At 63.8% G+C, this 109,170-nt stretch carries 126 protein-coding genes, 2 tRNA genes, 1 pseudogene and 1 other annotated feature (2 of these 130 only partly in view); of the genes and pseudogenes, 88 read left to right on the top strand and 41 right to left on the bottom strand.

Translation table 11 applies throughout. The features are described from left to right. Positions 1–552 carry the 5' portion of an NRDE family protein gene (locus RXV95_RS05800; protein ID WP_338468070.1) on the bottom strand. 174 nt of this gene lie to the left of the window's left edge, so the window shows 552 of its 726 coding nt (coding positions 1–552); the start codon lies at positions 550–552; its stop codon lies off the left edge, out of view. Continuing rightward, entirely contained in the window at positions 552–1,286 is a 735-nt protein-coding gene (radC, locus tag RXV95_RS05805; protein WP_338468508.1) for a DNA repair protein RadC, read from the bottom strand. The genes RXV95_RS05800 and radC overlap by 1 nt, the downstream gene beginning before the upstream one ends. 119 nt (positions 1,287–1,405) lie before the next feature. Here radC and RXV95_RS05810 point away from each other — a divergent pair, with 119 nt between their 5' ends. The 8 genes from RXV95_RS05810 (at position 1,406) to RXV95_RS05845 (ending at position 8,075) form a co-directional block, all read left to right on the top strand. Continuing rightward, positions 1,406–4,657, top strand: coding sequence for a YdbH domain-containing protein (locus RXV95_RS05810; protein WP_338468071.1), 3,252 nt, complete (start codon positions 1,406–1,408; stop codon positions 4,655–4,657). After that, positions 4,654–4,911 (top strand): YnbE family lipoprotein, encoded by a 258-nt coding sequence (locus RXV95_RS05815; RefSeq protein ID WP_338468072.1) that lies wholly within the window; start codon positions 4,654–4,656, stop codon positions 4,909–4,911. The genes RXV95_RS05810 and RXV95_RS05815 overlap by 4 nt, the downstream gene beginning before the upstream one ends. Before the next feature lie 29 nt (positions 4,912–4,940). Next, on the top strand, positions 4,941–5,327 hold the full coding sequence (locus RXV95_RS05820; RefSeq protein WP_338468509.1) for a YdbL family protein: 387 nt from the start codon (positions 4,941–4,943) through the stop codon (positions 5,325–5,327). A gap of 226 nt (positions 5,328–5,553) precedes the next feature. Continuing rightward, positions 5,554–5,868, top strand: a complete 315-nt coding sequence (locus tag RXV95_RS05825; protein WP_338468073.1) for an AtpZ/AtpI family protein — start codon at positions 5,554–5,556, stop codon at positions 5,866–5,868. A 13-nt stretch (positions 5,869–5,881) separates the two neighbouring features. Continuing rightward, positions 5,882–6,631: a F0F1 ATP synthase subunit A gene (locus tag RXV95_RS05830; protein WP_338468074.1), complete on the top strand. Its 750-nt coding sequence runs from the start codon at positions 5,882–5,884 to the stop codon at positions 6,629–6,631. Between the two features lie 37 nt (positions 6,632–6,668). Then, positions 6,669–6,893, top strand: coding sequence for a F0F1 ATP synthase subunit C (locus RXV95_RS05835; protein WP_338468075.1), 225 nt, complete (start codon positions 6,669–6,671; stop codon positions 6,891–6,893). A gap of 134 nt (positions 6,894–7,027) precedes the next feature. After that, positions 7,028–7,516, top strand: a complete 489-nt coding sequence (locus RXV95_RS05840; protein ID WP_338468076.1) for an ATPase — start codon at positions 7,028–7,030, stop codon at positions 7,514–7,516. A gap of 13 nt (positions 7,517–7,529) precedes the next feature. Then, entirely contained in the window at positions 7,530–8,075 is a 546-nt protein-coding gene (locus tag RXV95_RS05845) for a hypothetical protein (protein WP_338468077.1), read from the top strand. 80 nt (positions 8,076–8,155) lie between these two features. Here the strand turns inward: RXV95_RS05845 and RXV95_RS05850 are convergent, their stop codons facing one another. The 6 genes from RXV95_RS05850 to RXV95_RS05875 all read right to left on the bottom strand — a co-directional run bounded on the left by RXV95_RS05850 (position 8,156) and on the right by RXV95_RS05875 (position 14,826). Beyond that, positions 8,156–9,208, bottom strand: a complete 1,053-nt coding sequence (locus RXV95_RS05850; protein ID WP_338468078.1) for a LacI family DNA-binding transcriptional regulator — start codon at positions 9,206–9,208, stop codon at positions 8,156–8,158. Next, complete coding sequence (gene gloB / locus RXV95_RS05855; RefSeq protein ID WP_338468510.1) at positions 9,209–9,970, bottom strand: hydroxyacylglutathione hydrolase; 762 nt, start codon at positions 9,968–9,970, stop codon at positions 9,209–9,211. A gap of 108 nt (positions 9,971–10,078) precedes the next feature. Continuing rightward, positions 10,079–11,788: a 30S ribosomal protein S1 gene (gene rpsA, locus RXV95_RS05860; protein WP_338468079.1), complete on the bottom strand. Its 1,710-nt coding sequence runs from the start codon at positions 11,786–11,788 to the stop codon at positions 10,079–10,081. Between the two features lie 500 nt (positions 11,789–12,288). Continuing rightward, positions 12,289–12,591 carry a putative quinol monooxygenase gene (locus RXV95_RS05865; RefSeq protein WP_338468080.1) on the bottom strand — a complete coding sequence of 101 codons (303 nt, stop codon included), beginning with the start codon at positions 12,589–12,591 and terminating at the stop codon, positions 12,289–12,291. A 19-nt stretch (positions 12,592–12,610) separates the two neighbouring features. After that, positions 12,611–13,984: a glutamate--cysteine ligase gene (locus RXV95_RS05870; protein ID WP_338468081.1), complete on the bottom strand. Its 1,374-nt coding sequence runs from the start codon at positions 13,982–13,984 to the stop codon at positions 12,611–12,613. 89 nt (positions 13,985–14,073) lie between these two features. Further along, entirely contained in the window at positions 14,074–14,826 is a 753-nt protein-coding gene (locus tag RXV95_RS05875) for a 16S rRNA (uracil(1498)-N(3))-methyltransferase (RefSeq protein WP_338468082.1), read from the bottom strand. 45 nt (positions 14,827–14,871) lie between these two features. Between RXV95_RS05875 and ubiA the strand changes: the two genes are divergently transcribed. Beyond that, positions 14,872–15,786 (top strand): 4-hydroxybenzoate octaprenyltransferase, encoded by a 915-nt coding sequence (gene ubiA / locus RXV95_RS05880; protein ID WP_338468083.1) that lies wholly within the window; start codon positions 14,872–14,874, stop codon positions 15,784–15,786. Between the two features lie 6 nt (positions 15,787–15,792). Here ubiA and RXV95_RS05885 read toward each other — a convergent pair whose 3' ends face one another. Continuing rightward, a complete protein-coding gene (locus RXV95_RS05885; RefSeq protein ID WP_338468084.1) occupies positions 15,793–17,307 on the bottom strand; it encodes a S41 family peptidase in 1,515 nt (504 codons plus the stop codon). A 118-nt stretch (positions 17,308–17,425) separates the two neighbouring features. Further along, positions 17,426–17,800: a VOC family protein gene (locus tag RXV95_RS05890; protein ID WP_338468085.1), complete on the bottom strand. Its 375-nt coding sequence runs from the start codon at positions 17,798–17,800 to the stop codon at positions 17,426–17,428. A 110-nt stretch (positions 17,801–17,910) separates the two neighbouring features. Here RXV95_RS05890 and soxR point away from each other — a divergent pair, with 110 nt between their 5' ends. From soxR to RXV95_RS05920, 6 genes are all read left to right on the top strand, one after another. Then, the gene (gene soxR, locus RXV95_RS05895) at positions 17,911–18,351 is read left to right on the top strand and encodes a redox-sensitive transcriptional activator SoxR (protein WP_338468086.1); all 441 of its coding nucleotides are present in this window, start codon (positions 17,911–17,913) and stop codon (positions 18,349–18,351) included. Positions 18,352–18,452: 101 nt separating this feature from the next. Then, on the top strand, positions 18,453–18,845 hold the full coding sequence (locus RXV95_RS05900) for a WYL domain-containing protein (RefSeq protein ID WP_338468087.1): 393 nt from the start codon (positions 18,453–18,455) through the stop codon (positions 18,843–18,845). A 156-nt stretch (positions 18,846–19,001) separates the two neighbouring features. Further along, the gene (locus RXV95_RS05905) at positions 19,002–19,553 is read left to right on the top strand and encodes a helix-turn-helix transcriptional regulator (RefSeq protein ID WP_338468088.1); all 552 of its coding nucleotides are present in this window, start codon (positions 19,002–19,004) and stop codon (positions 19,551–19,553) included. A gap of 65 nt (positions 19,554–19,618) precedes the next feature. After that, positions 19,619–19,942 carry a hypothetical protein gene (locus RXV95_RS05910; protein WP_338468089.1) on the top strand — a complete coding sequence of 108 codons (324 nt, stop codon included), beginning with the start codon at positions 19,619–19,621 and terminating at the stop codon, positions 19,940–19,942. Positions 19,943–19,968: 26 nt separating this feature from the next. Continuing rightward, positions 19,969–20,415: a hypothetical protein gene (locus RXV95_RS05915; protein ID WP_338468090.1), complete on the top strand. Its 447-nt coding sequence runs from the start codon at positions 19,969–19,971 to the stop codon at positions 20,413–20,415. A gap of 13 nt (positions 20,416–20,428) precedes the next feature. After that, the gene (locus tag RXV95_RS05920; RefSeq protein WP_338468091.1) at positions 20,429–20,980 is read left to right on the top strand and encodes a winged helix DNA-binding protein; all 552 of its coding nucleotides are present in this window, start codon (positions 20,429–20,431) and stop codon (positions 20,978–20,980) included. A gap of 41 nt (positions 20,981–21,021) precedes the next feature. Here the strand turns inward: RXV95_RS05920 and RXV95_RS05925 are convergent, their stop codons facing one another. Beyond that, on the bottom strand, positions 21,022–21,453 hold the full coding sequence (locus RXV95_RS05925) for a hypothetical protein (RefSeq protein WP_338468092.1): 432 nt from the start codon (positions 21,451–21,453) through the stop codon (positions 21,022–21,024). 256 nt (positions 21,454–21,709) lie between these two features. On the opposite strand from RXV95_RS05925, the gene RXV95_RS05930 reads away from it, so the two are divergent. The 3 genes from RXV95_RS05930 (at position 21,710) to RXV95_RS05940 (ending at position 23,610) form a co-directional block, all read left to right on the top strand. Then, positions 21,710–22,108: a protocatechuate 4,5-dioxygenase subunit alpha gene (locus RXV95_RS05930; protein WP_338468093.1), complete on the top strand. Its 399-nt coding sequence runs from the start codon at positions 21,710–21,712 to the stop codon at positions 22,106–22,108. Then, positions 22,108–22,950: a class III extradiol dioxygenase family protein gene (locus RXV95_RS05935; protein ID WP_338468094.1), complete on the top strand. Its 843-nt coding sequence runs from the start codon at positions 22,108–22,110 to the stop codon at positions 22,948–22,950. Before RXV95_RS05930 ends, RXV95_RS05935 begins: the two co-directional genes overlap by 1 nt. Before the next feature lie 108 nt (positions 22,951–23,058). Beyond that, on the top strand, positions 23,059–23,610 hold the full coding sequence (locus RXV95_RS05940) for a lipocalin family protein (protein ID WP_338468095.1): 552 nt from the start codon (positions 23,059–23,061) through the stop codon (positions 23,608–23,610). Positions 23,611–23,733: 123 nt separating this feature from the next. Here the strand turns inward: RXV95_RS05940 and RXV95_RS05945 are convergent, their stop codons facing one another. After that, on the bottom strand, positions 23,734–26,121 hold the full coding sequence (locus RXV95_RS05945) for a TonB-dependent receptor (protein ID WP_338468096.1): 2,388 nt from the start codon (positions 26,119–26,121) through the stop codon (positions 23,734–23,736). Between the two features lie 337 nt (positions 26,122–26,458). Between RXV95_RS05945 and RXV95_RS05950 the strand changes: the two genes are divergently transcribed. The 41 genes from RXV95_RS05950 to RXV95_RS06150 all read left to right on the top strand — a co-directional run bounded on the left by RXV95_RS05950 (position 26,459) and on the right by RXV95_RS06150 (position 53,982). Continuing rightward, a complete protein-coding gene (locus RXV95_RS05950; RefSeq protein ID WP_338468097.1) occupies positions 26,459–26,836 on the top strand; it encodes a hypothetical protein in 378 nt (125 codons plus the stop codon). 349 nt (positions 26,837–27,185) lie between these two features. Beyond that, a complete protein-coding gene (gene rpsL / locus RXV95_RS05955) occupies positions 27,186–27,557 on the top strand; it encodes a 30S ribosomal protein S12 (protein ID WP_124809405.1) in 372 nt (123 codons plus the stop codon). Positions 27,558–27,716: 159 nt separating this feature from the next. Beyond that, positions 27,717–28,187: a 30S ribosomal protein S7 gene (gene rpsG / locus RXV95_RS05960; RefSeq protein WP_338468098.1), complete on the top strand. Its 471-nt coding sequence runs from the start codon at positions 27,717–27,719 to the stop codon at positions 28,185–28,187. A 104-nt stretch (positions 28,188–28,291) separates the two neighbouring features. After that, on the top strand, positions 28,292–30,385 hold the full coding sequence (gene fusA / locus RXV95_RS05965; protein WP_338468099.1) for an elongation factor G: 2,094 nt from the start codon (positions 28,292–28,294) through the stop codon (positions 30,383–30,385). Positions 30,386–30,486: 101 nt separating this feature from the next. Then, positions 30,487–31,677, top strand: a complete 1,191-nt coding sequence (tuf, locus tag RXV95_RS05970) for an elongation factor Tu (protein ID WP_338468100.1) — start codon at positions 30,487–30,489, stop codon at positions 31,675–31,677. Between the two features lie 133 nt (positions 31,678–31,810). Further along, the gene (gene rpsJ / locus RXV95_RS05975) at positions 31,811–32,122 is read left to right on the top strand and encodes a 30S ribosomal protein S10 (RefSeq protein ID WP_008067253.1); all 312 of its coding nucleotides are present in this window, start codon (positions 31,811–31,813) and stop codon (positions 32,120–32,122) included. Between the two features lie 263 nt (positions 32,123–32,385). Beyond that, positions 32,386–33,144, top strand: coding sequence for a 50S ribosomal protein L3 (rplC, locus tag RXV95_RS05980; protein WP_338468101.1), 759 nt, complete (start codon positions 32,386–32,388; stop codon positions 33,142–33,144). 4 nt (positions 33,145–33,148) lie between these two features. Continuing rightward, positions 33,149–33,772: a 50S ribosomal protein L4 gene (gene rplD, locus RXV95_RS05985; RefSeq protein WP_338468102.1), complete on the top strand. Its 624-nt coding sequence runs from the start codon at positions 33,149–33,151 to the stop codon at positions 33,770–33,772. Further along, entirely contained in the window at positions 33,765–34,076 is a 312-nt protein-coding gene (locus RXV95_RS05990) for a 50S ribosomal protein L23 (RefSeq protein ID WP_338468103.1), read from the top strand. The genes rplD and RXV95_RS05990 overlap by 8 nt, the downstream gene beginning before the upstream one ends. Before the next feature lie 13 nt (positions 34,077–34,089). Beyond that, the gene (rplB, locus tag RXV95_RS05995) at positions 34,090–34,926 is read left to right on the top strand and encodes a 50S ribosomal protein L2 (RefSeq protein WP_338468104.1); all 837 of its coding nucleotides are present in this window, start codon (positions 34,090–34,092) and stop codon (positions 34,924–34,926) included. A gap of 6 nt (positions 34,927–34,932) precedes the next feature. Next, positions 34,933–35,208 carry a 30S ribosomal protein S19 gene (gene rpsS, locus RXV95_RS06000; RefSeq protein ID WP_338468105.1) on the top strand — a complete coding sequence of 92 codons (276 nt, stop codon included), beginning with the start codon at positions 34,933–34,935 and terminating at the stop codon, positions 35,206–35,208. After that, positions 35,208–35,585: a 50S ribosomal protein L22 gene (gene rplV, locus RXV95_RS06005; protein ID WP_338468106.1), complete on the top strand. Its 378-nt coding sequence runs from the start codon at positions 35,208–35,210 to the stop codon at positions 35,583–35,585. Before rpsS ends, rplV begins: the two co-directional genes overlap by 1 nt. A gap of 3 nt (positions 35,586–35,588) precedes the next feature. Continuing rightward, on the top strand, positions 35,589–36,284 hold the full coding sequence (rpsC, locus tag RXV95_RS06010) for a 30S ribosomal protein S3 (RefSeq protein ID WP_338468107.1): 696 nt from the start codon (positions 35,589–35,591) through the stop codon (positions 36,282–36,284). A gap of 22 nt (positions 36,285–36,306) precedes the next feature. After that, entirely contained in the window at positions 36,307–36,741 is a 435-nt protein-coding gene (gene rplP / locus RXV95_RS06015; protein WP_338468108.1) for a 50S ribosomal protein L16, read from the top strand. Between the two features lie 13 nt (positions 36,742–36,754). After that, on the top strand, positions 36,755–36,961 hold the full coding sequence (rpmC, locus tag RXV95_RS06020) for a 50S ribosomal protein L29 (RefSeq protein WP_338468109.1): 207 nt from the start codon (positions 36,755–36,757) through the stop codon (positions 36,959–36,961). 11 nt (positions 36,962–36,972) lie between these two features. Next, on the top strand, positions 36,973–37,263 hold the full coding sequence (rpsQ, locus tag RXV95_RS06025) for a 30S ribosomal protein S17 (RefSeq protein WP_338468110.1): 291 nt from the start codon (positions 36,973–36,975) through the stop codon (positions 37,261–37,263). Positions 37,264–37,342: 79 nt separating this feature from the next. Further along, complete coding sequence (gene rplN, locus RXV95_RS06030) at positions 37,343–37,711, top strand: 50S ribosomal protein L14 (protein WP_338468111.1); 369 nt, start codon at positions 37,343–37,345, stop codon at positions 37,709–37,711. Next, positions 37,711–38,031 carry a 50S ribosomal protein L24 gene (rplX, locus tag RXV95_RS06035; RefSeq protein WP_338468112.1) on the top strand — a complete coding sequence of 107 codons (321 nt, stop codon included), beginning with the start codon at positions 37,711–37,713 and terminating at the stop codon, positions 38,029–38,031. The genes rplN and rplX overlap by 1 nt, the downstream gene beginning before the upstream one ends. Further along, entirely contained in the window at positions 38,024–38,605 is a 582-nt protein-coding gene (gene rplE, locus RXV95_RS06040) for a 50S ribosomal protein L5 (RefSeq protein WP_338468113.1), read from the top strand. Before rplX ends, rplE begins: the two co-directional genes overlap by 8 nt. 29 nt (positions 38,606–38,634) lie before the next feature. After that, entirely contained in the window at positions 38,635–38,940 is a 306-nt protein-coding gene (gene rpsN, locus RXV95_RS06045) for a 30S ribosomal protein S14 (RefSeq protein ID WP_338468114.1), read from the top strand. A 12-nt stretch (positions 38,941–38,952) separates the two neighbouring features. Continuing rightward, entirely contained in the window at positions 38,953–39,348 is a 396-nt protein-coding gene (gene rpsH, locus RXV95_RS06050; RefSeq protein ID WP_338468115.1) for a 30S ribosomal protein S8, read from the top strand. Further along, the gene (gene rplF, locus RXV95_RS06055) at positions 39,348–39,881 is read left to right on the top strand and encodes a 50S ribosomal protein L6 (protein WP_338468116.1); all 534 of its coding nucleotides are present in this window, start codon (positions 39,348–39,350) and stop codon (positions 39,879–39,881) included. The genes rpsH and rplF overlap by 1 nt, the downstream gene beginning before the upstream one ends. A gap of 1 nt (position 39,882) precedes the next feature. Further along, a complete protein-coding gene (gene rplR, locus RXV95_RS06060) occupies positions 39,883–40,233 on the top strand; it encodes a 50S ribosomal protein L18 (protein WP_338468117.1) in 351 nt (116 codons plus the stop codon). After that, entirely contained in the window at positions 40,233–40,985 is a 753-nt protein-coding gene (rpsE, locus tag RXV95_RS06065; protein WP_338468118.1) for a 30S ribosomal protein S5, read from the top strand. Before rplR ends, rpsE begins: the two co-directional genes overlap by 1 nt. 5 nt (positions 40,986–40,990) lie before the next feature. Further along, entirely contained in the window at positions 40,991–41,182 is a 192-nt protein-coding gene (gene rpmD / locus RXV95_RS06070) for a 50S ribosomal protein L30 (RefSeq protein ID WP_338468119.1), read from the top strand. A gap of 74 nt (positions 41,183–41,256) precedes the next feature. Further along, positions 41,257–41,739 carry a 50S ribosomal protein L15 gene (rplO, locus tag RXV95_RS06075; protein ID WP_338468120.1) on the top strand — a complete coding sequence of 161 codons (483 nt, stop codon included), beginning with the start codon at positions 41,257–41,259 and terminating at the stop codon, positions 41,737–41,739. Between the two features lie 127 nt (positions 41,740–41,866). Further along, positions 41,867–43,234, top strand: a complete 1,368-nt coding sequence (secY, locus tag RXV95_RS06080; protein WP_338468121.1) for a preprotein translocase subunit SecY — start codon at positions 41,867–41,869, stop codon at positions 43,232–43,234. Between the two features lie 28 nt (positions 43,235–43,262). Next, complete coding sequence (locus RXV95_RS06085) at positions 43,263–43,910, top strand: adenylate kinase (protein WP_338468122.1); 648 nt, start codon at positions 43,263–43,265, stop codon at positions 43,908–43,910. A 21-nt stretch (positions 43,911–43,931) separates the two neighbouring features. After that, the gene (locus tag RXV95_RS06090; RefSeq protein WP_338468123.1) at positions 43,932–44,651 is read left to right on the top strand and encodes an SRPBCC family protein; all 720 of its coding nucleotides are present in this window, start codon (positions 43,932–43,934) and stop codon (positions 44,649–44,651) included. A gap of 166 nt (positions 44,652–44,817) precedes the next feature. Beyond that, a complete protein-coding gene (gdhA, locus tag RXV95_RS06095; RefSeq protein ID WP_338468124.1) occupies positions 44,818–46,173 on the top strand; it encodes an NADP-specific glutamate dehydrogenase in 1,356 nt (451 codons plus the stop codon). Between the two features lie 116 nt (positions 46,174–46,289). Further along, positions 46,290–47,390 carry a potassium channel protein gene (locus RXV95_RS06100; RefSeq protein ID WP_338468125.1) on the top strand — a complete coding sequence of 367 codons (1,101 nt, stop codon included), beginning with the start codon at positions 46,290–46,292 and terminating at the stop codon, positions 47,388–47,390. Between the two features lie 231 nt (positions 47,391–47,621). Beyond that, positions 47,622–47,990: a 30S ribosomal protein S13 gene (gene rpsM, locus RXV95_RS06105; protein ID WP_338468126.1), complete on the top strand. Its 369-nt coding sequence runs from the start codon at positions 47,622–47,624 to the stop codon at positions 47,988–47,990. Between the two features lie 60 nt (positions 47,991–48,050). Beyond that, complete coding sequence (gene rpsK, locus RXV95_RS06110) at positions 48,051–48,440, top strand: 30S ribosomal protein S11 (RefSeq protein WP_338468127.1); 390 nt, start codon at positions 48,051–48,053, stop codon at positions 48,438–48,440. A gap of 104 nt (positions 48,441–48,544) precedes the next feature. Further along, positions 48,545–49,606 carry a DNA-directed RNA polymerase subunit alpha gene (locus RXV95_RS06115; protein WP_338468128.1) on the top strand — a complete coding sequence of 354 codons (1,062 nt, stop codon included), beginning with the start codon at positions 48,545–48,547 and terminating at the stop codon, positions 49,604–49,606. 116 nt (positions 49,607–49,722) lie between these two features. After that, positions 49,723–50,142 carry a 50S ribosomal protein L17 gene (rplQ, locus tag RXV95_RS06120; RefSeq protein WP_338468129.1) on the top strand — a complete coding sequence of 140 codons (420 nt, stop codon included), beginning with the start codon at positions 49,723–49,725 and terminating at the stop codon, positions 50,140–50,142. A gap of 229 nt (positions 50,143–50,371) precedes the next feature. Then, entirely contained in the window at positions 50,372–50,779 is a 408-nt protein-coding gene (locus RXV95_RS06125; RefSeq protein WP_338468130.1) for a hypothetical protein, read from the top strand. A gap of 181 nt (positions 50,780–50,960) precedes the next feature. Next, positions 50,961–51,707, top strand: coding sequence for a hypothetical protein (locus RXV95_RS06130; protein ID WP_338468131.1), 747 nt, complete (start codon positions 50,961–50,963; stop codon positions 51,705–51,707). 126 nt (positions 51,708–51,833) lie between these two features. Further along, positions 51,834–52,157: a DUF1476 domain-containing protein gene (locus tag RXV95_RS06135; protein ID WP_338468132.1), complete on the top strand. Its 324-nt coding sequence runs from the start codon at positions 51,834–51,836 to the stop codon at positions 52,155–52,157. Then, positions 52,157–52,390 (top strand): BolA family transcriptional regulator, encoded by a 234-nt coding sequence (locus RXV95_RS06140; protein WP_338468133.1) that lies wholly within the window; start codon positions 52,157–52,159, stop codon positions 52,388–52,390. The genes RXV95_RS06135 and RXV95_RS06140 overlap by 1 nt, the downstream gene beginning before the upstream one ends. A gap of 19 nt (positions 52,391–52,409) precedes the next feature. Beyond that, positions 52,410–52,742 (top strand): Grx4 family monothiol glutaredoxin, encoded by a 333-nt coding sequence (gene grxD / locus RXV95_RS06145; protein ID WP_338468134.1) that lies wholly within the window; start codon positions 52,410–52,412, stop codon positions 52,740–52,742. Positions 52,743–53,187: 445 nt separating this feature from the next. Then, positions 53,188–53,982 (top strand): NUDIX domain-containing protein, encoded by a 795-nt coding sequence (locus RXV95_RS06150; RefSeq protein ID WP_338468135.1) that lies wholly within the window; start codon positions 53,188–53,190, stop codon positions 53,980–53,982. Positions 53,983–54,009: 27 nt separating this feature from the next. Here RXV95_RS06150 and RXV95_RS06155 read toward each other — a convergent pair. Beyond that, positions 54,010–54,086: transfer RNA gene (locus RXV95_RS06155), tRNA-Arg, on the bottom strand. 60 nt (positions 54,087–54,146) lie between these two features. Between RXV95_RS06155 and RXV95_RS06160 the strand changes: the two genes are divergently transcribed. Then, complete coding sequence (locus RXV95_RS06160) at positions 54,147–54,887, top strand: queuosine precursor transporter (RefSeq protein WP_338468511.1); 741 nt, start codon at positions 54,147–54,149, stop codon at positions 54,885–54,887. A 72-nt stretch (positions 54,888–54,959) separates the two neighbouring features. Here RXV95_RS06160 and RXV95_RS06165 read toward each other — a convergent pair whose 3' ends face one another. Together RXV95_RS06165 and RXV95_RS06170 are read right to left on the bottom strand one after the other, a co-directional pair. Then, positions 54,960–55,184, bottom strand: a complete 225-nt coding sequence (locus RXV95_RS06165) for a PspC domain-containing protein (protein ID WP_338468136.1) — start codon at positions 55,182–55,184, stop codon at positions 54,960–54,962. Continuing rightward, entirely contained in the window at positions 55,181–55,318 is a 138-nt protein-coding gene (locus RXV95_RS06170; RefSeq protein WP_338468137.1) for a hypothetical protein, read from the bottom strand. Before RXV95_RS06170 ends, RXV95_RS06165 begins: the two co-directional genes overlap by 4 nt. Positions 55,319–55,791: 473 nt before the next feature. On the opposite strand from RXV95_RS06170, the gene rimP reads away from it, so the two are divergent. From rimP to pnp, 14 genes are all read left to right on the top strand, one after another. Beyond that, a complete protein-coding gene (gene rimP / locus RXV95_RS06175; protein WP_338468138.1) occupies positions 55,792–56,352 on the top strand; it encodes a ribosome maturation protein RimP in 561 nt (186 codons plus the stop codon). Between the two features lie 3 nt (positions 56,353–56,355). Continuing rightward, positions 56,356–58,005: a transcription termination factor NusA gene (nusA, locus tag RXV95_RS06180; protein ID WP_338468139.1), complete on the top strand. Its 1,650-nt coding sequence runs from the start codon at positions 56,356–56,358 to the stop codon at positions 58,003–58,005. Then, positions 57,986–58,789: a DUF448 domain-containing protein gene (locus RXV95_RS06185; protein ID WP_338468140.1), complete on the top strand. Its 804-nt coding sequence runs from the start codon at positions 57,986–57,988 to the stop codon at positions 58,787–58,789. The genes nusA and RXV95_RS06185 overlap by 20 nt, the downstream gene beginning before the upstream one ends. A 5-nt stretch (positions 58,790–58,794) precedes the next feature. After that, positions 58,795–61,389 (top strand): translation initiation factor IF-2, encoded by a 2,595-nt coding sequence (gene infB / locus RXV95_RS06190; protein WP_338468512.1) that lies wholly within the window; start codon positions 58,795–58,797, stop codon positions 61,387–61,389. Beyond that, a complete protein-coding gene (locus tag RXV95_RS06195; RefSeq protein WP_338468141.1) occupies positions 61,386–61,790 on the top strand; it encodes a PaaI family thioesterase in 405 nt (134 codons plus the stop codon). The genes infB and RXV95_RS06195 overlap by 4 nt, the downstream gene beginning before the upstream one ends. A 3-nt stretch (positions 61,791–61,793) precedes the next feature. Then, positions 61,794–62,327, top strand: coding sequence for a DUF1697 domain-containing protein (locus RXV95_RS06200; protein WP_338468142.1), 534 nt, complete (start codon positions 61,794–61,796; stop codon positions 62,325–62,327). 2 nt (positions 62,328–62,329) lie between these two features. Further along, entirely contained in the window at positions 62,330–62,725 is a 396-nt protein-coding gene (gene rbfA / locus RXV95_RS06205; RefSeq protein WP_338468143.1) for a 30S ribosome-binding factor RbfA, read from the top strand. Positions 62,726–62,741: 16 nt separating this feature from the next. Then, the gene (locus RXV95_RS06210; RefSeq protein WP_338468144.1) at positions 62,742–63,317 is read left to right on the top strand and encodes a thymidine kinase; all 576 of its coding nucleotides are present in this window, start codon (positions 62,742–62,744) and stop codon (positions 63,315–63,317) included. Beyond that, positions 63,314–63,877, top strand: a complete 564-nt coding sequence (locus RXV95_RS06215; RefSeq protein ID WP_338468145.1) for a GNAT family protein — start codon at positions 63,314–63,316, stop codon at positions 63,875–63,877. Before RXV95_RS06210 ends, RXV95_RS06215 begins: the two co-directional genes overlap by 4 nt. A gap of 75 nt (positions 63,878–63,952) precedes the next feature. Then, positions 63,953–64,666 carry a site-2 protease family protein gene (locus RXV95_RS06220; protein WP_338468146.1) on the top strand — a complete coding sequence of 238 codons (714 nt, stop codon included), beginning with the start codon at positions 63,953–63,955 and terminating at the stop codon, positions 64,664–64,666. 155 nt (positions 64,667–64,821) lie between these two features. Beyond that, positions 64,822–65,265, top strand: a complete 444-nt coding sequence (locus RXV95_RS06225) for a DUF6491 family protein (protein ID WP_338468147.1) — start codon at positions 64,822–64,824, stop codon at positions 65,263–65,265. 38 nt (positions 65,266–65,303) lie between these two features. Continuing rightward, on the top strand, positions 65,304–66,296 hold the full coding sequence (truB, locus tag RXV95_RS06230; protein WP_338468148.1) for a tRNA pseudouridine(55) synthase TruB: 993 nt from the start codon (positions 65,304–65,306) through the stop codon (positions 66,294–66,296). Between the two features lie 5 nt (positions 66,297–66,301). Continuing rightward, a complete protein-coding gene (rpsO, locus tag RXV95_RS06235; protein ID WP_338468149.1) occupies positions 66,302–66,571 on the top strand; it encodes a 30S ribosomal protein S15 in 270 nt (89 codons plus the stop codon). A gap of 202 nt (positions 66,572–66,773) precedes the next feature. Continuing rightward, on the top strand, positions 66,774–69,050 hold the full coding sequence (gene pnp / locus RXV95_RS06240) for a polyribonucleotide nucleotidyltransferase (RefSeq protein ID WP_338468150.1): 2,277 nt from the start codon (positions 66,774–66,776) through the stop codon (positions 69,048–69,050). Between the two features lie 133 nt (positions 69,051–69,183). On the opposite strand, the gene RXV95_RS06245 is transcribed toward pnp, so the two are convergent. Both RXV95_RS06245 and RXV95_RS06250 read right to left on the bottom strand, forming a co-directional pair. Further along, positions 69,184–70,302 carry a GGDEF domain-containing protein gene (locus RXV95_RS06245; protein WP_338468151.1) on the bottom strand — a complete coding sequence of 373 codons (1,119 nt, stop codon included), beginning with the start codon at positions 70,300–70,302 and terminating at the stop codon, positions 69,184–69,186. 104 nt (positions 70,303–70,406) lie between these two features. Then, positions 70,407–71,105 (bottom strand): GcrA family cell cycle regulator, encoded by a 699-nt coding sequence (locus RXV95_RS06250; RefSeq protein ID WP_338468152.1) that lies wholly within the window; start codon positions 71,103–71,105, stop codon positions 70,407–70,409. Between the two features lie 89 nt (positions 71,106–71,194). Here RXV95_RS06250 and RXV95_RS06255 point away from each other — a divergent pair, with 89 nt between their 5' ends. Further along, complete coding sequence (locus RXV95_RS06255) at positions 71,195–72,064, top strand: ABC transporter permease (RefSeq protein ID WP_338468513.1); 870 nt, start codon at positions 71,195–71,197, stop codon at positions 72,062–72,064. Positions 72,065–72,122: 58 nt separating this feature from the next. Here RXV95_RS06255 and hspQ read toward each other — a convergent pair whose 3' ends face one another. Beyond that, positions 72,123–72,503, bottom strand: a complete 381-nt coding sequence (gene hspQ / locus RXV95_RS06260) for a heat shock protein HspQ (protein ID WP_338468153.1) — start codon at positions 72,501–72,503, stop codon at positions 72,123–72,125. A 147-nt stretch (positions 72,504–72,650) separates the two neighbouring features. Here hspQ and RXV95_RS06265 point away from each other — a divergent pair. After that, positions 72,651–72,740: transfer RNA gene (locus RXV95_RS06265), tRNA-Ser, on the top strand. A 312-nt stretch (positions 72,741–73,052) separates the two neighbouring features. Here RXV95_RS06265 and RXV95_RS06270 read toward each other — a convergent pair. Continuing rightward, entirely contained in the window at positions 73,053–73,754 is a 702-nt protein-coding gene (locus RXV95_RS06270) for an IS6 family transposase (RefSeq protein ID WP_338468154.1), read from the bottom strand. A 10-nt stretch (positions 73,755–73,764) separates the two neighbouring features. Beyond that, complete coding sequence (locus RXV95_RS06275; RefSeq protein ID WP_338468155.1) at positions 73,765–74,397, bottom strand: hypothetical protein; 633 nt, start codon at positions 74,395–74,397, stop codon at positions 73,765–73,767. 66 nt (positions 74,398–74,463) lie between these two features. On the opposite strand from RXV95_RS06275, the gene RXV95_RS06280 reads away from it, so the two are divergent. After that, positions 74,464–75,126 (top strand): TetR/AcrR family transcriptional regulator, encoded by a 663-nt coding sequence (locus RXV95_RS06280; RefSeq protein ID WP_338468156.1) that lies wholly within the window; start codon positions 74,464–74,466, stop codon positions 75,124–75,126. Positions 75,127–75,685: 559 nt separating this feature from the next. Here the strand turns inward: RXV95_RS06280 and RXV95_RS06285 are convergent. Beyond that, the gene (locus tag RXV95_RS06285) at positions 75,686–76,492 is read right to left on the bottom strand and encodes a methyltransferase domain-containing protein (RefSeq protein ID WP_338468157.1); all 807 of its coding nucleotides are present in this window, start codon (positions 76,490–76,492) and stop codon (positions 75,686–75,688) included. Positions 76,493–76,616: 124 nt separating this feature from the next. Here RXV95_RS06285 and RXV95_RS06290 point away from each other — a divergent pair, with 124 nt between their 5' ends. Further along, entirely contained in the window at positions 76,617–76,826 is a 210-nt protein-coding gene (locus RXV95_RS06290; RefSeq protein ID WP_338468158.1) for an ADP-ribosylglycohydrolase family protein, read from the top strand. A gap of 75 nt (positions 76,827–76,901) precedes the next feature. Here RXV95_RS06290 and RXV95_RS06295 read toward each other — a convergent pair. Continuing rightward, a pseudogene (locus RXV95_RS06295) lies at positions 76,902–77,368 on the bottom strand (transposase); the annotation flags it as partial. Beyond that, positions 76,971–77,087 (bottom strand) — a sequence feature (AL1L pseudoknot). Its footprint overlaps the pseudogene before it by 117 nt. Positions 77,369–77,724: 356 nt before the next feature. On the opposite strand from RXV95_RS06295, the gene RXV95_RS06300 reads away from it, so the two are divergent. Further along, positions 77,725–78,297, top strand: a complete 573-nt coding sequence (locus RXV95_RS06300) for a VOC family protein (RefSeq protein ID WP_338468159.1) — start codon at positions 77,725–77,727, stop codon at positions 78,295–78,297. A 19-nt stretch (positions 78,298–78,316) separates the two neighbouring features. Beyond that, positions 78,317–79,447 carry an alpha/beta fold hydrolase gene (locus RXV95_RS06305; protein WP_338468160.1) on the top strand — a complete coding sequence of 377 codons (1,131 nt, stop codon included), beginning with the start codon at positions 78,317–78,319 and terminating at the stop codon, positions 79,445–79,447. Between the two features lie 63 nt (positions 79,448–79,510). Here RXV95_RS06305 and istB read toward each other — a convergent pair whose 3' ends face one another. From istB to RXV95_RS06345, 8 genes are all read right to left on the bottom strand, one after another. After that, positions 79,511–80,290 carry an IS21-like element helper ATPase IstB gene (gene istB / locus RXV95_RS06310; protein WP_338466239.1) on the bottom strand — a complete coding sequence of 260 codons (780 nt, stop codon included), beginning with the start codon at positions 80,288–80,290 and terminating at the stop codon, positions 79,511–79,513. Continuing rightward, a complete protein-coding gene (gene istA, locus RXV95_RS06315; protein WP_338468514.1) occupies positions 80,280–81,800 on the bottom strand; it encodes an IS21 family transposase in 1,521 nt (506 codons plus the stop codon). Before istA ends, istB begins: the two co-directional genes overlap by 11 nt. Before the next feature lie 194 nt (positions 81,801–81,994). Next, positions 81,995–82,639 carry an isochorismatase family protein gene (locus RXV95_RS06320; protein ID WP_338468161.1) on the bottom strand — a complete coding sequence of 215 codons (645 nt, stop codon included), beginning with the start codon at positions 82,637–82,639 and terminating at the stop codon, positions 81,995–81,997. Beyond that, on the bottom strand, positions 82,639–83,862 hold the full coding sequence (locus RXV95_RS06325; RefSeq protein ID WP_338468162.1) for a CoA transferase: 1,224 nt from the start codon (positions 83,860–83,862) through the stop codon (positions 82,639–82,641). The genes RXV95_RS06320 and RXV95_RS06325 overlap by 1 nt, the downstream gene beginning before the upstream one ends. Then, complete coding sequence (locus tag RXV95_RS06330; protein WP_338468163.1) at positions 83,835–85,709, bottom strand: hydantoinase B/oxoprolinase family protein; 1,875 nt, start codon at positions 85,707–85,709, stop codon at positions 83,835–83,837. Before RXV95_RS06330 ends, RXV95_RS06325 begins: the two co-directional genes overlap by 28 nt. 3 nt (positions 85,710–85,712) lie before the next feature. Then, positions 85,713–87,770: a hydantoinase/oxoprolinase family protein gene (locus tag RXV95_RS06335; RefSeq protein ID WP_338468164.1), complete on the bottom strand. Its 2,058-nt coding sequence runs from the start codon at positions 87,768–87,770 to the stop codon at positions 85,713–85,715. Further along, positions 87,770–88,699, bottom strand: a complete 930-nt coding sequence (locus RXV95_RS06340; protein ID WP_338468165.1) for a hydroxymethylglutaryl-CoA lyase — start codon at positions 88,697–88,699, stop codon at positions 87,770–87,772. The genes RXV95_RS06335 and RXV95_RS06340 overlap by 1 nt, the downstream gene beginning before the upstream one ends. Further along, complete coding sequence (locus RXV95_RS06345) at positions 88,699–89,376, bottom strand: GntR family transcriptional regulator (RefSeq protein WP_338468166.1); 678 nt, start codon at positions 89,374–89,376, stop codon at positions 88,699–88,701. The genes RXV95_RS06340 and RXV95_RS06345 overlap by 1 nt, the downstream gene beginning before the upstream one ends. A 138-nt stretch (positions 89,377–89,514) precedes the next feature. Here RXV95_RS06345 and RXV95_RS06350 point away from each other — a divergent pair, with 138 nt between their 5' ends. Then, positions 89,515–92,031 (top strand): TonB-dependent receptor, encoded by a 2,517-nt coding sequence (locus tag RXV95_RS06350; protein WP_338468167.1) that lies wholly within the window; start codon positions 89,515–89,517, stop codon positions 92,029–92,031. A 649-nt stretch (positions 92,032–92,680) separates the two neighbouring features. On the opposite strand, the gene RXV95_RS06355 is transcribed toward RXV95_RS06350, so the two are convergent. The 9 genes from RXV95_RS06355 to atpD are packed head-to-tail and all read right to left on the bottom strand — an operon-like array spanning position 92,681 to position 99,234. After that, complete coding sequence (locus tag RXV95_RS06355) at positions 92,681–93,547, bottom strand: F0F1 ATP synthase subunit gamma (protein WP_338468168.1); 867 nt, start codon at positions 93,545–93,547, stop codon at positions 92,681–92,683. Next, positions 93,540–95,078 carry a F0F1 ATP synthase subunit alpha gene (locus RXV95_RS06360; RefSeq protein ID WP_338468169.1) on the bottom strand — a complete coding sequence of 513 codons (1,539 nt, stop codon included), beginning with the start codon at positions 95,076–95,078 and terminating at the stop codon, positions 93,540–93,542. Before RXV95_RS06360 ends, RXV95_RS06355 begins: the two co-directional genes overlap by 8 nt. Beyond that, the gene (locus RXV95_RS06365; protein WP_338468170.1) at positions 95,065–95,823 is read right to left on the bottom strand and encodes a F0F1 ATP synthase subunit delta; all 759 of its coding nucleotides are present in this window, start codon (positions 95,821–95,823) and stop codon (positions 95,065–95,067) included. The genes RXV95_RS06360 and RXV95_RS06365 overlap by 14 nt, the downstream gene beginning before the upstream one ends. Positions 95,824–95,837: 14 nt before the next feature. Next, entirely contained in the window at positions 95,838–96,080 is a 243-nt protein-coding gene (locus RXV95_RS06370; protein ID WP_338468171.1) for a F0F1 ATP synthase subunit C, read from the bottom strand. Beyond that, positions 96,077–96,778, bottom strand: coding sequence for a F0F1 ATP synthase subunit A (locus RXV95_RS06375; RefSeq protein WP_338468172.1), 702 nt, complete (start codon positions 96,776–96,778; stop codon positions 96,077–96,079). The genes RXV95_RS06370 and RXV95_RS06375 overlap by 4 nt, the downstream gene beginning before the upstream one ends. Continuing rightward, positions 96,775–97,050: an ATP synthase subunit I gene (locus RXV95_RS06380; RefSeq protein ID WP_338468173.1), complete on the bottom strand. Its 276-nt coding sequence runs from the start codon at positions 97,048–97,050 to the stop codon at positions 96,775–96,777. The genes RXV95_RS06375 and RXV95_RS06380 overlap by 4 nt, the downstream gene beginning before the upstream one ends. Further along, positions 97,047–97,370 carry an AtpZ/AtpI family protein gene (locus RXV95_RS06385; protein WP_338468174.1) on the bottom strand — a complete coding sequence of 108 codons (324 nt, stop codon included), beginning with the start codon at positions 97,368–97,370 and terminating at the stop codon, positions 97,047–97,049. The genes RXV95_RS06380 and RXV95_RS06385 overlap by 4 nt, the downstream gene beginning before the upstream one ends. After that, positions 97,367–97,816, bottom strand: a complete 450-nt coding sequence (locus RXV95_RS06390; RefSeq protein WP_338468175.1) for a F0F1 ATP synthase subunit epsilon — start codon at positions 97,814–97,816, stop codon at positions 97,367–97,369. The genes RXV95_RS06385 and RXV95_RS06390 overlap by 4 nt, the downstream gene beginning before the upstream one ends. Beyond that, positions 97,813–99,234, bottom strand: coding sequence for a F0F1 ATP synthase subunit beta (gene atpD, locus RXV95_RS06395; protein ID WP_338468176.1), 1,422 nt, complete (start codon positions 99,232–99,234; stop codon positions 97,813–97,815). The genes RXV95_RS06390 and atpD overlap by 4 nt, the downstream gene beginning before the upstream one ends. Before the next feature lie 427 nt (positions 99,235–99,661). On the opposite strand from atpD, the gene RXV95_RS06400 reads away from it, so the two are divergent. Genes RXV95_RS06400 through RXV95_RS06425 form a run of 6 tightly spaced genes read left to right on the top strand, consistent with a single transcriptional unit; the run spans position 99,662 to position 107,373 of the window. Further along, positions 99,662–99,952: a PepSY domain-containing protein gene (locus tag RXV95_RS06400; protein ID WP_338468177.1), complete on the top strand. Its 291-nt coding sequence runs from the start codon at positions 99,662–99,664 to the stop codon at positions 99,950–99,952. A 9-nt stretch (positions 99,953–99,961) separates the two neighbouring features. Continuing rightward, the gene (locus tag RXV95_RS06405) at positions 99,962–100,636 is read left to right on the top strand and encodes a response regulator transcription factor (RefSeq protein WP_338468178.1); all 675 of its coding nucleotides are present in this window, start codon (positions 99,962–99,964) and stop codon (positions 100,634–100,636) included. After that, entirely contained in the window at positions 100,633–101,982 is a 1,350-nt protein-coding gene (locus RXV95_RS06410) for an ATP-binding protein (RefSeq protein ID WP_338468179.1), read from the top strand. The genes RXV95_RS06405 and RXV95_RS06410 overlap by 4 nt, the downstream gene beginning before the upstream one ends. Then, positions 101,979–103,313 carry a TolC family protein gene (locus RXV95_RS06415; protein WP_338468180.1) on the top strand — a complete coding sequence of 445 codons (1,335 nt, stop codon included), beginning with the start codon at positions 101,979–101,981 and terminating at the stop codon, positions 103,311–103,313. Before RXV95_RS06410 ends, RXV95_RS06415 begins: the two co-directional genes overlap by 4 nt. Beyond that, positions 103,304–104,335 (top strand): efflux RND transporter periplasmic adaptor subunit, encoded by a 1,032-nt coding sequence (locus RXV95_RS06420; protein WP_338468181.1) that lies wholly within the window; start codon positions 103,304–103,306, stop codon positions 104,333–104,335. Before RXV95_RS06415 ends, RXV95_RS06420 begins: the two co-directional genes overlap by 10 nt. Next, the gene (locus RXV95_RS06425) at positions 104,332–107,373 is read left to right on the top strand and encodes an efflux RND transporter permease subunit (protein ID WP_338468182.1); all 3,042 of its coding nucleotides are present in this window, start codon (positions 104,332–104,334) and stop codon (positions 107,371–107,373) included. Before RXV95_RS06420 ends, RXV95_RS06425 begins: the two co-directional genes overlap by 4 nt. 109 nt (positions 107,374–107,482) lie before the next feature. Here the strand turns inward: RXV95_RS06425 and RXV95_RS06430 are convergent, their stop codons facing one another. Both RXV95_RS06430 and RXV95_RS06435 read right to left on the bottom strand, forming a co-directional pair. Continuing rightward, the gene (locus RXV95_RS06430) at positions 107,483–108,202 is read right to left on the bottom strand and encodes an NYN domain-containing protein (protein ID WP_338468183.1); all 720 of its coding nucleotides are present in this window, start codon (positions 108,200–108,202) and stop codon (positions 107,483–107,485) included. 60 nt (positions 108,203–108,262) lie between these two features. Then, entirely contained in the window at positions 108,263–108,916 is a 654-nt protein-coding gene (locus RXV95_RS06435) for a carbonic anhydrase (protein ID WP_338468184.1), read from the bottom strand. A 67-nt stretch (positions 108,917–108,983) separates the two neighbouring features. Here RXV95_RS06435 and lipA point away from each other — a divergent pair, with 67 nt between their 5' ends. Further along, positions 108,984–109,170, top strand: partial view of a lipoyl synthase gene (gene lipA, locus RXV95_RS06440; RefSeq protein WP_338468185.1) — the start only. 776 nt of this gene lie beyond the right edge of the window; 187 of the gene's 963 nt are visible here — the first part of the coding sequence; its start codon is at positions 108,984–108,986; its stop codon lies beyond the right edge, outside the window.

A 109,170-nucleotide genomic window follows, 5' to 3' on the forward strand; every position in this document is an offset into this window, starting at 1 on the left:
TTCGCTGTCCGGTTCGGGCGGCAGCGGCGTTTCATCCGCCAGGGCCGCGAACAGGGCGCCGGTATCGTCATCGTCGCTGTCCAGCCAAAGGCCGAGCGTTTCGGAAAGGCGGCGGGTTTTTGCCCAGGGCCGGTCGAACACCCCGTTCGACACGCCGTGGATACCGGGGGCAAGGGCGCTTTCTGCCGGTGCGGGCGCATTGGTAAGGTGCCGCGCGCCGTCGGGATCTATGCCAAGCAGGTGGAACGGGTTCATCCGGTCGGTATCGGGGCGGGGCGCGTCCAGCAGCCAGTCGGTAACCAGCCCCCCGCGTGAGGCCATGCTGGGTTTCGGATAGCCGGGCACGCGGAAGTTGGTGACAAGCGCGAACCGGCCCGCCTCGCTCACCCCCAGCCACGTTCCCCCGGCCTCAAGGTCGCGTCCGGCGATGATGCCGCTATCGTTCCACCGGCCCAGCGGCGCCGCGGGGCGGGCGTGGAATTCGTCGCGGTTGGCGATCACGACCAGACGCCAGCGCGGGTGCGCCCGCCATGCCAACGCCGCCACGCACATCAGATAAGTCCCTTGGCTTTCAGCGAGACATGCCCGTCCTGTCCGATCACGATGTGGTCGTGCACCACGATGCCAAGGTGTCGCCCCGCTTCGATGATGCGCTGCGTTATCTGGATGTCGGCGCGACTGGGTTGCGGATTCCCGCTCGGATGGTTGTGCACGAGGATCAGCGCGGCGGCCCCGATGTCGAGCGCGCGGCGAATCACTTCGCGCGGGTGGATCGCCGCTTCGTCGATCGTCCCGTCGCCCACCTTCTCGTCCAGCATCAGCGTGTTCTGGGCGTTAAGGTAAAGCACGCGCACGCGTTCGCGCGTCAGGTGCGCCATGTCTATGTGCAGGTAGTCGATCAGCGCCTGCCAGCTTCCCAGCACGGACTTTTCGCGCACCCGCTGGCGCACCATGCGCCGCGCGGCGACGGCGACGATGCGCAGGGCCGCCGCGCTGGCCGGTCCCATGTCGGGATGCTTGATCAGTGTCTGCGTGTCCGCCGCAAGCACACCCGCCAGCGAGCCGAAACGCCGGATGAGCGACCGTGCGACCGGTTTCGTATCGACACGTGGCCGGGCCGTCGCCAGCAGATATTCTATCAATTCGTAATCCGCCAGCGCGTCTTCCCCGCCTTCCAGCAGCCGTTTGCGAAGCCGCTCGCGGTGACCGGAAGAATCATGGCTGGTTTCGCGCAGTCGCGCCTTGTCGGGCGTTCGTTCAGGAAAGAGTTGGGGGTCCTCTGTCATCAGCTTGAATGTGCGGGCACCTTTCAACAGGTTCGTGCGTTCATGGTCGTGCGTTCACCGCCCGACTGTTGTCTATGCCGGGTTGCCGTGAAACCGACCGGGGCGCAAGAAGGGGGCGGATGGCCGAAGCGACCGATTTGGACGAAGTGCAGCCTGCCGGAGCGCCGCGATGGCGCCGCCGGGCCTTGCGCGTGGCCGTTGCGGTTATGGTCGTGCTTGTGGTCTTGCTGGCCGCGACGTGGTTTTCGCGCGTGCGCATCGCCGACAATGTAATTGAAAGCCAGCTTCGCTCTGCCGGCCTTCCCGCGACTTACCGGATCGACGAGGTCGGCGGCACGCAGCAGGTGTTGAGCAATATCGTGGTCGGCGATCCCGCGCATCCCGATCTTACCATATCGCGTGCCGTCGTTACGCTTGTCTATCACCTGGGGCTGCCATCCATCGGCACGGTCACGCTGGAAAAGCCGCGCCTTTACGGAACCTATCACGATGGAAAGGTGAGCTTCGGAAGCCTCGACAAGGTCGTTTTCGGCGGGAAGAAGGCGGCGCCGGGCCTTCCCGATATAAACCTGGGCCTCGATGACGGGCGCGCCCTGTTCCTGACCGACTATGGCAAGGTAGCGATCAAGGCGGACGGGCGCGGCAATCTTTCGAACGGATTTTCGGGCGAGCTTGGCGCGGTTGCGCCCGATCTTGCGCTGCCGGGCTGCGCGGTCCGGAAGGCAAGCGCCTATGGTCACGTGGACGTGCGGGGCGGGCAGCCCGCATTTGCTGGGCCGTTGCGGATAGCAGGTGCCGATTGCGCGGATAGCGGGGCGTCGCTGGGGGCATCCAACGTCCAGGTCGATGCGAAGCTGGACAAGGATTTGTCCGGCGTAACCAGCACGTTCAAGCTGCGTGGCCGCCATCCGGCGGTCGACCGCATGACCGCGCAGACGCTTGCGCTCGACGGGCGCCTCGCCTTCCGCAAGGGAAACCTCACGGGCAAGCTGGACGGCAATGCCGGGGGCGTGACCTCGCCGCAGGCCGACGTGGCCCTGCTTGCGCTGAGCGGTCTTTTGCGGGCGCGGGATTCGTTCCGTCGGCTCGATTTCAACGGAACGCTCGACGCGCGCGGGTTGCGACAGGGGCAGGCGCTGCAATCCGCGCTGGCCGGCGCGGAGCGCAGCACCGCGGGGACGCTGCTTTCGCCGATGATCGCGCAAGTCCGCGGCGCGCTTGAGCGTGAGCGGCGCGGCAGCCGTCTTATTGCCGATATAGATGCCCGCAAGGATGGCGCGGCGATGGCGCTGGCCATGCCGCAAGGCACGCTTGTGGGCGGCAGCGGGCGCACGCTCGTCTCGCTTTCGCGGTTCCAGGTCGCGATGGGCGCGAAAGGGCAGTCCGCACCGCGCGTATCGGGCAATTTCTCTACCGGCGGGCCGGGATTGCCGCGCATCACCGGGCGCATGGAGCAGGCCGATTCGCGCGGCGCGGTGCTGCGCATGAAAATGGCGCCTTATGCCGCGGGCGACCAAAGCCTTGCGTTCCCGCGTCTTACTTTGGCGCAGGCGCCCGATGGATCGCTGGGCTTTTCCGGCGAAGCGCAGATGACCGGCGATATTCCCGGCGGCCGGGCCGAAAGGCTGGTTCTGCCGGTTGACGGCGACTGGGCGTCCAACGGCAGGCTGGCGGTGCTGCGCGGCTGCGAGCCGGTGCGGTTCGACCGGCTGATGCTGGGCAACATGGAACTGGACAAACGGTCGTTGACGCTCTGCCCGCCGCGCGGTGGCGCGATCGTGGAAAGCGGGCCTTCGGGCCTGCGCATCGCGGCAGGTGTGCCTTCGCTCGACCTGTCTGGCCGCCTTGGCGAAACGCCGATGCTGATCACCAGCGGCGCGGTGGGCTTCGCCTGGCCGGGCGCGATCAGCGCAAAGGCGGTCGACATCACGCTTGGCCCGCCGGACACCGCCACGCATTTCCGCCTTGCCGATCTTCAGGCGAAAGCGGGAAGCGACTTTACCGGCACTTTCTCGGGCGTGGAAGCGAAGCTGGCGGCGGTCCCGCTCGACGTCACGGGTGCGGCGGGCGACTGGCGTTATGCCGATGGCACGCTGCTGCTGGACAAGGCCACCTTCGACGTGACTGACCGCCAGAATCCCGCGCGGTTCGAGCGGCTGACCGCCCGCGACGCGAACCTGACGCTGCATGATAACCGGATCGACGCGAATGCCGTGCTGCGCGATCCTGCAAGCGGGCGTGAAATCGTGCGCACAAACATCAGCCACGACCTCGGCACCGCCAAGGGGCATGCGGACCTGTTCGTTGACGGGCTGAAGTTCGACAAGCGGTTCCAGCCCGATACGCTGACGCCGCTGGCAAAGGGGCTGGTCGCGCTGGCCAAGGGAACGGTCACGGGCAAGGGGCAGGTCGACTGGACCGGCGAAAGGGTGACAAGCGGCGGACGCTTCAGCACCGACGGCCTTGATTTCGCCGCGCCGTTCGGGCCGACGAAGGGCCTGAAGGGCACGCTGGTTTTCACAGACCTGCTGAACATGGTGACCGCGCCCGATCAGACCTTCACTGTCGCCTCCATCAACCCCGGCGTGGAAGTGAACGACGGTGTCGTGACGCTGTCCCTGCTTGCGAACCAGGTCGTGCGCCTGAAAGACGCGCATTGGCCGTTCATGGGCGGAACCTTGCGGCTTGAGCCGACCGAACTGCATTTCGCCGTAAGCGAGCCGCGCCACTACGTTCTCGATATCAGGGGGCTGGACGCGGCGAAGTTCGTCGAGAAGATGGATTTCGGCAACCTCAGCGCAACCGGCGTGTTCGACGGAAAGCTGCCGCTGCTGTTTACCGACGAGGGCGGCTTTATCGAAGGCGGCGCGCTTGAATCGCGGCCACCCGGCGGCAACGTGTCCTATGTTGGCGAACTGTCCTACAAGGATCTATCGGCGATGGGCAACTTTGCCTTCGATGCGCTCAAATCGCTGGACTACAAGCACATGACCATCGGCATGAGCGGATCGCTGGGCGGCGAGATCGTGACCAAGGTGGGCTTTGACGGCGTGAAGCAGGGCAAGGGCGCCAAGCGCAATTTCGTGACGCGGCAACTGGGCAAGCTGCCGGTGCGCTTCGTGGTCAATATCCGCGCCCCGTTCTATGCGCTGATCACCAACCTCAAGAGCTTCTACGATCCGTCCTACGTGGTGGACCCGCGCACGCTGGGGCTGCTTGACAAGGACGGCCGGCCGATCGCCCGCACGATACGCAGAACGGCGCAGGAGCCTGCGGCGCCGCCCGATGCGCCCGAACCGGATCGTTCTGCCAGAGCCTTAACCCCGCCCAAGCCCGATATTCAGCCTCCCGAAAGCGAGAACATGCCATGAAAAGCGCAGAATTGACCCGGAGCGCGTTGCCGCTAAGCATCGCGGGCATGGACGGGAACGAAACACTGTGGCGGCGCAGCCTGCTTGCGCTGCCGGTGCTGGGGATGATGGCAGGGCTTGGCGGGTGCATCAACGTGAAGGCGCCGGACAAGCCGATCGTCATAGAACTCAACATCAACATCAAGCAGGAAGTGGTCTACCGGCTCGCGGCCGATGCGAGCAATACGATCGAGGACAACCCAGACATCTTCTGATGTCGCCCGAGGCAAGGATGGTAATGGACATGAAGACCGGATCGTTCCGCATGGGAATCGCGGCGATTGCCGCAACCATGGCGCTGGTCGCAGGCGGCGTCGCGATGGCCCAGGGTGCCGATTACCAGGCTGCAAAGGCGGCCGGACAGGTGGGTGAGAAGCCCGATGGCTATCTTGGCGTGGTCGGTTCGGGCACATCCGCGCTGAAGGCGATGGTCGACGACATCAATATCAAGCGCAAGGCCGTCTATGCCGAAAAGGCGCAGGCCGCCCATGCTACGGTGCAGGAATATGCCTTTACATCGGGCTGCCTGCTGATTTCCAAGACGAAACCGGGTGAAAAATACCAGGCGCCCGACGGCAGCTGGCAGACGCGCACCTCGGCCGCGCCGACGCGCGATTCGCGCTGTCCCTGACACGCCAGCGCGGTTTCGCCGTGAAGTATTGCGCCGCAGCAAGTCGCCATTGGCGGAAATGCTGCGTATTTCGCACCCACTTTGGTGCAGTTGACTTGGCTTCGCACGCTTCCTAAAGGGTCCGCGCGTTCCAGACCCCCGCCTTGCGCGGAGCGAGTGTGGTGCGCGCTTTTTTCTTGCCGGTCGTGCCCATTTCCGGGTGCCGGCGTTCATGCGGGGCCGACTCTTGGTTGATTCGAGCGGAAACAACGGCGGTGACGATCTCGCGCGCCGGATTGCCGACGCACAGGCGAAGCACGATCGCGGCGTCACCAACGCCGAAGGGCGTGCGGAAACGCGTGGCTGGGCCGTGGGCATCGAATTCGTCGGTGCGGTCCTGGTCTCCGGTTTCATCGGCTGGGCCATCGACAAGTGGATGGGTTGGCAAACCCCCTGGGGCCTGATCGTTTTCCTCGTCCTGGGATTCGCCGCGGGCATCCGCCGCGCGATGAAGACCTCGGCCGAGTTCGACACCGACCCCGACAACGATCCGAAGGACTGAGGACACCGCTCCGATGGCGAATCCCATGGAACAGTTCGATGTCGTGACGCTGCACCCGCTGAAGGCGGGCACGTACGACCTCTCGTTCACCAACAGCGCACTGTGGATGCTGATCGCGCTTGCCGCGATCTCGATCTTCCTGTTCATCGGCACGTCGAAGCCGCAGCTCGTTCCGGGGCGCTGGCAGGCCGCGGTCGAATATCTCTATGATTTCGTCCGAAAAATGCTTGACGAGAACGTCGGGCCGGAAGGCCGTCGTTTCGCGCCGCTGGTGTTCTCGATCTTCATCTTCGTGCTGGTCTGCAACCTTCTGGGCCTGCTTCCGTGGGTCGGCGCGTTCACGCCCACCAGCCACGTGACGGTTACGTTCGGTCTTGCGCTGATCGTGTTCATTACGGTGTGCATCGTGGGCATCATGCGCCACGGCTTCGGCTTCCTGAAGCTGTTCTGGCCGCACGGTGCCAACCCTCTGCTGGGCGCATTCGTGTTCGTGATCGAGGTGCTCAGCTTCTGCATGCGCCCCTTCACGCTGGCCATCCGGCTTTTCGCGAACATGACGGCGGGCCACGTGCTGCTGAAGGTGTTCGGCACTTTCGTGGTAACGCTCGGCTCGTTCGGTGCGCTGCCCTATGTGTTCGGCATCGTCCCGCTTGGGGTCAATGTCGTGCTGACGGCTCTGGAACTGCTGATCGCGGTGGTCCAGGCCTATGTTTTCGCTCTTCTCGCTTCGCTCTACCTGAACGACGCGATCAATCTTCACTGATCATCCACCAACGTTTCTGACAGCAAGGAAGTTTATCATGGACGCAGAATCTGCACGGGTCATCGGCGCCGGTCTCGCGGCGGTTGGCGCTGGTCTCGCCGCCATCGGCGTGGGCTCGATCTTCGGCCAGTACCTCAACGGTGCGGTCCGCAACCCCGAAGCCGACGCCAAGATGGGCGGACGCCTGATCTTCGGCTTCGCCGTGACCGAGGCCCTCGGCCTGATCGCGGCCGTTGTCGCGCTCGCGCTCGCGTTCAGCTGATCGGTGTCGCCGGCCGGTGACGATCCGGCCGGCGGACCTTCCTGACGCAAGCCTTGCGGGATGCAACGCCCGCACGAAGTCGAGCCCCAAAGCCGAGCCCTAAAAAGCCGAGCAAGGAATAGACAGGCGCTGCCATGCCTCAATTTGATTTCGCACACGTCTTCCTGCCGCAGTTTGCGTGGCTGGCCGTGTTTTTCGCCGTCCTCTACTTCTTCGTGGTCCGTGCCACCCTGCCCAAGCTGGGCAAGGTCATGACCGCGCGTGACGACAAGGTGGCGGGCGATATCGAGGCTGCCAGCGCCGCCAAGGCCGCTGCTGACGAAGTCGACGAGCGTTATCATCGTGAGCTGGAAGCCGCGCGCGAGAACGCCCGCCAGGTCATCGCCGACGCGAAGACCGCAGGCACGAAGGCGGGTGAGGCACGCCTCGCCGCCGCGCACGATGCGGCGGACGCCGAAATCGCCGCTGCCGAAGCGCGCATCGCCGATGCCGTCGCCAAGGCAAGCGAGCAGCTTCGCGATGTTGCCGCGGAAAGCGCGCAGCAGATCGTTTCGCGCCTGACCGGCATGGAAGCTTCGCAAGAGGCTGCCCGCGCCAAGGTCGACGCGGTACTCGGAGCCTGAAGGGACCATGTCCATGAGCCTCCTCATGTTCGCCGCGGAAGCAGCCGCGCACGTCGAACACCACGAAGAAACGCTTCTCGGCCTCAATGCCGAAGGCTGGGTCTACGTCGGGATCACCCTGTTCTTCCTCGTCGCGATCTTCGTGATGAAGGCGCCGCGCAAGATCACCGAGGCGCTCGACGCCCAGATCGCCGAAACGCGCAAGAACCTCGATGAAGCAGCCGCGATCCGCGCCGAGGCGGAAGCCCTGCTGGCCGATGCGCGCCGCAAGCACGAAGAAAGCGCCAAGGAAGCCGAAGTGCTGATGCAGCACGCAAAGCACGAGGCGGAAACGCTTATCGCCAAGGCCGAAGCCGACACGACCGAGCTTATCGCCCGGCGCGAAAAGATGGCGAAGGACAAGATCGGCGCGGCCGAGCGCGCGGCGGTTGAAGAACTGCGCGGGCAGACCGCTAAGGCAGCCGCGGTTGCGGCGCAGGGCCTGATTTCCGAAAGCTATACCGCCGATGCCGACAAGGCGCAGGTCGATGGCCTGATCTCGGAGATCGCCCGCCACTGAAGGTGCCGGCCCGGTTCGATTGCACGAACCGCGCAATGAAAAAGGGCGGGGGAAACCTCGCCCTTTTTCATGTCCGCGCGTCAGGCTGTGCCGCGCCTGAGCATGCGCACGGGCACGCGGTTGCCGGGCGTGTCGAGTTCGCCCAGTTGGGCAAGCAGGCGATCGACCAGCAAGGCTCCGGCCACTTCGAAATCGGGTTCGATCGTGGTGAGCGGCGGTGACGAGAACGCACCCGCGCGCGCACCGTCGAACCCAACGATCGCCACATCGTCGGGCACGGCCATGCCGCGCGCTTCCAGTTCCTTGAGCGCGCCGAGCGCCATTTCGTCGCAGACCGCGAAGATGCCGTCGAACGGCGTGCCCGCATCGACCAGCGCGGCCACGGCGCGGCGGCCCTGTTCCTCACGGCTCAGGCCGGGTTCCACTTCGGCCAGGCGCGGTGCATGGCCCCTGCCGCGCATCGCTTCCGAAAAGCCGTCCCACCGTTCATCGAACTGGCGCTGCGAAGAGCCCAGCTTGCCGAGGCAATAGATATCGCGGCAGCCGCGATCGACTAGCAGTTCGGCGGCGAGCGCGGCTCCGGTGCGGTTGTCGCTGCGCACCCAGTCAAAGGCATCGTCGGGCGATCCCCAGCAGACCCAGTGCAGGCCCCGGTCCGAGAGTGCGCCGAAATAGTCCCACGCCGCGGCATTCTCGCAGGTGCCGATCACGATCAGTCCGTCTGCCCGGCGCCGCTCTTCGTGGTGTCCCCAGAAATTTTCAGGGCTGTCCTGGAAAGAAACCAGCACTTCATATCCGCGGGTGGACGCGGCAGCGCAGGTGCTGCCCAGCAGCGAGAAATAGAAGGGATTTATGTCGTTGCGGTCCTGCCCGGCGCGGCAGATCATCACGACGGCGAGCGTGCCGGTCCGCCCCTTGCGCAACCGGGCGGCGTTTTCGTCCACCTGGTAGTTCAGTTGCTGCGCGGCCGCGATCACGCGTTCGCGCGTGCGCTGGCTGATCGACGGATCGTGCGCCAGCGCGCGCGAAACGGTCGACTGGCTGACACCCGCGGCTTCGGCAACGTCGAACGAGGTTACGCGCCGCGGCCGGCGTGCCCTTGTCTGGCCGCCGATATCGTCCCTGCCGGGCATCTAGTGAAAATTGTCCTTGGCCGCCCGCAGCGCGGCGAAAGTTTCAACCGCATTGCCGCCGCCCCAGCGGGCCTGCATCGCCGGATCGTCTGCGCGCAGGAACGGGTTGGTCTCCATCTCGCGATGCAGGATCATCGGCACTGTCGGCAGGCCGTCTTTGCGCCGCCGGTCCACATCGGCAACGTATTCGCGCAAGGCGGCGTTGTCCGGATCGGCATGGAGCGCAAAGCGCGCGTTTGCCTGGGTATATTCGTGCGCGCAGTAAAGCACGGTTTCGCCCGGAAGCGAGCGCAGGCGCTTCAGGCTTTCCCAGAACTGTTCCGGCGTTCCCTCAAACATCCGGCCGCAGCCCAGCGCGAACAGCGAATCGCCGACGAACGCGATCTTCGCGGCCGGAATGTCATAGGCGATGTGCCCCATCGTGTGCCCGCCCACGTCGATCACGAAGGCATCCCAGCTTCCCAGCGCCACGCAATCGCCGTGCTTTACCACGCGGTCCACGCAAGCGATCTTTTCGGCATCGCCGGCGGGGGCGACGACCGTGCAGTTCGTCGCTTCCTTGATCGCCTGGTTTCCGCCGGCATGATCGGGGTGCCAGTGCGTGTTCCAGATCTGGGTGATCTGCCACCCGCGCTCTGCCGCTTCGTGCAGATAGCGGTCGGCATCGGGCGTATCGATGCAGGCGGTCTCCTCGCTCACCGGATCGTGGAGCAGGAAACCGTAGTTGTCTGACAGGCAGGGGAACTGGTGGACTTCAAGCATCATCGTCTCCTGCTGCCACACTAGCGAACCTGTGGGAAAGCAAAAGCCCGCCCGGATCGCTCCGGACGGGCTTTTTTACGCTTCGCACGTGGCGAAGGCTGTGCGGACTTAGTCCTTCTTGGCCTTCAACGCCTCGCCTAGGATGTCGCCCAGCGACGCACCCGAATCCGACGAACCGTACTGTTCCACCGCTTCCTTCTCTTCGGCCATCTGGCGGGCCTTGATCGAGAAGTTGGGCTTCTTCGAACGGTCGAAACCGGTGACCATCGCATCGACCTTCTGGCCGACCTGGAAGCGATCGGGACGCTGTTCGTCGCGGTCGCGGCCAAGGTCCGAACGCTTGATGAAGCCGGTGGCGCCATCGTCGCCGGCCTGGACTTCCAGACCGCCGTCGCGAACTTCGAGGACCGTGACGGTGACGACCTCGCCACGGCGCAGCGCGCCCGAAGCGGCGGTCGCACCGGCGGCCGGTGCGCCCTTTTCAAGCTGCTTCATGCCGAGCGAGATGCGCTCCTTCTCGACATCGACGTCGAGAACGATGGCCGAAACCTGCTCGCCCTTGCGGTGCAGCGCCAGCGCGTCCTCGCCCGAGATGCCCCAGGCGATGTCCGACATGTGGACCATGCCGTCCACATCGCCGTCGAGGCCGATGAACAGGCCGAATTCGGTCGCGTTCTTGACTTCGCCTTCCACGGTCGAGCCGACCGGGTGCTTTTCGGCGAAGGCTTCCCACGGGTTCTGCTGCGCCTGCTTGAGGCCAAGGCTGATGCGGCGCTTGTCGGCATCGACTTCCAGCACCATCACATCGACTTCCTGGCTGGTCGAAACGATCTTGCCGGGGTGGACGTTCTTCTTGGTCCAGCTCATTTCCGAAACGTGGACCAGACCTTCGATGCCCGGCTCCAGCTCCACGAAGGCGCCGTATTCGGTGATGTTCGTCACCGTGCCGGTCAGCTTCATGCCCACCGGGTACTTGGCGGCAACGCCGTCCCACGGATCGCTTTCAAGCTGCTTCATGCCAAGCGAGATGCGCTGCGTTTCGGTGTTGATGCGAATGATCTGCACCTTCACGGTATCACCGATGTTGATGATCTCGCTGGGGTGGTTGACCCGCTTGTAGCTCATGTCGGTGACGTGCAGCAGGCCGTCGATACCGCCAAGGTCCACGAACGCACCGTAATCGGTGATGTTCTTGACCACGCCTTCGATGACCTGGCCTTCCTTCAGCTTCTCGATCAGGCCCGAACGCTGTTCGGCGCGGGTTTCTTCCAGAACGGCGCGGCGCGAGACAACGATGTTGCCGCGGCGGCGGTCCATCTTCAGGATCTGGAACGGCTGCGGCATGTCCATCAGCGGAGTCACGTCGCGGACCGGGCGGATATCGACCTGCGAGCCGGGCAGGAAGGCCACGGCGCCGTCAAGGTCGACGGTGAAGCCGCCCTTCACGCGGCCGAAGATCACGCCTTCAACGCGCTTGCCTTCGCCAAATTCGCTTTCCAGCTTGTCCCACGCGGCTTCGCGGCGGGCGCGGTCGCGCGACAGCATCGCTTCGCCTTCGGCGTTCTCGACGCGGTCGACATAGACTTCCACTTCGTCGCCGACCGAAAGGCCGTGCGGCTGGCCGGGGGAGGCGAATTCGCGCAGGGCAACGCGGCCCTCGCTCTTCAGGCCGACGTCGATCACGGCCTTGTCGTTTTCGATTGCGGTAACAGTGCCCTTGACGACGCGGCCTTCAAAGCCGCCGTCGGCGGCGCCGCCGAGCGATTCGTCGAGGAGCGCGGCGAAATCGTCGCGCGTGGGATTTGCCGTAGTGGCCATCAGGTAACTTCCTGTACTAACGATTTTTCCGGCCAGGCGGTTGTTTCCGCCGGTCTTTTCTCCGCACGCGGCACCATTGCCGTGTCCGGGCCAAAGGGCCGAACTGCCTGTCGGGCCGAATACCGCGGCAGGCATCCGTTCCGGGGGCTGGCCCCGTTGCGGACCGCGCGCGCATAGGCGCGTAAGAGCCGGAACGCAAGGAAATTGCGGATTTTCCAGGGTCCGCCACCGTTCAGGTTCGCGCTTGCGTGGCACGCGAAGTTGACGGTGTTGACGGTTCCCTGTGCGGAAAGCAGGGCGGGGGCACGATGCCCGCCCAGGGCTATCGAATCGAACGCGCAAAAAGCGGGACCGGATTGGCGGGAAAGCATCGCGCAATCATGCACGCCGGGGCCAGTGTAGGACAGACTGTGTAGGACAGACTGTGTAGGACAGACTGTGCAGGGCAGCCCGATGTGGCTGTTTCGCTACTCACGGCACCGTAAGCGGCGGCGCGACGATCAGATGGCGGTGCCCTCGTCGGTGTTGTACATCCTGAGGTCGCGTTCGACCATGTTGGCGCCGCCCATCGCCTTGCGCCATTCGGCCATGTGCGCGCTGGTGGCGTGCGCCTTTACGGCGTCGCCGTCGCGCCATGCCTCGGTGATGACCATCACGGTCGGGTCGAGCACGTCGATGGCGAAGTTATAGCGCAGGCAGCCGTCTTCCTTGCGCGTTTCGGCCAGCATGGTTTCCATCGCGCCCTTGAGCGAGGCATAGGCCGATGCGTCTGCGGCACGGACGATTCCGGTAATGACAATCATTTGAAGGTCCTTTCTGGCATCAGAAACTCTTTTCCGGATAGATGTTGCGGATATCGCCGCCCCATGCGCCGTTGAACTTGTCGAGCAGAACCTGGGCGGGAACCTTGCCGCTGGCGACTATGTCGTAAAGCGGGCCAAGAAAGCCGCCTTCGTTGTCTCCGGCGGTGTTCAGCCTGCCGCGTGCGGAAAGTCCGCCTTGCGCGATATCCAGCACCTCGCCGGCGATGTCCTTCAGCTTGCGCCCGCCGGGAATCGGTGCGTCGAGCGCCAGTCTGGGCACGGCGTTGCGCAGCGCCTCACGCTCTTCCATGGACCAGTCCCTGACCAGATCCCATGCCGCATCAAGCGCGGTCTGATCATAGAGCAGGCCCACCCAAAGCGCGGGCAGGGCGCAGATCCGGTTCCACGGGCCGCCGTCCGCACCGCGCATTTCCAGGAACGATTTCAGCCGCACTTCGGGGAAGGCGGTGGAAAGATGGTCGTTCCAGTCGGACAGGCGCGGCTTTTCTCCCGGCAGCGCGGGCAGTTCGCCCTTCAGGAAATCGCGAAACGACTGGCCCGCCGCGTCGATATATTTCCCGTCGCGGAAAACGAAATACATCGGCACGTCGAGCATGTAGTCGACATAGCGTTCGTAGCCGAAGCCCTCCTCGAACACGAAGGGCAGCATGCCGGTGCGCGCCGGGTCGGTGTCCGACCAGATGTGGCTGCGATAGGAAAGGTATCCGTTGGGCTTGCCTTCAAGGAAGGGCGAATTGGCGAACAGCGCGGTCGCCAGCGGTTGCAGGGCAAGGCTGACACGGAATTTCTGCACCATGTCCGCCTCGCTCGAATAATCGAGGTTGGTCTGGATGGTGCAGGTGCGCAGCATCATGTCGAGGCCCAGTTGCCCCACGCGCGGCATGTGGCGCAGCATGATGCCATAGCGGCCCTTGGGCATGACCGGCAGGTCTTCGCGGGTCTTGTCCGGCCACAGCCCCATGCCCAGGAAGCCCACGCCCAGTTTTTCGCCCACCTGTTTCACCTGCGCAAGGTGGCGGCCCGTTTCCTCGCAGGTTTCGTGCAGGTTCTCCAGCGGGGCGCCCGAAAGTTCCAGCTGGCCTGCGGGTTCAAGGCTCACGGTGCCGTCCGCGCCCGCCAGCGCGATGACCTTTCCGCCTTCTTCCACCGGTTCCCAGCCGAACTCCGTCAGGCCCATCAGCAGGTCGCGGATGCCGCCGGGTTCGTCATAGGACGGCGCGCTCAGGTCCGACGTCTTGTACACGAACTTTTCGTGCTCGGTGCCGATTCGCCACCGGTCTTTCGGCTTTTCGCCGTTCTGCATCGGCTGCGCGAGCTGGTCGCGGCTTTCGATGATGGGGTCGTCCTTCGAGGATGCCTGCCGCGTGCTCATGGCGCCCCAACTAGTGATCCGCGCAGCAATGTGCCAGCGTAAATCACACTTGTGAAACTTTCATGCCGCTGTGCGCAACGCATGGCCGGTCAGGTATCGCCCCAGTCGCCGCAGTTCGCCATCCACGCCGCGACCGCCGCGATCGTTGCCGTTTCGCCGCGCAGGATGCGCGGGCCAAGCGTGATCGCGACGGTCTGCGGGTGTGCGCGGATCGCGGCGCGCTCCGCATCGTCGAAGCCGCCCTCCGGTCCGGTAAGGATCGCCGCCGGTCCGGGGTGGGCGGAGAATGCCCGTGCCGCCGGGATTCCGCCTTCCTCGTCCGCGAAGAACAGCGTGCGTCCTTGTGGCCAGTCCTTCAGGACTGCGTCGAGTTTCATGGTATCCGCGAGGCGGGGCAGCGCGGTGCGCGCGCATTGCTCCGCCGCTTCGGTAACGATTGTCCGTGCGCGGTCCGGGTTGAGCTTGTCGGCCACGCAGCGCCGCGTGACGACGGGCACAATGCGCGAGGTGCCCAGTTCGGTCGCCTTCTCCAGCACCATGTCGAAGCGGTCCTTCTTGAGCAGCGCGGGCACAAGCCACAGGTCGGGCACCGCCTCGCGTTCGCGGGTGCGCCGCTCTACCGCCAGCGTTACGTCGCGCTTGCCCGCCTGTTCGACGCGCGCCAGCCACTCTCCGGTGTCGTCGTCGCACAGCATCACCGCGTCGCCCGGCGATACGCGCATCACGCGGGCAAGATAGTGCGCCTGCGCCCCGTCCAGCGCGACGTGTGCGCCTTCGGCAAGCGGGCCGGGAACGAACAGGCGCGGTGCGCTCTTGGGCGGCCATGCGGGGGTAGCGGACATGGCACAGCCCCTAGCGGAATTCGCTCAGGTCTGTAAGGCACGCGCATGGCTTCCACCTCCGAAATCGTTCCCGACAGCCAGCACCGCGGCATCGTTGCGCGCCTGCCGCAGCCGTGGCGCAACTATGCCCTGCTTGCCCGGTTCGACCGGCCGATCGGCTGGTGGCTGCTGTTCTGGCCCTGCGCCTGGGGCACGTTCCTGCCCGGCGGCGCGCGCGAATACTGGCCGCTGGTGCTGTGGATGCTGTTGGGTGCGATCGCGATGCGGGGCGCGGGCTGCGTCTATAACGATATCGTCGATGCGGATCTGGACAAGAAGGTGGCGCGCACTGCCGCGCGACCCGTGGCGAGCGGCGCGGTATCGAAAAAGGCCGCGTGGGCCTGGCTGCTTACGCTCTGCGCGGTTGGCCTTGCCGTGCTGCTGCAACTGCGCTGGCAGGCGCAACTGGTGGCGCTGGCCAGTCTTGCGCCGGTTGCCGCCTATCCCTTCATGAAGCGTATCACGTGGTGGCCGCAGGTATGGCTGGGCATCGTGTTCTCGTGGGGCGGACCGACGGCGTGGTTCGCGGTCAACGGCGGCCATCCTGGCGCTCTGGCCGCGCTCTATGCCGGATCGATGTGCTGGGTGATCGGCTTCGACACGATCTATGCGATCCAGGACAAGGAGGACGATGCGCTGGTGGGCATCCGTTCCAGCGCGCTGCGCATGGGCGACAATGTGCGCGGCGGCGTGGCGGCGTTCTATTCGGGGGCGGTGGCGCTCTGGGCGCTTGCCGTCTGGCAGGTGCGGCCCGATCCGGTGGCTCTGCTCGCGCTCTTGCCGGTGGCGTTGCACTTTGCCTGGCAAGTGCTGACGCTGGACCGCACGGACGGAGACGACGCGCTCGCCAAGTTCCGCTCGAACCGCTTCGCCGGCCTGCTGATGGCCGCGGCGTGTCTGGTGGTGGGCAGCGCGGGCTAGGGCGTCCTAGCGCTCCTGATCGTTGCCGCCGGTCGTTTGTGGCCGGCCGCTCGCCTCTTCCGCCATCCGTGCGACGGCTTTCACCGCGCGCCAGTGTCCGCCCACCGGGTCGTCTGCCGGGTATATGTCCATGCGGATATCCGGCGCGATTCCGGTTTCTTCGTAAACCGTGCCGTCGGGCGCGGCGAATGTTTCGTTCGACAGTTCCAGCAGCCAGCCGTTCGGCAGCGGCTTCGCCAGCGGCGTGGAATAGGCACCGCGCGTGGTGGTGCCCACCTGCGTCACCTGCGGCAACTGCCGGAAAGCCAGCGTCGCCAGTTCGCCGCCGCTTACGGTAATGTCACTGGTCATCAGATAGACGGATCCGGAATAGCGCGGTCCATCGGCGGGGCGGATCACGTTGGGGAAGGGGGCAAGGCCCGATCCGCGCGCCTGCGTGGTAAAGCCGGTGTACGGCTTGTCGGTAAAACGGCCGGGCAGGGCTTTCGCCACACGGTCCCACCCGCCGCGATTGTTTGAAAGGTCGACGATTACCGCGTCTGTCCCCCTGAATGCGGCGAACGCCTTGTCGAGCGCGGAATTGAGCGCGTTCATCTCTGCCCTGGCCCAGTCCGGGCTGGCAAAGTCCGTGCGATCGGTGAATCCGCCCATCACGAAGATCTGCAAATAGCCGATGCGCCCGTCGATCACGCCCCAGACGATGCGGCCGCCGCCGGCCGTGTGCGCCGTCGGGCCAAGCCCGTCCTTCGTCTGGCCGAGCAGGGCGGTAAGCCAGTGCTGCTCTCCGCCCTTGCCGGCGCGGATGCGCGGGAGCGTTGTTCCCTGCCCGTCCTGCACGCGGCGCTTTTCGCCGTCGACCTTGCCGATCAGCTTTGTGTGGCTGTCCGACAGGCCATGCATGAACGCGCCGAGGGCGTCCCACAGCTCCGCCTCGGTCATGCCGGGCCTGATCAGCCGCTGCGTGCGTGCGGCGCGCTCTGCATAGCCGGGCGGGCGGCGGTCGAAAAACGCGTAGTTCTTGCGGAAAGCGGCAAGGAAGTCGGCCGCGACCGCCTGCGGCGCCGTGTCCGGTTGGCGGGTGCAGTCCGCTGGAAGCGCGGGCAGCCTGTCGAACACCACGTTGGTATCGCCGTCCAGCAACTGGAAGATCGCCGACCCGCCGCCGGGCATCATGCGAAAATAGCGATAGTGGACCGAATCCATCTCGGACAGCGCGCCTTCGCCGCGGGGAGGCGCATAACAGGCGCCGTCCGTCTGGTATCTGGTTATTCCGTCCTTGCCGATGTCAAGAATCCATCCATACCCGCGCGACCGCCAGACGCCGCGAACGGCGGTGTCGGTTGTGCCCGCAGGCGTGAGGATCGTTTTCAGCGGTCCGGCGCTGGTCCACGGAGTGCTGGTCCACGGAGCTGGGGCAGCGGCACCCAAAGGTTCGGCGTCGCCGCGACCGGGAGACGCGCAGGATGCAACGGCAATTGCAAGCAGGCCGGCGGCGAGACTGGCGTGGGTCGCAGGTGTCATATGCGACCAATACACCGGAAGGCGGCCGCGACAACCCCTCATACCAAGGCGCTAAGATGCTGACGCATCACGCCTTGGAAATGGTCAAGCGCCACACGCGCTTTGGTATCAGCCGTGCTCAGCCATAGCTGACGACTTCGAATTCGATCCCGTCCCAGTCGAAGAAATAGAAGCGCCGGCCGGGTTCATAATCGGCATGGTTCATCGGCGTGAGGCCCGCTTCCTTGACCACCGCTTCCGCCGCGTCGAGATCGTCGACCAGCAAGCCGACGTGGTTCAGCGGCACACCCTTGGCGAAAGGAGCGGCCTGCGGCTTGCCCGGTGTGTAAAGCGCCACGTAATCGGTGTCAGAGCCGACGTGGATGGTCCATCCATTGTTGATCGCCGGGCCGCGCCAGCGTTCGTGCCAGCCGCAAAGCTTTTCCAGCAGGGCGGCAGAACGGTCCGGATCGCTGACCGTGATGTTGGCGTGTTCAAGGCGGGCCGAGGCCATTTTCCTGTCTCCTTCGATCGTCGTTTTCGCTGCAATGCGAATCAAGCATTTGGCAATCATGCAATCTCAAGCTAACTTGAGGTCAAGGAATTTGTTGCAGGATATCCGTGATGGACAGGAACGACCTTATTCCCATTGGCGCATTGGCGAAGCGCACCGGCCTCGCCGTTTCCGCAATCCGGTATTACGAGGATCGCGGGCTGATCTCGTCGTTCCGCACGATGGGCAACCAGCGACGCTTCCTGCGCAGCGACATTCGCAGGCTGAGTTTCATCCTGATCGCCCAGAAGCTGGGCCTTGGCCTGACAGAGATCGAAGCGGAACTGGCCAAACTGCCGCAGGGGCGCACGCCCACGTTGAACGACTGGCAGAAAATCAGCCGTTCGATGCGCAAACAACTGGACGACCGGATCGCGTTGCTGGTCCGGACGCGCAACAAGCTGGACGAATGCATCGGCTGCGGTTGCCTGAGCCTTCAGCGCTGTGCGCTTTACAACAAGGAAGATCGCGCCGGCGCGGGCGGGCCGGGGCCGCGCTTCGTGCTGGAGTGATGTGCACGGGCCACGCGTCCATGATCGCGTGAGACGGGAACCGGATGCATCCCGCGCGGCGCCATCGGGCAACCTGATGCACGATCCGTCGGGGCTGCCGGGTGTCGATTTGGATTGCATGTGCGCGCTGCAATCTCCATGTTGCTGCAATGCACAATAACCAAGATAGCCAGGCCCGTTCGGCCGAGATCCTGGCGGAAGCAATCCACCGCAAGCAGATTGTCGAAGCGACCTATAACGCGGCGTCGCTGAAGCTCGCCCCGCATCAACTCTTTCTGCGCAACGACGCACTCTATGTCGCGGCGCTCAATCCGCAAAAGTCGAGGCGGGTCGACGAAGAGCCCGCTTTGGGGGTCTTCAAACTTGCCGGCCTTTCGGGCGTTGCGCTTACCGACCAGCCTTTCAGCCCGGTCTCGTCGTTTGGCGAGAAGGCATCGCGGCCGGAAGACTTGCTTCTGGCCAGTATCGACCTGGCCGGCGTCGACGAAAGCTGAAGGGTTCGGTCGCTCCGCTTCAAGAGTTGAGAACGGAAATCATGACCGTTCCGGACAATTGAATTGGGACATTTTGCTGACGAATGGTTCAAAATGGAATAGTTCCCTGTAGGTGGAACAAGTTGCTTAAAGCGGAATCGGAATTCCACCAGGGTCATGAACGACATCGCGAACCCGCAATCGCTGCTCGATGAGCTGACCGAAAAGCAACGCGAGGTTCTCGACCTTCTCATTCAGCACAAGACGTCCAAGGAAATTTCCCGCGACCTTGGCATTTCGCCGCACACCGTCGACCAGCGGATCATGCTGGCGCGCGCCAAGATGAAAGTGGGTTCGCGCAACGAAGTGGCCCAGATCTACAGCCGCCTGCTTACCGGCGCCGACCGCGATGACGCCCGGCTGCCGGCATACGGACAAACCGTATATCAATTTTCGGATGTCGCGGATTCCGCTCTGCCGCATCACACCGTTGGCCGGGAAGGCGGGGCAGGCAAGGCCCAGGCCCGGTCGGAACCTGCGATCGGCGCCGGCTTTGGAGCCGGGGCCGACAGGGATCGATACTATCACGTCCTCCCGGAAATGTTCGACGGCCCTCACGGGACGTTGCTGCGCCTTGGTGCCATGGCGCTGATCTCGATCCTGGTGATCCTGGTCGGCCTGGGCGGGCTCAGCATGTTCGCCCAGCTTTCGATGATGTTCGATCGTTAGGCAAAAGCCGGATGTTTCCTCCACCTGACGATCGAGGACGGCGCAAGCCGGCCGGGAGGACCACGATGACGATGCCCATGGATGCCGCAAAGCAGCGGATCGCTCGCAACCTTTACGAAGCGGAAGCCGCGCTGGACCTGGCCCTGATGCGGCAGTCGCAACTTCTCACCACCATCGTGGAGGCCCGGCACGAAACCGCCGTGGCGCCGTTTACCGGCCAGGAGGCGATCGTCCGTCTTGCCAGGGGGCTCCAGTCGACGCTGTCGGCGGAAGGCGATCTTGCCCGCGTCCATCGTCGCTTGCAGGGCATCGGCCGCGAACTGTGCGGCGATGACGGTGGCGATACGCCGATCAAGGGCCTGGAAGAAGCCGCGGCGCTTGCTGCCTGAACGGGGACGGGCAATGAAGGAAGCAGATGTACGAACCGTGGGTGACGCTGACGCTATCCATTTCGATGGGGGTGTGCGCGGCATATCGCGGCGGAGAGCCGGAACGGCTGGCCGCACTTCTCCTTATCACCAGCATCGTCGCATACAGCGCAAGCCGTATCCTGTTCGGCGATCCGGGATACTATACGGTCTATCCGGGCGGCATGATCATCGATTTCTGGCTGCTCGTGGCGCTGGTCTGGGTTGCGCTTCGGGCCAATCGGGGATGGCCGCTGGTCGTCGGCGCCTTACAGATCGTGATCATGCTGGGGCACATTTCGAAACTTGTGGATTCCTATGCCGCGCGCAAGGCCTATTGGGCGATGACGCATTTGCCGTTTGTCGTGCAGATGGCGGTCGTTATCGCGGGATGCTGGGCGCACGACCGAAGGCGGCGGCGGATCGGGCAATACCTGCCGTGGCGACCGGCCTGAAGGAGCGGATGGCATGATCCGGATGCAAGGCAACCATACCCGCACGCGCCTTTTGCCGGGGGCCGAAGGCGGGCCGGATGGGCGGTTGGCGCAAGCGGAAGCCGATTCCGCGCTGCGCTGGGCGCGCGAGATCTATACCGAGCGTCGCCGGCGCGACCGTTTCTTTCCGACCGACCTGTTCGGCGAACCCAGCTGGGATATCCTGCTCGACCTGTTCATCGCCTCTCGCGAGAGCCGCCGTGTGCCGACCACCAGCGCCTGCATCGGCGCGCACGTTCCGCCGACAACCGCGCTGCGCTGGCTGCGCATCCTCGAATCGCGGGGACTGGTCGAGCGCGAGGGCGACCGCAGCGATGGACGGCGCACATTCGTGCGCCTTTCGACCCAGGGGCTGAAGATAATGGAGGAATTCGTTCTTTCGACGAAGACGGCGTTGCTGCGCGGTGCCCTTGGCGACACGATGGACGGCGGCCAGGCCGACGGGGCCGAGGCAGGACAACGCGGCAACGGACACGCCAACGGTCATGGTAGCGCGAACGGGGGAAGCGCGAAGGGGGCGGCCTGATCGCGCACATTCCGGGGCAGCCGTACGGAATCCGCGATCGTTCAGTCCCTCCGCATCGTCTCTCCCCGCGTCGCTTCCCCTCGCAACGTCAGGGCGTCGGCCGCTTCGATCACCGATGCCAGCGCGGTCCGCTCGCCGGGTGGCAATCGATGCCGGTCGGGCAGGAAGGCGTTGGCCCTGGCCACAAGCTCTGCCGCATCGATAATCGTGGCCAGCGCGGCCTGCTCGTCGGCGGTCAGGCCGGTCCAGTCGGGCAGGAAGGCGCGCGCGGCGGCCAGCAGGTTGCCCGGCGCGCTGGCAAGCTCGCTGCGATATTCCTCAAGCGTTGAACAGCCGTCGATCGCCGACCAGTCGATCCCGCCCGGACCGGGGCGCTGGTGGAATGACCACAGCGCGCCGATTGCCCGGTCGACTGCCGCGCGCATCTGGTCGCCCACCGCGTCGTGCGGGCCGGGGGCGCCGGAATTCCGCAAGCATTCCTGTTGCCGTTTTGCGTTCGCGGAGGCCATCGCCGTCCGGTTTTAGGCAAAACGGCAAGGCCGTCCCACTCCGCAAGAATACCTATTTGCCGCATGGCCGGCCTGTTCTCGGCCGGATTGATATGGGTCAATGTGATTGTAAGCGACACATACGAATATCCCTTCCGCAACGACCCGCGCGGCGCGAGTCGGTGAAAGCGATGCCGACCCGGCGACAGAGCCGGACACGGCAATGGGAAGGAAGGAAGCCGTGATAAACGAGACGCATGAGGCCCACCAGGCGCGGCAGAAAATGCGGCGCTCGATCCCCGGCACGTCGCTGTTCGACGGCGATCTTGCCAGCAAGGGGTTCGAACTCAACGCGATGTGCTTTTCGTTCAACGACGAAGCGAACCGCAAGGCCTTCGCCAGCGACGAGGCGGCCTACATGGACAAGTTCAATCTTACGCCGGCGCAGCGCAAGGCGGTGGAAGACCGCAACGTGCTGGCCATGATCGAGGCGGGCGGCAACATCTATTACCTTGCGAAACTCGCCGGCATCTATGGCCTCAATGTGCAGGATGTGGGCGCGCTCCAGACGGGCATGAGCGTGGACGATTTCAAGGCGATGCTGCTCGCCCAGGCGGTCGACAAGAAGGGGATGGCATGATGGCCCGGATAACAGGCGGTTATTTCACCAGTCACGTGCCCGCCATCGGCGGCGCAATCGTGCGCGGCGACCAGCAAGACCCTTACTGGAAGCCGTTCTTCGATGGTTTCCCGCCCATCCGTGAATGGATGGGCAAGCAGAAACCCGATGTCGCCGTGGTGTTCTATAACGATCACGGGCTCAACTTCTTCCTCGACAAGATGCCGACCTTTGCGGTCGGCGCGGCGGCGGAATACCAGAATGCGGACGAGGGCTGGGGCCTGCCGGTTTACAAGCCATTCGCCGGGCACCCCGCGCTTTCGTGGCACGTGATCGACGAGCTGGTTTCAAGCGAGTTCGACATCACCATGTGCCAGAAGATGCTGGTCGACCACGCGCTTTCGATCCCGTTCGAACTGGCCTGGCCCGATGCGGATGCATGGCCGGTCAAGCTGGTGCCCATCGCGATCAACACCGTGCAGTATCCGTTGCCCAGCCCGAAACGCGTGCTTGCGCTGGGCCGGGCGGTCAACCGCGCCTTGCGGTCATGGCAAGGTGACGAGAAAATCGTGGTTGTCGGCACCGGAGGCCTTTCGCATCAGCTCGACGGCGAAAGGGCGGGGTTCATAAACCCGGAATACGACAAGTTCTGCCTCGATAACCTTGCCGCCGATCCCGACGCGTTGACCGTCCATTCGGTGGAGCAGGTGGCAGAGCTTTCGGGCACGCAAGGGGTGGAAATCCTGAACTGGATTGCCGCGCGCGGCGCGCTGGGCGACATTTCGCTTCAGGAAGTGACGCGCAACTATCACATCCCCATCAGCAATACGGCGGCGGCCAGCCTTGTGCTGGAACCGGCCTGACGGGAATCCGCCGCACCGCACTAATGCGGTGCGGCGGGCCATTTCGCGGACGCAGGGATCGCACGCGCGAAGCCGGGAACCGTTCGCCTTTATGCGCGTAAATCGGGCATGAGCAAGGCAACACGCGCCCTTGGCCTCGCGGCCGGTCTTGGCGCGGCGGCATATGCCGCCAGGGCGCTGTCGCGCCGTCACCCGGTCGGCAATCCGTCGGTCCCGGAGCCACGGAAGCCTGTCGATATAGACCGCTATCTTGGCAAATGGTTCGAAATCGCGCGATACGAACAGGCGTTCGAGAAGGGCTGCATGGCGTCCACCGCCGAATACCGGCGGTTGCCGGACGGCGGGATCAAGGTCATCAACACCTGCCGCAAGCCGGACCTGCAGCCGCGCGTCGTCACCGGCAAGGCGCGCGTGGTCGACAGTGAAACCAATGCCAAGCTGAAGGTCAGCTTCCTGGGTCCGCTATTCACCGGCGATTACTGGGTGCTGGACCATTGCGACGATTACGAATGGGCCATCGTGGGCGAACCGTCCGGGCGCTTCCTGTGGCTGCTTTCGCGAAAGCAGGTGCTGCCGTGGGAAAGGGCCGAGGCGCTGTATGACCGGGCCGAGGCGCTGGGTTACGATACCGGCCTTCTGGTGCGCACGGTCCAGCCCTGATTCCAGAGCGTTTTCAGACCAGTAGGGATTATTCGATGTTGCGTTGACCGGCGCGCTTTTTCGCGCCGGAACGCGTGGGGACGGAGAGCGGCTTCGCCCTCCGTCCCCGGCATTTGCCGATGCTTACCAGCTGAGGCCCGCGCGGACGTAAAGGAAGCGTCCGTTGAAGCCGAACGGCGAGAAGAACGGGAAGGCGACAACGCCCGAACCGTTCCGCGAAGCCGGCACCTGGTCGGGATAGACGTCGAACAGGTTGTTGACGCCCAGGGCCAGGTTCAGCCCCTTTCCGGCGCCGTAGCGGGCTTCGAGGTCGGTGATGGCGTGCTTGCCGACATAGTTGTCGTTCACAGCCGTCGTGCCGGGCTGGATCACGTTGCCGTAATAGGTAACGCGCGCCGTCGCGCCCAGCATGCCCTTCTTCCACACGATCGAACCCGTGACCTTTTCTCCCGGCGTGCCCACTTCCATCGCAAGCACGCGGCTGCGCGCGAACAGCGTCGGTGCCGGGTCGAGCGTCGAGGTGGTGGTCGGGACGTGGGTCACTTCAACCTGGTTGACGTTGCCGGCAACCGACAGGTCGAAAGTACCGGCAGAGGCGGTGTTCACGCGGTAGTTCGCCACCACGTCGATGCCCTTGCTGGTCGAAGCGAGGCCGTTGATGAAGAAGCGGGCCGCCTTCACGTTATACGGTGCCAGCAGCGCCGCCACGTCCGGGCTGAACGTGCCCTGGATATTCTCCGACAGGCCCAGCTGGTCGCGAACGTGGATCCAGTAGCCGTCCACCGTCATGTTGAATCCGCCCGAACGGACAACGAAGCCGGCGGACAGGTTGGTGGACTTTTCGGGTTCGAGCGGAAGCCCGCCCAGCGCGGCGGCAACCGGCGCAACCGACGGGAACTGGCCGGTCAGGATCACGTTGCCGTCCTGCACGACGGACGCGATCGACGTGAAGTATTCCTGCTGCAACGACGGCGCGCGGAAACCGGTGGACGCGGTGCCGCGGATCGCGAACGAAGGCGAGAAATCGTAACGGGCCGAAACCTTGCCGGTCGCGGTCGTTCCGAAGTCCGAATAGTCTTCGCCGCGACCTGCGATGCCCAGCATGAACTTGTCGGTCACCTGCGCTTCAAGATCGAGGTAGATCGATCCGTTGCGGCGATGCCGCGACACATTGTTGTTCGGCGAGAAGCCGGGGAAGCCCTGTGCGCCGCTGCCCGAATAGCTGGCGAGTTCGCCGGCTTCGATCTTGTAGCCTTCGCTGCGTCCTTCGATACCGAAGGCGACGTTGAGCGACTGGAACACGTCGAACTTCTGCGAGACGTCTACACCGCCGACCCACTGGTCATAGGTGAGCGCGCCGTCATAGAAGTTGAGCGGCGTGGCGGTGCCCAGCGAATAGTTGGCCGAGTTCAGCGTGTTGAACTTGATCTTGTTGCGGCCATAGCTGACGTTGATGTCCACGTTCCAGCCGCCCAGGTCTCCGCGCAGGCCGCCGGTCGCGGTCAGGTCGGATGACTTGGTGTTGATCAACGGCAGGAAACCGTCCGGATAGATCGAGCTTACGCCGCCGCCGGCCGCCGAAGACGGTGTGCGCGGGAACGCGGCCGACTTGGTGTCGCGATACTGGTATCCGGCCCAGCCATACAGTTCCCAGCTATCGCCCACCGGCTTACCGGCGTTGGCATAGACGGTGTAGCTGTCCACTTCGGGATCGCCGAAGCGGCTGTCCACCTTCGGAGACGCCAGGCGCGGGTCAAGGTCGCCGCGGCTGGTGGGGTTGCGGTGCGTGTATTCGCCCGACAGCGTAAGGAAGCCGTCGCTGCCAAGGCCGATGCCCTGCCAGCCTGCCGCCGTAACGGAGCTTTCGCCGGTCACGTGGCGGCTGGTGCGGGCGGTGTCCACCTGTGTGTCATAAAAACCATAGGTGACGGTCGCGCCGCCGCCGGAGCGCGCTTCGCGCAGGCGCAGGTTGACGACGCCGGCAATCGCGTCCGATCCGTATTGCGCCGAAGCGCCGTCGCGCAGCACTTCGATGGACTGCAGCGCGGTGGACGGAATGGTGTTGAGGTCGACCGCGGCCGATCCGCGCCCGACCGAACCGTTGACGTTGAGCAGCGCGGAGGTGTGCGCGCGAACGCCGTTGATCAGGACCAGCGTCTGGTCGGGCGAGAGGCCACGCAGCGTGGCGGGGCGAATGGCGTCGGTGCCGTCCGTAACGGACGGGCGGGGGAAGTCGATGGAAGGCGTTACCGTGGCCAGCGCGGTTGCGAGCTCGGTCGTGCCCTGTTCCTTCAGAGTCTGCACGCTGATGACGTCGACCGGAGCGGCAGTGTCGAGCGCGGTGCGCTGCAGGCGCGTGCCGGTAACGACGATCGGGGCGGTATCCTCGGCATTTGCCGGTGCGTTGGCGCCCGTTGCGTCCTGCGCGAAAGCGGCCTGTGCGACGACAAGGCTGCCCAGCGATGCGCCGACCAGCATTCCTGCACGGCTCAGAACGGTAAGTCTCTTCATAACGAATTCCCTCATGATTGGCGGGCCGCCGGCATTCGGATCATGCCCATCCGGTCGGCCCCGATGTGGATTTTCTGTCCACTTTTTCCGCTTGGCCACATTCAGGTGGCGATTGGCAACTCGAAATTGCACAGAGAATGTGCCGATCCGGACGCTAGTGTTGCGGGTGTGCAACATTGATTGTCCCCGGTGCACCACACTCACGCGCTGGCGCTCAGGCCATTGCTGCCGTCGCTTGCCTCCGCTTGATCTCCGTCAAGGCATCAAGGTCCGGATCGGACATATTGCCATCGTCCATGGGAAGGCGATGCCCCCCGGGGTGATGATGGAGGTCCGAATGAAACGTCCTGTCCTGCTTGCCTGTCTTGCGCTTGGAATCGCGGCGCCGCTTGCCGCCTGTCATGACGGCTATCGCTCACACATCACCCTCGGGTGGAGCACCTATCCCTATTATGGCTGGTACGATGGCTATTACGGCACGATCTATGACGGCTATTGGGGCGTCGACAATTTCTTCTACTATCGCCTGACCCCGCAGGAACGCTATTTCCGGCGGGGCGACTCGCAGCACTTCCGGCGAGATGCCACACGTCCGCCCGACCAGCGGTTCCGGCGGTTCGAAGGCACGCTGCGCCCGCCGCCGCAAGGGACGCGGATGCCCGAATTCCGTCCGCCGGGCGACCGGCGCGACCCGCGCGACCGTCGCGGGAACTGACGGTTTTCCGAAGGGGCAGGGCGGAAAAAGGGTGGCCTCCGCGCTTGACCGCCCGCCCGAATCCCACTAAGGGCGCGCCTTCATTCGCGGACGGAACCCAGCCACGTCGTGGTTCCCCCGCGGAAGAGAGCTGAACATTGCCGGTGCGTGCGGCGGGGATTTCCCATCGCGTAATCCGTCAAAGTAACCCGGTGCCGATGGCCTGGGTGGAGCGTTTTCGGCTCGTGATGCGCGTCAGGCCGCCGTTCGCCCGGATCGGGAAACGGCCATGCCCACGATGCTTTCGCGAGAATCCGCGATCCTCTCCGCCTTGTCCGGCAAGCGCCAGAACCAAGGTGAAGAGTACTTCATGCCTACGATCAACCAGCTGATCCGCAAGGGTCGCGTGCCGCAGAAGGCCAAGAGCAAGGTTCCTGCGATGGAGCAGAACCCGCAGAAGCGCGGTGTCTGCACCCGTGTTTACACGACCACGCCGAAGAAGCCGAACTCGGCGCTTCGCAAGGTCGCCAAGATCCGCCTGACCAACCAGCGCGAAGTCATCTCGTACATCCCCGGCGAAGGCCACAACCTGCAGGAACACTCGGTTGTGCTGATCCGCGGCGGCCGTGTGCGCGACCTTCCCGGCGTGCGCTATCACGTGCTGCGCGGCGTTCTCGACACGCAGGGCGTGAAGGACCGCAAGCAGAGCCGCTCGAAGTACGGCGCGAAGCGTCCGAAGTAAGGTCTGGTTTTTTGTAGGGTGCGGTCAGGCTGTCCAGCCTGACCTCGGTACCGGCCCGTCTCCCCCGCCCAACCACCCGATACCGTATCGGGTGATCATTGGGTGGTTGGGCGGGGGAGACGGGCCGGCACCGCTACAACTCCGAAGGAGTTAAAGAAGATGTCACGTCGTCGTCGTCCCGAAAAGCGGGAAATCCTGCCCGATCCCAAGTTTGGTGATGCGGTGCTTTCGAAGTTCATGAACAACATGATGCTTGACGGCAAGAAGTCGGTCGCCGAGCGGATCGTCTATGGTGCGCTCGACACCATGGAAACCCGCGCCAAGGCCGATCCGGTCCAGCTGTTCCACGATGCGCTGAACAACGTGAAGCCGCAGATCGAGGTCCGCAGCCGCCGCGTTGGCGGTGCGACCTATCAGGTGCCGGTCGAAGTCCGCCCCGAGCGCGCCCAGGCGCTGGCCATCCGCTGGCTGATCGCTGCCGCGCGCAACCGTCCCGAAACCACGATGGCCGCGCGCCTTTCGGGCGAACTGCTCGATGCCGCCAACAATCGCGGCAACGCGGTGAAGAAGCGCGAAGACACCCACCGCATGGCCGACGCGAACCGCGCGTTCAGCCACTATCGCTGGTAAGTCGAAGCACGGTCTTCAAACGGTCACATTAGTAACCATATGGGGCGGGCCGGACCGGATGGCGAAATCCGGCAGGCCCACCCCGAACCCCTAAGGAACTTTCCATGGCCCGCGACTATCCGCTGGAGCGCTATCGCAATATCGGCATCATGGCCCACATCGATGCCGGCAAGACGACCACGACCGAACGCATCCTCTATTACACCGGCAAGTCCTACAAGATCGGCGAAGTGCACGACGGCGCCGCGACCATGGACTGGATGGAACAGGAGCAGGAGCGCGGCATCACCATCACGTCCGCCGCGACGACCACGTTCTGGTCGGCCGAGGATGGCGAAGGTCCCAAGCACCGCATCAACATCATCGACACGCCCGGCCACGTCGACTTCACCATTGAAGTCGAGCGTTCGCTGCGCGTGCTCGACGGCGCGGTCGCAGTGTTCGACGGCGTCGCCGGCGTTGAGCCGCAGTCGGAAACCGTGTGGCGCCAGGCCGACAAGTACGGCGTTCCCCGGATGTGCTTCATCAACAAGCTCGACCGCACCGGCGCCGACTTCTATTACTGCGTCCAGTCGATCATCGACCGTCTGGGTGCGACCCCGCTGGTGCTCTACCTGCCGATCGGCGCGGAGAGCGACCTGAAGGGCGTGGTGGACCTGGTGAACATGCGCGGCGTCGTCTGGGAAGACGAAAGCCTGGGCGCGAAGTTCAACTACACCGACATTCCGGCCGACCTTGCCGACAAGGCCGCCGAATACCGCGAGAAGCTGGTCGAAACCGCCGTCGAACAGGACGACGACGTGATGGAGCAGTATCTTGAAGGCAACGAGCCCGATGCGGCCACGCTGAAGAGGCTGATCCGCAAGGGCACGATGGCCCGCGCCTTCGTGCCGGTGCTGTGCGGCTCGGCGTTCAAGAACAAGGGCGTGCAGCCCCTGCTCGACGCGGTGGTGGACTATATGCCGTCGCCGCTCGACGTTCCGGCGATCAAGGGCGTGAAGCCCGACAGCGACGAAGAGGACAGCCGTCCCTCGTCCGACGATGCGCCGTTCTCGGCCCTGGCGTTCAAGATCATGAACGACCCGTTCGTCGGTTCGCTGACCTTCACCCGCATCTATTCGGGCAAGCTCGCCAAGGGCTCCGTCCTGAACTCGGTGAAGGACAAGAAGGAGAAGATCGGCCGCATGCTGCTGATGCACTCCAACAACCGCGAGGACATCGAAGAGGCTTTCGCGGGCGATATCGTCGCCATCGCCGGCCTCAAGGAGACGACCACGGGCGACACGCTGTGCGCCGAGAAGGCTCCGATCATCCTTGAGCGGATGGAATTCCCCGAGCCGGTTATCGAACTGTCGGTGGAACCGAAGACCAAGGCCGACCAGGAAAAGATGGGCGTCGCGCTCAACCGCCTGGCCGCCGAGGATCCCTCGTTCCGCGTCTCGACCGATCACGAATCGGGCCAGACCATCATCAAGGGCATGGGCGAACTGCACCTCGACATCCTCGTCGACCGCATGAAGCGCGAGTTCAAGGTGGAAGCCAACGTCGGTGCGCCGCAGGTGGCCTATCGCGAAGCGCTCGCGAAGGAAGTCGAGATCGACTACACCCACAAGAAGCAGTCGGGTGGCTCGGGCCAGTTTGGCCGCGTCAAGGTGAAGCTCGTCCCCGGCGAGCGCGGCGCGGGCATCAACTTCCACGACGAGATCAAGGGCGGCAACATCCCGCGCGAATATATCCCGTCGGTCGAGAAGGGCATGCGCGAAACGGCCGAGACCGGTTCGCTGGTCGGCTTCCCGATCATCGACTTCGACATCTTCCTGACGGACGGTGCGTACCACGACGTCGACTCGTCGGCGCTGGCGTTCGAGATCACCGGTCGCGGTGCGATGCGCGAGGCGGCCCAGAAGGCCGGCATCAAGCTGCTCGAGCCGATCATGAAGGTGGAAGTCGTGACTCCCGAGGAGTTCATGGGTGACGTCATCGGCGACCTGAACAGCCGTCGTGGCCAGATCCAGGGCACCGACAGCCGCGGCAACGCGCAGGTCGTTGACGCGCACGTTCCGCTTGCGAACATGTTCGGCTATGTGAACCAGCTGCGTTCCTTCACCCAGGGGCGTGCGCAGTACACGATGCAGTTCTCGCATTACGACGAGGTCCCGGCGAACGTCGCGGCCGAGGTCAAGGAGAAGCTTGCCTAATCGGCAGGTTCGGTTTACGGGCGGCGCCTGCTTTTCAGGCATGATTCTGGCGGGCGCCGCTCCGTCCAGCAATAACTTCAAGCGAAAAGAAGGTTTGGAAAATGGCGAAGGCTAAGTTCGAGCGGAATAAGCCGCACTGCAACATCGGCACCATCGGTCACGTCGACCACGGCAAGACCACGCTGACCGCTGCGATCACCAAGGTGCTCGCCGAAACGAGCGGTGGCGAAGCCGTCGATTTCGCGAACATCGACAAGGCACCGGAAGAGCGCGAGCGTGGTATCACGATCTCGACCGCTCACGTCGAGTACGAGACCGCTGCGCGCCACTATGCGCACGTCGACTGCCCGGGTCACGCCGACTACGTGAAGAACATGATCACCGGTGCCGCCCAGATGGACGGCGCGATCCTGGTGGTGAACGCGGCCGACGGCCCGATGCCCCAGACCCGCGAGCACATCCTGCTTGCGCGTCAGGTCGGCGTGCCGGCGCTGGTCGTCTACATGAACAAGGTCGATCAGGTCGACGATCCGGAAATCCTCGAGCTCGTCGAGCTGGAAGTGCGCGAGCTGCTCAGCTCGTACGATTTCCCGGGTGACGATATTCCGATCATCAAGGGTTCGGCCCTGGCCGCTCTGGAAGGCCGCGACGACGAAATCGGCAAGAACTCGATCCTCGAGCTCATGCAGGCCGTCGACGACTACATCCCGCAGCCGCCGCGCCCGACCGACAAGCCGTTCCTGATGCCGGTCGAAGACGTGTTCTCGATCTCGGGTCGCGGTACGGTTGTGACCGGCCGTGTCGAAACCGGCGTGATCAAGGTTGGTGAAGAAGTCGAGATCGTCGGCCTCAAGGACACCCGCAAGACCACTGTCACCGGTGTCGAAATGTTCCGCAAGCTGCTCGACCAGGGTGAAGCCGGCGACAACATCGGCGCACTGATCCGCGGCGTGAGCCGTGAAGAGGTCGAGCGTGGCCAGGTTCTCGCCAAGCCGGGTACGGTTACGCCGCACACCGAGTTCTCGGCCGAGGTCTATGTGCTGTCGAAGGACGAAGGTGGCCGTCACACGCCGTTCTTCGCCAACTATCGCCCGCAGTTCTACTTTCGCACTACCGACGTCACGGGCGAGGTTGTCCTCCCCGAGGGCACCGAGATGGTGATGCCGGGCGACAACGTCGCGCTGGCCGTGAAGCTGATCGCTCCGATCGCGATGGACGAAGGTCTGCGCTTCGCTATCCGCGAAGGTGGCCGCACCGTCGGTTCGGGGGTTGTCAGCAAGATCACGAAGTAATATAGGCGCCGCTCCGCCGGGGGATTCGATTCCCCCGGCGGCCGGAATTCTCGATCGCCCCGCTCTCTCGCAGAGTTGGGAGAGGGCGGGTCGGTCGTTTTTGTTTTTTGCTCTTTCGCATCGGTAAACGGACATGGAAGCCCAGAATATCCGCATTCGCCTCAAGGCGTTCGACCATCGCGTGCTCGACCAGGCCACTGGCGAAATCGCGGAGACCGCCCGCCGCACCGGCGCTCTGATCCGGGGTCCCATTCCGCTCCCGACGCGCATCGAGAAATTCTGCGTCAACCGCGGGCCGCACATCGACAAGAAGTCGCGTGAGCAGTTCGAGGTTCGCACCTACAAGCGCCTGCTCGACATCGTGCAGCCCAATGCGGCCACTGTCGACGCGCTGATGAAGCTGGACCTTGCGGCCGGCGTCAACGTCGAGATCAAGCTGGCGTAAGCCGCGCTCGACTTACGAGTTTCGGACTTCGGTCCACATTCCTTCCGGCCCAGGCCGGTTTTGCGGGAACTTCCCGCACGGACATAGGGATACCTCCGGCCAAAGCCTTCGGGCGCCAGGCCGGGCAAGCGTCCCCCGTCTCGCCGCGAAGAGCCTGTCATGGGCGGCGCGCGGCACTCGGCCCGGACGGGGCGTGCTTCACAATACGGGCCGAACACGCCCCCGGGGATGGTCTCCGTGGGCCTCTGTAAGGAGTATTGATCATGCGCACTGGCGTGATCGCCAAGAAGGTGGGGATGACCCGCCTGTTCCAGGAGGACGGCCGGCACGTTCCGGTGACGGTCCTGTCGCTGGAAGATTGCCAGGTTGTTTCGGTTCGCACCGCTGACCGCGACGGATACGTCGCCGTGCAGCTGGGTGCGGGTGAAGCGAAGCAGAAGAACGTTGCCAAGCCGCAGCGCGAACATTTCGCCAAGGCGGAAGTGGCGCTGAAGGCCCAGGTCTGCGAGTTTCGCGTCGCCGACGATGCGGTGCTCGAGGTCGGCGCGACGATCGCCGCTTCGCACTTCGTTCCGGGCCAGCTGGTCGACATTTCGGGTCACACCCAGGGTAAGGGCTTTGCCGGCGCGATGAAGCGCTGGGGCTTCGGCGGTATGCGCGCCACTCACGGTGTGTCGATCTCTCACCGTGCGCACGGTTCGACGGGTAACCGTCAGGATCCGGGCCGCGTCTTCAAGAACAAGAAGATGGCCGGTCACATGGGCGATCGTCAGCGCACGCAGCAGAACCTCGAGATCGTCCGCGTCGATGACGAACGCGGCCTGATCTTCGTCAAGGGTTCGGTTCCCGGCGCCAAGAACGCCTGGCTGACGGTCAAGGACGCGGTCAAGGTTTCGCGCCATGCCGAGGCTCCGTACCCGGCCGGCCTGAAGAGCGCCGCCAACAGCAATGATACGGCCGCTGCCGATACGCCTGCGGAAGAAGCCGCGGCGCCCGAGGCGACCGAAGGCCAGGAGGGCTGATAACGTGAAGGTCAAGGTCCTCAACCTCGACGGTTCGGCCGGCAAGGCCGACATCGAACTGTCGGACGACGTGTTCGGTCTGGAACCGCGCGCCGACATCCTCCACCGCGTCGTTACGTGGCAGCTTGAAAACCGCCGCGGCACCGCCCGCGCGGCTCGCGAGCGGTCCGACGTTGCGCGCACCGGCAAGAAGTTCGGCCGCCAGAAGGGTGGCGGCACCGCCCGTCACGGCGACCGCAAGGCGCCGATCTTCATCGGCGGCGGCAAGGCGCACGGCCCGCGTCGGCGCGACTTCAACCTCTCGCTGAACAAGAAGGTCCGTTCGCTCGGCCTGAAGATGGCGCTTTCGTCGAAGGCGAAGAACGGCCTGGTGGTCGTCGACAGCCTCGACATGAAGGACGCCAAGACAAAGGCGCTTTCCGCGCAGTTCGCCAAGGCGGGCTGGAGCAAGGTGCTGGTGATCGACGGCGAGGCCGTGAACGAGGGCTTTGCCCGCGCTTCGGCCAACCTTGCCGGCGTGAACGTGCTCCCGGCTGTCGGCGCCAACGTCTATGACATCCTGAAGCATGATACGCTGGTGCTGACGCGCGCCGCGGTCGAAAAGCTGGAGGCGCGTTTCAATGGCTAAGAGCAAGGAAGCGATCGACACGCGTCACTATGACGTGATCGTCGCGCCGCACATCACCGAAAAATCGACGCTGCTCAGCGAGCACAACGCCGTGGTCTTCAAGGTTGCCGACGAGGCGACCAAGCCGGAGATCAAGGCTGCGGTCGAGGCGCTGTTCGACGTCAAGGTGACCGGTGTGAACACCCTGACCCAGAAGGGCAAGACGAAGCGCTGGAAGGGCAAGCCCTACAAGCGTTCCGACGTGAAGAAGGCTGTCGTGACCCTGGCCGAAGGCCAGTCGATCGACGTCACCAGCGGTATCTGAGGCGGATCGGAAGATGGCACTCAAGAACTATAACCCGACCAGCCCCGCGCGGCGCGGTCTTATCCTTGTCGACAAGTCGTCGCTGTGGAAGGGCAAGCCCGTCAAGGCGCTGACTGAAGGCAAGCGCAAGACCGGCGGCCGTAACAACAAGGGCCACGTGACCTCACGCGGCATCGGCGGCGGCCACAAGCAGAAGTACCGCTATATCGACTTCAAGCGTCGTAAGTGGGACATGCCGGCCACTGTCGAGCGGATGGAATACGATCCCAACCGCACCGCGTTCATCGCGCTGATCAAGTACGAGGATGGCGAGCTTGCCTATATCCTCGCGCCGCAGCGTCTTGCCGTTGGCGACACCGTCGTCGCGGGCGAGAAGGTCGACGTGAAGCCGGGCAACGCGATGCTGCTCAGCCAGATGCCGGTCGGCACCATCTGCCACAACGTGGAGATGAAGCCGGGCAAGGGCGGCCAGATCGCCCGCTCCGCCGGCACCTATGTCCAGCTCGTCGGCCGCGATCGCGGCATGGTCATCGTTCGCCTGAACTCGGGCGAGCAGCGGTACCTGCGCGGCGATTGCATGGGCACCGTGGGCGCCGTGTCGAACCCCGACAACGGCAACCAGAACTTGGCCAAGGCCGGCCGCAACCGCTGGAACGGCAAGCGCCCGCTTACCCGCGGCGTCGCCAAGAACCCGGTCGACCACCCGCACGGCGGTGGTGAAGGCCGGACCTCGGGCGGCCGTCATCCGGTCACTCCGTGGGGCAAGCCGACCAAGGGCGCCCGTACCCGCAACAACAAGCAGACCGACAAGATGATCATCAGGTCGCGTCACGCGAAGAAGAAGAGGTAACACACGATGGCACGTTCCGTCTGGAAAGGCCCCTTCGTCGACCTGCACCTCCTGAAGAAGGCGGAAGACGCCCAGGAAGCAAGCCGCGCCGCTCCGATCAAGACCTGGTCGCGTCGTTCGACGATCCTGCCGCAGTTCGTTGGTCTGACGTTCAGCGTCTACAACGGCCAGAAGTTCATCCCGGTCTCGGTCAACGAGGAAATGGTCGGCCACAAGCTTGGCGAGTTCGCGCCCACGCGCAACTTCCCGGGCCACGCTGCCGACAAGAAGGGTAAGCGCTGATGAGCAAGCAGGCAGCCCCGCGCCGCGTCAGCGACAAGGAAGCTCTGGCGGTCGGCACCACGATCCGTGGTTCGGCCCAGAAGCTCAACCTCGTCGCCGGTCTTATCCGCGGCAAGAAGGCCGAAGAGGCCATGAACATCCTGTCCTTCTCGAAGAAGGCAATGGCTGTTGACGCCCGCAAGGTTCTCGCATCCGCGATCGCCAATGCGGAAAACAACCACAACCTGGATGTCGATGCGCTGGTCGTGGCGGAAGCCTCGGTCGGCAAGTCGATCACCATGAAGCGCTTCCACGCGCGCGGACGCGGCAAGTCGACCCGCATCCTCAAGCCGTTCAGCCGGCTGCGCATCGTGGTCCGCGAAGTCGAGGAGGCCTGATCCATGGGTCATAAATCCAATCCGATCGGCCTGCGCCTGCAGATCAACCGCACCTGGGACAGCCGCTGGTATGCCGAAGGCGCCAGCTATCGCCAGATGCTCAAGGAAGATCTCGAGATCCGCAAGTACATCGTCGAGAACCTGCCGCAGGCGGCGATCTCGAAGGTGGTGATCGAGCGCCCGGCCAAGCTTTGCCGCGTTTCGATCTATGCGGCCCGCCCCGGTGTGATCATCGGCAAGAAGGGCGCGGACATCGAAAAGCTGCGCGGCAAGCTGGCGAAGATGACCGACAGCGAAGTGAAGCTGAACATCGTCGAGATCCGCAAGCCGGAAATCGATTCGAAGCTCGTCGCTCAGGGCGTGGCCGACCAGCTGGTTCGCCGCGTTGCGTTCCGCCGTGCGATGAAGCGCGCCGTTCAGTCGGCGCTGCGCCTTGGCGCAGAGGGCATCAAGATCACTTGTGGCGGCCGTCTTGGCGGCGCCGAGATCGCCCGCGTCGAATGGTATCGCGAAGGCCGCGTTCCGCTTCACACGCTGCGCGCCAACGTCGACTATGCCGAAGCCGAGGCGCACACCGCCTATGGCGTGATCGGCATCAAGGTTTGGATCTTCAAGGGTGAGATCCTGGGCCATGACCCCATGGCCCAGGACCGGCTGATGATGGAGGCCCAGACCTCCGGCGTCCGTCCGGCACGCTGAGGCATAGGATAGAGCAAGACCAATGCTGCAACCGAAGAAAACCAAGTTCCGCAAGGCGTTCAAGGGCCGGATCAAGGGCGACGCCAAGGGCGGCACCACGCTGAACTTCGGCTCCTATGGCCTGAAGGCGATGGAACCGGAGCGGATCACCGCCCGCCAGATCGAGGCCGCGCGCCGCGCGATCACGCGTCACATCAAGCGCCAGGGGCGCCTGTGGATTCGCGTGTTCCCCGACGTGCCGGTGTCGAAGAAGCCTGCCGAAGTCCGCCAGGGCAAGGGCAAGGGTTCGATCGAATACTGGGCCGCGCGCGTGAAGCCGGGCCGTATCCTGTTCGAACTGGACGGCGTTGCCGGTCCGCTTGCCGCAGAGGCGTTCAGCCGCGCGGCGATGAAGCTGCCGATCAAGACGAAGGTCGTTGCCCGCCTGGGTGACACTTCGCACCTTGGCGGCGAGTAAGGGAGTCTATCAGATGGCAAACAAGATCGACGATCTGCGCGCCAAGTCGGACGACCAGCTCACCGCTGACCTCGCCGACCTCAAGCGCGAGCAGTTCAACCTCCGATTCCAGTCGGCGACGAACCAGCTCGAGCGTCCGGCGCGGATCAAGGAAGTCCGCCGCGACATCGCGCGCATCAAGACGCTGCAGGCCGAACGGTCCGCCGCGGAAGCGAAGTAAGGAGCACCACGATGCCCAAGCGTATCCTGATCGGGACCGTGGTTTCCGACAAGACCGACAAGACCGTGGTCGTGAAGGTCGAGCGCAAGGTGAAGCACCCGCTTTACGGGAAGATCATCCGCCGTTCGAAGAAGTATCACGCCCATGACGAAGACAACGCGTTCAAGCCCGGCGAAGTCGTGCGGATCGAAGAGACCGCGCCGATTTCCAAGCTGAAGACGTGGAAGGTGGTTGATCGTGTGCAGGCCGGCAAGGGCACTGCGCTCGAAGCCGACCTCGACGTGGAAGCCGCCGGCAACTGAGCCTTTCAACAGGCTCGGTAAAGGAATTTTTGGAACTGCCGGACTGGTTCCGGCAAGCCATTGAGAAGGAACCGGATCTATGATCCAGATGCAATCCAACCTCGACGTCGCTGACAACAGCGGCGCGAAGCGCGTCCAGTGCATCAAGGTGCTGGGCGGCTCCAAGCGCCGCACCGCCGGCGTCGGCGACATCATCGTGGTGTCGGTGAAAGAGGCGCAGCCCCGCGCTCGCGTCAAGAAGGGCGACGTTCACCGCGCGGTGATCGTGCGCACCAAGAAGGACGTGCGCCGCGCAGACGGCAGCGTGATCCGCTTCGATTCGAACGCCGCCGTGCTCGTCAACAAGAACGAAGAGCCGATCGGCACCCGTATCTTCGGCCCGGTCGTGCGCGAACTGCGCGGCCGCGGCTTCATGAAGATCATCTCGCTCGCTCCGGAGGTGCTGTAATGGCCGCCGCGAAGATCAAGAAGGGCGACAGCGTCGTCGTCCGCTCGGGCAAGGACAAGGGCCGCACCGGCACTGTCCTCCAGGTCATGCCGAAGGACGGCAAGGTTCTGGTCTCGGGCGTGAACGTCGCCGTGCGTCACCGCAAGCCGAGCCAGGCCAACCCTCAGGGCGGCATCGACCGTTCCGAGGCGCCGATGGCGATTTCGAAGGTGAGCCTGGCCGACCCGAAGGACGGCAAGGCAACCCGCGTCCGCTTTGAAGAGCGCGACGGCAAGAAGGTCCGCGTGGCCGTGAAGTCCGGGGAGACGATCGATGGCTGATAAGTACACGCCCCGCCTTCGCCAGAAGTACGACGAGCAGATCGCCAAGGCGATGACCGAAAAATTCGGTTACAAGAACCTGCTCGAAGTGCCGAAGATCGAGAAGATCACGCTCAACATGGGCGTGGGCGAAGCGAGCCAGGACAAGAAGAAGGTCCAGACGGCGGCCGCCGAAATGGAACTGATCGCCGGACAGAAGCCGGTGATCACCAAGGCGAAGAAGTCGATCGCGCAGTTCAAGCTGCGTGAAGGCATGCCAATCGGTTGCAAGGTCACCCTGCGCCGCGAACGCATGTACGAGTTCCTCGATCGCCTGATTACGATCGCGATGCCCCGCATCCGCGACTTCCGGGGGCTGAACCCCAAGTCGTTCGACGGACGCGGCAACTATGCGATGGGTCTGAAGGAGCAGATCATCTTTCCGGAGATCAGCTACGACCAGATCGAGAAGGTGCGTGGCATGGACATCATCGTCACCACCACTGCCAAGACCGACGAGGAAGCGCGCGAGCTGCTGCGCCTGTTCGGTTTCCCCTTCCCGCAGGATGCTGCCGAACAGCAGCAGGCCGCGTGAGCAAGATCTGAGGAAGAGAGCTTAAGTCCATGGCGAAACTGAGTTCGATCAACAAGAACGAGCGTCGCAAGAAGCTCGTTGAGAAGTACGCGGCGAAGTATGCTGCGCTGAAGGCCATTGCCGACGACGAGTCGGTTGACGAGACCGAACGCCTGATGGCGCGACTCAAGATGGCGAAACTTCCGCGCAACGCGAACCCCACCCGCGTGCGCAACCGCTGCACCACCACCGGCCGTCCGCGCGGCTACTATCGCAAGTTCGGGCTTTGCCGCGTCGAACTGCGCGATCTCGCCAACAAGGGGCTTATCCCCGGCGTGACCAAGTCGAGCTGGTAAGGGACAACCGATATGGCGATGACCGATCCCCTGGGTGACATGCTCACCCGTATCCGCAACGGCCAGCGGGCGAAGAAGGACTCCGTCCTGTCCCCGGCCTCCAAGATCCGCGCGCGCGTTCTCGAAGTGCTGCAGCGCGAAGGCTATATCCGTGGCTACAGTGAGGACGCGACCGGCGTTCATCCGCAGCTGCGCATCGAGCTGAAGTATTTCGAGGGCGAGCCTGCCATCAAGCATGTGCAGCGCGTCTCGAAGCCCGGCCGCCGCGTCTATTCGGGTTCGAAGGAACTTCCGGTGGTGCGCAACGGCCTTGGCATCACCATCGTCTCGACGCCGAAGGGCGTGCTCTCGGATGCCGAGGCACGTGCCCAGAACGTCGGCGGCGAAGTGCTTGCGGAGGTGTTCTGATGAGCCGCATCGGCAAGAGGCCGGTGACGATCCCGAGCGGCGTCACCGCTGACATCAAGGATGGCCAGCTTACCGTGAAAGGCCCCAAGGGCACGCTTTCGCTGGGCCTGTCCGACATGGTGACCTATGACGTGCAGGACGGCGCGATCTCGGTCCAGCCGGCGAACGACGGCAAGGCCGCCCGCAGTCACTGGGGCATGCAGCGCACGCTGGTGTCCAACCTGGTCGAAGGCGTGACGCAGGGCTTCTCGAAGACGCTCGAGATCAGCGGCGTCGGCTATCGTGCGCAGGCGCAGGGCCGCAAGCTCAAGCTGCAGCTCGGCTATTCGCACGATGTCGATTTCGACGTTCCCGAAGGTGTCGAGGTCAAGACCCCGGATAACACGACGGTCGAGATTTCCGGCATCGACAAGCAGATGGTCGGCCAGGTCGCGGCCGAGATCCGTCGCTGGCGCAAGCCCGAACCCTACAAGGGCAAGGGCATCAAGTACCGCGGCGAATATATCTTCCGCAAGGAAGGGAAGAAGAAGTAAGATGGCCAAGGTTTCTCTCTTCGATCGCCGCCGGCGCCGCGTGCGCAGCGCGCTTCGTGCCCGTTCCGCCGGCCGTCCCCGCCTGTCGGTGCACCGCACCGGCCGCCACATCTATGCCCAGATCATCGATGATGCGGAGGGCCGCACCGTGGCCGCCGCCTCTACCCTGGTCAAAGGGCAGAAGAACGTGGGCGCCAACGTCGATTCCGCCGCCAAGGTCGGCAAGGAAATCGCCGAAAAGGCCAAGGCCGCCGGCATCACCACCGTCGTGTTCGATCGCGGCGGCTTCCTGTTCCATGGCCGCGTCAAGGCGCTGGCCGACGCCGCTCGCGAAGGCGGGCTGGAGTTCTGATGATGGCTGACGAAAACGAAACCCCGACCCCGACGCCGGCCGTGACCGAAACGACCGAAGCCGCGGACACCCAGTCGACCGCTTCGGGCGACGCGCAGCCCCAGGCCCAGCCGCAGCAGCGCGAAGGCCGTGGACGTGGCCGTGGACGCGGCAATGATCGCGGTGGCCGTGGCCGGCGTGACGATCGTCGCGGCCGTGGCGGTGACGACGACGGCGGCGAGGAGCTGATCGAAAAGCTCGTCCACATCAACCGCGTGTCGAAGACCGTGAAGGGCGGCAAGCGCTTCGGTTTCGCCGCGCTGGTCGTTGTGGGCGACGGCAAGGGCCGCGTGGGCTTTGGCCACGGCAAGGCCCGCGAGGTTCCCGAAGCGATCACCAAGGCGACCGCTTCGGCCAAGAAGAAGATGGTTCGCGTTCCGCTCAAGGAAGGCCGGACGCTGCATCACGACGGCAAGGGCCGTTTCGGTGCGGGCAAGGTCAATGTCCGGACGGCCCCGGCCGGTACGGGCATCATCGCGGGCGGCCCGATGCGCGCCGTGTTCGAGAGCCTGGGCGTTGCCGACGTGGTGACCAAGTCGGTCGGCACTTCGAACCCCTACAACATGATCCGCGCCACCTTCGACGCGCTGACCAACCAGACTTCACCGAAGTCTGTGGCCCAGCGTCGTGGCAAGAAGGTTGCCGACCTGCTGGGTCGCGGCGGCGCGAGCGAAGCCGAGGCTGAAGCCGCGGCCGAAGCTATCGCGGAGTAAGCGAAATGGCCCAGAGCAAGAAGAAGACCATCAAGGTCAAGCAGATCGGTTCGCCGATCCGCCGCCCCGAGGCGCAGAAGAAGATCCTCATCGGCCTCGGCCTTGGCAAGATGCACAAGGTTGTAGAGCTTGAGGATACCGCCGAAGTACGCGGCGCGATCGCCAAGCTTCCGCACATGGTGGCGGTAGTAGACTGATTGCAGTTCCACGCGCCCCGGCCGACGCCGGGGTGCTTTTTCAGCGCGACAAAAGCGAAAGCGAGTGCAAAGACATGAAACTCAACGACATCCGTGACAACTCCGGTGCCCGCAAGGGCCGTATGCGCATCGGGCGCGGCATCGGTTCGGGCAAGGGCAAGACCGGCGGACGCGGCCAGAAGGGCGCCAAGGCGCGTTCGGGCGTTTCGATCGCCGGATTCGAAGGCGGCCAGATGCCGCTTCACATGCGCCTGCCGAAGCGCGGCTTCAACAACATCTTCGCCAAGGACTATGCCGAAGTGAACCTGGGCATGGTCCAGAAGTTCATCGACGCGGGCAAGATCGACGCGAAGGCGGTTATCGATCACGACGCGCTGAAGGCTGCCGGCCTGGCGCGCGGTGGCAAGGATGGCGTCCGCCTGCTGGGCAAGGGCGCGTTCACCGCTAAGGCTTCGTTCAAGGTCGCCGGTGCCAGCAAGGGCGCCCTTGCGGCGGTCGAAAAGGCCGGCGGTTCGGTTGAAGTGACCGCCGCCAAGGCGGAAGCGGCTGCGGAATAATCCGAATAATCGGGCGCGGGGTTCTTGCATCCCCGCGCCCGCACTATATGGGCAGCCTTGATAAGTGTGTGGCAGCCGCTCCCTGACCAACGCGAGGCGGCGACCCAGGAAGGCTTGATACCCGATCATGGCAACACGTGCCGATAACATCGCCAGCAGTTTCAGCCTGGCCAATTTCTCGAAGGCGACCGAGCTCAAGAAGCGCATCTGGTTCACGATCGGCGCGCTGATCGTTTTCCGGTTCCTCAGCTTCGTTCCGCTGCCCGGCGTCAACCCGCTGATCCTGCAGACGCTGTACAGCCAGACGCAGGGCGGCATCCTGGATATGTTCAACGCGTTTTCGGGCGGCAGCCTTTCGCGGATGAGCCTGATTGCGCTGGGCGTGATGCCATACATCACGGCGTCCATCGTGGTTCAGCTGGCGTCTTCGCTCCATCCGGCGCTTGCCGCGCTGAAGAAGGAAGGCGAAAGCGGGCGCAAGAAGCTCAACCAGTACACGCGCTATGGCACGGTATTCCTCTGCGCGATGCAGGGCTGGTTCCTTGCCACGGGCCTTGAAGCCTATGGCGCGTCGAGCGGGCTGCAGGCCGTGGTCCACCCCGGTTACATGTTCCGCGTCGGCGCGGTCATCAGCCTTGTCGGCGGAACGATGTTCCTGCTGTGGCTGGGCGAGCAGATTACCGAGCGCGGCATCGGCAACGGTGTTTCGCTGATCATCATGGCGGGCATCGTCGCGCAGATGCCGACGTTCATCGCCAACCTGTTCGAAGGCGGCCGCACCGGCTCGATCTCGCCGTTCACGATCATCATGCTGGTCGGCCTGATGGTGGCGCTGATCCTGTTCATCTGCTTCATGGAGCAGGCGACCCGCCGGCTTCTGATCCAGTATCCCAAGCGCGCGACGCAACGCGGGATGATGGCGGCGGACCGCAGCCACCTTCCGCTGAAGGTCAACACCGCGGGCGTCATCCCGCCGATCTTCGCCAGCTCGCTGTTGCTTCTGCCGCTGACGATCACGCAGTTCGCGGGCAATTCCGTTTCGCAGGACAGCACGATCGGCAAGATCATCGTCACGATGAACCAGTACCTGGGGCACGGCAAACCGCTGTACATGCTGTTCTATGCGGTCGGCATCATCTTCTTCTGCTTCTTCTACACGGCGGTTGTGTTCAACCCCGAGGAGACGGCGGAAAACCTCAAGAAGAACGGCGGCTTCATCCCCGGCATCCGCCCGGGCAAGAACACCGCCAACTACCTCGATTACGTGCTGACGCGCATCACCGTGATCGGCGCGGCCTATATCACCCTGGTCTGCGTGGTGCCCGAATGGGTTATTGCGGATACGGGCATGAGGTTGTTCTTTGCCGGTGGTACATCGCTGCTGATCGTCGTGAACGTGACGGTCGATACAATATCGCAGATCCAGTCGCATTTGCTGGCACACCAGTATGGCGACCTGATCAAGAAGGCGAAGCTCAAGGGCCGGCTGCGCTAATAAGCAGCCGGGGGAAGGGGAGCACGACGTGAACATTATCCTTCTGGGCCCCCCGGGGGCAGGCAAGGGGACCCAGGCGCAACGGCTTGTCGAGCGGTTTGGCATGAAGCAGCTTTCGACCGGCGACATGCTGCGCGCGGCTGTGAAGGCGGGAACCCCGGTCGGGCTGAAGGCCAAGGCCGTGATGGACGCGGGCGAGCTTGTTTCCGACGAGATCGTTTCGGCGCTGATCGGTGACGAACTGGACGCGATGCCGGAAGGGCAGGGCGCGATTTTCGACGGCTATCCCCGCACCGCCGCACAGGCGGCCTCGCTCGACGAGATTCTCGCCAGCCGGGGCAAGGCGCTGGATCATGTGATCGAACTGGACGTCGACGAAGACGCGCTGGTTGAGCGCATTACGGGCCGCTTCACCTGCGCATCGTGCGGCAAGGGCTATCACGACAAATTCGAACGGCCCAGCGTCGAAGGAACCTGCGACAAGTGCGGAGGGCACGAATTCAAGCGCCGTCCCGACGATAACGAGGAAACGGTGCGCACGCGCATGGCCGAATACCGTGCGAAGACCGCACCGATCCTGCCGATCTACGAAGCGCGCGGAATCGTTGCCCGGGTTGACGGCATGGCCGACATGGACGCGGTGACGGCCTCTATCGAAAAGGTCCTGCAAGGCTGAAGCGGGCGAGGGAGAGGGCAAATGGCGTTGCGCAAATGGCTGGCCGGGATTGCCCTGCTCTCGACGTTCGGACCGATGCCCGCCCTGGCGGAAGTGATCGGCCGGGCGGACAACGGCTTCACCGTGCGCGCGATCCGCGAAGTCTCAGCGTCGCCTGAAGAAGCGTGGAAGGCGATTGTTCATCCCGCTGGCTGGTGGCTTGATGAGCACACCTTTTCCGGCAAGGCAGCGAACCTGACGCTCAACCCCGTGGCGGGCGGCTGCTTTTGCGAAACGCTTCCCGTGCCCAAGGATGTCCCGGCGGGACAAAAGCCGGGCGGCGTTGAGCATATGCGCGTGATCTACGCCAATCCAGGGCACGCCTTGCGGCTGACGGGCGCGCTCGGGCCGCTCCAGTCCGAAGCGGTGGCCGGGACGCTGACGATCACGCTCAAGCGCGAAGGAAAGGCCACGCGTATCCTTTGGGAATACGTGGTGGGCGGATACATGCGCTATCCGATCGAACGGATTGCACCGGCGGTCGACAAGGTGATCACGGCGCAGCTTTCCAGCCTTGCGCTCAAGCTTGGCCCGGCGACCACGTTCGATCTTGCGCCGGGGAAGGACAAGGCGGAAGGTCCGCAAGGCGATGCCGCCGATGCACAAATGCCCGGCCCGGAGGCCGGCGAAGCACCCGGGGATTCGCCGCACAAGCAGGCGAACGACGCGGTCGACAGCGCGCTGTCTCCCCAAACCGATTGATTCCGCGAGGCACTTTTGTGCCACGGGCCTTTTGCCGAACGAAAAAGCGGCTACACTCCGCGCAACAATAAGGCGCGACTCGGCAATGATCCGTTGATACGCGCCGTCCCTGGGCCGCATGACTTTCCAGGTATCCCGCGGGTGCCGCCAGAGGGGGGAGAAACCAGTGGCCGTTTCCGATCATGTCGATTTTCCGACGTTCATGGAGGGCGTGAAAAAGCGCAATCCCTACCAGCCCGAATTTGTCCAGGCCGTGCAGGAAGTGGCAGAGGACATCTTCGATTTCATCCAGGACAAGGAAGAATATCACGCGCAGCAGATACTGCGCCGCATCGCGGAGCCGGATCGCGTGGTTTCGTTCCGCGTGTGCTGGGAGGACGATAACGGCAACATCCGCGTCCAGCGCGGTTGGCGCGTGCAGAACAACAACGCAATCGGTCCCTACAAGGGCGGCATCCGCTTCCACCCCAGCGTGACCGAAAGCGTGCTGAAGTTCCTGGCCTTCGAACAGACCTTCAAGAACGCGCTCACCGGGTTGCCGATGGGTGGCGGCAAGGGCGGATCGAACTTCAACCCCAAGGGCAAGAGCGTGCGCGAGATCATGCGCTTCTGCCAGAGCTTCATGACCGAACTTTACCGCCACATCGGCGCCGATACAGACGTTCCGGCGGGCGACATCGGCGTCGGCGGGCGTGAAATCGGCTTCATGTTCGGCCAGTACAAGCGCATCACCAACCAGTTCACCGGCGTGTTGACGGGCAAGGGGCTGGAATGGGGCGGATCGCTGATCCGCACGGAGGCCACCGGCTATGGCGCGGTCTATTTCCTTGCCAACATGCTGGCCTGCAAGGACATGGACCTTGTGGGCAAGACCGCCGTCATCTCGGGTTCGGGCAACGTCGCCACGCACGCGGCGGAAAAGATCACGCAGCTTGGCGGCAAGGTCGTCACGCTGTCGGATTCGGGCGGCTTCGTCCACGATCCGGGCGGGTTCACCCTGGAAAAGATCGACTGGGTGAAGGCGCACAAGACGCACCGGCGCGGGCGCATCCAGGATTATTGCGACGAATTCGAAGGCTGCACCTTCCATGCGGGGAAAACGCCGTGGGGCGTGCCCTGCGACGTGGCGCTTCCTTGCGCGACGCAGAACGAATTGCTGGGCGAAGATGCGAAGATGCTGGTCGCTAACGGTTGCATCGCCGTGTCGGAAGGCGCGAACATGCCCACCGACCTTGAGGGCGTGCACGTCTTCAAGAACAACAAGATCATGTATGCGCCGGGCAAGGCCGCCAATGCGGGCGGCGTCGCGGTATCTGGTCTGGAGATGAGCCAGAACTCCGAACGCAGGGCATGGAAGGAAGCCGAACTCGACCAGATGCTGAAGGACATCATGTCGGGTATCCACGCCAACTGCCTTACCTATGGCCAGCAGGGCGGCGGCTATATCGACTATGTGAAGGGCGCCAACATCGCCGGCTTCAAGAAAGTTGCCGATGCGATGCTGGCTTTCGGCGTGGTCTGACCGCAATCCGGAGTTTTACGGATAGAGGGGCTGCGGACGGCGTTCGCAGCCCTTTGCGTTGACGGCGCTGGACATCGGGTTTCCCGCGCGCCAATCCTGCGCCGGGGAAAATGGTCTTGGCGAACGAACGATACAGACTCTCCGACACCGCGAACGACGTGCTCGGTTCGCCGGGGCGCAATGTCATCATTGCGGCCTCGTTCGTGCTGTCGGTCTGCGTTGCGTCGGTTGTCGCGTACATGGTGGTGGGGTGGAGTTTTTCCGACGCCATCTACATGGTCGTCGTTACCATCTTCACTGTCGGGTACGGAGAAGTGCGGCCGATCGATACCGGCACGCTGCGCCTCATAACCGGCCTGACAATTGCCCTGGGATGCACGGGCATGATCGTGCTGACCGGTGCACTGGTGCAGCTTTTTACGGTATTGCAGCTTCGCCGCATGCTGGGATTGGATCGAATGCAGAACCAGATCGAACACTTGCGCGACCACACGATCGTCTGTGGCCTGGGAAGGATCGGGACGCAGGTTACCGCAGAACTGCACGCGGCGAAGGCGCCTTTCGTGCTGGTCGAGCGTGACGCCGCCAAGGCGGAGGAAGCGCGCGATCAGGGGTATCTGAGCGTGCTTGGCGAGGCGACCGACGAGGCGACCCTGCGCGCCGCCGGGATCGAACGGGCAAGCGCGATTGCGACCGTGCTGCCCGACGATGCGACCAACGTGTTCATAACGCTTTCGGCGCGCAGCCTGAATCCAGGCATCCAGATCATCGCGCGCGGAGAGGCGCCCAGCACCGAGAACAAGCTGTATCACGCAGGCGCGGACAAGGTTGTGCTGCCCACGCATATCGGCGCCGAACGGATCGCGGAAATCATCCTCTATCCCGCGACGGAAAGCTATTTCTCGCAAAGCGGCCCGATGCGCGCGATGAAACGCGACCTGCACGACCTCGGGCTTGAGCTGGAGGTCGTCCGCGTGGCAGAGGGCGGCACCCTGACGGGGGCCACGGTGGGTTCGGCGGAGCAGCACGGACGCGGCGGGTTCTTTATCGTGCAGATCGAACGGGCGGACGGCGTGGTGATCCAGCATCCGGGCGACGACGTGCGGATAGAGGCGGGCGATGCCGTCGTGCTGGTCGTGCGCGGCAGCCGGATTTCCGCTGGCACACTGTTTACCGCGCCTGCGGAGCCGTTGCGATCGGGCCGCAATTTCTTCTGATCCGGCGGTTGGCGGTGTGGTGTGTCGCGGGGGCAGGGCCGTTCCGGATACCCTGTGCGCATCTTGCCTGTTGACAGGCCGCCGCGAATCTCTTACGCGCCGCCTCTCATTCAGACAGCGGTACCCACCGGCTTCGCTTATGGGCGAGAGCCGGTTGTGCGCTTTCTGCGTGGTGCGTTGAGATAGAGGTGCCGCCATATTGCGGTAACTTCTGTGGAGCAGGAGAATAGAGTGGCTCGTATTGCCGGGGTGAACATCCCCACCAACAAGCGCGTTATCGTGGCGCTTACCTACATTCACGGTATCGGTCCCCGCTCGGCGAAGGATATCGCCGACAAGCTGGGCATCGACCATTCGCGCCGTGTGCAGGACCTGACCGACCAGGAAGTCCTGCAGATCCGCGAGACCATCGACTCGGACTACACCGTCGAGGGCGATCTTCGTCGCGACACCGCGATGAACATCAAGCGCCTGATGGACCTGGCCTGCTATCGCGGCCTGCGCCATCGCAAGGGCCTGCCGGTGCGCGGTCAGCGCACCCACACCAATGCCCGCACCCGCAAGGGCAAGGCCAAGCCCATCGCCGGCAAGAAGAAGTAAGGCACGCCCCGACCGGGCGGTTGCCTTTCCCTTTTCGATTTCTCGCAAGGATAGCTTACAATGGCACGCGAACCCCAGCGTATCAAAAGGCGGGAGCGCAAGAACATCTCCAGTGGTGTCGCGCACGTTAACGCCAGCTTCAATAACACCATGATCACCATCACCGATGCCCAGGGCAATGCGATCAGCTGGTCCTCGGCCGGCATGATGGGCTTCAAGGGCAGCCGCAAGTCGACCCCGTATGCCGCGCAGGTCGCGGCGGACGATGCCGGCAAGAAGGCTGCCGAGCACGGTGTCCGCACCCTCGAGGTCGAGGTTAAGGGACCGGGCTCTGGCCGCGAAAGCGCCCTGCGTGCGCTGCAGGCGGTTGGCTTCACGATCACCGCGATCCGCGACGTGACGCCGATCCCGCACAACGGCGTGCGTCCTTCGAAGCGCCGTCGCGTCTGATCCTGCCCGGCGGGTAGCGGACGCGTTACCTGCCCAATACCTCGACTGGCGACGGCTCCCTCGGCCGATTGCCGGCTCACCCGACCAAACCCCAGGGGAATTCCATGACTGTCAACATCAAGAACTGGCAGGAACTGAAGAAGCCGAACTCCCTCGAAATCAAGCCCGGCACCGACGCCAAGCGTCGCGCGACGTTCGTCGCCGAGCCGCTTGAGCGCGGCTTCGGCCTTACGCTGGGCAATGCCCTGCGCCGCGTGCTGCTGTCTTCTCTGCAAGGCGCGGCCGTCACCTCGATCAAGATCGAGAACGTGCTCCACGAATTCTCGTCGCTTGCCGGCGTGCGCGAGGACGTGACGGACATCGTGCTCAACGTGAAGCAGATCGCGCTGAAGATGGAAGGCGAAGGCCCCAAGCGTCTTCAGCTTTCCGCCACCGGCCCTGCCGAAGTGAAGGCGGGCGACATCGCCGTGACCGGCGATATCGAGGTGCTGAACAAGGATCTGGTGATCTGCCACCTCGACGAAGGCGCGACGCTCAACATGGAGCTGACCTGCGACACCGGAAAGGGCTATGTCCCGGCCGTGTCGAACCGCCCGGCCGATGCGCCGATCGGCCTGATCCCGGTCGATTCGCTCTATTCGCCGGTTCGCCAGGTCAGCTACAAGGTCGATAACGCGCGTATCGGCCAGGAGCTGGACTTCGACAAGCTGTCGCTGACCGTCGAGACCGACGGCACCGTCGCGCCCGAAGATGCCGTGGCCTATGCCGCGCGCATCCTTCAGGACCAGCTGGCGCTGTTCGTCCACTTCGACGAGCAGATCCCGGTCGGCCACGTGCCGCAGATGGCCGGCATGGCCGCCCATGCGCCGGAAGAAAGCGATACGAACCAGCTCAACCGCTACCTCCTCAAGAAGGTGGACGAGCTGGAACTGTCGGTCCGTTCGGCGAACTGCCTGAAGAACGACAACATCATCTACATCGGCGACCTGGTCCAGAAGACCGAGGCCGAGATGCTCCGCACGCCGAACTTCGGCCGCAAGTCGCTCAACGAGATCAAGGAAGTCCTTTCCTCGATGGGCCTGCGCCTCGGCATGGACATCCCCGGCTGGCCGCCTGAAAACATCGAGGAAATGGCCAAGAAGCTCGAACAGGAACTTCTCGGCTGACCGGAATCGCGGGGCGCCTGACAAGGGTGCCCCGTTTCGGGTGATCAGGCGGCGACCCGAACAGCCGCCCGGACCGGGGTACCTCGCACGGCCCCCTTACGAACGGAGACTGAAAAATGCGTCACAAGATGGGGCAGCGCAAGCTGCAGCGCACATCCTCGCACCGCCGCGCGCTGATGCGCAACATGGCGGCCGCGCTGATCAAGCACGAACAGATCACCACCACGCTTCCCAAGGCGCGCGAACTGCGTCCCTATGTCGAAAAGCTGATCACGCTTGCCAAGCATGGCGGCCTTTCGAACCGCCGCCTCGCGCACGCGCGCCTGCTTGACGACGCACAGCTGGCCAAGCTGTTTGACGTGCTGGCGGAACGCTATGCGGATCGCAACGGCGGCTATACCCGCGTCATCAAGGCCGGCATCCGCGCTTCGGACGCGGCGCCGATCGCCGTTATCGAATTCGTCGACCGCGATACCTCGGCCAAGGGCCAGGATTCGGGCCCGGTGATGGCCGAGGACGAATACGAAGACGCCTGATAGCGCATCGGCCCCGTCGTCGGGGCAAACCGAACAAGCGAACAGCTGCGGGTCTTGCGATCCGCAGCCGTTTTGCGTTGTATCCGGTTTGGGCGTGAGCGTTCATAAAGCAGGCTATATATATTAACAATCGCTGTCCTTCGGGTTCAGTACGACCTCAGTCCGCATGGCCTACCCCCAGGGTCGACGGCGCAGATTGCCGTTGGCCAGACCAGAAGGAGGACACGCCATGTTCCATATCGACAAGCGCATTGCCGCCAGCGGCGCAGCCCTGGCGCTCGCAGCCGGGATCGCCGCTCCAGCTTCCGCCCGCGACCGGGACGATGGCTATCGCCATCACGATCGCGGTTATTCGCATCGCATCGCCAACCGCTGCGCCGTCGCCGCAGAGCGCACGGCAATGCGCTATGGCCGCGGGATGCGCGCCAACGTGACGGACATCCGCGACGTGCGCCGCACACGGCGCGGCTATGTCGTGCGTGGGCGGATCGCCGTGCACCACCGCTGGGCGCGGTATGACCGCTGGAGCTATCGAAACCATTATCGCACGCGCGGGTTCGATCGCGGCTCGTTCAAGTGCCGTGTTGCCTATGGCCGCGTGGTCGATGTGGACTTCCACGGAATCCGTGGCCTCTGATCGCCTGCCGGGGCCACGTCCCGCAAATTGCGCGCATTCTTGCGGGATGCGTGGCCCATGCGGTTCACGATTGTGAAAGCGACGGAGCCTTAAGGCGGGAATCGTGGTAAGGGTCGCCATCTGCCCGTTCACCGGATCGGAACGGGCGGTTTGGCACCCTTTTTCCGGGGATCTTGATGTGATGTCGTTTGCTGCTTCCCGCTTTTCCCGTGCGATCGCCCTGGCGGTTTCGGCCTCGCTGGTTTCCGCCCCGGCGCTCGCCGCGCCGATCCCGGCTGTGCCTCTGCATCGCGCGGTTTCAGTCGACGGCGCGGTCTGGACGCCGCAATCGGAAACGGTTTGGCACCGTCGCTGGCACAGGCGCGGATGGCACCACCGCGACGGCTTGGATGGCGGAGACGTGCTTGCCGGCATCCTGCTGATCGGCGGGATTGCCGCGATTGCCTCCGCCGCCAGCAAGTCCGATTCGAACCGCGCGGAAGATCGGTATCGCGACCCGCCCCCGCCGCAACCGGTCGCGCCGCAGGAGCAAGGCTATGCCGCCCCGCAGCCGCAAGCGCAGCCGGGTCCGGATATGGGAGCCGGTGCGGACATGGCCGATCTCGACCGGGCCGCCGATGCCTGTGTAGATGCCGTTGCCGGGCGCGGAGATGTCGATCATGTTTACACGGTCGATCCTTCGAGTGACGGTTTCCGTGTGAGCGGCGATTTCACAACGGGCGCGCCGTTTTCCTGCAAGGTTTCGGCCGGACGGGTGGACAGCGTGTTCTATGGCAACACGTCGCCGCGCGCGGTCGAATCGCCTGTGCGGCCCGCGCCGGAAGCGGGCGACCGCAACCCGCCCGCCGACGATGGCGCGCCCGCGCAGGACGACGGACGCTATAACGCGGCCGATGCGCCCGATTTCCAGCAGTCCCCGGCCATCTGAACCGCTGGCCGCCGCCCCGGCGAAATGCACTGCATTGCGCGCAGGCGCTTGCGGGCGAGGGCGGTGGCGACTATCCGCACAGGACGGATGGCACCGTTTGCCGATCAACCGGGGAATATCTTACCGATGACCGACTTTAACGATCGCGAGAGGGCCGAAGAGGCCAAGTTCGCCCGCGATGAGGAAATGCTGTTCCGCATCAATGCCCGCCGCAACCGCCTGCTGGGCGCCTGGGCGGCCGAGCGGATGAACCTCGATTCGGCAGAGACCGAAGCCTATGCGAAATCGGTGGTCCAGGCCGATTTCGAAGAAGCGGGCGACGAAGACGTGATCCGCAAGCTGCTGGGCGATCTGGTTTCGGCCGGTGTCGATACCGACGAATCCGAAATCCGCTCTGCCATGGAAGCCAAGGCCGTGGAGGCCCGCCGCCAGCTGATGGGCGAAGCCTGATGGCGATGCGCGCCGATGAGATCGAGGCCATGATTCGCGCGGCGCTGCCCGATGCGGACGTGACGATTACCGACCTTGCCGGCGACGGCGATCATTATGCCGCACACGTGGTTTCGCCTTCGTTCAAGGGAATGTCCCGCGTTGCCCAGCACAAGGCGGTCTATGCGGCGCTCGACGGCCGGATGGGCGGCGCGCTCCATGCCTTGCAACTGACGACCGCCGTCCCCAACTGAAGCGGCGAAAGGAATTATCATGTCGGAAGACACCAATTCGCGCATCGAGAAGGTGGTCAAGGACCACGATGTCGTGCTGTTCATGAAGGGCACGCCGCTGTTCCCCCAGTGCGGGTTTTCCAGCCGTGCGGTGGCGATCCTCGACCACCTTGGCGTCGCCTATGAAAGCGTCGACGTTCTGCAGGACATGGAAATCCGCCAGGGCATCAAGACCTATTCGGACTGGCCGACCATTCCCCAGCTTTATGTGAAGGGTGAATTCGTCGGCGGATCGGACATCATGATGGAGATGTTCCAGGCCGGAGAGTTGCACCAGCTTATGCAGGATCAGGCGGTAAAGCCTGCCAGCTAAGGCGCGCGCTTCGCCACCGCCCGTTCCGTGGCGGTGAGCGGCAATGCCTTGCCGCGGCCCGGTGCAAATTTCCGCCGCAGGGCATCTTCTCGAAAAATCGCATTCTTTTGAAAAGTCATTTGAAACGTTACGCACGCCGCGCCTCGAATGGGGTGCGGCGTTGCTGTTTCTGCCGGTTTTCGGGAGGTTCCGGAAGAGGGATGAGGCGGAGCCAAGGAGACCGGGGGGACGGGGATTGGCTCCGCCTCTGAAGATCGCTCTTCGGGACGTCAGGATATATGCAGGCACCGTGCCAGAATGCAAAAATGCCTTGTTTCAGGGGGCTTTGCCATTTGTTCGGGCCGGCCTTGCCGGGCATATGTAAAGCGTGCCGACACCGGCTGATTGCCGATTTCGGGCCTTGGCCCCCTTGGCAAGCCGGCGCGGCAAGGGCATCACGTCGGCCATGAACGATATAGACGATCTGGGCGTGCACGACGATGCCCCTCCGGCCATTCCGGCCGCCACTGTTGTTATCTACCGGCACGATCCGGCAGGCGGCCCGGCTCAGATCCTGATGGTAGAGCGATCCGCGTCGATGAGTTTCGCGGGCGGTGCGGCGGTGTTTCCGGGCGGGCGGATTGATCCGGCCGACCACGATCTTGCCGCGAAGCTCGGCTCCGGGCTCGATGCCATGGATGTTGCGGCGCGCGTTGCGGCAGTGCGCGAAACGCTGGAGGAAACCGGCCTGGCGATTGGCCTTTCCGGCCCTGTAAGCGCTGCCGACGCCCGCGCTGCACGCAAGCAGTTGCTGGACGTGGGGGCGCTTGAGCCCGTTCTTGCAGAGCGCGGTTGGGAGCTTGACCTGTCGGCGCTTGTCCCGTTCGCGCGATGGCTTCCGCGGCACAAGGGCATCAAGGTTTTCGATACGCGCTTCTATCTTGCCGATCTGGGGACGGGCGCGGTCGAGATCGAAGTCGACGCGACGGAAAACACGCACCTGTTCTGGGCAAGCGCGGCAGAGGCGCTGCGCCTTGCCGGGGAAGGGCGCATCAGCGTTATCTTCCCCACGCGCCGCAATCTTGAACGCCTTGCCCAGTTCGACGATTTCGCCGCCGCGCGGACCCACGCGATCGAGACACCGGTGGTGACGATAACCCCGTGGATCGAGGAACGCGACGGCGCCAAGTGGCTGACGATCCCGTCCGATGCGGGATACCCGTGCAACGGCGAGCCGGTGGAAACGGTAGCGCGGGGGTAATCGGACGGTCGGAAAACGGGCAAGAGGTGGCGCGCCCTGCAGGATTCGAACCTGCGACCACCAGCTTAGAAGGCAGGTGCTCTATCCAGCTGAGCTAAGGGCGCGCGCCGCGCTCCCATAAGCACGCTTTGCGCATCGTGCAAACGGCGTTAGCTCTTGGCGCGATGAACGATCCCGTCACCCGACTCGACGCCGCCGCTGCCGGGCCGCGGCACTTCAGGTATTTCGACTATGTGATGGCGGCTTTCGTCACCATCCTGCTGTTGTCGAACATCATCGGGGCGTCGAAGCCATCCTACATCCCCTTGCCCGGCGGAACGCAGTGGTCGTTCGGCGCGGGGGTGCTGTTCTTTCCGGTCAGCTACATCCTGGGGGACGTGCTGACAGAGGTCTATGGCTATGCCCGCGCGCGACGCGTGATCTGGGCCGGGTTTGCCGCGCTGGTGTTCATGGCGTTCATGGCGGCTGTGGTGGTGGCGCTGCCGCCCGCGAAGGGGTGGCCCTACCAGGATGCCTATGAGGCGGTTTTCGGAAATTCTTGGCGCATCGTCGTCGCGTCGATGACCGCATTCTGGGCCGGCGAATTCGCCAATTCCTTCGTGCTCGCCAAGATGAAGGTCTGGACGCAGGGCAGGATGCTGTGGACGCGCACGATCGGTTCCACGATCGTGGGGCAGGGGCTGGACAGCGTGATCTTCTATCCGCTCGCCTTCTATGGCCTGGCCGGCTGGCCGCCGGAGCAACTGCTGGAGGTCGTGCTGTCGCAGTGGTTCATCAAGACGGCATGGGAAGCGGTGCTGACGCCGGTAACCTATTTCGTGGTCGGGTGGCTGAAGCACCACGAGGGCGTGGAAGTGTTCGACACCGATACCGATTTTTCGCCTTTCGCGAAAACCTCGGGGTAGCGCGACCTTGCGAATCGGCCGCCCGGCGCGTTTGCGCGGGGCGGCCTCCCTTTCGCTCAATCGGCTGTTCGCTCAATCGGCCAGGAGGCCGATGGCGAGGTAAACCAGGATCAGCGAGCCGAAGCCCACCAGCGTGCCCACGACCCATGCGATGCGCACGAGCGTGACATCGATCCCGAAATAGTCGGCGATGCCGGCCGATACCCCCATGATCTTCCCTCTCGCCTTGTTCAGGCGGAAGTGGCGCCGGGCCGGGGGAGCGGGCCGCGCGCCGTCGTCGAAGCGCAGGCCGCTCATGCCACGATGCTCATGGTCTGGACCGGCGCGTTGGCCGACGGGGTCGAAACGGTGGTCGCGAACATCGCGAAGCTGAGCGCAAGCGCGGATGCTGCGGCGAAGAAGTGGGTCGAGAAGTTGCGGATCGAGGTCATTTTTGGGTTTCCCTTGCTAATAATGTTGTGGCGGGCCGGTGTGGCTGCCGATGCAAATGACTTTGCAGGAGCCGTGCCAAAACGGAAAAACCGCAGAAATCCGCGAATCTGGAAACTGGGCATAAAATTGAATGGCACATGAATGCCAAATATTGGGGAAATTCACCTTGAGTTGGTATCAGCGTTTTCACTTCCCGCGCGTTCGGGGGGAAAAGGGCCGGCCGCATCCCTTGCCGGCTGGCGCGCGCCGGTGGTCGCAAACCGGCAAGCGTCACTGGGCCTCATGGCCTGGCGGCTCTCTCGATGCCCGGGCGGCGATCCGTTACGGGCGACGGTCAATTCGCTTGCAATCCTGACGGCTTGCGCCTATCTGCGCGCTATCCCGACATTGTGACGGCAAGGTCAGGGCTGGCGCCGCAAGGGGCCGGCACCCTGAACGCTGTCCTTTTCCAGTCGCGGCAAGTGGAGCATGAATGGCGGATATCGCGCGCATTACCGAGATTGTTGAGCCGGAGGCCAGGGCCTTGGGCTTCGATCTTGTGCGCGTGCGCTATTTCAAGGGGGGCGAGATCGGGGACGAGGAGCATACGCTCCAGATCATGGCCGAGCGGCCCGAGACCGGCCAGCTTGTGATCGAGGATTGCGCGGCCCTTTCGCAACGCATTTCCGAAGCGTTCGATTCGCTGGAAGAGGCGGGCGAGGACGTGATCGAGGATGCCTACAGGCTGGAAGTCAGCTCTCCGGGAATCGACCGTCCGCTGACCCGCCGCAAGGACTTTGCCGCGTGGACCGGCCACGAAGCGCGGATCGAACTGACCGAGTTGCTTGACGAGCGCCGCCGCGTTCGCGGCGAGCTTGCCGGCTTCGACGAGGAAGCGGATACGATTTCGATCGAGGATGGAGGCACCACCTACCGGGTTCCCTTCACCCTTGTCGCCAACGCCAAGCTTGTCCTGACCGACAAGCTTATCGCAGCATCCCGCCCGCTCGATACGAGCGGCGCGGACGAGATTCTGGAAGAACAGGAAGACTGACCCATGGCCAGTGCGATTTCCGCCAACCGCGCCGAACTGCTTGCGATCGCGAACTCCGTCGCGACCGAGAAGATGATCGACAAGTCCATCGTTATCGAGGCGATGGAAGAGGCGATCCAGAAGTCGGCCCGCAACCGTTATGGCGCCGAGAACGACATCCGCGCGAAGCTTGATCCGCGCACCGGCGACCTGCGCCTGTGGCGCGTTGTGGAAGTGGTCGAAGAGGTTGAGGACTATTTCAAGCAGGTGGACCTGAAGGCCGCCCAGAAGCTTGAAAAGGACGCCAAGCTGGGTGACTTCATCGTCGATCCGCTGCCGCCGGTCGATCTTGGCCGCATCGATGCGCAGTCGGCCAAGCAGGTGATCTTCCAGAAGGTCCGCGATGCCGAGCGCGAGCGCCAGTACGAGGAATTCAAGGACCGCGCGGGCGAAGTCGTGACGGGCGTGATCAAGTCGGTCGAATTCGGCCACGTGATCGTCAACCTCGGCCGGGCCGAGGGCGTAATTCGCCGCGACCAGCAGATCCCGCGCGAGGTTCCGCGCGTGGGCGAACGCGTGCGCGCGCTGATCCTGAAGGTCGAACGCCAGAATCGCGGCCCGCAGATTTTCCTTTCCCGCGCGCATCCGGAGTTCATGAAGAAGCTCTTCGCGCAGGAAGTGCCCGAAATCTATGACGGCATCATCGAGATCAAGGCCGCGGCGCGCGATCCGGGCAGCCGCGCCAAGATCGGCGTGATCAGCCGCGATTCCTCGATCGACCCGGTCGGCGCCTGCGTCGGCATGAAGGGCAGCCGTGTGCAGGCGGTGGTCCAGGAACTGCAGGGCGAAAAGATCGACATCATCCCGTGGAGCGAGGACACCGCGACTTTCGTGGTCAACGCGCTCCAGCCCGCGACGGTCAGCCGCGTCGTCATCGACGAGGAAGAGAGCCGGATCGAGGTTGTGGTGCCCGACGACCAGCTTTCGCTGGCGATCGGCCGCCGGGGCCAGAACGTGCGCCTTGCCAGCCAGCTTACCGGTTCGCAGATCGACATCATGACCGATGCCGAAGCGTCGGAGAAGCGGCAGAAGGAATTCGCCGAGCGTTCCAAGATGTTCGAGGAAGAGCTCGACGTCGACGAAACGCTGTCGCAGCTTCTGGTTGCCGAAGGCTTCAGCGAACTGGAAGAAGTCGCCTATTACCCGCTCGACGAGCTGGCGACGATCGAAGGCTTCGACGAAGAACTGGCCGAAGAGCTTCAGAGCCGCGCGGTCGAGGCGCTTGAGCGTCGCGAGGAGGCGCAGCGCGAAGAGCGTCGCGGCCTTGGCGTGGAAGACGATCTTGCCGAACTGCCGCACCTTACCGAGGCCATGCTGGTCACGCTGGGCAAGGCGGGGATCAAGACGCTCGACGACCTGGCGGACCTCGCCACCGACGAACTGATCCTGAAGAAGCGCCCCGAACAGCGCCGTCGCGACAATTCCGGCCCGCAGCGCCGCGAACGCGCCGAGCGGCTGGAAGACAAGGGCGGCGTGCTGGGCGAATACGGCCTCAGCGAAGAGCAGGGCAACGAGATCATCATGGCCGCGCGTGCGCACTGGTTCGACGACGAACCGGCTGCCGGCGCTCCGGCCGCACCCGAGGAGGCCGCCGATGCGGATTCCTCGCAATGAGCCGCTAGACCCCGACATCACTGTTGGCCGGCCGGCATCCCCCGGGGTGCCGGAACGGTCCGCGCGGGTTCGTGGCAAGGCCGCGGAGCCTGAGCGGCGCTGCATCCTGACGGGCGATCACGCCGGTCGCGAGGCACTGGTTCGCCTTGCGCTGTCGCCGGATGGCGACGTGGCGCCGGACGTGCTGGCGCGCGCGCCGGGGCGCGGTGCATGGATCGGCGTGCCTCGGCCCGCCCTTGAAAAAGCGCTGGCCAATGGCAAACTTAAGGGAGCCTTGGCGCGTGCCTTCAAGGGCGCGCCGCTCTCTATCCCTGCCGACCTTGGTGATCGGATCGAGCGTGCGCTCTTCCGGGCCGTGACGGATCGCCTCGGTATCGAGATGCGCGCCGGCAACGTGGTGCTGGGCACGGAGAAGATTGCCCAGGCCGCGCGTTCGGGCGCGGTGACGTTCCTTGCGCACGCCAGCGATGCGGGCGAAGACGGCGTGGGCAAGCTTGCCCAGGCCTGGCGCGTCGGCGAAGACGCGGAAGGCTCCGGAATGGCGGGAGTGATCTTGCCGCTGGACCGGGCGGCGCTGTCTGTGGCATTGGGCCGCGACAACGTCGTTCACCTGGCGCTTATCGATGCCGCGGCGGCCGAAAGGGTTGCCGCGCCGCTGCAGCGCCTGCTGCATTTCACCGGGCGTGCCGAACCTTGCGGGCAAGGGCCGGCGCACGATGGGAACCGGAGCGCGGATGACACTGCCGCTCTGGCGAATGACGATTTTGATACGAAGGGCGAATGAACGCGATGACCGATGACAACAAGCCGAAACTGGGCCGCAGGCCGCTGGGTCTGAAGACCTCGGTAGAGGCCGGAGAGGTCAAGCAGACCTTCAGCCATGGCCGGACCAACAAGGTCGTGGTCGAAGTGAAGCGGCGCAAGCTTGTGCCGCGGACCGGCAATGCTCCGGCGGAAGGCGAAGGCGAAACCGCCGCGCCGCCTGCCGAGCCCGTGCAGAAGAAGGCCGCGGCCAAACGCCCCGCGCCCACGCCGCCGCCGCCCGCCGCATCGCGCGAAACGCGCCAGGAAATGCAGGCTCGCCTCTTGCGTGAGGCCGAGGAAGAACGCCTGCGCCTGGCCGAGGAAGCGCGCCGCCGCGAAGAGGACGAGCGTTTGCGCGCTGCCGAAGAGGAAAAGCGCCGCGCCGAAGAAAACCGCAAGGCCGAGGCCGAGGCGGAGCAGGCTGCCGCGGCAAAGGCCGCCGAGGAAGCCGCCGAGGCCAAGGCCGCGGAAGAGGCCAAGACGGCCGATGCCGAGCAGCCGGCTCAGGAAGAAACCGCGGAAGCGCCTGCGGAAAAGCCTGCCGCCAAGGCGAAGGGCGAAGCCAAGCCTTCCGCGCCCGCGCCGCGTCGCTTTACGCCGGTTGCACCGCCGAAGCGGCCCGAACCGGCGGCCAAGAAGCCCGGCAACACGCGCGATCGCGGAAGCGACCGCGATCATCGCCGCCAGTCCGGCAAGCTGACCGTCACGCGCGCGCTTAACGAAGACGAGGGCGCTCGCGCCCGTTCGCTCGCCGCGTTGAAGCGCGCGCGAGAGAAGGAGCGCCGTGCGCACTTCTCGGGCCAGCAGCAGCCGCGCGAAAAGCAGACCCGCGACGTCATCGTTCCCGAAGCGATCACCGTCCAGGAACTGGCGAACCGCATGGCCGAGAAGGGCGCCGACCTGGTGAAAGCGCTGTTCAAGATGGGCATGATGGTGACGGTCAACCAGACGATCGACGCCGATACCGCCGAATTGCTGGTCGAGGAATTCGGCCACCGCATCCAGCGCGTTTCGGAAAGCGATGTCGATATCGACACCGCCGGCGATGTCGATCCCGAGGAATCGCTGCAGCCGCGCCCGCCCGTGGTCACGATCATGGGCCACGTCGATCACGGCAAGACCAGCCTGCTCGACGCTCTGCGCGGCACCGACGTGGTGCGCGGCGAGGCCGGCGGCATCACGCAGCATATCGGCGCCTACCAGATCAAGACCAAGGGCGGCGACCTTGTCACCTTCCTCGATACGCCGGGCCATGAGGCCTTCACCGAAATGCGCGCGCGTGGTGCCAATGTCACCGATATCGTGGTGCTGGTGGTGGCTGCTGACGACGGGATCATGCCGCAGACGATCGAGGCCATCAATCACACCAAGGCCGCCGACGTGCCGATGATCGTGGCGATCACCAAGTGCGACAAGCCCGAGGCGAACGCGCAGAAGATTCGCGAGCGTCTGCTTGAACACGAAGTTATCGTCGAAGAGATGAGCGGTGACGTGCAGGACGTGGAAGTTTCGGCCAAGACCGGCGCGGGGCTCGACACGCTGATCGAAAAGATCCTGCTCCAGTCCGAACTGATGGAACTGAAAGCCAATCCCGACCGGGCCGCCGAGGCGACCGTGGTCGAGGCCAAGCTCGACAAGGGCAAGGGCCCACTGGCGACCGTGCTGGTTACGCGCGGAACGCTTTCGGTTGGCGATATCTTCGTTGTCGGCACCCAGTCGGGCCGCGTTCGCGCGATGCTTGACGACAAGGGCCGCCAGATGAAGAAGGCGCCGCCTTCGATGCCGGTCGAAGTGCTGGGTATCGGCGGTGTGCCGATGGCCGGCGACGTGCTGACCGTGGTCGAAAGCGAAGCCCGCGCCCGCGAAGTTGCCGGCTATCGCCAGGAAAAGGCGACCGAAAAGCGCACGGCGATGGCGCCTGCCAGCCTGGACACGATGTTCTCTGCCCTGAAGGACAAGGAGAACGTGATCGAATATCCGGTGCTGGTGAAGGCGGACGTGCAGGGCACGACCGAGGCGATCGTGAACGCGCTGCACAAGATTTCGACCGACGAGATCAAGGTGCGCATCCTGCATTCGGGCGTGGGTGCGATCACCGAAAGCGACGTGACGCTGGCCCAGGCAAGCGGCGCGCCGATCGTGGGCTTCAACGTCCGTCCCAACGCCAAGGCGCGCGAGCTGATCGAGCGCAACAAGGTGCGGATGAAGTATTTCGACGTGATCTACCAGTTGACCGACGATATCCGTTCGGAAATGGCCGGCGAGCTGGGTCCGGAGCGCATCGAAACCGTTGTCGGCCGCGCCGAGGTGAAGGAAGTCTTCCCGGCGGGCAAGAAGGACAAGGCTGCGGGCCTGCTGGTCGTGGACGGGTATATCAAGAAGGGTATTCACGCCCGTCTTACCCGCGACGACGTTATCGTCAGCCGCACGACGATCGCTTCGCTTCGCCGCTTCAAGGACGACGTTCCCGAAGTGCGTGCGGGCCTTGAATGCGGTGTCGTGCTGGAAGACACGAACGACATCAAGCCCGGCGATACGCTTGAAGTGTTCGACGTCGAGATGCGCGAACGCACGTTGTGAACGAATTGACCGCTACACAGGGCGCCCATGCCGAGCTCATGGGCGTCCGTTTCGTCTCGTTCGACAGCGAGACGGAGACGGTGACGATGGCATTCACCGCGCCGGATTGCTTCATTACCCCGCGCGGCGCCGTTCAGGGCGGACTTGTCGCCGGGTTCCTCGACGAAGCGATGGGCTGGGCACACGTGATGGCGACCGGCGGCGTGGAAGCGCCGCTCAACCTCGATATCACGATGACATTGCTGAAAATGGTCCCGGCCGGTCCGTTGACCTGCACGGGGCGCGTCCTGCGGCGCGGCAAGCGGGTGATTTTCCTGGAAGGCGAACTGTTCGACGCCGAAGGGAACGTGCTGGCCCGCTCGACCTCGACGGCAATACCGACGCCGCGGCCCGGAACCTGATCCATGCGGTTCGCTGCGTTGCTCGCCTCGGTCAACGTCGGCGGCAATCGCATCAGGATGGATGCCTTGCGCGCCGCACTGGGCGATGCGGGCTTTCGCGACGTGGAAACCGTGACGGCGAGCGGTAATGTGCTGTTCTCGGCCAAGGACGGCGTGGAGGACGGGCCGGGCGAGGAGATTGCGGCGGTTGTTGAGAGGCATTTCGGCTTCCGCCCATTCGTCGCGGTGCGCGATGCCGTGGAACTGGCGGCGGCGATCGAAGGAAACCCCTTTGCCGGCACGGGTGAGGACAAGCTGGTCCATACCCATTTCCTTGAACACCAGCCTGCAAGGGACGCATTCGAAAGGCTTTTGGCGGACCATCGCGGTCGCGGCCCGGAAAGGCTGGCACTGGGCGACCGTGCGCTCTATATCGATTTCATCGAAGGCGTGGCGGGCAGCAAGCTGACCGGCGCCTTCATCGCGAAGCGTATCGGTTGCAGGGGAACGGCCCGGAATATGCGCTCGCTTGCCCGAATACTCGAACGAATGACCTGACCATGGCCCGCCAGCAATCCACTCCCGAAAGCCGCAGCGTCCGCCTTTTGAAGGTGGGCGAACAGGTGCGTCACGTTTTGTCCGAACTGCTGATGCGCCAGGAAGTGCATGACGAGACGCTTTCCGCGCATTCGGTTTCCGTTACAGAGGTGCGCATGTCGCCCGACCTGCGGCACGCGACCGTCTATGTGAAGCCGCTTCTGGGGGCGGACGAGGACGCTGTGCTGAAAGCGCTGCGCACCAACACCGCCTATTTCCAGCGCGAAGTGGCCGGCAAGCTGAAGCTGAAATACGCGGCGAAGATCAAGTTCATGCCGGATGAGAGCTTTGACGAAGCAGGGCGGATAGACGCATTGCTGTCCGATCCGCGCGTGAAGCGCGATCTGGGCGACGACTGAGCGCGCACCGCCGTCGATGGCCAAGCTCTATTTCTATTATGCCAGCATGAACGCGGGCAAATCGACCACGCTGCTGCAGGCCGATTTCAACTATCGCGAACGCGGCATGACAACGATGCTGTGGACCGCCGCGCTGGACCATCGCGGCGGCGAAAACGCGATCGAGAGCCGCATCGGCCTGCACGCCGATGCGCACCGGTTCGTGGGCGATACCGACCTGTGGGAACGGGTGACGGCGGCCCATCACGTCCAGCCGCTGGCCTGCGTGCTGGTGGACGAGGCGCAGTTCCTCACGCGCGGACAGGTGTGGCAACTCGCCCGGCTGGCTGACGAGGGCAACGTGCCCGTCCTTTGTTATGGCTTGCGCACCGATTTCCAGGGAGAACTGTTCCCAGGATCGGCCGCGCTGCTTGGCATCGCCGATGCGCTGATCGAATTGAAGGCGGTGTGCCATTGCGGGCGCAAGGCGACGATGAACCTGCGTGTCGATGCCAGCGGCGCGGCGGTGAAAGCAGGGGCGCAGACGGAAATCGGCGGGAACGACCGCTATGTCGCGCTGTGCCGCAGGCACTTTTCCGAGGCGATGCGGTGATCGATCTTGCCGCCCTGTTGCAGCCGATGGCGGACGAGGGCTGGGAAGGTGGGGCGATCCGGCTGGAACCTGTGGCAGAGCGGCACCTTGCGGGCCTCAACGCCTGTTTTCTGCCCGATGATCCCGTTTGGGAGATCTATCCGGCCCCGCTCTATGGCGAACATTTTGAAACAAGGGCGCGCGCCTTGCTGGACAATCCGGCGCGGCATGTGTTCGCGGTGATGCTGGACGGTGAAGTGGTGGGAATGACCAGCTTCCTCAACATTGCGCCAGATCGCGAAACGGCAGAGATCGGCGGAACGTTCATGGCGCCGAAAGTGCGCGGCAGCGGGATGAACGGGCGGGTGAAGCGCCTGCTGCTGGACCGCGCCTTTGCCAGCGGTATCCGCCGGATCGAATTCCGCATAGACGAGCGGAACGCGCGCAGCCAGGCTGCCGTGGCAAAGCTGGGCGCGGTCAAGGAAGGCACGCTGCGGGCAGAGCGGATCACCTGGACCGGGCACGTGCGCGATACCGCGATGTGGTCCATCCTGGCGGACGAATGGGCGGCGCGAGATTGACGGGGTTCACGAACGGGCTGTCGCACCCCACATAGGCGTGGGACGGGGAGGCCGTCCGATAAACGGAAGACAAGAGTGAACGGCTTCAATCCCGATTCCACGATGTGGCAGGTCGCCACGGTGATTATCCCGCTGGTTATCGCCATCGTGTTTCATGAGGTTTCGCACGGCCTCGTCGCCAGGATGTTCGGTGATCCCACCGCACACGAGCAGCGCCGCCTCAGCCTCAATCCCATTCGCCATGTCGATCCGGTGGGCACCTTGCTGGTGCCCGGCTTCCTGTGGCTGACAACGCATACCGCGTTCGGCTGGGCAAAGCCGGTGCCGGTCGATGCGCGGCGCCTGCGCAATCCGCGGCGCGACATGATGTTCGTGGCCGCCGCCGGGCCGGGTTCCAACATCGTGCTGGCGCTTGCCGGAGCGATCGGCCTTGGCCTGCTGGTGCGCGCCGTCGGCCCGGCCGATCCCGGCATGACGGCGCTGTTCCTGCGCGACAACATGGCGAACTTCATCGCCATCAACCTGTTCCTCGCCTTCTTCAACCTGCTGCCGATCCCGCCGTTCGACGGGTCGCACATCGTCGAGGGACTGCTGCCGCGCGATGCCGCGCGCGCCTATGCCCGCACGCGGCAGGCGGGCTTCGCGATCATCCTGATCCTGTTGTTCGTGGTGCCCTGGCTGATACCCGGTTTCGACCTGATCGGCGCGGTCGTGATTCCGCCGGTGCAGTGGCTTTTCAACCACTTCCTGCAGGTAACGCAGGCGGTTTCGGGCGTCCGGATCACCTGACTTCATGAGAATTGCGTAATGTTGCCGGGCTGCGGCTTGCAACGCGGATGACGCGATCCGATCTAGGGTGGTGAGGGGGAATGGACCCGTAGAGGAAACATTCCATGATAAATCCCACGCTAAATCCCGCGAGAAACCAACGCCGCAGGGCCGCCATGTGGCTGGCGCCGGTTGCCGCGCTGGTGCTTGCTGCCCCCGCGACCGCGCTGGCACAGGCCGGACAGGAGCATTCCGGACAGGAGCAGGCCGCCCGGCAGCAATCCACCAAGCAGCAATCCGCACACGAACCTGCTGCCAGCATTCCATTCGCCAATCACGGCGGAATCTGGGACTGGCGCAGCGAAGGCGACAGCACGGTCTATTTCCAGGACAGCCATCGCCAGTGGTATCGTGCGGAACTGTTCATGCCCGCGCTTGACCTGCCCTTTGTGGAGTTCATCGGCATCGATGCGGGGCCGACCGGCACGCTCGACAGGTTCGGCGCGGTTTACATCCACGGGCAGCGTTATCCGTTCAAGTCGTTCGTGAAGGTCGATGGCCCGCCCAGGAAGGCTGACCACGGCGAAAAGGCCAGGGCCGAACACCAATCCCGGTCATAAGGCCTGACAGCGGGGTATGGCCGCGCTAAGGCGCCGCCATGCCTGCACATTCGCCAAACGGCTGGATCATCCTCGACAAACCCGTAGGACTTGGCTCGACCCAGGCGGTCGGCGCGGTGAAGCGCAACCTGCGCGAGGCGGGCTTTGGCAAGGTAAAGGTCGGTCACGGCGGCACGCTCGACCCGCTGGCGAGCGGCGTCCTGCCGATCGCGCTGGGCGAAGCGACCAAGCTGTGCGGCCGGATGCTCGATGCGAGCAAGGAATACGCGTTTACCGTGCAGTTCGGGGAAGAGACCGACACGCTGGACCTTGAAGGCAAGGTGGTCGCCACCAGCCCGCATCGCCCTCCCTTCGCGGCGGTCGCGGCGGTGCTTGAAGCCTTCACGGGCGAGATAGATCAGGTTCCGCCAGCCTATTCCGCGCTGATGGTCGATGGCCAGCGCGCGTATGACCGCGCGCGGGCGGGCGAAGACGTTGACCTGAAATCGCGCCGCGTCACGATCCATTCGCTGCGCCTTGCGGGTGAGCGGAGCGATGAGAGCATCGCCTCCAGCTTCGCCACCACGGGCGGGCGACCCGATCCCTACGATCCGCACGCGCCGCTGGAGCTGGCCGATGCGGTGACGCTGGTGGCAGAGGTTTCCAAGGGCACGTATATTCGCAGCCTTGCCCGCGATATTGCGCTGGCGCTTGGAACGCGCGGCCATGTTACCTATCTTCGCCGCACGCGCGCTGGTCCGTTCGACCTGGCTCGCGCGATTTCGCTGGACAAACTCAACGAAATCGGTAAGGGCGCGCCCCTTGAACAGGTACTCTTGCCGCTAGAGGCGGCGCTGGACGACATCCCGGCGCTTCCCCTCGATCCGGAGCAGGCAAGGGCGGTCCGCCAGGGCCGCGTTCTGGCCGGAGTGGCTCTTGAAGACGGGCTGTACTGGGCGAGACTGGGGACTGTCCCCGTCGCGCTGATGCAGCTTTTGGGCGGCGAAGCCCGCGTCGTCAGGGGTTTCAACCTTCCCGATGTCGCGGAGTGAAGCATATGTCGGTTACCGCCGAGAAGAAGACCGAGATCATCGAAGACAATGGCCGCGTGAAGGGTGACACCGGTTCGCCGGAAGTGCAGGTCGCGATCCTGACCGAACGGATCCGCAACCTGACCGAGCACTTCAAGGAGCACCACAAGGACAACCATTCGCGTCGCGGCCTGCTGATGATGGTCAACAAGCGCCGCAGCCTCCTCGCCTATCTCAAGAAGAAAGACGTCGAGCGCTATAACGCACTGATCCAGAAGCTCGGTCTTCGTAAGTAAGTTTTCGAAGCGGCCCCCTGCGGGCCGCTTCTTGCATGTGCCCTGCCGCGATCTTTGCGGGCAGGGCCGATGAAAAGGGGCAAGCTCTCGCAATCCGGCGAGGGCACGCCACGGGGCAAGCCAAGGCCCCACACCGGACCGGGACGGAATCCCCGGCAGCAAACCCCGCCGGCAATAGGGCCCGCGGGCTGAAGGAAATACAATGTTCGACGTAAAAACCGTTTCGATGGAGTGGGGCGGAAAGACCCTCACCCTGGAAACCGGCCGCATCGCCCGTCAGGCTGATGGCGCGGTCCTCGCCACGTATGGCGAAACAGTCGTGCTCTGCGCGGTCACGGCCGCCAAATCGGTCAAGGAAGGGCAGGACTTCTTCCCGCTGACCGTGCACTATCAGGAAAAGTTCTCGTCCGCCGGCCGCATTCCCGGCGGCTTTTTCAAGCGTGAGCGCGGCGCGACCGAAAAGGAAACGCTGACCAGCCGCCTGATCGACCGCCCGGTTCGTCCGCTGTTCCCCGAAGGCTTCTATAACGAGATCAACGTCATCGCCCAGGTGATGAGCTATGACGGCGAGACCGAGCCTGACGTGCTGGCGATGATCGCCGCTTCGGCCGCGCTGACCATTTCGGGCGTGCCGTTCATGGGGCCGATCGGCGCCTGCCGCGTGGGCTTCGTCGATGGCGAATACACGCTCAACCCCAAGCAGTCCGCTGCCATCGAAGACGGCCGTCTCGACCTTGTCGTGGCCGCCACCGGCGAAGCCGTGATGATGGTGGAATCGGAAGCCAAGGAGCTGGCCGAGGACGAGATGCTCGGCGCCGTCATGTTCGCGCATGACGAATGCAAGAAGGTTGTCGACCTCATCATCCAGCTGGCCGAAAAGGCCGCCAAGGAGCCTTGGGAAATCGACATGTCGGACAACACCTCCGACATCAAGGCGAAGCTCAAGGATGTGATCGGCGCCGACGTTGCCGCCGCCTACAAGCTGACCGACAAGTCGGCCCGTTCGGACGCGCTCAACGCCGCGCGCGCCAAGGCCAAGGAAGCCTTCGCCGACGCCGAGCCGCAGACCCAGATGGTCGCCATCAAGACCATGAAGAAGGTCGAGGCCGATATCGTTCGCGGTGCCATCCTCAAGGACGGCCAGCGCATCGACGGCCGCAAGCTCGACCAGGTCCGCCCGATCGAGGCGATGGTCGGCTTCCTGCCGCGCACGCACGGTTCGGCCCTGTTCACGCGCGGTGAAACGCAGACCATCTGCACCACCACGCTGGGCACCAAGGACAGCGAGCAGATGATCGACGGGCTGGAAGGCCTGTCGTACTCGGCGTTCATGCTGCACTATAACTTCCCGCCCTATTCGGTTGGCGAAGTGGGTCGCTTCGGCGCGCCGGGCCGCCGCGAAATCGGCCACGGCAAGCTGGCGTGGCGCGCGCTGCACCCGGTCCTGCCGAGCAAGGAAGACTTCCCCTACACGATCCGCGTGCTTTCCGACGTGACCGAATCCAACGGCTCCTCGTCGATGGCGACGGTATGTGGCGGCTGCCTTGCGATGATGGACGCCGGCGTTCCGATCGAGCGCCCGGTTTCGGGCATCGCCATGGGTCTGATCCTGGAAGGCGACGAATTCGCCGTCCTTTCGGACATCCTGGGTGACGAGGATCACCTTGGCGACATGGACTTCAAGGTGGCCGGCACCGAGAACGGCATCACCACGATGCAGATGGACATCAAGATCGCCGGCATCACCAAGGAGATCATGGGCAAGGCGCTTGAGCAGGCGAAGGCCGGACGCGCGCACATCCTGGGTGAAATGACCAAGGCCCTGGGTTCTGCCCGTACCGAGCTTTCGGCCCATGCGCCGCGCATCGAGACGATCCAGATCGACAAGTCGAAGATCCGCGACGTCATCGGCACCGGCGGCAAGGTGATCCGCGAGATCGTGGCCGAAACCGGCGCCAAGGTGGATATCGACGACGAAGGCGTGATCAAGATCAGCTCGTCCGACATCAACCAGATCGAGGCCGCCAAGGCCTGGATCCAGGGCATCGTGGAAGAGCCCGAGGTCGGCAAGATCTACACCGGCAAGGTCGTCAACATCGTCGACTTCGGTGCTTTCGTGAACTTCATGGGCGGCAAGGACGGTCTCGTCCACGTGTCGGAAATGAAGAACGAGCGCGTCGAAAAGCCGACCGACGTTGTTTCCGAAGGCCAGGAAGTGAAGGTCAAGGTGCTGGAGATCGATCCGCGCGGCAAGGTTCGCCTGTCGATGCGCGTCGTCGATCAGGAAACCGGCGAAGAGCTGGAAGATACCCGCCCGCCGCGCGAACCGCGTGGCGATCGCGGTGACCGTCGCGGCCCGCGCGGCGATCGCGGCGGCCGTGGCCGCGGCGGCGACCGTGATCGTGGCCCGCGTCGTGACCGTGGCGGCGAAGGTGGCGGCAACCCCGACCACATGCCGGCGTTCCTGAAGGACGATTGATCCGTCCTGACGGCACAGACAGGAAAAGGGCCGCGGAGCGATCCGCGGCCCTTTTTGTTTGCCTGCCCTTCTGGCTTGCCTCTCTGTCGATATGCCCATGCTTGCCGGGAAGGCGCGACGTGACCCCCGCTTCTCAGCCGTTCGGCAAGGGCGCCGCTGAAATCCTGTTCCGGCCCGCCTTTTTCGCCGCATAAAGCGCCTGGTCGGCCGCCTTCAACGCGGCGCGCCGGTCGCTCCAGGCAAGCGCGTCCGCGATGCCGGCGGAAAACGTGATCTGGCCAAACGGTTCGTCTGTGGTGCGGTTGACGAGCCTGCGCTGTGCCAGTTCGCTGCGCGCGCCGTCCAGCCGGGTGCGCGCCTGCTCAAGCGTCTGGCCCCGGAACAGCACAGCAAATTCCTCTCCGCCGTGACGGGCGACATGACACTTGTCATCGGAAATCTTCGCAAGCAACGTCGCGACCGTGCGCAGAACCCTGTCGCCTGCCGCGTGGCCATGTGTGTCGTTGATTTTCTTGAAGTGGTCGATGTCGCAAAATGCGATGCAAAGCGGGTCGTTCAGCGCGCGCGCCGAACGATACTGGTCTTCGTACAGCCTGTCGAAGGCGCGACGATTGGGCAGCTCGGTCAGGTGATCGACCTCGGCCGCGCGCCGGGCGGCTTCAAGATCGCCCTGGAGCTTCCTGGCGCGTTGCTCGCTGCGTTCCAGCCGCGTTTCGATCCGCAGCGTCCGGTTCAGCATCACCCGGCCGATGGAAAGCAGTTCGGCGATTACATCGTCCCCGTCGCTCGCCCGCTCCAGATCGTCGACATGGCGGTTGAGCGCCTGTTTGTAATCGCGGGTCGCTTCGGTGTCGGTGCGCGCCTGGTTGCCGAATTCCTCAAGCCCCTTTTCCAGCCGTTCGGCAAGCGCGCTGACGGCGGCGGCCTGCCGGTCGTGCCCGGTTTCGCGGGCCACGCGCTCCAGCCATGACAGGCTGACGATGCGTCCCTGTTTACGCCGGCCCTCGACGCGGCGGGAAAGCTCGGGATTGGCCCCGGTCACGCAGTCGTGCGCAATCGCCAGTGCCGATCCGGACATTTCGATGTCGAAATCGTCCAGGAACCGTTCGATCTGCAACAGCACGCGATTGCGCGGCGGCAGGCTGGCGCCCGGCTGGACAGACGGCACGTCTGGCGCGGCGGCTCGCCCGAGACCGAACCAGCGGCGCAGGCGGTGCGAATGGCTTGTCAGGGCAGGGTCATGCGCGGTCATGCCCCATAGAACGGGGTGTGACCGCGAAAATTAACCAAACCCGGGAAGCGCGCCTGACCCGAAGGCGCGCCTGACGATCGCCAGCGACGCAGCGCGCCTTGGCGTCAGCGGACGCGCGGACCGCCGAACGGAAGCGGCGGAGGCGGGCGACGATGGCCGCGCGGCAGCTGCGCCTGATAAGCGCGGCCGCAATGTTCCACGCAATAGGGGAAGCCGGGGTTCACCTTCTCTCCGCAAAAGTGGAAGTCGGGCTCGCCGGGGTGTCCCATCGGCCAGCGGCAGATCCGGTCGTTAAGGTCCAGCAGGCTGGTCTTGTCGGCGATTTCGGGGCTGGGGCGCGCAGGCACCAGGCGCCGGGGCGGCGCGGGCGGGATCGGAGCCTGCTGGTCACCCGGACCCTGGCGAAGAAAACCGCCCGGGCCGACCGAGACGACGCGCTGTTGCGGCGCCGGGGTATTGCCCGTGTCGGCCTTCTGCCCTGCCGGCGTCGCGCCGGGGGCGGCCGAAGGCGGCGGGGGCGGGGCCGGGCTTGCCGCCGGCGCGGGTCTGGCTGCCGGCTTCGCCATGCGCGGTTCGCTGGGCTTCGCGGCCGGTGCGGGGCGCGATGCCTTGGCCGGAGCTTCGGACTTTTCCTTTTCCCCCGCCTTTACGGGAGAGGGGCGCGCCTTCAGGCCAAGGCGATGCGCCTTGCCGATCACAGCATTGCGGCTGACCCCGCCAAGTTCTTCCGCGATCTGGCTGGCGGTGGAGCCGCCTTCCCACATCTTGGTCAGTTTCTCGATCCGCTCTTCGGTCCAGCTCATCGCGTGCCCTTGTTCCTGTTTCGGGGATCGCACGGCTGCGAGCCCAGTGAAGTCTTGCCATGACCGTACCCGCGAAGTACCGCGCGGGCATGGCCGATCAATCTTTGCCCGCACAGGGCGTCTCTACCCGTCGCTCCGGAGGGTTTGCTCCGCCCGGGCAACCGCATTTCCGCAGTTTCAACCGGCTCGGCATGTGGACTCTCTATATGAAGGAGGTCCGCCGGTTCTTCAAGGTGCAGACCCAGACGATCTGGGCGCCCGCCGTGTCGACGCTGCTTTTTCTGATGATCTTCACATTGGCGATGGGGCGGGGGGATCGGCAGATCCTGGGCGTCAACTTCGCCAGCTTCGTCGCGCCCGGCCTGATCGCCATGGGAATGCTCAACAATTCCTTTGCCAATGCGAGCTTCAGCCTGCTTGCCGGCAAGATCCAGGGCACCATCGTCGATTACCTGATGCCGCCCCTGTCCGAGATCGAACTGTTGCTGGCGATGACAGCGGCGGCGGTGACGCGGGCCATCTGCGTCGGGCTTGCCGTTTATGGTGCGATGCTGCTCTGGCCGGGTGTGGAACTGACCATCCGGCATCCCTGGGCGATTGTCTGGTTTGGCCTTAACGGCGCGTTCCTGCTGGCGCTGGTCGGCCTGCTCACCTCGCTATGGGCGGAAAAGTTCGATCATAACGCGGCGGTGACCAATTTCGTGATCATGCCGCTGTCGATGCTGTCGGGCACGTTCTATGTGATCAGCAACCTTGCCCCGGCGTTCCAGGCGGTCAGCCGCGTGAACCCGATCTTCTACATCATTTCCGGATTCCGGTTCGGGTTTCTGGGGCAGAGCGACATTGGCGACACCAATGTCGCGGTGCTGCACGGTGCGATCTATCTGGGCGTGCTCAACCTGGTGGTTGCGGGCGTGGTCTATGCCCTGCTGAAAAGCGGCTGGAAGCTGAAGAGCTGAGGCGGAAATTGCCCGGCGCAGGCGCGTGAAAACGCGCGCCTGCGCTTAAACCTGCGCATCAATGCGTCATCGAACGGTGCAGGCGATAACGCCCGCCGTGGAATCCTTCGAAGATGTCATCGAGAGAGGGATGTTCGACCGGGCCCGATTCCGCGTCGCACATCAGGTTCTGCTGGCTGACATAGGCGACATAGCTGCTGTCGTCGTTTTCAGCGAGCAGGTGATAGAACGGCTGGTCGCGGTTCGGCCGCAGGTCTTCGGGAATCGATTCGTACCATTCCTCGCTGTTGGCGAAGACGGGATCGATATCGAAAATCACCCCGCGCACATCGAACATGCGATGGCGCACGATATCCCCGATGCCAAATCGGGCGGACGACACAGGCGGTGCAGTGACGTGGCGGCCAGCCTGCGGTGAAAAGAAGCTCGCTCGGTCCATGCGGGCAATATAGGTTTTGCAGTGCACCCAAACAAGCGACCGCGCGATTTCTTCCGCAGCTTTCCTCTTGGCAAGCGCGCGCCCATGCGCTAACCGCGCGCTTCCCGACCCGGGGGCGAACCCTTTTCGCCCTTCCAGGCACTTCGTGGAGAGGTGGCAGAGAGGTCGAATGCGCCGCACTCGAAATGCGGTTTACGGGCAACCGTAACGTGGGTTCGAATCCCACCCTCTCCGCCAATTCCCCATTCCTCAACGTGTTCCGGTGTCGCTGTATATCCAATAAAGCGCGGAAGTATCACGTTTTTTGTCCCTCGTTGTGTTCTGGCGTGTTTGGGCGTTTCCTGACGTATGTGGGGTAGAGTGTGGGGTTGTGTGGGGTTGGGCCTCTTCATCTTCCACCAGATTCTGCTATGATCCGCGAATGGGAAACTTGAGCAAGGACAAGGTCCGAGAGCTAAGCGAGCCCGGCCGCTATTCGGATGGCGATGGCTTGATTCGGTGTTGTCAGGTTAGCGGCGCCGGCGCGCGCCAATCCGGAAAACTGAAACTTCATCTCTGAGCGGCTGACGCGGCGTTCCACTCCGCCATGGCGGCGGCTCGGAAGATGCGCATGGTGTGTCGGGAGGCAAGGTGACGCTGGGTGTTGAATGTGTTGTAGACCGCAGAGTGGGTGGAAACGAACCGCTGTGCCTGACCGTGGGACTTGAACCTCTGCATCTTCCGCTCTCGTCGTCGGACGGGAAGGTGACTGTTCTCGACCCGGTTGTTGTCGCGCAGCCGGCCCGGCCTGTGGAGGTGGCTGCAGCCTAGCACCTTCATCGCGGCCGGATATGATTTCAGCCCGTCGGTCACGATCTCGTCCGGCACATAGCCTTGGTTCTTCAGCAGTTTCCGCAGCAATTTCACTGCTGCCTTCTTGTTGCGACGCTTCTGTACGAGAACATCGAGAACTTCACCTTCGCGGTCGACGGCGCGCCACATGAACATCCTGACCCCGCTGATCCGCACCACCATCTCGTCGAGATGCCACACGCTATCGGCACGCGATCGGGCGCGCCGGATGTTCGCCGCGATCGCTGGCCCGAACTTGTTCGCCCAGCAACGGATCGTCTCGTAGGTGACGTCGATCCCGCGCTCGGCGAGCATCTCCTCGACGTCGCGCAGGCTGGTCGTGAAGCGGAAGTAGAGCCAAACCGCCAGTCTGATCGTGTCCGGCGGGAACCGATGTCGCTTGTAGGAAATTGGAATCATCGCACTCCCTCTAGCCGAACCGAATCGCCGACTGGAGAGAAGTTAGCGTTTGCCTGACAGCACCCATGAAGGCGCCCAGCGGCACGTCCTTCGCCGCTTCGACCTCGTCGGAGGTGAGGAAGCCGAAGCGTTCCTTGTACCAGGCTTCCGAGGTCCGAAAGTCACTGACGTTCAGCACCCCGTGCCCGATCCGCCTGACGTGCGCCGGCCCTGCGGTCAGCCGAACCGTCTCGCGCAGGCGATTGCGGTGCGCGGCGGTGTTGCGCGGCAGATCGACAGGTCCGCCCTCGCAAGGTGTCTGTGCCTGCCCCGCGACGACCTCGACGCGGAATCCGTCGGGATCAGTCAGCCGCACTACCCTTCCGCCGCCTGGCTCAAGCGTGTCCTCGACCGCCACCCCCTCGGCCTTCGCGAGAATGTCGAGGTCCTCGACGGACGCGGCGCGAAAACCGAAGGCGAGGAAACCTGGGTCACCCTGCTCAGTGACATGAACAAAAGGACGACCGTCTCTGGCGCGCGCGTAGAGCCGGCCGTCCTGCTTGAAGGTCGTCAGCCCGAAGTCATCGAGGAAGCCCTGCATCTGCGCGAGATCAGGCGCGGAAAAACGAACATGGGCGATGTCCACAACCTTGATCAGGCTCATCACCACTCTCCCGATTCTTTATTGACTATTTGGTCATCTAGAGAAAGTTGACTAGACGGTCAATCCATGAATGTCACTGCTTCCTCGTCCCGCCCTGCCGCCAACCCTCGCGCTGCGCGGAGCCGTGCCGCCCTGATCGAGGCTGGGCTACGGTTGTTCGCCGCAAAGCCGGTCGATGCGGTATCGGTCGACGAAATCGTGGCTGCGGCCGGTGTCGCCAAAGGCACTTTCTTCAATCATTTCGACGACAAGCACGCGTTCGCGGCCTCTCTGGCCGCTGAAATCCGGTTGGAGATCGAGCGGCAGGTCGATGAAGCAAACTCCGGTGAGACGGACCCTGCGGTCCGGCTTGCAGGAGGAATGCGGGTCGCAGCCAGGTTCGCGCTGACAGACCGTGCCCGGACCTTGGTCATGCTTCGCGCCGATTCCGGAGCTACTGGCGCGAAACATCCACTCAATGCCGGCGTGTCACGCGATCTGCTCGACGCGATTTCGGCGGGCGCGGCTCGTCCCGAAGCTGCCGAATGGGGGGTGCTCTATTGGATCGGGCTCTGCCAGGCTCTCATGACCGACATTGTCCGGCGGGGCCTTTCTTCGGCCGAGGCGGGGTCAGCGCTCACGGCAATGATCCTGATGGGGCTGAGCGGCATTGGCACGGATCCGGTTTCGGCAGGCAAGGTCGCCGAACGGGAATTGCGCAGTTTCCAGAGCCAGGATGCGAGCGGCTGACGCGAGCTGATCGAGTAGCTGACTGGCTCCCTCCCTTCGGTATGGGCCGCCATCGAATAGTATTTCCAGCGTCTGCCCGGCGGGTTCTGCCCAAGCGCGTTTTAGACGATTAATTTCAGCATTGATGGAGCGATGACAGCTTTAAGGTTATGCAGACGAAGCTCGGGACGACGGCAATTGGGCGCTTGGCTGACGGACCGCTTCGGGACGTCTCATCGGCAGCTTTTATCAAGACTGGACGTTCGTCGGCGCGGATCTGAACGACCGGCTCTGGGTCGTCTGCTGTCGCCAACAAAGCGGTCGTACGCACGGCCAGCTTGGCTCCCTGTTAGCGGCCATCCGTTCATGCTTTCAGATCCGACAACGAAGGAGGGCTTCAGGCGGCCCTCGGGATGCCGTCAACGGCAGCAAAATTGGGGGTAGCGGACGTTCATGCGACGACGGAGATGTCAGAATGTGACGTCTGTTTCGCCCCGGCTTATGCCCTCCGCCTCAATTACGTATACTGGACAGCTAGCTGAATATAGAAAGGCTTCAATTGGTCGTTAATTTGGCCCGCTCACCCTCTTTCCACGGTGAGGGGGTTCGACCATGGAGACAGGCTAGACCCATCAACTTCCTTACGAAGCAGGAAGAATAACCCGATCGATCCCCAATCATCGACACGGATGCAGTGGAAACGCTCGATCCCGGCCCGAGCGAACATCTCGATTATCCGTTCGGTGCGATAGAGATTCATCTCCATGGCGGGGAGATTCCAAGCGCGCCCTTTCGCCAAATTGCCCAAGACGCGGAGCGCTCGATTGCGCTTAATCAGATTGCGGAGATGTGCCCTGATCTGGCCGGTGGCCGGCAAAATAGTCATGTGCAGTGCGCCAATACCACCTGGCTTGACCGCCGCGATCAACTGCTCGATGATCTCTTCCCCTGTCGCGACGGGAATGTGTTGAAGTACAATGTAACTGTGCACGAGATCGTAGCTGGCGGGCCGAAAGTAGTTTGGATCAAGTGAGTCCGCATAAGTTAGGTTGGTCTGGCCGCTTGCCTGTGCATTGCGTCGAGCTTCGGCCAACATTCCCGGCGAGACGTCGAGGCCGACGACCGAGCCGTACTCCTCTGCCAGCGCCTGTGCGATGCGGCCGACGCCACAACCGAAATCCAATGCACTGCCCCTAGGGATGTGGCCGAAGCAATCTTCGAGGGCATCAATCAACAAGCGGACGTGATCGGCTCCAGAGCTAAAGAACTCCTCCAGCAATGGCTCAGTGAGCTTCCGACCCGTATACTTGGGATTCGACAATACACCGAAGTAGGGGTTGTCATCGCCGAACGCTTTCCAATCCTGCGTCGCATCATGGTTGAACATTTTCCCATTTCCTAACCGCTTTATTGGGATGACTAGCATAGCATCGACTGACATTCGTCAGCCGAAGAAAATGTTTGGGCGTGAACTATTTCGGATAAGTCTGCGAACCACGGGGATATGCCGCGTGGAGGCGCGCGATGACATCCAGTCCTCGGGCTATGTCGCGCATTCGCTCGAGGCGGCGCTGTGGTGCGTGGGGCGGACCGGCACCTTTGCCGACGCGGTGCTTCTTGCCGCCAACCTAGGAGATGACGCCGATACGACCGCGGCGATCACCGGGCAGCTGGCAGGCGCGCTCTACGGGCTCTCGGGCATTCCCGCGCACTGGCTCTAGCGGCTCGCCTGGAACGATCTCCTGCTCTCTACCGCCGACCTGCTGCGACATGACCGCGCGTGATGGGAAGGGGTGGTCGCGCTGGGCACGGGCCGACATCCGCGAGGGATCGCGCCGCTGCGTGACGCGATCGTGGTAGGTGGATGGGGTGATCGGCAGAACCCGGCGGATCGGCTCGACCCCATGCTCCTTGCGGTGCTCGTCAATAAACGCCGTCATCGCTTCAGTGGGCGGTCGAGCTCCGCCTGGGCAAAATATGCGGAAGCATTGCGCAGGATCTCGTTGGCCTGGCGCAGCTCGCGGTTCTCGCGTTCCAGCGCCTTGAGCTTGTCAGCCAGCTCGGTCGGCACCCCGGCTCGCACTCCCTTGTCGACCTCGGCCTTCTTCACCCACTCGAGCAGCGTGTAGCCCGAACAGCCGAACTTGCCGGCTATCGATGTGACCGCCGCCCAGCGCGACGGATGATCCTTCTCGCTGTCCAGCACCATGCGGACTGCTCGCTCGCGAACCTCGCGTGAGAACTTGTTCGTCGTCTTGCTCATAGACCCTTCCTCTCAGGAGTTGCGGCCTCCGGCAATCTCGGGGCGGTTCAAAGCCTGAACAACGTGACGCCCTCCGACGCCTACTTCGGCAGGGTGCCGGCCATCATCAAACAGCGCGAAAGAATCAAGCGACAGACCATCGAAAATTGGCGCTTGCAGCACCGCAAGCTCGCCGCTTAAAACCAAACTTCGGCGAGGCCCCACTCCCCTAATCTACGCCGCGAGTTGCGCCAAATGTGCTGACAACGGACAGGGGTGGAGTGCAGGTTTCAAACTGGCAATAGTCACTGCCCAACCCCTTGCCCGGACTAGCCCGAAAGGCACTTCGGGGCGGCCAACGAAGAAGGAGTGGAGCAATGCCTGGACATCCCGATGTGCGCCCGATCCTCGGCGTCCACCATGGTGCGTACCGCTGCCGCGACGCGGAGCAGACGATCTGGTTCTACAGCGAAGTCCTGGGGCTCGTCGACAGGACCGGCATCGTGATTGAGGAAGTGCCGGGGACTGGCGAGTCGGACCCCTATCTCCACATATTCTTCCGCATGGGCAACGGGGAATACATTGCCTTCTTCGACGCGCCGGGTTCCGCCGATCCCGACTGGTTCAAGCGGAAGCCGAGCTTCGACATGCACTGGGCATTTGAAGTAGGCTCCGAAGATGACTTGCTGGCGATGCAGCAGCGTATCAACAGCTATGGGATCAGCGCGGTCGGGCCAATCGACCACGGCTTCGTCAAGTCGATCTACATGTACGATCCCAATGGCATCCAGGTGGAATTGACCTGTCGCGTCGAAGGACACGACAAGATGCTCGAAGCGGAGGCGGAAAGGCTCGATGCCGAGCTCGCCGGCTGGACAGCCCGGACGCGAGCGGCGAAGGTTGCAAAGTTCGGGGCGGAAGCGGTGGATCGACGAAGCCGCAACGCTTGAGCATCCTGAGGAGAGTCCCTTGAAGTACGAGCGCATCCCCTATTTGATACTGTTCGACGAAGTCAGCGCCTTCAAGGATACTTACGCCGGCGAAATCGGCAAAGTGGTGATCGAATGTCAGTTGCTGAAGCCCGAAGAGGCATCAGACAGCGTGGTGATATTCTCACACCCGATTGGCGGTGGATCATACTTGCCGCTGGTTGGCACTCTGGCGAAGATGGGGGTGGACACGATCTACTGCAATCCGCGCTATCGCGGCAACGACACCGCGCTGATAATGGAGCGGGCGGCGATGGACCTGGGCGCTTGTGTGCGCGATGCAAAGGAGCGGTTGGGTTACAAGAAGGTCTATCTCGGCGGCTGGTCGGGCGGTGGCTCACTTTCCATGTTCTACCAAGCAGAAGCGCAGGATCCGCGCGTAACGCATACCCCGGCTGGCGATCCCTATGATTTGACCGCTGCAAAGTTCATCCCTGCTGATGGCGTCATGTTGCTCGCCGCGCATCTTTCGCGCAACCTCACGCTGACCGAATGGATGGACCCCTCGATCGAGGATGAGAGCCGCCCGTTCGAGCGTAATCCCGAATGGAACATTTATGCGCCAAACGGCCCCAAGCCGCCGTTCTCCGCCGAGTTCGTCGCCGAATTCCGCGAACGCCAGATCGCCCGCAACCGGCGCATCACCAAGTGGGTGAAGGAGCAACTGGCCGAACTCAAGGCGCAAAGGCTGGATAGTCACGAGCGCTGCTTCACCGTGCAGGGCACGATGGCCGATCCGCGTTGGGTCGATCCGCTGGTCGATCCCAACGACCGCTTGCCCAACCACTGCATGCTGGGCGATCCGTTCGTGGTGAACGACGGGCCGGTAGGCCTCGCGCGCTTTACCACGCTGCGTTCGTGGCTGTCGCAGTGGTCATACGACGATTCCAACGCGGACGGAATCAAGTGTGCTGCGCGGATCGATTGCCCGCTGCTTGTGATCGAAAACGGCGCCGACGACGCCTGTACGCCGAGCCACGCTGCCCGGCTGATGGCCGCAGCCGCCAATTGCCCGCAGGAACACCATGTCATCAAGGGGGCCAACCACTATTATTTCGGTCAGCCCGAACTGGTGAAAGAGGCTGCGGTGTTGATTTCCGTTGAGAGTTGACCCGGGATTTTCATCGAGAAGTGACCCGGTTGGATGTGTGTTTCCCGCGATGAGCGGGTAGGGTCAAGCGGGTGATTGTTCCTTTCTGGTTTTGGGAGCCGCGGAGCTGGCCCGGAACCGGAAGCTGTCGTTGCCGGTTTCCAGGATGTGGCAGTGGTGGGTGAGCCGGTCGAGCAGTGCGGTGGTCATCTTGGCATCGCCGAACACGCCAGCCCATTCGCTGAAGCTGAGGTTGGTGGTGATGATCACGCTGGTCTGCTCGTAGAGCTTGGAGAGGAGGTGGAACAGCAGCGCCCCGCCTGACGGGCTGAACGGCAGGTATCCGAGCTCGTCGAGGATTACGAGGTCGAGGCGCAGCAGGCGCTCGGCAAGCTGGCCAGCCTTGTTCATGGCCTTTTCCTGTTCAAGCATGTTGACCAGGTCGACGGTGGAGAAGAACCGTGCCTTCCTGCGGTGATGTTCCACGGCCTGTATACCCAGGGCAGTGGCCATGTGAGTCTTGCCGGTTCCAGGGCCACCGATCAGTACGACATTGTCAGCGCCATCGATGAACTCGCCACGGTGCAGTTGGCGCACCAGGGCCTCGTTCACTTCGCTGGATGCGAAGTCGAACCCGGCCAGATCCTTGTAGGCGGGGAACCGGGCGGCCTTGATCTGGTAGGCAATGGACCGGACCTCGCGTTCTGCCATCTCGGCCTTGAGCAACTGCGAGAGGATCGGCACGGCGGCATCGAAGGCCGGGGCGCCCTGGGCGATGAGATCGCTCACCGCCTGGGCCATGCCGTACATCTTGAGGCCGCGCAGCATGACCTCCACGGCAGCGCTGGCGGGATCATGACGCATGGCGCAGCCCCCGCAGATTATCATAGCGGCCGACGTCGGCGAGCGGCTCCTGGGCAAGGCGCAGGGCTTGTGGCGCGTCGATGGGTGATGCTGGCGGCGCCTTGCCGTCGGTCAGCCGATGCAGGATGTTGAGCACATGGGTCTTGGTCGGAACACCGCCCTCCAGCGCCAGTTCGACGGCGCACAGCACTGCCTGTTCGTCATGGTGCAGGACCAGCGAGAGGATCTCGACCATCTCCCGGTCGCCGCCGGGCCGCTTGAGCAGATATCCCTGCAACTGGCGGAACGCATCGGGCATCTCGGTAAACGGCGCGCCGTTGCGCAGAGCGCCAGGCTTGCGCTGGATCACCGCCAGATAGTGCCGCCAGTCATAGATGGTCCGCCCGGGAAGATGATGGCCCCGCTCGATGATCCGCTCGTGCTCACACAGGAACCGGCCCTCGGCGGCGATGACGATCCGGTCCGGGTAAACCCGCAGGCTCACCGGGCGGTTGGCGAAGGAGGCCGGCACCGAGTAACGGTTGCGCTCGAAGTTTACGAGGCAGGTCGGCGATACCCGCTTGGTATGCTCGACGAAGCCGTCGAAGGGCCGCCCCAGCGGCATCAGGCTGGCGACCTCCGCGGCATGCACATCGGCGATGCTGCCGGGCAACGCGCCATGTGCGATCTGCCCCCATTGCGCGATGCAGCGTTCTTCGAGCCAGGCATTGAGCGCATCGAGATCGGGGAAGCTGGGCATCGGCTGCCATAGCCGGCGGCGGGCATCCTGGACGTTCTTCTCGACCTGCCCCTTCTCCCACCCCGAAGCCGGATTACAGAACTCGGGCTCGAACAGGTAATGGCTGGCCATGGCCGCGAACCGGGCGTTGACCTGTCGCGCCTTGCCACTGCCGATCCGATCCACCGCGGTCTTCATGTTATCGAAGATCCCGCGCTGCGGCACACCGCCGAGCACCCGGAAGGCCTGGGTCAGCGCATCGAACAGCATCTCGTGGGTCTGGAGCAGATAGGCCCTGACGATGAACGCCCGGCTGTGCGACAGCTTGGTGTGCGCCACCTGCAGCTTGGTCTGCTTGCCGGCAATGATCGCCCAGTCCTCGCTCCAGTCGAACTGGAACGCTTCGCCTGGCTGGAACACCAGCGGCACGAAGGTCCCGCGCCCGCTGGTCTGGGAATCACGCTGCCGGTCGGCCTTCCAGTTGCGCGCAAAGGCCGCAACACGGCCGTAGGAACCATCGAAGCCCAGGGCGACGAGATCGGCGTGCATCTGCTTCACCGTGCGCCGTTGCTTGCGCGAGCGGCCAGCCTCGATCCGCAACCATCCCGCCAGCTTCTCGGCAAACGGGTCCAGCTTGCTTGGCCGGTCGGGCACCTTGAACCTGGGCTCAACCGCACCGCTGCGAAGATACTTGCGGATCGTATTACGCGAGAGACCGGTCCGTCGCTCAATCTCCCGGATCGGCATCCCATCACGGAAATGCCAGCGCCGGATTACGCTCAGTAACGCCATGTCGATCACTCCATAATCCCCCGACGCCAAAGCCAGGGGAAAGGTCAGAACATGGGTCACTTCTCAGTGGAAATTTATGCCTCTCCCGGGTCAACTCTCAACGGAAATCAACAGCTGCGGAACTCGTCCGCGACTGGATTGCAAGGCAGGCCTAAGCGGGGTTGTCGCCGCTACCCGCGACTTGCCTACGCCTCCTAGGCGCTACTGGTGGAATCCGCTTTTGCCGAGGCAATGACGGCGAGCATTGTCATTGCTTCCATGGAGTCGATCACTTCGGCATACTTGGCTTGAAGGTCTTCGAGATTTGCCTCATGCGCGGAAGGGCGTGTGTCGGCGCAACCGTCGCTGACGACGAACGGTATGAAGCCATACTGCAGGGCATCCAGCGCGCTTGCACGCACGCAACCCGAAGTCGAAAATCCCGTCACAATCACGGTATCCACGCCGCGTTCGCGCAAGTCATCGGCAAGTCCGGTGTCGAAGAATGCCGAGGGGTACTGCTTGGTGATGACTACATCGCCTGGCGACGGCTGCAGATCGTCGGGAAACCGGGCAAGAGGGGAGCCCTCGACAAAAGCTTGCAGCGCGGGAACCTTGCGGAAGAAGTGTCCGCCATCGGACCCGTCCGGTTTGTAGGTTACGCCCGTGAAGACCACAGGCGCACCCGCGCTTCGCGCTGCCGCCACCAGTTTCTTCGTAACGTCCAGGGCATGCGCGGCACTGTCTGCGAACAGCGGCGAGGACGGATCGAGATAGGCCTGCACCATATCCACGATCAGAAGGGCAGGGCGCTCTCCGGGCTGCAGATGACCCGAAAACGGCGCATCGTCCAAGGACATCAGATGGCGCCTTGCGCGGCAAGTTCCGCCAGTTTGCCGGCGTCGTAGTTCAAGAGCCGTCCGTAGACTTCTGCATTGTCCTGTCCGATCGAGGACGGGGCAGGGCGACGTACTTTGCTGGGCGTGTCCGAGAACTTCGGAAAGGCGTTCTGCATCTTCAGCGGACCCCAGCGTTCGGTCTCTACTTCGACGATGGCATCACGTGCGGCGAAATGCGGATCTTCGAGCATTTCAGGTGCGCGGTACATCTTTCCCGCCGGAACCGAATGTTCGATCATCAGCGCCTCGACTTCGGCGACGGTAAGCGTTGCCGTCCAGTTCTCTATCAACTGGTCCAGCTCGACCTGGTTGCGGCCACGCGAAACGTGATCGTGATAGCGTTCGTCCTTTGCCAGCTCGGGCCGCCCCATCGCCGCGCAAAGCCGCGTGAACACGGCGTCCTGGTTCGCGCCGATCAGGAACTCGCCATCCTTGCAACGATAAACGTTGGAGGGCGCGATGCCGGGAAGGACGGAGCCCGATCGCTCGCGGATGTACCCCGAGCGATCGTATTCCGGGACCACGCTTTCCATGACCTGCAGGACGGCTTCATACAGCGCGCTGTCCACGACCTGACCGCGTCCGGTTCGGTCGCGCGCCTGCAGCGCTGCAAGAGCGCCCATGCAGCCATAGGTTGCCGCCAGCGTGTCGCCGATCGAAATACCCATCCTGCTTGGTGCCCGGTCGGGGTCGCCCACTATATAGCGCCAGCCTCCCATTGCCTCGCCGATGCCGCCGAAACCTGCGCGAGCCGAATAGGGGCCGGTCTGACCATATCCGGAGACACGGACGATGATCAGCCGTGGATTGATCGCGTGAAGCGCTTCCGGGGACAGACCCCATTTTTCCATCGTTCCGGGCTTGAAGTTCTCGATCAGGATATCCGCTTTCGACGCAAGCTCGCGCGCGATCTGCTGTCCTTCGGAAATACGCAGGTTGGCGGTGACGCAGAGCTTGTTGCGGGAAACTACTTCCCACCACAGCTTGTCTTCGCCGCGCCCCCAGTTGCGCATGGGATCGCCGATCTCCGGCGGTTCGACCTTGATGACCTCGGCGCCCATGTCTCCCATAAGCTGTCCGCAGAACGGCCCGGCGATGAGCTGGCCCAGTTCGATGACTCTGAGGCCTTGCAGGGCGCCCTCGTCCATCGGGCTGGTCATCGGGTCGTCTCCGTCTGATGCCATTTCGGCTGGACCGGTGCCGGCAATCCGGTTTCCTGCTGGCAACGGGTTCGCAGAACCGCGATGCCCGGACCGAAGTCGAACAGCGGAAGGTCGGCGCGGCTGGCTTTCATTTCAGCTCTCAATTTCTTTGTTTCATCTTCGTTTACAAGTCCTTCGGAGGTCACGCTCACGCCATACGCGCGGGAACCTTCGGCCGTGCACAGCCCTTCGCGTACTTCGCGGGCGACGAGAGCCGGATCGCGTTCGAGTGGATCGCCCCAGCCGCCGCCACCCCAGGTAATGAAGTGCAACTGGTCACCAGCGCGCACTTCGACGTCCTCGACCTTGTTGCCGACGATTTCGGTCGAACCATCCGCACGTTCCATGATCTTGCGAGCGCGCATGCCGGGATGGCCGCCATTAACCCCCCAGGGCGGTACGAACCAGCGATCATCGTGGATGGCAATGCGCCCATCGGCAAGGAAGCGATAGGTCATGTGGATGCCGTTGCCGCCGCGGTGAAGCCCCGCGCCGCCGCTGTCAGGTTCGGTTTCGTAGCGTTCTATGCGAAGCGGAAAGTATCGCTCGAGAAATTCGTTGGGAACATTGGTGAAGCCGGGCCACAGCGAATGACCGTCCGGTCCATCGCCAAGCGGCCGGCCCGGAATGCCGCCAAATCCAATCTGGAACAGCTGGAACCAGTCGCCCTTGGCGTCGAGGCCGGAATAGAAGAGGTGCGGGGAAGAACTGAAGCCTGCGGCGTTGAGGAACTCGGGCGTCTTCTGGCCGAGCAATCCGCCAAGAATGTCGAATATCCTTCCCAAAGCATGTGTGCGGCCCGACAAGGCAGCCGGGAACTTGGGCTTCAGAAGCGATCCATCGGGAATGCGAACGTCGATCAGATCGTAGAAGCCGTCATTGAACAGGATCTGCGGATCGAAGACCATGATCATGTAAATCCCGAAGAACATCTTGAACATGTTCTCGTTGAGATAAAAATTGATCGAGGCCGCGCTTTGCGGATCGGTCCCTTCGAAATCGAGAATGACCCGATCCCCGTCGCGCCACATCGTGCACTTGATCCGGTACGGGCCGAACCCCATGCCATCGTCGCAGATGTAGTCTTCGAAGCTGACCGGCTCCTCGGCAACGGCCATGGCTATGAGAGACTTCATCGCGCGGTGGTTGCGAGCCAGCAATTCCTGCGTCGCGGAAACATAGACGTCATCTCCGAAGCGTTCCGCCATCTCGATCACGCGGCGCGCTGCGACACGGCAGGAAGCCACCAGCGCATTCAGGTCGGCAAGGCACCAGTCGGGCTTGCGCGTCTGGTGGAGGACCAGTTTCATCAGGTCTTCGTTGTATTCTCCCTTTTTCCAGAGCTTGACCGGCGGAATCCTGACACCTTCCTCGAAGATCGAGTGCGCGTTGATCGGCATCGAGCCCACGACCTTGCCGCCTATGTCGCTCTGGTGGCCGAACATGGCGGTGTAGGCCAGCAAGCGTCCGTCCTTGAAAACCGGCAGCAGCACCAGCCAGTCGTTGGAATGACTGATCGCCCCTTCGCAGCTGTATGGGTCGGAGAGGAAGATCATGTCTCCATCCTCGATCGTGCCTTCGAAGGAATCGAGGAAGCCGCCGATGAAGCTGCCGAACTGGCCTACGATCATCTTGCCGGACGGATCGGCGATCAGGGGAAAGGCGTCGCCCTGTTCGCGGATGCCGGGCGACATGGCCGTCCTGACCAGAGTCGCGTCCATCTCTATGCGTGCGTTCCGCAAGGCGTTCTCGATGATGTCGAGCGTTACCGGGTCGATCTCGACACGACCGAACGGCGCGGGATTGGTTTCAACGATCCGAGCGGGCATCGTTCAGGCTCCTTCGACCGGGTTGATCAGGATGTTGCCGACAGCGTCGACTGTCGCAACGCAACCGGCTTCGACCAGGGTGGTGGAATCCATTTCGGTGACGATGGCCGGTCCGGGAATGACGTCTCCAGCACGAAGCTTCGCCCGGTCATATATGACCGCCTGCTGTTCGCGGCCATCCATCCACAACGCATGATCGCGGATCTTTGCCGCGGCAGGATCGCCGTTTCCGCGCTCCAGCGCCGCAGCCGATAGCTCGGGCGCCTGGCCGAGGGCCACGGCTCGCAAGTTCACGATTTCGTGCGGCGTATTCATGTTGAACGTGAACAGCCGCAAATGTTCCGCATCAAAACGTTCGACGATGGCCTCAATGCCGCCTTCGCGCAGCGTGGCCTGGTCGATCGTCAACGGCACTTCAAAAGCCTGGCCTGCATAGCGCACATCGACTTCAAACAGGCTGGTCATGGCGTCTTCGGCGATTCCGTCAGCTGCGAGTTCGGCCCTTGTCTGGGCCGACATTTCGTCAAGCAGGGCAACAAGTTCTTCCGCTTCGGTATCTTGCGCCAGGCGGCTGAAGCTGCGCGCCGTTTCGGTGCGCATCCGCGTGGTTGCGTCGCCCAGAGCGCAAAGCACGCCGGGCGAGACTGGCGATATGGCCGGCCAACTGCCCATCAGCCTGGCAACGGCGTTGACGTGAAGGGGGCCGGCGCCGCCGAAGCCCATCAGCGCGAAATGTCGCGGATCGTAGCCCTGTTGCACGGAAATCATGCGCAGGGCGCCGAACATGTTTTCGTTGACGATGTCGATGATGCCTCTGGCGGCCGCCATCAGGTCGACGCCCAACGCATCGGCGACGGTCTGGACCGCCTTCTTCGCGCCTTCGCGATCAAGTTTGAACGAACCGCCCAACAGGTCTTCGGGAAGATAGCCGAGCACCACATTCGCGTCGGTCACGGTTGGTTCGGTCCCTCCCTTGCCGTAGGCGACCGGGCCGGGCACCGCGCCGGCCGATTGCGGGCCAACCCGCAATGCCCCGGTAAGTTCGGGGACGTAGGCGATCGAACCGCCGCCCGCGCCAACCGTCTTAACATCCAGGGCTGAGGCCCGCACCGAAAGGTGGCCGACTTCTGTGGTCCGCTGCCTGCGCGGCTCAAGGTTCTCGATGAGCGCGACGTCAGTGGACGTACCGCCGACGTCCAGTGTCAGGATGTTGCGCAGGCCTGCGTTCCTGGCCACCCAAAGTGCACCGGTCACGCCGCCGGCTGGTCCTGACATCAAGATGTTGACCGGATGTTCCTCGGCCTTTTCCGCAGACATCAGGCCGCCGTCCGATCTCAGCAGCGACAGCTTTCCGGTTATGCCTTCGTCCTGAAGACGGTTGCGCAGATTCGCCACGTATTTGCCAACCACGGGCCTGACCGCCGCATTTGCGACCGTCGACAAGGTCCGCTCATATTCCTGCATCTCGGGGAGCACCTGATGGCTCAGCGAAATGGGCACACCGGGCAGTTCTTCAGCCGCGATTTCTCCGATCCGGCTCTCGTGCGCGCCGTTTACATAGGCGTTGATCAGGCTGATCGTGATGGCTTCAACACCATTGTCGCGCAGCTTGCGCAATGCGGACCGGACATCGTCTTCGTCGATCGGGCGGACCTCCGATCCGTCGGCCGCGATCCTGCCCTTGACGGCTACCGTGTCTTCAAGCGCTGCTAGTGGTTGCGGCTTGGGCCAGATGATCCATGCCGCCAAACCGCCCGGCACGTAACTGCGCGCAATCTGCATGATGTGACGGTAACCTTCGGTGGTGACTAGGCCGACACGCGCACCTTTGCCTTCAAGTACCGCATTCGTGGCGACGGTCGTGCCGTGCAGGAAGTATTCGATTTCCGACGGGTTGATCCCCGCCTTCGCCGTGATCGCGCCGACGCCCTCGAGGATGCCCTCGGAACTGTCATGCGGCGTCGATGGCGTCTTGTGGCGCCAGAAAGCGCCGGTTTCGTCGTCGAAAAGCAGCAGGTCGGTAAATGTCCCGCCGACGTCAACACCGAGCCGGTAACGCATCAGGCAATTTCCTTTCCATGTTCCATCCGTGGCGGGAAGGGGCGAGCCCGGGAAACCATTGCTGGCAGATCCTTGCCCATGATTTGGCCGAGCCAGCCGTTGATCTCGATTAGCGCATCGAGGTCCAGGCCAGTCGAAATTCCTGCTCTTTCAAGCATGTAGACAACATCTTCGGTTGCGACGTTGCCGGCCGCGCCCGGGGCGAAAGGGCACCCGCCAAGGCCGCCGATCGAGGCATCCACGATGCTTGCACCGGCACCTGTCGCCGCCCAGACGTTGGCAAGCCCGGTGCCCCTGGTATTGTGGAAATGAACCCGTACCGGGATCGGAGCGATTGCGCGGCCAACGCGTTCTACCAATCGTGAGACATGGGCAGGGTTTGCAACGCCGATCGTATCCGCCAGGCCGATCTCGACGGGACCGGACCGCGCGATGGCTGTTGCCATTGCCAGGATGCGGTCTTCTGCCACTTCTCCTTCGAACGGACAGCCGAAGCTTGCACCGATCGTGACCTGCCCGGTGAGGCCAGCCGCCTTCGCGCGCTGGACGATCTCGCAGCTTGCTTCGACTGAGCCGTCGCTGGTTTGCCCCTGGTTCGCCATGGCGAACTTGTCGGTAGCCACTGCCACTGCGCCAAGCTGGTCGATCCGGCCGGTGGCGACGGCACGTTCCGCGCCGCGCAAGTTCATGACGAGACCAATGAAAGTCACGTCATCGCGTTCGGGCAGGTCTTCGCAAACGGCTTCTGCATCGGCCATCTGCGGAACCGCTCGCGGATTGACGAAGCTGGTCACCTCGATCCGCCGAGAGCCGGCGGCAATGGCCCGTTCGATAAGCGACAGCTTCGCGGAAGTGGAGATCACGGCCTTTTCGTTCTGTAAGCCGTCGCGTGGGCTTACTTCGACCATCTCGATGTATTTTGTATACATTATTCAGCGACCTCGCTGATCGGCTCAAATGCAGGGCGGGACTGATGCGCATCGGCATAGGCATGAAAGGCGCGCCGGATGTGCGCAGCCATGACGGCCTCTGCCCAGGCGCCGTCCCGGCGTGAAAATGCGGCTATCAGTTCCTCATGCTCGCTATACGAGCGCAAGAGCTCTTCTCGCCCGTAGTGGTAGGCTGTGCGCCACACGACAGGCTGTTCGACGAGGGTGTTCAGCAAAGCCTCGAGTCTGCGCGATCCGGCGGCCGCCAGGATGATGGCATGGAATTCCCTGTTGCCGTCGAGGAAGCCCAGGGTGTCCGGTTCGGGCTGGTTTATGGCTTCGCGGATAGCCGAGTTACAGGCGCGCAGCCTTTCAAGCGTGCCGTCATCCATCGCCATTGCTGCGCGCCTTGCCGCAAGCGATTCGACCATGGCTCTCAACTCGAATGTGTCGGCGACGTCCTCCAGGGTCCAGTCGGCAACGAAGGTTCTTTGCGCTTCGTTGCGCTTTACGAAAAGTTCTGCCTCCAGCCTTCGGAGTGCTTCGCGCACCGGGGTGCGGGAAACGCCGCAGCGTTCGGCCAGCGCCTCTTCGCCAAGCTGGGAACCTGGCTGGAGCTCTCCGGACAGGATCAGTGCGCGGATCAGTTCATAAGCCCTTTCGGATGCGCGCGACACGGTCCTCTCCAAAATCCTTGACCAAACCGGATTGTATACAATAGGCTGCGATTCTAGCAAGCCGCAACAGGCAATCCGGACAGCTTTCAGGGGAGAAGCTGCGGCGGGCATGCACTCAAGACCAACAGGGGGTCTTTCATGCGTTCCACTAATTGGTTGATCTCGGCGTCGGTTGCCGTTTTTGCAATGACCGGTTCTCCGGCGATGGCGCAGGATGCAGGCGCTGCGGCGACGAATGATGGCGATCCTTCGGCAATCATCGTAACTGCGCGGCGGCTTAGCGAGCGTTTGCAGGACGTGCCGGCCTCGGTTTCCGTCCTGACGGCGGCCGACCTCCAGACCACGGGGGCAGAACGGGCGCAGGACTTCGTCCAATTGACGCCCGGCGTCACCATCGTGACGGGAACCGCCGAAGCGGGCGATACCCAGATCAACATTCGCGGCATCAACGGCGCGCGCGATGCGGAAAGTTCGGTCGCCCTTGTGGTGGACGGAATTCTAAAGACCAATACTGCTCAGCTGAACCAGCAGCAGGGTACGTTGCAGCAGGTTGAAATTCTCAAGGGACCGCAAGGTGCGATCTATGGCCGCAATGCGGCTGCTGGCGCGATCGTGGTTCAGACGTTGAAGCCTGGATCGGAATTCGAAGGCGCCGCCCGCGCTTCATATGGCGAAAACAATACCTTCATGGGAACCGCTTACGTCGCGGGTCCGCTTGCCGACAATGTGGGCGCCGTTCTGTCGGGTTACTATTCTTCGACCGACGGATTCTTCAAGAACATCTATCTCAATGATTCCAGCACGGTAGACCAGAAGAAGGACTGGTCTGTCGACGGTCGGGTGATGGTAGGCCGCGACACCGCGACGCAGCTGGATATCAAGGCTCGTTACGGCGAGTTTCACGGTGCATCCCTGCCGTTTAACGCCGCGTTCCATTTACCGGGGTTCGCTGCGGTGAACCCTGCCTTCAACGAGAATGTGAACGCTCATCCGTTTCATTTCTACAACAACATTCCGGCGACCAACGACCAGACGAGTTTCGATGTGTCGGCCAAGCTCGATCAACAACTGGGCGGGATGAAGCTGGTTGCCTGGCTGCTCTATTCCAACGTCAAACAGGATCTTGTTGCAGATGGAACCTCGGCGGACTTCGGCCGCTACATTAGCGCAGTAGATCCAGCAGTTGATTCATCGGTGAACGCTTGTTTCAATTCGACTGCGGCGCTGACCGGATTTCCGGTCAATCAACCCGCCTTCATCGGTCAGATTCCGGTGCCGTTCCTGTTCGCGCCGGCGAATGGATCGACCTTCGGTCCTTACAGTCCGACGACATGCGACGGTACACAATACCAGGTTCGTAATCAGGAGGACATAAGCGGCGAAATCCGGCTGATGTCCGATCACGGCGGCCCCCTGCAATGGCAAGTGGGAGCCTATTACCTGCACATCAACCGCAAGGTCGGTGTGAGCCTTGGCGCCGATAGCGGGCAGGGCGTAATCAAGCAGCTCTACAATCCGCCCACCTCGGTGAATCCGACCTCGCTGCTACTTGCGGACAATTTCAAGACCGACGTTTACGCAGGCTTCGGTTCGCTTGAATGGAAGCCTTCTGCGCAGTTTCGCGCGGGTCTTGCGCTGCGTTATGACATCGAAGACAGGAAATCGGCATCGCTCGTGCCGACTGCGACGGATCCCTTCACCGGCGGCCCTATCAATCCGGGGCAGGCATTCGGCCCGCTTACGCCGAAATCGGCTCGGTTTGAACAGTTCGAACCCAAGATCACTTTGAATTGGGAGCCTTCACCCAACGTGAACCTCTATGCCAACTGGGGCATCGGCTTCAAATCCGGCGGGTTCAACAACCAGGGTTCCGCTGCGTTGATCGATGCGAACTTCAACCAGTTTATCAATGCGGGCGTGACGATAAACGACCAGTACAAGAAGGAGTGGTCGAGCGCCTGGGAGGCGGGCATCAAGGGCAGCATGCTCGACGACCATCTGACTTTCGATCTTGCAGGATATTATACCCGCGTTCACGATATGCAGTTCTTCGAGTTCTTCGTCGGAAGTTTCGGCCTGCTGCGCGTCGTTTCGAATATTGACCTTGTCGACATCAAAGGCGCGGAGGCGAACGTAACCGCCAGGCTTATTCGTAACTGGAAGGTGTACGGCTCACTCAACGTTACCGACAGCAAGATCCTGAAGAACAGCTCGCGGCCCTATACGGTTGGCAACAAATCACCCTATACCGCCGACTACACGATCAACCTGGGCACGGAACTCGATCCTGATCTGACCGATACGATCAAGCTGGTCGTGCGAGCGGATTACCGGATCACCGGGCCGACCTGGTTCCATACGGTTCAGAACCAGACGCGGCCGACACTGTTTTCCGGACTTCTGCCCATTTCCGCTCTGGCCCTGCCTTCGTCCGTAGGCGATGCGAACTTCGCGGCGGCCCGCAGGGATGCCTTCGGTGTCCTGAACCTTCGCGCCGGCCTGAAAACCGATCACTTCACCATAACGGTATTCGCCGACAATGCTCTCGACCGGAAATACATTGCCGAGGCCATTCCGGCGATCGAGTTCGGCGGATCGTTCATCTCTCCGGGAGCGCGCCGCACCATCGGTGTGGAAATCGGAGCAAAGTTTTGAGAAACCAAGCTGAATGAGCCCTAGGTAGCACTTGCAAAGGGCGCTCCCTCAACCTCGATCAGACAAACATCGTATCTGACGTTAATGGCATTTGCGATGCATCTGATCGAGGATGGGGGCGCAAGGGTAGGGGGCATTGCACTTAGGGGGCGTGTCAGAAGAATTTCACCCGGGTGCACAAAGGGTAGGGCTGGGCCATGCCCCGTCGTCGAACGCGGGATTGATATCTGCCACCAAACCGTGCGCTATTGGTGGACCAGATTAGGGCCGATGTTTGCCGTTGACCCCAATGCGATGCAGTGCTTCCGGTGGATGAAGACGCTGCAGAAATTCGCTTCTGTTCACGCATCGATCCTCAACCACTTTTCACAGGAACGCCATCTCGTCAGCAGGCCGCTTTCCGGGAGCCTTGCGTTCGGTTGAGCGCAGTTTTCATCCGACCGACACCTCCCGCCGGAGGATACTGCCCTCGGGATGTCCCCTTAGAAGCGGACGACAGGTCAGCATATTCATGTTTCCGTCCCCTGTTCGACCTTCCGGCGGTTCGTGCAAAGTCGCCGTTTTATTACACAAGTGTTTGTTAAAAAGCAAAAAAACATCTTTAGGCCAGATCAATAAGCTCGCAATCGTCCCAAATTTGGACGATGCCTTAATGCCGGCCGGCTTGCGATCCGGCCGCCAGTTCCACGACTTCTTCGGTAATCTGCTCCTGCCGCAGGCGGCGGGCCTCTGCGATCAGCGTGTCGTGCCTTTGCGCGATGTTGTTCCGGGCAGCCGCCATGGCGAGCATCCGCGCTTCGTTTTCGGCGGCGAACGACATCACCGCCGCTTCGCCAAGTTCTGCAAAGACATATTCGTCCACCAGCCGGGCGAGCAGGTCGGGCGCGGAAATCTGGATCAGCGGAGGGGCGCTGCTGCGCACTTCGTGAAAGCGCAAGAAATCGAATGGCAACAGGCGACGGTTGACCGTTCGTTGCGCCTCTCCACTTTCCGCAGGCAGCTGGTGGACGATGTAGAGTTCGGTTCCCGGACGCCCCGAAAGGCGGTTGAACAGGTTGTCTGCCAGCCGGTTGGCCAGCGTCGAGGTTTCGTCGATATGGGCGGCCATCGGCAACGACCAGGCGGGATCGAATGCACGTTCGCGGGCTGCGGCAAGCGCGCGGTCGCCCACTATGACCAGTTCAGTGTGGCGGTCACCCGGCGCCTCCAATAGGGCGGTAGCGGCGTTCAGTACCTTCGTGTTGAACGCGCCGACAAAACCGTGTTCCGATCCGAAAGCGATAACGGTGCGCGATTGCGCTTCGTCCTCTCCAGCAAGCCGGGGCGCCGTCGGGAGCAGGGCGAGTGCCTGCGCTATGGCGGCACCGACCGTACCAGCATAGGACTGGACGCCTGCCAGCCGCCCCGCGGCTTCCTGCAACCGCGTGGCAGCGATCGCGCGCATCGCGCCGACGACCGATGAAAGCTGGCCGACGCTTTTGATCCGCGCCTCTATCGCGTCCAGCCGCTCAGCCATCGGCCAGTTCCGTCACCAGCGCGGCGAGCGCGGAGAGCGTCTGGTCGTCCAGCTTTTCGCCGCCCTCGATCCTTGCGGCAAGGCCCGGCATCCGGGTTGGCAGCGTTGCGGCAATCCGTTCGCGCAGGACGGGAATTGCGTCGGGCGCAACGGGGTCGAGCGCGCCTTGTCCAAGCGCGGCGAGAAGCGCGACTTCGGCCTCTACCGGCATGGCCGCGAAACGGCTTTGCACCAGCACTGCGCGAATGCGCTCTCCGCGCGTCAGGACAGGGCGGAAGCGCGTATCGGTTATGCCACCGAAGCGCGTGAACATTTCAAGTTCCTGGAATTGCGCGTAATCCAGCCTTACGCGCCCGGAAACCTGGCGAAGCGCGGGGCGCTGCGCCTTGCCGCCGACTCGGCTGACGCTGAGCCCGACATCGACCGCCGGGCGCCGGTTCGCCGCGAACAGCTTTGAATCCATCACGATCTGGCCATCGGTGATGGAGATGAGGTTGGTGGGAATATAGGCGGAAAGGTTGCCGGCATCGGTCTCCGCGATCGGCAGTGCGGTCAGCGAACCGCCACCCAGTTCGGGCGCAAGCCGTGCCGCGCGTTCAAGCAGGCGGGCGTGGAGGTAGAAGATGTCGCCCGGATAGGCTTCACGCCCCGGCGGTTCGCGCGTCAGCAACGCCAGTTCGCGGTGCGTTGCCGCGTGCTTGGTCAGGTCGTCGATCACGATCAGCGCATGCCCGCCCTTGTCGCGCACGTGCTCTGCCATGGTGAATCCGGCAAAGGGCGCGATCCATTGGAGGCCCGGTGCCGAGGCGGCGGGGGCGATGACGAAGATGCAGCGTTCGAACGCCCCGTGGGTGCGCACCGCTTCGATGGCGCGTTCGATCGCCGAGGCTCGCTGCCCTACCGCGACGTAGACGCAGACCATGTCCGAATGCTTCTGGTTGATGATCGCGTCTAGCGCGAGCGATGTCTTGCCCGTTGCGCGGTCGCCGATGATCAGCTCTCGCTGTCCGCGTCCGAGCGCGAACAACGCGTCGACTACCAAAACACCGGTTTCCACCGGTTCACTTACCAGCGCGCGCTCGATGATCGCGGGGGCGGCGCGTTCCACCGGCATCCAGCCGTCGGGCCTGATCGGGTCGCCTTCGTCCAGCTGTCGGCCCAGCGGATCGACCACGCGGCCAAGCAGCCCGTCGCCAACCGGCACCTGCACGACTTCGCCGGTTCCGGACACGCGCGTACCCGCTTCGATCGCGTCGGCTTCATCGAGGATGATCGCACTGATCGTTTCCTCGTCGAGCGCGAGGGCAAGTCCGGTCTTGCCGCCTTCGAAGTGCAGCAGCTCGTTCAGCCGGACGTCCGGCAGGCCGGAAATATGCGCGATGCCATCGCCCACCTGCACCACGGTTCCGAACGAGCGGGCCTGCGGCGCAAGGTCAACCGTGGCGAGGGCGCGGCGTCCCTGCGCAAGCCAGCGCGCGTCTTCCGCCGCGGCTGGCGCGCCGCCTTCTGCGCGTTCCTTATCCCCCTTCATCGGATTGCTCCGGTTCCGCCGCGAGGCCGGCCGCTATGCGACCGAGCCCATCGCGCAGGCTGGCATCGATCTCCACGCCGCCCCCGGCCAGGCGCAGGCCCGCAATCAGCGCCGGATCGACACGCGGGGTAAAGCTTGCCTGCTTGCCAAGGTTCCGCTTTATCATCGCGTCAAGCATGGCGCCCTCCGCCTTGTCGAGCGGCCTTGCCACGGTAAGCTCCGCCCGTGCCGGATCGCCCGAGATGGCATCGCGCGACGGTTGCGGAAGTGCCTTCAATGCCTTCTCGAAGCCATTGAAAAATGAAGAAACTGGCAAACCCCTTGCCGGGCCTTCCAGCAGCTTATGCGCGATGTCGATAGCCAGCGCATTGGCGCGGTGTCCGACGCGTGCATTCTCCGTGTGCTTCAGCCGGGTGATCTGCTCTGCCGCTTCCGACCTTTGCCGGGCGATCTCCGCCTCGGTATCGCGGAGCAGAGCCGCGCGCTGCTTTTCGGCTTCCTTGCGCGCATCCTCGACTATCGCCTTGCGGTCTATCACTACGGAATCGCGGCGCGCCTGTGCCTCGCGGTCTGCCTGTTGAGCCGCGTCTCTGGCGCTGGCCGCATCATCGAGCAGCCTCTGCGCCTCTGCCTGCCGCTCTTCCACGATCCGGGCCATCGGACGGAACAGGAAGCGCCCGAGGATGGCCACCAGCACAAGCAGGTTGACCGCCTGCAGCACCAGTGTCCACCAGTCGATTTGCATGACTGCCGTGCCCCTTACTTGATGTAGGGATTGGCGAAGAGCAGAAGCAGCGCGACGACCAGGCAATAGATCGCCATGGTTTCAATCATGGCGAGGCCGACGAAGAGCGTGCGCGCGATGGTGCCGTCGGATTCTGGTTGCCTTGCGATGGCGTCCATTGCCGCGGCAACGGCGCGCCCTTCGGCCAGTGCGGGGCCGATTGCCCCGAACGAAACGGCCAGCGCAGCGCCGATAATGCTGATTTCCTCGGTGGTCATGCCTCGGTTTCCTCTTGCGGGTCTTCTGTCTGTTGGGACGTGTCGCGCACCGCCGCGGCGATGAACACGGTTGAAAGAATGGCGAAGATGTAGGCCTGAACCGCGCCGGTCAGCAGTTCCAGCGCCATGAGCGGGATCGGTACGAGAAGTCCGGCCAGCGACAGGACGATGCCCACCACGAACACCCCGCTCATCACGTTGCCGAACAGGCGCACCAGCAATGAGAATGTGCGCGTCACCTGCTCCACCAGGTTGAGCGGGGCCATGATCCAGCTCGGCTCTGCAAACGTGCGCAGGTATCCCAGCGGGCCGTTTGCGCGGATGCCGTGCCAGATGGTTGCGAAGAACACGATCAGCGCCAGCGCGGCGTCTGTCTCGATCCGCGATGTCGGCGGGTGAACGCCGGGTATCAGCGAAGACCAGTTGGCAGCGAGGATGAACAGGAAGATCGTGCCGATCAGCGCGCGATAAGGTGCCGGATCGGCCTGAACGATGTCGGCGATCTGGCGGTCGAGGGCGCGCGTCACCAGTTCGAACGCCGCCTGTGCCTTGCCGGGGCGCAGCTTCAGCCGCCGCGTGACAAGAAGCGAGCCAAGCATCATCGCCGCCATGATGCCCCATGTCGCGATCACCGGCGCGGTGATGGGCACGGGGCCGGCATGGAACAGCGGCTCCATGACAAGGGGTGAACCCTTCATGGATCGCGCCTCGCCTTGCGCAGGACTGCTGCGCGTGCGGCGAAAAGGCCGACGGACCCGGCCAGCAGCGGCCACGCGCCAAGCCGTGCAAGCAGGAACAGGCCGCCGGCGAGAATCGCAAGCCGACCGAATTGAAGCAGGACGGCGCGCGGTGCGCGGCCTTGCGCATAGTCCTGCGTGACTGTGTGCAGCGATGAGAAATGAATCCATCCCAGCAATGCCCCGCCCAACAGTGCGGCGGCGATGGTCAGGGCGGGGGTGAGCGCGATCATAGCCGCCTCTGCATCCAGCGCCATGCCGACCACATGCCCAGCCCGGCGCCGATCATGAAGAAGGGGGGCGTAAGCGAAAGGCCGGTGCCGAAATACCAGTCGAGCCAGCGTCCGGCCACAAGGCCCAGCAGCATAGGCGAAACGGTTATCCAGCCGAGCACGCCGATCTGCCCCAGCCACGTGCCCATGGAGGGGCCGGGATCGGCGCGGTGGCGCCTGTCCCGGCTGCTGGCCTTGTGCACGGCGCGCGTCATCGGGTCGCCGGGGGGCGGTGTCGACGAAGACGGAGGCGTCGACGATGGCGGGGGCTCGGCCGTCATTGCCCCGGCTCCCGGAACATCGATTCCAGCCCGTCACGCGCGTCCGGCACCAGAAAGCGCATCAATTGTCGCACCGCGCGCGCGTGCAGTCGCATCTGTGCGACGCGGGCCACGCGGTCGGCATCGGTTTCGGCTTCGCGACGGGCGGCGATTCCGGCTTCAAGCTCTCCCAGCCGGTCCCCCAGCAAGGCTTCGCGGCAGGCGATGGCGACGTCGTGCCCGTTACTTACGCTGAGCACGCCCGCGCGCACTGCGCAGAAATGGGCCGTCCGGTCCTTGTCTCGCCAGCGTACCACCGAAGGTGGCAGTACGGTCAGGAAATCCGCATGTTGCGGCAGGATACCAAAGCTGCCGGTCTCGTCGCTTGCCTGCACCGAGACGACACCTTCGGCATCGACCACGCGCTCGCGCGGCGTCGAAATGGTAAGGTGCAGCCCGCCGGTCATCCCGCAGCCTTTTCCTTGGCGCGTGCATCGTCAAGCGTGCCGACCATGAACAGGGAGCTTTCGCGCCACCCGTCGCATTCGCCGTCAAGGATCGCGCGGCATCCGGCGATGGTGTCTTTCAGGGAAACCTGCTTTCCGGCAACGCCGGTGAAGGCTTCCGTCACGACGAAAGGCTGGGTGAGGAAGCGTTGCAGGCGGCGCGCGCGCTCCACGGTCCGGCGGTCCGCCGCGCCAAGCTCTTCCATGCCCAGCAGCGAAATCACGTCCTGCAATTCCCGATAGTGCTCAAGCGCGCGGCGCACATCCATGGCGACCTGCGCGTGTTCGTCTCCCACGATCAGCGGATCGAGCAGGACGGAGGACGAGCCAATCGGGTCGATCGCCGGATACATCCCTTCGGCAGCCATTGCACGCGAGAGGACGACCATCGAATCCACGTGTGCGGCGATGGTCGTGACGGCGGGATCGGTGAAATCGTCAGCGGGAACATAGACCGCCTGGATCGCGGTGATCGACGCTTCGCCAACCGACGCGATCCGTTCCTGCAACGCGGCGACTTCGCTGGCAAGTGTCGGCTGATAGCCCACGCGCGAAGGAAGGCGTCCAAGCAGGCCGGAAACCTCCGCACCCGCCTGGACGAAGCGGAACACGTTATCCATCAGCAGCAGCACGTTGCGGTGCAGCGTGTCGCGGAAATATTCGGATACGGTAAGCGCCGTCATCGGCACGCGCCAGCGCGCGCCGGGCGGTTCGTTCATCTGGCCATAGACCAGCACGGTTCGCCCGATCACGCCGGATTCGCGCATGTCCAGCAGCATTTCATGCCCTTCGCGCGAACGCTCTCCCACACCGGCGAACACGGAAATGCCTTGATATCCGGTCACCATCGCATTGATGAGTTCCATCACCAGCACGGTCTTTCCAACGCCCGCCCCGCCGAACATCGCCGCCTTGCCGCCGCGCGCCATGGGCACCAGCAGGTCGATCACCTTGATGCCGGTGTGGAACAGATCGCCTGTCGCGGGTCGCATGGCCAGCGGTGGCGGTTCGCGGTGGATCGGCCATCTGGGCGTGTCCTTCGGCAGGGGCGGGCCGTTGTCGCCCACCGCCCCGGTCACGTCGAGCAGGCGACCCAGCACGTTTTCGCCCACCGGGGCGGTAAGCGCGGCCCCCGTGGCGCGAGCGGGATCGCCGCGCTTGAGGCCCGATGTGGGCTGCAGCGCGATGCAGCGGACCGTCCGTTCGTCCAGATGGGACTGGACTTCGGCGATCACCGTGCGCCCGCCCGGTTCCCCGACTTCGATGGCCTGGTCGATCGCGGGGAGGGGTGGGCGGCAGAAGCGGACGTCCAGAACCGCGCCGCGCAGGGATGATACCGCGCCACCGGCCAGAACCTCGTCACCTTCGACAGTCTGCATTGCCGGCAATCTCCGCCAGTCCGTTTCAGAGCGTATTATCGAATGGCGGTGATCCGCAATCCTTGATGCGGCGCAAGCGCGCGGCAAAACCGGCGCACAATCCTCCCCGGGGTCCGAAACGGGTTAATTTCGCGGCCGGCCTGCGGTAAAAGCCCGGATATGAAGCCGCAGGCAGATTTGCAGCCGGGTTGCGCCGCCCTGGCCGAGTGGCAGAGCCTCGTGGGGCAAGGCTTGGTGCGGGCAAGGGGCCGTCTGACCAGCGGAGAGCGGTTTGGGTTAGACTGAAAGCTCCGGCATGCGCCATCCGGGGGGATCGAGCCGCGCGGCGTTCAAGGTTGCCAAATTGTATCCCCCGTTCAAACTCCAATGCACCTATAGGCGGGTAATCCACTGGGTATGCGATTACGCATTCTGATGGAGAAAACCGATGAACCAGATTTTGAAATGGACCCTCCTGCCGCTCGCCTCCACGGCCATTCTGCTTTCCGGCGCGGCGAATGCGGCGCCCGCGCCCAAGGTGTCCAAGGCAAGGGCGCAAGTCATTGCGCTGAAGGCGGCGCCAGGCAAGATCGTCGAGTCCGATTATGAAAAGGAAGACGGTATCTGGCGTTGGTCTTTCGATATCCGGCAAGGCAAGCGCATTCACGAAATCGGGATCGATGTCATGACCGGCAAGATCGTCGAAAGCAGCTTTGAAACCCCTGGCGACAAGGACTGATCGGAGGCCGTGCGTATCCTGGTGGCCGAAGACGAGCCGGAAACCGCGCAGTTCGTGGCAAACGGCCTCCGGGAACACGGGCACAACGTGCTGCTTGCGAGTAGCGGCCCCGATGCGCTGCACTTCGGTCTTACCGAAGATCTGGACCTGATGATCCTTGACCGCATGCTGCCGGAACTGGACGGGCTATCCGTCCTGCGCCGGCTGCGGGCGGCGGAGATCATGGCACCGGCGATCATGCTGACGGCCCTCGGCCGGATAGAGGACCGCATCGAAGGACTGGATGCCGGTGCCGACGATTATCTGGTCAAACCGTTTGCCTTTGGCGAACTGTTCGCGCGGGTTAATGCCCTCAGCCGCCGCGCCGCGCCGCAAGAGGCGGTTACGCGGCTGGTGGCAGGCCCGATCGAGATGGACCTGCTGCGGCGTGAAGTGCGGCGCGATGGCGCGCCTGTCACGCTTCAGCCGCGCGAATTTCGCGTGCTGGAAGAGTTGATGCGCCATCCGGGCGAATTCGTGACGCGCACGATGCTGCTCGAAAGGGTTTGGGATTTCCACTTCGACCCGCAGACCAAGATCGTGGAAACGCACATCAGCCGGTTGCGTTCGAAGCTGAACGAAGGCGGGTTGCCGGACGTCATAGAAACCGTGCGCGGTGTCGGTTACCGGATGCGCGAACAATGAAAGTGTTGTTCAGGAGCGCTGCATACCGGATTGCCTTCATCTCGTCGCTGGCCTTTGCGCTGGCAACGGTGTGCCTGGGCGCGGCGGTCTATCTTGCTGCGCACGAGGCGTTTTCTCGCCAGTTGGACGCAAGTATCGAACAGGCGACCGGCGCGCTCCTCACCGAAATGCATGACGACGGAATAGGCGGCCTGCGCGAGGCCGTGGCCCAGCGCGATGCGACGGGGCCCGATGCCCTGGGCTATGCCCTGTTCGATCCGGCTGGGCGCAGGGTCGCGGGGCAGATGAACACGCAACCGACGCCGCCCGGCTGGCACCGGATCACTTTTATCGATCCTAAGGAAGGGGCCGACCCGGCCCGCGCGCTGGTGACCGATCTTTCGGACGGCTATCGCCTCGTCGTCGCGGCGGATCTTGAACCGCTGGAGGAGATCGACCGCACGATCCTGACCATCTTCGGTGTCGCCTGTGTGGCACTGGTGGGGATCGGTGCGCTCGGCACGTTCTTGCTGGGCGGCTATTTGCGCCGACGATTGTCGAGGATCGAGGATACCGCCTCGGCCATCGTCGCCGGCGATCTGACACCGCGCATGGAGATCGGGCCCGCGGACGACGAATTCGACCGCGTCGCCGCCTCGCTCAACGCCATGCTGGACCGGATAGAGGGGCTGGTGGCCAACCTGCGGCAGGTTACCGGCGACCTGGCGCATGACATGCGCACACCGCTTGCCCGCCTGCGCAATCGGCTCGAGCTTCTGCTTGATCGCTCGAACGATCCGGAATGCCGCGAGATCGCGGAGGATGCGGTCGACCGCGCGGACGATGTACTCCGGTTGTTCGAAGCGATCCTGCGCATATCGGAACTGGACGGAAGCGATCTGCGGCATCGCTTCACGCCGGTCGATCTTGGCGGGCTGGTGACGGAACTGGGTGAGATCCACGCCCCTATCGCAGAGGACGCGGGACGGTCGCTGGTTTGGGCGGGCGCACCGGGCTGCGTCGTCAGTGGCGACCGCGAACTGATCGCGCAGGCGCTTATCAACCTGATCGAGAACGCCTTGCGCCACACGCCGCCGGGCAGCCGGATCCGTCTGGCCGCATCGTGCGACGAACGAGCCGTGACGGTGAGCGTTTGCGACAACGGGCCGGGCATTCCGCAGGCAGATCGCCGTCGCGCGTTCGAACGCTTCGTGCGCCTTGAGGCGTCGCGTTCGACGCCGGGGCACGGCCTGGGTCTCAGCCTCGTGCAGGCCATTGCCCATGCCCACGATGCCACCATCGCCTTGCACGACGCGACGCCCGGACTGGACGTTACGCTGCACTTCAAGCGGAGGCGGGACACATGAAACGATACGCTCTGCTTGCCCTGCTGTTGATCGGCGGCTGCGCACACTATCGGCCAGTGCCGCTCGATCCGGGGCAGGAAGCGCTCACGCCGCCGGTTGCATCGGTGCTGGAGGAAAAGGCGGACAGGATCAGCCGGCCCTGGCTTGCGCCGGTCAAGCTGGACTTGTCGGCGCCGCTCACACCCGATGCGGTTGCGACGCTGGCGGTTGTCAACAACCCCGATCTCAGGGCCGCGCGAGTCCGCGCGCGCGTTTCGGACGCGCAGGTATTCGCGGCGGGGCTGCTGCCCGACCCCTCCATCAGCCTTGGCGCAAGCAAGGTGCTGCACGGGCCGGACCCGATGATGGACCTGGCCAGCGCCTTCGCGCTCGATATCGACGCGCTGCGCACCCACGGCGTGACGCGCGAGAAAGCGAAGGCCGAAGCGCGGCAGGTGCGGCTCGATCTGGCGTGGCAGGAATGGCAGACGGCCGGTCTGGCGCGGATCGAGGCGGTACGCACGCAGGCGTTGGACCGGCAGGCGACGCTGGCTCGCAAGTCGGCCGAAGCGTCGCAATGGCTGCTCGAACGCACGCAGAAGGCCGCGGCGCGTGGCGACGTTTCGGGTGGCCGCCTGCAGGCCGCGCGGGTCGCGGCGCTGGATGCTTCCACCAGGCTGCGCACGGCGGAGCAGGATCTGTCCACAGCCCGCAGTGCCCTGGCGAGGCTGCTGGGATTGCCGCCGGGGACCGTGCCGGAACTGGCCGCCGCGCCGTTGCCGGATGCACCGCCCGGTGCCGATGCACTGTTCGCTCTCGCGCGTCGCAACCGTACCGACCTGCAGGCGCTTCAGGCCGGCTATGCCGCGCAGGAAGCGGCGGTCCACAAGGCAGTGCTCGACCAGTTTCCGACGCTCAACCTTACGTTCAATGCCAACCGCGATTCGGCAGGCAACACGCTGGTCGGCCCGGCGATCGATTTCACCCTGCCGCTGTGGAACCGCAACCGCGGAGGAATAGCTGTCGCGCGGGCAACAAGGGCGGCGCTCAAGGCCGAATACGGTGCGCGCCTGTTCCAGACGCGGTCCGATATCGCTGCCGCCGAAAAGGGCATCGCGCTCGCCTTTCGCCAGCGCGCCGAGGCCGAAAAGGGGCTCGCAACCTTGCGCGCCTATGCAGAGGCGTCAGGCCATGCCGCCAGTCGCGGCGATATCAGCGGGGAAACCGCCATCGTCGCGCAACAGGCCTTGCGCGACCGGCTGACGCAAATCGACCAGAGCGAGCAGGCGATCCGTGAACAGATGATCGCGCTAGAACTGCTGACGGGAACCCCAAGGAAGGCATGGAAGTGATGATCCGCCGCTATACTCTGTCACTATTGCTTCTTCTGGCCGCCTGCTCAGGCAGCGCGGACGGCGGCAACAGTCAGGCGAAGCCGGTGGCGCTGGTTTCGCTCGCCACTGCGACCAGGGACAACGTCGAGCAGACGCTTACGCTCTACGGCGCGGTTCAGAAGGACAGCACCGCCCAATACGCTTTGTCCACGCCTTTGGAGGCGATCGTGGGCGAGATTGCCCGGCCCGTCGGCAGCACGGTCAGGCAGGGTGACGTCGTGGCGCGGCTCAAGCCCAGCCCGCAAAGCCGGGCCGCGATGGCCAAGGCCGCCGCCGACGCCCGCACGGCAAACCAGGCCTATGCCCGTGCCCGGCGCCTGCGGGCGGACGACCTGGCGAGCGATGCCGACGTAGAAAGCGCACGCAGTGCCGCCGTCGCCGCGAAAGCGCAGCAAGACGCCATGATGCTGGGCGCGCGCGATCTTACGCTGCGGGCCCGGGCTGCGGGCACCGTGGAATCGGTGCCGGTCAATCCCGGCGATCTGATCGCGGCGGGCAGCACGGTCGCGACGCTTGTCCGTTCGGGGGCAGGGCGGGCCGGCTTCGGCATCGATCCTGCGGCCGCGATCCGGATCAGGCCCGGAACGCACATACGCGTGGGTGCGGCTTCCGGTCGGCCCACGCTGACGGTCCCGGTCGAAAGCATCGATTTGACCGCCGATCCGCAGACCCGGCTGGCATCGCTCTATGCGCGCATCCCCGCACAGGCAGGGTTGGGGGCGGGCCAGCCGCTGACGGCGCAAGTGCCGCTCGCCACAAGCACCGATGCGATTACCGTTCCTTATGCGGCGCTGCTGGACGATGGCGGGCAGCCCTATGTCTATGTGGTCAAGGGCGGCGTTGCACACCGGCATGATGTCGTCACCGGCCCTTCGAATGGCCAGCGCATCGCCATAGAGAAAGGGGTGGCGCCGGGCGAAAAGGTCGTCACGGCAGGTGGCACCGCGCTTGAGGATGGCATGAAGGTGCGCACCAAATGAGCACCGGACTGGCCCGGCACGCCCGCGCGCTCTGGCTGGCGATGATCCTGCTTACGCTGGGCGGGGCCATCGGCGCGCTGAATCTGCCGGTCAGCCTGTTTCCGCAGATCGATTACCCGCGCGTCGTCGTGTCGATCGACGCCGGAGAGCGCGATGCCGCGCAAATGGAAGCGCAGATTACCCGGCCCATGGAAATCGCCTTGCGCGGCGTGCCGGGCGTTACCCGCGTCCGCTCGACGACAAGCCGGGGTTCGGCGGAGATCCAGCTCAATTTCTCGTGGGGTGAGAACATGGCCCGCGCCCTGCTGGCAACGCAGGGCGCGCTGTCCACTATCCAGCCCGACTTGCCCGCCGGGACGCGCTACAGCGCGTGGCGTGCCGACCCGACCGTATTCCCGGTTTACGGCATCGCGCTGACATCCAGATCGCTCGACCAGGAAGCCTTGCGCCAGCTTGCCGAACTGAAGATCCGGCCTGCGCTGACCGGCATTACGGGGGTCGCGGCAGTGGACGTGCTCGGCGGCTCGCCGCGCACCTTCGAAGTCGATGTCAACCCTTCGCGGTTGACGGCTCTGGGGCTGAGTCCAACGGACGTGGCGACCGCGCTCGGCAAGGCCAACGTCGTGCGCGGCGCGGGGCGGATCGAGGATCGGCACCGGCTCTATCTGGTGCTGGTAGAAAACCGGCTTGCCAATGCCGCGGACATTGCCGCGACGCCGATCAAGGCGGGGAGCGGGGGAAGCGCGGGGCTTGTGACGGTAGGCGATGTCGCGACGGTCCAGTCCTCCGTCACGCCCAACTACACGCTGGTGACGAGCAACGGCCAGAATGCCGTGCTGGTCAATGTCCGTCAGACGTTCAGCGGCGATACGGTCCAGGTCGTAAGGGACGTTTCTGCCAAGATGAAAGCGCTGGGCCTGCCGCCCAGCGTGAAGGTGTCGCCATTCTATGACCAGTCCGAACTGGTGACGGGGGCCGCCAATGCGGTGCGCGACGCGATCCTGTTCGGCGCGGTACTGGCAGGCCTGGTCCTTTTCGTGTTCCTGCGCTCGGCCAGGCTGATGGCAATCACGGCGGCGGTCCTGCCCGCGGTGCTGGCGGGCACATGCCTTATTCTGTTCGCCATGGGCATGCACTTTGACATGATGACCCTTGGTGGCATGGCCGCTGCCGTGGGCCTTATCATAGACGATGCCGTTGTCATGCTCGAACACATGATGCGGCGCATGCAGGAAGGCGCGGCCAGTGATCCGCCGGGGTTGCTTGCCGCCGCCGCCGAAATGGGAAAACCGCTTTTCGGTTCGACCGGCGCGACAATCGTGGTTTTCCTGCCGCTGGCCTTTATCTCCGGGGTCACGGGCGGCTTTTTCAAGGCGCTGGCGGTGACCATGGTGGCGGCTCTCGCCATTTCGTTGATCTTTGCGCGCTTTCTCATCCCTCTGGCTGCCGCCTACTGGTTGCGTGAAAAGGACGCGGAGGCGGCGGAAAGCGCCGGGGGGCTGCTGGGGCATATGATCACGGTCTATGATCGCGCCGCACACCGCCTTCTTGCACGGCCGGGGCTGCTCGTCATCGCCTTGCTCGTGGGGCTGTCGGCAGCGGGCTTCTATTCCTATCGCCACGTCCCGTCCGGTTTCATGCCGCATATGGACGAAGGCGGATTCATTCTGGATTACAAGGCCCAGCCGGGCGCGGCATTGAGCGACACCAACCGTCTGTTGAAGCAGATAGAACAGATCATCCAGTCGACGCCCGAGGTGACCAGCTATTCGCGGCGAACCGGGGCGCAACTCGGCGGCGGGCTGACCGAATCTGACGAGGGCGATTACTTCGTCCGCCTGAAGGGCGGATCGCGCCGTCCGATCGACGAAGTGATGGCCGAGATCCGCCGGAAGATCCAGACAAGGGTTCCGGGTGTCGAAATAGAGACGGCGCAGTTGATGGAGGACCTGATCGGTGACCTCACCGCCGTTCCCCAGCCAATCGAGATCAAGCTGTTCGGTGACGATCCCGCGGCGCTGGCAAAAGCGGCGAAGCAGGTCGGCACGGCGATCGGCAAGGTCCTGGGCGTTGTGGAAGTCGTCGATGGCTTGCGCGTTGCCGGCGACGCGATTTCCGTCAAGGTCGATCCGGGTGCCGCGCTGCAGCAGAATCTCGATCCCGATGCGGTTGCCAAACAGCTCGAGGCGCTGGTCGGCGGCGCATCGGCCACGCAGGTCCGCGTTGGGGAGCAACTGGTGGATGTGCGGGTGCGCGGACCGGGATCGCTGCGACAGCGCGCCGACGAGATTGCGCAAATGCCGATCACCGCGCCCGATGGTCACACGGTCCGTGTCCGCCAGATCGCGAAAGTATCGATCCTGGCCGGCCAGAAGCAGCTTACGCGTGAGGATCTGGCGCCCTTCATCGACGTGACCGCGCGACTGGAGGGGCGCGATCTCGGGTCTGCCATGAAGGAGATTCGCAAGACCGTCTCCGCGCTTTCCCTGCCGCCTTCGATCCGTGTCGATTATGGCGGGCTCTATGCCCAGCAGCAGAAGAGCTTCAGGGATCTTGCCATGGTCTTCGCCGCAGCCCTGCTGCTTTCGGCCTTGCTGCTGACCGTGCTGTACGAACGGATCGCGTGGACGCTTGCCGCGATGACGACCGTGCTGCTTTCTGCCGCCTGCGTTTTGTGCGGGCTGTGGATCACCGGCATCGAACTCGATATCTCGGCGCTCATGGGGCTAACCATGGTGGTCGGCATGGTTAGCGAACTGATCGTCTTCTTCTTTGCAGAGCTGGACACGGACAAGCCGGTAGATCTGGCCGCCCTGCAGGAAGCGGGCCGCAAGCGCCTGCGGCCGATCCTGATGTCCGCACTGATCGCGATTCTCACGCTCAGTCCACTGGCGCTGGGGTTCAACCGGGGTGCGGGCCTTCAGCGTCCGCTGGCCACCGCGATCATCTTCGGCCTTACCGCCGCCGTGCCGCTGGTTCTGCTGTTCCTGCCCGCTCTTGTCGCGGTTCTGACCCGCCGTCCGCAAGCGAACGGCTGATATTCGGGGCAAGGCGCAGTCGGTCCGGCCATTGTCCCTGGCCGGATCGCGGCCGCGGATGCCGTGCTGTCGGGGGCTATGGCATCCGGTTTATGATTGATCCGAACGGTCAGCGCAGACGGCGCACGTAGAGGTGCTTGTCGGCGCGGCGTTCCACCTTGAAGAAGTCGCTGGCCGCCTCCATCAGCTCCGACAGGCGTTTGTAGCCATAGTTGCGCACGTCGAAGCTGGACCGGTTGCCCGCGATCTGGCCGACCTCGGACAGCCTTGCATATCCTTTATCGTCACGCCTCGCGGCCTTCCACGCGGCGCCAAGCAGATCGATCAGTTCCTGGTTGATCGGCGAAGCGCCATTGGTTTCAACCGGTGAATCGGGTTCGCGCCGGTCTGCGGCGATCAGCTTTTCGACTTCAAGGAAGCGGGTGCAGGCGGTCTGGAAGGCGGCCGGAGTCCGGGCATTGCCGAAACCGTAAACCACCAGCCCGTCCTGCCGCAGGCGCGTGGCGAGCGGCGTGAAGTCGCTGTCGCTGGACATGATGCCATAGCCATCGACCTTGCCCTGGTACAGCAGGTCGACCGCGTCGATGGTCATCGCCATGTCGGTGGCGTTCTTGCCCTTGGTCAGGTCGAACTGCTGCTGCGCGGAAAGCCCGTATTCGTTGACGATCTTCGTCCAGCCGCCCAGCGAGCGCTTGGCCCAGTTGCCATAGATGCGGCGGATGTTGACCTGCCCCAGTTCGGCAAGCACGGTCAGCACGGGGTCGATCCCGTCCGGAGACGCATTGTCTGCGTCGATCAGGAGGGCGATGTTCTTGAGTGGTTGATCCATATGCGCCCCGATGTGGGTGTTCGGGGCGCGTCTGGCAACCGTCAGGATTAGGGTCTGACCCTAGTCGACCGCGTGGAACTCGCCGCTTTCCTCGTCCAGCAGGTGCAGAATACCATCCGAAATGGCAAAGAACGCGCCGCGCAGCGTCAGCTCGCCGTCGCGTTCCTTGCGCCGCACACAGGGAAATGTGCGCAGGTTGTCGAGGCTGACCTTCACGCCCGCCAGTTCCATCGCCTTTTCCGCTGTGCGTCCTTCTGTGCCCAGTTGCGCGGCAATGGGCGCGCGCGCATCGTCCAACAGGGCGATCCAGTCCGCGATGAAACCGCCTTCGCCGGGTTCCGTGCCGTGCAGTTCCTGTGTCAGCGCCGCCTTGCAGCCGCCGCACATGCCGTGGCCCATCACCACGATTTCCTTCACCTTCAGCACCTGCACCGCAAATTCGAGCGCGGCGGAAACGCCGTGGCGACCCGGATTGGTTTCGAACGGAGGAACCATCGCGGCAACATTGCGCACCACGAACATTTCGCCCGGCGCGGTATCGAAAATCTGCGCGGGCTCTACCCGGCTGTCCGAACAGGCGATGATCATCACCTGGGGCTGCTGCCCTTCGCTCAGTTCGGCCCAGCGTTCACGACGTTCGCTCCAGTCGCCCTTGCGGAAGCGGCGGTAGCCTTCGACGAGGCGTTCGAGGTCGGGAGATTCGTATTCGCTCATGATCGGACCTAATGGCGGGGCTTGCCGGGGCTGGCAAGTGGCGCTTGTTGGTCCTATGTGCGCCCTTATGAACGACCTCTCCACCAATCCGCTCCCTCCGTCACGCGAGCCCCGGCCCAATGAGCCCCGGCAGCGCAAGCCGGACTGGATCCGGGTGAAAGCGCCCACCAGCAAGGGTTATGGCGAAACGCGAAAGCTGATGCGCGACCTTGGCCTCAACACCGTGTGCGAGGAAGCGGCCTGTCCGAACATCG

This window comes from Novosphingobium sp. ZN18A2 (assembly GCF_036784765.1).
In the GTDB taxonomy this organism is placed as follows: domain Bacteria; phylum Pseudomonadota; class Alphaproteobacteria; order Sphingomonadales; family Sphingomonadaceae; genus Novosphingobium.

Excerpts from the sequence above, each read along its gene's own strand:
- RXV95_RS06250 (WP_338468152.1), bottom strand. The coding sequence starts at position 71,105 with ATGAGCTGGACCGAAGAGCGGATCGAGAAACTGACCAAGATGTGGGAA.
- RXV95_RS06115 (WP_338468128.1), top strand. The coding sequence starts at position 48,545 with ATGACTGTCAACATCAAGAACTGGCAGGAACTGAAGAAGCCGAACTCC.
- RXV95_RS05920 (WP_338468091.1), top strand. The coding sequence starts at position 20,429 with ATGATCCGGATGCAAGGCAACCATACCCGCACGCGCCTTTTGCCGGGG.
- rplO (WP_338468120.1), top strand. The coding sequence starts at position 41,257 with ATGAAACTCAACGACATCCGTGACAACTCCGGTGCCCGCAAGGGCCGT.
- rplV (WP_338468106.1), top strand. The coding sequence starts at position 35,208 with ATGAGCAAGCAGGCAGCCCCGCGCCGCGTCAGCGACAAGGAAGCTCTG.
- rplQ (WP_338468129.1), top strand. The coding sequence starts at position 49,723 with ATGCGTCACAAGATGGGGCAGCGCAAGCTGCAGCGCACATCCTCGCAC.
- rpsG (WP_338468098.1), top strand. The coding sequence starts at position 27,717 with ATGTCACGTCGTCGTCGTCCCGAAAAGCGGGAAATCCTGCCCGATCCC.
- RXV95_RS06090 (WP_338468123.1), top strand. The coding sequence starts at position 43,932 with ATGGCGTTGCGCAAATGGCTGGCCGGGATTGCCCTGCTCTCGACGTTC.
- RXV95_RS06350 (WP_338468167.1), top strand. The coding sequence starts at position 89,515 with ATGCGTTCCACTAATTGGTTGATCTCGGCGTCGGTTGCCGTTTTTGCA.
- RXV95_RS05845 (WP_338468077.1), top strand. The coding sequence starts at position 7,530 with ATGAGCCTCCTCATGTTCGCCGCGGAAGCAGCCGCGCACGTCGAACAC.
- RXV95_RS06400 (WP_338468177.1), top strand. The coding sequence starts at position 99,662 with ATGAACCAGATTTTGAAATGGACCCTCCTGCCGCTCGCCTCCACGGCC.
- rpsJ (WP_008067253.1), top strand. The coding sequence starts at position 31,811 with ATGGAAGCCCAGAATATCCGCATTCGCCTCAAGGCGTTCGACCATCGC.
- infB (WP_338468512.1), top strand. The coding sequence starts at position 58,795 with ATGACCGATGACAACAAGCCGAAACTGGGCCGCAGGCCGCTGGGTCTG.
- RXV95_RS06150 (WP_338468135.1), top strand. The coding sequence starts at position 53,188 with ATGAACGATATAGACGATCTGGGCGTGCACGACGATGCCCCTCCGGCC.
- RXV95_RS06320 (WP_338468161.1), bottom strand. The coding sequence starts at position 82,639 with ATGTCCTTGGACGATGCGCCGTTTTCGGGTCATCTGCAGCCCGGAGAG.
- RXV95_RS06170 (WP_338468137.1), bottom strand. The coding sequence starts at position 55,318 with ATGACCTCGATCCGCAACTTCTCGACCCACTTCTTCGCCGCAGCATCC.
- atpD (WP_338468176.1), bottom strand. The coding sequence starts at position 99,234 with ATGCAGACTGTCGAAGGTGACGAGGTTCTGGCCGGTGGCGCGGTATCA.
- RXV95_RS06355 (WP_338468168.1), bottom strand. The coding sequence starts at position 93,547 with ATGGCTGAGCGGCTGGACGCGATAGAGGCGCGGATCAAAAGCGTCGGC.
- RXV95_RS06390 (WP_338468175.1), bottom strand. The coding sequence starts at position 97,816 with ATGACCGGCGGGCTGCACCTTACCATTTCGACGCCGCGCGAGCGCGTG.
- rpsN (WP_338468114.1), top strand. The coding sequence starts at position 38,635 with ATGGCGAAACTGAGTTCGATCAACAAGAACGAGCGTCGCAAGAAGCTC.
- RXV95_RS06125 (WP_338468130.1), top strand. The coding sequence starts at position 50,372 with ATGTTCCATATCGACAAGCGCATTGCCGCCAGCGGCGCAGCCCTGGCG.
- RXV95_RS06210 (WP_338468144.1), top strand. The coding sequence starts at position 62,742 with ATGGCCAAGCTCTATTTCTATTATGCCAGCATGAACGCGGGCAAATCG.
- rplF (WP_338468116.1), top strand. The coding sequence starts at position 39,348 with ATGAGCCGCATCGGCAAGAGGCCGGTGACGATCCCGAGCGGCGTCACC.
- RXV95_RS06385 (WP_338468174.1), bottom strand. The coding sequence starts at position 97,370 with ATGACGGCCGAGCCCCCGCCATCGTCGACGCCTCCGTCTTCGTCGACA.
- rpsE (WP_338468118.1), top strand. The coding sequence starts at position 40,233 with ATGATGGCTGACGAAAACGAAACCCCGACCCCGACGCCGGCCGTGACC.
- RXV95_RS06375 (WP_338468172.1), bottom strand. The coding sequence starts at position 96,778 with ATGAAGGGTTCACCCCTTGTCATGGAGCCGCTGTTCCATGCCGGCCCC.
- RXV95_RS06300 (WP_338468159.1), top strand. The coding sequence starts at position 77,725 with ATGCCTGGACATCCCGATGTGCGCCCGATCCTCGGCGTCCACCATGGT.
- RXV95_RS05815 (WP_338468072.1), top strand. The coding sequence starts at position 4,654 with ATGAAAAGCGCAGAATTGACCCGGAGCGCGTTGCCGCTAAGCATCGCG.
- RXV95_RS05945 (WP_338468096.1), bottom strand. The coding sequence starts at position 26,121 with ATGAAGAGACTTACCGTTCTGAGCCGTGCAGGAATGCTGGTCGGCGCA.
- RXV95_RS06160 (WP_338468511.1), top strand. The coding sequence starts at position 54,147 with ATGAACGATCCCGTCACCCGACTCGACGCCGCCGCTGCCGGGCCGCGG.
- RXV95_RS06415 (WP_338468180.1), top strand. The coding sequence starts at position 101,979 with ATGAAACGATACGCTCTGCTTGCCCTGCTGTTGATCGGCGGCTGCGCA.
- RXV95_RS05835 (WP_338468075.1), top strand. The coding sequence starts at position 6,669 with ATGGACGCAGAATCTGCACGGGTCATCGGCGCCGGTCTCGCGGCGGTT.
- RXV95_RS05905 (WP_338468088.1), top strand. The coding sequence starts at position 19,002 with ATGAACGACATCGCGAACCCGCAATCGCTGCTCGATGAGCTGACCGAA.
- RXV95_RS06165 (WP_338468136.1), bottom strand. The coding sequence starts at position 55,184 with ATGAGCGGCCTGCGCTTCGACGACGGCGCGCGGCCCGCTCCCCCGGCC.
- RXV95_RS06340 (WP_338468165.1), bottom strand. The coding sequence starts at position 88,699 with ATGTATACAAAATACATCGAGATGGTCGAAGTAAGCCCACGCGACGGC.
- rpsQ (WP_338468110.1), top strand. The coding sequence starts at position 36,973 with ATGCCCAAGCGTATCCTGATCGGGACCGTGGTTTCCGACAAGACCGAC.
- gloB (WP_338468510.1), bottom strand. The coding sequence starts at position 9,970 with ATGCTTGAAGTCCACCAGTTCCCCTGCCTGTCAGACAACTACGGTTTC.
- RXV95_RS05850 (WP_338468078.1), bottom strand. The coding sequence starts at position 9,208 with ATGCCCGGCAGGGACGATATCGGCGGCCAGACAAGGGCACGCCGGCCG.
- rpsS (WP_338468105.1), top strand. The coding sequence starts at position 34,933 with ATGGCACGTTCCGTCTGGAAAGGCCCCTTCGTCGACCTGCACCTCCTG.
- rbfA (WP_338468143.1), top strand. The coding sequence starts at position 62,330 with ATGGCCCGCCAGCAATCCACTCCCGAAAGCCGCAGCGTCCGCCTTTTG.
- rpmC (WP_338468109.1), top strand. The coding sequence starts at position 36,755 with ATGGCAAACAAGATCGACGATCTGCGCGCCAAGTCGGACGACCAGCTC.
- rplP (WP_338468108.1), top strand. The coding sequence starts at position 36,307 with ATGCTGCAACCGAAGAAAACCAAGTTCCGCAAGGCGTTCAAGGGCCGG.
- RXV95_RS06140 (WP_338468133.1), top strand. The coding sequence starts at position 52,157 with ATGGCGATGCGCGCCGATGAGATCGAGGCCATGATTCGCGCGGCGCTG.
- RXV95_RS05935 (WP_338468094.1), top strand. The coding sequence starts at position 22,108 with ATGGCCCGGATAACAGGCGGTTATTTCACCAGTCACGTGCCCGCCATC.
- RXV95_RS06135 (WP_338468132.1), top strand. The coding sequence starts at position 51,834 with ATGACCGACTTTAACGATCGCGAGAGGGCCGAAGAGGCCAAGTTCGCC.
- RXV95_RS06280 (WP_338468156.1), top strand. The coding sequence starts at position 74,464 with ATGAATGTCACTGCTTCCTCGTCCCGCCCTGCCGCCAACCCTCGCGCT.
- RXV95_RS06200 (WP_338468142.1), top strand. The coding sequence starts at position 61,794 with ATGCGGTTCGCTGCGTTGCTCGCCTCGGTCAACGTCGGCGGCAATCGC.
- tuf (WP_338468100.1), top strand. The coding sequence starts at position 30,487 with ATGGCGAAGGCTAAGTTCGAGCGGAATAAGCCGCACTGCAACATCGGC.
- grxD (WP_338468134.1), top strand. The coding sequence starts at position 52,410 with ATGTCGGAAGACACCAATTCGCGCATCGAGAAGGTGGTCAAGGACCAC.
- rpsO (WP_338468149.1), top strand. The coding sequence starts at position 66,302 with ATGTCGGTTACCGCCGAGAAGAAGACCGAGATCATCGAAGACAATGGC.
- rplB (WP_338468104.1), top strand. The coding sequence starts at position 34,090 with ATGGCACTCAAGAACTATAACCCGACCAGCCCCGCGCGGCGCGGTCTT.
- RXV95_RS06225 (WP_338468147.1), top strand. The coding sequence starts at position 64,822 with ATGTGGCTGGCGCCGGTTGCCGCGCTGGTGCTTGCTGCCCCCGCGACC.
- RXV95_RS06275 (WP_338468155.1), bottom strand. The coding sequence starts at position 74,397 with ATGAGCCTGATCAAGGTTGTGGACATCGCCCATGTTCGTTTTTCCGCG.
- RXV95_RS06335 (WP_338468164.1), bottom strand. The coding sequence starts at position 87,770 with ATGCGTTACCGGCTCGGTGTTGACGTCGGCGGGACATTTACCGACCTG.
- rplN (WP_338468111.1), top strand. The coding sequence starts at position 37,343 with ATGATCCAGATGCAATCCAACCTCGACGTCGCTGACAACAGCGGCGCG.
- rpmD (WP_338468119.1), top strand. The coding sequence starts at position 40,991 with ATGGCCCAGAGCAAGAAGAAGACCATCAAGGTCAAGCAGATCGGTTCG.
- istA (WP_338468514.1), bottom strand. The coding sequence starts at position 81,800 with ATGGCGTTACTGAGCGTAATCCGGCGCTGGCATTTCCGTGATGGGATG.
- RXV95_RS05840 (WP_338468076.1), top strand. The coding sequence starts at position 7,028 with ATGCCTCAATTTGATTTCGCACACGTCTTCCTGCCGCAGTTTGCGTGG.
- fusA (WP_338468099.1), top strand. The coding sequence starts at position 28,292 with ATGGCCCGCGACTATCCGCTGGAGCGCTATCGCAATATCGGCATCATG.
- rpsL (WP_124809405.1), top strand. The coding sequence starts at position 27,186 with ATGCCTACGATCAACCAGCTGATCCGCAAGGGTCGCGTGCCGCAGAAG.
- RXV95_RS06245 (WP_338468151.1), bottom strand. The coding sequence starts at position 70,302 with ATGACCGCGCATGACCCTGCCCTGACAAGCCATTCGCACCGCCTGCGC.
- RXV95_RS05940 (WP_338468095.1), top strand. The coding sequence starts at position 23,059 with ATGAGCAAGGCAACACGCGCCCTTGGCCTCGCGGCCGGTCTTGGCGCG.
- rplX (WP_338468112.1), top strand. The coding sequence starts at position 37,711 with ATGGCCGCCGCGAAGATCAAGAAGGGCGACAGCGTCGTCGTCCGCTCG.
- truB (WP_338468148.1), top strand. The coding sequence starts at position 65,304 with ATGCCTGCACATTCGCCAAACGGCTGGATCATCCTCGACAAACCCGTA.
- istB (WP_338466239.1), bottom strand. The coding sequence starts at position 80,290 with ATGCGTCATGATCCCGCCAGCGCTGCCGTGGAGGTCATGCTGCGCGGC.
- nusA (WP_338468139.1), top strand. The coding sequence starts at position 56,356 with ATGGCCAGTGCGATTTCCGCCAACCGCGCCGAACTGCTTGCGATCGCG.
- RXV95_RS05875 (WP_338468082.1), bottom strand. The coding sequence starts at position 14,826 with ATGTCCGCTACCCCCGCATGGCCGCCCAAGAGCGCACCGCGCCTGTTC.
- RXV95_RS06285 (WP_338468157.1), bottom strand. The coding sequence starts at position 76,492 with ATGTTCAACCATGATGCGACGCAGGATTGGAAAGCGTTCGGCGATGAC.
- rplC (WP_338468101.1), top strand. The coding sequence starts at position 32,386 with ATGCGCACTGGCGTGATCGCCAAGAAGGTGGGGATGACCCGCCTGTTC.
- RXV95_RS06435 (WP_338468184.1), bottom strand. The coding sequence starts at position 108,916 with ATGAGCGAATACGAATCTCCCGACCTCGAACGCCTCGTCGAAGGCTAC.
- RXV95_RS05885 (WP_338468084.1), bottom strand. The coding sequence starts at position 17,307 with ATGACACCTGCGACCCACGCCAGTCTCGCCGCCGGCCTGCTTGCAATT.
- RXV95_RS06380 (WP_338468173.1), bottom strand. The coding sequence starts at position 97,050 with ATGATCGCGCTCACCCCCGCCCTGACCATCGCCGCCGCACTGTTGGGC.
- radC (WP_338468508.1), bottom strand. The coding sequence starts at position 1,286 with ATGACAGAGGACCCCCAACTCTTTCCTGAACGAACGCCCGACAAGGCG.
- RXV95_RS05830 (WP_338468074.1), top strand. The coding sequence starts at position 5,882 with ATGGCGAATCCCATGGAACAGTTCGATGTCGTGACGCTGCACCCGCTG.
- rpsK (WP_338468127.1), top strand. The coding sequence starts at position 48,051 with ATGGCACGCGAACCCCAGCGTATCAAAAGGCGGGAGCGCAAGAACATC.
- RXV95_RS05810 (WP_338468071.1), top strand. The coding sequence starts at position 1,406 with ATGGCCGAAGCGACCGATTTGGACGAAGTGCAGCCTGCCGGAGCGCCG.
- RXV95_RS05820 (WP_338468509.1), top strand. The coding sequence starts at position 4,941 with ATGAAGACCGGATCGTTCCGCATGGGAATCGCGGCGATTGCCGCAACC.
- RXV95_RS06370 (WP_338468171.1), bottom strand. The coding sequence starts at position 96,080 with ATGACCACCGAGGAAATCAGCATTATCGGCGCTGCGCTGGCCGTTTCG.
- RXV95_RS05915 (WP_338468090.1), top strand. The coding sequence starts at position 19,969 with ATGTACGAACCGTGGGTGACGCTGACGCTATCCATTTCGATGGGGGTG.
- soxR (WP_338468086.1), top strand. The coding sequence starts at position 17,911 with ATGGACAGGAACGACCTTATTCCCATTGGCGCATTGGCGAAGCGCACC.
- RXV95_RS06420 (WP_338468181.1), top strand. The coding sequence starts at position 103,304 with ATGGAAGTGATGATCCGCCGCTATACTCTGTCACTATTGCTTCTTCTG.
- pnp (WP_338468150.1), top strand. The coding sequence starts at position 66,774 with ATGTTCGACGTAAAAACCGTTTCGATGGAGTGGGGCGGAAAGACCCTC.
- RXV95_RS05950 (WP_338468097.1), top strand. The coding sequence starts at position 26,459 with ATGAAACGTCCTGTCCTGCTTGCCTGTCTTGCGCTTGGAATCGCGGCG.
- RXV95_RS06255 (WP_338468513.1), top strand. The coding sequence starts at position 71,195 with ATGGCCGATCAATCTTTGCCCGCACAGGGCGTCTCTACCCGTCGCTCC.
- rplR (WP_338468117.1), top strand. The coding sequence starts at position 39,883 with ATGGCCAAGGTTTCTCTCTTCGATCGCCGCCGGCGCCGCGTGCGCAGC.
- RXV95_RS06270 (WP_338468154.1), bottom strand. The coding sequence starts at position 73,754 with ATGATTCCAATTTCCTACAAGCGACATCGGTTCCCGCCGGACACGATC.
- RXV95_RS06365 (WP_338468170.1), bottom strand. The coding sequence starts at position 95,823 with ATGCAAATCGACTGGTGGACACTGGTGCTGCAGGCGGTCAACCTGCTT.
- RXV95_RS05910 (WP_338468089.1), top strand. The coding sequence starts at position 19,619 with ATGACGATGCCCATGGATGCCGCAAAGCAGCGGATCGCTCGCAACCTT.
- rpsA (WP_338468079.1), bottom strand. The coding sequence starts at position 11,788 with ATGGCCACTACGGCAAATCCCACGCGCGACGATTTCGCCGCGCTCCTC.
- RXV95_RS05870 (WP_338468081.1), bottom strand. The coding sequence starts at position 13,984 with ATGAGCACGCGGCAGGCATCCTCGAAGGACGACCCCATCATCGAAAGC.
- RXV95_RS06410 (WP_338468179.1), top strand. The coding sequence starts at position 100,633 with ATGAAAGTGTTGTTCAGGAGCGCTGCATACCGGATTGCCTTCATCTCG.
- rpsH (WP_338468115.1), top strand. The coding sequence starts at position 38,953 with ATGGCGATGACCGATCCCCTGGGTGACATGCTCACCCGTATCCGCAAC.
- RXV95_RS06185 (WP_338468140.1), top strand. The coding sequence starts at position 57,986 with ATGCGGATTCCTCGCAATGAGCCGCTAGACCCCGACATCACTGTTGGC.
- hspQ (WP_338468153.1), bottom strand. The coding sequence starts at position 72,503 with ATGGACCGAGCGAGCTTCTTTTCACCGCAGGCTGGCCGCCACGTCACT.
- rimP (WP_338468138.1), top strand. The coding sequence starts at position 55,792 with ATGGCGGATATCGCGCGCATTACCGAGATTGTTGAGCCGGAGGCCAGG.
- rplE (WP_338468113.1), top strand. The coding sequence starts at position 38,024 with ATGGCTGATAAGTACACGCCCCGCCTTCGCCAGAAGTACGACGAGCAG.
- RXV95_RS06425 (WP_338468182.1), top strand. The coding sequence starts at position 104,332 with ATGAGCACCGGACTGGCCCGGCACGCCCGCGCGCTCTGGCTGGCGATG.
- RXV95_RS06360 (WP_338468169.1), bottom strand. The coding sequence starts at position 95,078 with ATGAAGGGGGATAAGGAACGCGCAGAAGGCGGCGCGCCAGCCGCGGCG.
- RXV95_RS05865 (WP_338468080.1), bottom strand. The coding sequence starts at position 12,591 with ATGATTGTCATTACCGGAATCGTCCGTGCCGCAGACGCATCGGCCTAT.
- RXV95_RS05990 (WP_338468103.1), top strand. The coding sequence starts at position 33,765 with ATGGCTAAGAGCAAGGAAGCGATCGACACGCGTCACTATGACGTGATC.
- RXV95_RS06430 (WP_338468183.1), bottom strand. The coding sequence starts at position 108,202 with ATGGATCAACCACTCAAGAACATCGCCCTCCTGATCGACGCAGACAAT.
- rpsC (WP_338468107.1), top strand. The coding sequence starts at position 35,589 with ATGGGTCATAAATCCAATCCGATCGGCCTGCGCCTGCAGATCAACCGC.
- ubiA (WP_338468083.1), top strand. The coding sequence starts at position 14,872 with ATGGCTTCCACCTCCGAAATCGTTCCCGACAGCCAGCACCGCGGCATC.
- RXV95_RS06325 (WP_338468162.1), bottom strand. The coding sequence starts at position 83,862 with ATGGCATCAGACGGAGACGACCCGATGACCAGCCCGATGGACGAGGGC.
- RXV95_RS06330 (WP_338468163.1), bottom strand. The coding sequence starts at position 85,709 with ATGCCCGCTCGGATCGTTGAAACCAATCCCGCGCCGTTCGGTCGTGTC.
- secY (WP_338468121.1), top strand. The coding sequence starts at position 41,867 with ATGGCAACACGTGCCGATAACATCGCCAGCAGTTTCAGCCTGGCCAAT.
- RXV95_RS05890 (WP_338468085.1), bottom strand. The coding sequence starts at position 17,800 with ATGGCCTCGGCCCGCCTTGAACACGCCAACATCACGGTCAGCGATCCG.
- RXV95_RS06130 (WP_338468131.1), top strand. The coding sequence starts at position 50,961 with ATGTCGTTTGCTGCTTCCCGCTTTTCCCGTGCGATCGCCCTGGCGGTT.